The 115343-nt window shown below is 56.0% G+C and carries 95 protein-coding genes and 5 pseudogenes (1 of these 100 only partly in view); 40 read left to right on the top strand and 60 right to left on the bottom strand.

Annotated elements, in window-relative coordinates; all coding sequences use genetic code 11:
* From VW41_10070 to VW41_10055, 4 genes are all read right to left on the bottom strand, one after another.
* A protein-coding gene (locus tag VW41_10070) for a potassium transporter Kup (GenBank protein AJZ89354.1) crosses the window boundary here: on the bottom strand, positions 1-1080 show its 5' portion. Its footprint begins 813 nt before the window's first position; the window shows 1080 of its 1893 coding nt (coding positions 1-1080); it begins with the start codon at positions 1078-1080; its stop codon lies beyond the left edge, outside the window.
* Between the two features lie 143 nt (positions 1081-1223).
* Entirely contained in the window at positions 1224-1994 is a 771-nt protein-coding gene (locus VW41_10065) for an acetoin reductase (GenBank protein AJZ89353.1), read from the bottom strand.
* A gap of 19 nt (positions 1995-2013) precedes the next feature.
* Entirely contained in the window at positions 2014-3693 is a 1680-nt protein-coding gene (locus tag VW41_10060; GenBank protein ID AJZ89352.1) for an acetolactate synthase, read from the bottom strand.
* Between the two features lie 23 nt (positions 3694-3716).
* Positions 3717-4496: an alpha-acetolactate decarboxylase gene (locus VW41_10055; protein AJZ89351.1), complete on the bottom strand. Its 780-nt coding sequence runs from the start codon at positions 4494-4496 to the stop codon at positions 3717-3719.
* A gap of 107 nt (positions 4497-4603) precedes the next feature.
* On the opposite strand from VW41_10055, the gene VW41_10050 reads away from it, so the two are divergent.
* Entirely contained in the window at positions 4604-5482 is an 879-nt protein-coding gene (locus VW41_10050; protein ID AJZ89350.1) for a transcriptional regulator, read from the top strand.
* On the opposite strand, the gene VW41_10045 is transcribed toward VW41_10050, so the two are convergent.
* Together VW41_10045 and VW41_10040 are read right to left on the bottom strand one after the other, a co-directional pair.
* On the bottom strand, positions 5460-6719 hold the full coding sequence (locus VW41_10045) for a 2,4-dienoyl-CoA reductase (GenBank protein ID AJZ89349.1): 1260 nt from the start codon (positions 6717-6719) through the stop codon (positions 5460-5462). The genes VW41_10050 and VW41_10045 overlap by 23 nt on opposite strands.
* Before the next feature lie 58 nt (positions 6720-6777).
* Positions 6778-7185 (bottom strand): MerR family transcriptional regulator, encoded by a 408-nt coding sequence (locus VW41_10040; protein ID AJZ91922.1) that lies wholly within the window; start codon positions 7183-7185, stop codon positions 6778-6780.
* 119 nt (positions 7186-7304) lie between these two features.
* On the opposite strand from VW41_10040, the gene VW41_10035 reads away from it, so the two are divergent.
* The 8 genes from VW41_10035 to VW41_10000 all read left to right on the top strand — a co-directional run bounded on the left by VW41_10035 (position 7305) and on the right by VW41_10000 (position 16749).
* Positions 7305-7922 carry an AcrR family transcriptional regulator gene (locus VW41_10035; GenBank protein ID AJZ89348.1) on the top strand — a complete coding sequence of 206 codons (618 nt, stop codon included), beginning with the start codon at positions 7305-7307 and terminating at the stop codon, positions 7920-7922.
* 78 nt (positions 7923-8000) lie between these two features.
* Positions 8001-9113 (top strand): hemolysin secretion protein D, encoded by a 1113-nt coding sequence (locus VW41_10030; protein ID AJZ89347.1) that lies wholly within the window; start codon positions 8001-8003, stop codon positions 9111-9113.
* Entirely contained in the window at positions 9113-12181 is a 3069-nt protein-coding gene (locus VW41_10025) for a multidrug transporter (protein ID AJZ89346.1), read from the top strand. The genes VW41_10030 and VW41_10025 overlap by 1 nt, the downstream gene beginning before the upstream one ends.
* A gap of 243 nt (positions 12182-12424) precedes the next feature.
* Positions 12425-13402: a hypothetical protein gene (locus tag VW41_10020; protein AJZ89345.1), complete on the top strand. Its 978-nt coding sequence runs from the start codon at positions 12425-12427 to the stop codon at positions 13400-13402.
* A gap of 25 nt (positions 13403-13427) precedes the next feature.
* The gene (locus tag VW41_10015; GenBank protein AJZ89344.1) at positions 13428-14459 is read left to right on the top strand and encodes a 5-methyltetrahydropteroyltriglutamate--homocysteine methyltransferase; all 1032 of its coding nucleotides are present in this window, start codon (positions 13428-13430) and stop codon (positions 14457-14459) included.
* A gap of 818 nt (positions 14460-15277) precedes the next feature.
* Positions 15278-15700 carry a hypothetical protein gene (locus tag VW41_10010; protein AJZ91921.1) on the top strand — a complete coding sequence of 141 codons (423 nt, stop codon included), beginning with the start codon at positions 15278-15280 and terminating at the stop codon, positions 15698-15700.
* Between the two features lie 95 nt (positions 15701-15795).
* Positions 15796-16305: a hypothetical protein gene (locus VW41_10005; GenBank protein ID AJZ91920.1), complete on the top strand. Its 510-nt coding sequence runs from the start codon at positions 15796-15798 to the stop codon at positions 16303-16305.
* A gap of 48 nt (positions 16306-16353) precedes the next feature.
* Positions 16354-16749, top strand: a complete 396-nt coding sequence (locus tag VW41_10000; protein AJZ89343.1) for a hypothetical protein — start codon at positions 16354-16356, stop codon at positions 16747-16749.
* A gap of 92 nt (positions 16750-16841) precedes the next feature.
* On the opposite strand, the gene VW41_09995 is transcribed toward VW41_10000, so the two are convergent.
* The 3 genes from VW41_09995 to VW41_09985 all read right to left on the bottom strand — a co-directional run bounded on the left by VW41_09995 (position 16842) and on the right by VW41_09985 (position 19429).
* Positions 16842-17804, bottom strand: a complete 963-nt coding sequence (locus VW41_09995; GenBank protein AJZ89342.1) for a 3-phosphoglycerate dehydrogenase — start codon at positions 17802-17804, stop codon at positions 16842-16844.
* A 137-nt stretch (positions 17805-17941) separates the two neighbouring features.
* Positions 17942-18424, bottom strand: coding sequence for a glutathione peroxidase (locus VW41_09990; protein ID AJZ89341.1), 483 nt, complete (start codon positions 18422-18424; stop codon positions 17942-17944).
* Positions 18425-18526: 102 nt separating this feature from the next.
* Positions 18527-19429, bottom strand: coding sequence for a LysR family transcriptional regulator (locus VW41_09985; protein ID AJZ89340.1), 903 nt, complete (start codon positions 19427-19429; stop codon positions 18527-18529).
* A 152-nt stretch (positions 19430-19581) separates the two neighbouring features.
* Between VW41_09985 and VW41_09980 the strand changes: the two genes are divergently transcribed.
* Positions 19582-20151 (top strand): hypothetical protein, encoded by a 570-nt coding sequence (locus VW41_09980; GenBank protein AJZ89339.1) that lies wholly within the window; start codon positions 19582-19584, stop codon positions 20149-20151.
* Positions 20144-20995 carry a beta-lactamase gene (locus tag VW41_09975; protein AJZ89338.1) on the top strand — a complete coding sequence of 284 codons (852 nt, stop codon included), beginning with the start codon at positions 20144-20146 and terminating at the stop codon, positions 20993-20995. Before VW41_09980 ends, VW41_09975 begins: the two co-directional genes overlap by 8 nt.
* On the opposite strand, the gene VW41_09970 is transcribed toward VW41_09975, so the two are convergent.
* Positions 20964-21902 carry a LysR family transcriptional regulator gene (locus VW41_09970; GenBank protein ID AJZ89337.1) on the bottom strand — a complete coding sequence of 313 codons (939 nt, stop codon included), beginning with the start codon at positions 21900-21902 and terminating at the stop codon, positions 20964-20966. The two genes, VW41_09975 and VW41_09970, sit on opposite strands and share 32 nt — an antisense overlap.
* A gap of 108 nt (positions 21903-22010) precedes the next feature.
* Between VW41_09970 and VW41_09965 the strand changes: the two genes are divergently transcribed.
* Entirely contained in the window at positions 22011-23135 is a 1125-nt protein-coding gene (locus tag VW41_09965; protein AJZ91919.1) for a metal activated pyridoxal enzyme, read from the top strand.
* 41 nt (positions 23136-23176) lie between these two features.
* Here VW41_09965 and VW41_09960 read toward each other — a convergent pair whose 3' ends face one another.
* The gene (locus VW41_09960) at positions 23177-24136 is read right to left on the bottom strand and encodes a hypothetical protein (protein ID AJZ91918.1); all 960 of its coding nucleotides are present in this window, start codon (positions 24134-24136) and stop codon (positions 23177-23179) included.
* 669 nt (positions 24137-24805) lie between these two features.
* A complete protein-coding gene (locus VW41_09955; protein ID AJZ89336.1) occupies positions 24806-25438 on the bottom strand; it encodes a hypothetical protein in 633 nt (210 codons plus the stop codon).
* A gap of 191 nt (positions 25439-25629) precedes the next feature.
* Here VW41_09955 and VW41_09950 point away from each other — a divergent pair, with 191 nt between their 5' ends.
* Positions 25630-26748, top strand: coding sequence for an ammonia monooxygenase (locus VW41_09950; protein AJZ89335.1), 1119 nt, complete (start codon positions 25630-25632; stop codon positions 26746-26748).
* Here VW41_09950 and VW41_09945 read toward each other — a convergent pair.
* The 6 genes from VW41_09945 to VW41_09920 form a co-directional block, all read right to left on the bottom strand.
* Complete coding sequence (locus tag VW41_09945) at positions 26708-26896, bottom strand: hypothetical protein (GenBank protein ID AJZ89334.1); 189 nt, start codon at positions 26894-26896, stop codon at positions 26708-26710. The two genes, VW41_09950 and VW41_09945, sit on opposite strands and share 41 nt — an antisense overlap.
* Before the next feature lie 49 nt (positions 26897-26945).
* On the bottom strand, positions 26946-27920 hold the full coding sequence (locus tag VW41_09940) for a hypothetical protein (protein AJZ89333.1): 975 nt from the start codon (positions 27918-27920) through the stop codon (positions 26946-26948).
* Positions 27921-27930: 10 nt separating this feature from the next.
* Positions 27931-30435: a fimbrial assembly protein gene (locus VW41_09935; GenBank protein AJZ89332.1), complete on the bottom strand. Its 2505-nt coding sequence runs from the start codon at positions 30433-30435 to the stop codon at positions 27931-27933.
* Between the two features lie 83 nt (positions 30436-30518).
* Positions 30519-31184 (bottom strand): fimbrial assembly protein, encoded by a 666-nt coding sequence (locus VW41_09930; GenBank protein ID AJZ89331.1) that lies wholly within the window; start codon positions 31182-31184, stop codon positions 30519-30521.
* A gap of 161 nt (positions 31185-31345) precedes the next feature.
* On the bottom strand, positions 31346-31870 hold the full coding sequence (locus VW41_09925; protein ID AJZ89330.1) for a hypothetical protein: 525 nt from the start codon (positions 31868-31870) through the stop codon (positions 31346-31348).
* A gap of 228 nt (positions 31871-32098) precedes the next feature.
* Positions 32099-32734, bottom strand: coding sequence for a hypothetical protein (locus VW41_09920; protein AJZ89329.1), 636 nt, complete (start codon positions 32732-32734; stop codon positions 32099-32101).
* A gap of 257 nt (positions 32735-32991) precedes the next feature.
* Between VW41_09920 and VW41_09915 the strand changes: the two genes are divergently transcribed.
* On the top strand, positions 32992-33615 hold the full coding sequence (locus tag VW41_09915) for a transcriptional regulator (GenBank protein ID AJZ89328.1): 624 nt from the start codon (positions 32992-32994) through the stop codon (positions 33613-33615).
* Positions 33616-33652: 37 nt separating this feature from the next.
* On the top strand, positions 33653-37192 hold the full coding sequence (locus VW41_09910; protein ID AJZ91917.1) for a hypothetical protein: 3540 nt from the start codon (positions 33653-33655) through the stop codon (positions 37190-37192).
* Positions 37193-37228: 36 nt separating this feature from the next.
* Here the strand turns inward: VW41_09910 and VW41_09905 are convergent, their stop codons facing one another.
* Genes VW41_09905 through hmsH form a run of 4 tightly spaced genes read right to left on the bottom strand, consistent with a single transcriptional unit; the run spans position 37229 to position 43461 of the window.
* A complete protein-coding gene (locus tag VW41_09905; GenBank protein AJZ89327.1) occupies positions 37229-37675 on the bottom strand; it encodes an ABC transporter substrate-binding protein in 447 nt (148 codons plus the stop codon).
* The gene (locus tag VW41_09900; GenBank protein ID AJZ89326.1) at positions 37675-39003 is read right to left on the bottom strand and encodes an N-glycosyltransferase; all 1329 of its coding nucleotides are present in this window, start codon (positions 39001-39003) and stop codon (positions 37675-37677) included. Before VW41_09900 ends, VW41_09905 begins: the two co-directional genes overlap by 1 nt.
* Positions 38996-41011, bottom strand: a complete 2016-nt coding sequence (gene pgaB, locus VW41_09895) for an outer membrane N-deacetylase (GenBank protein ID AJZ89325.1) — start codon at positions 41009-41011, stop codon at positions 38996-38998. The genes VW41_09900 and pgaB overlap by 8 nt, the downstream gene beginning before the upstream one ends.
* 8 nt (positions 41012-41019) lie before the next feature.
* Complete coding sequence (hmsH, locus tag VW41_09890) at positions 41020-43461, bottom strand: biofilm formation protein HmsH (protein ID AJZ89324.1); 2442 nt, start codon at positions 43459-43461, stop codon at positions 41020-41022.
* A 680-nt stretch (positions 43462-44141) separates the two neighbouring features.
* On the opposite strand from hmsH, the gene VW41_09885 reads away from it, so the two are divergent.
* On the top strand, positions 44142-44726 hold the full coding sequence (locus VW41_09885; protein ID AJZ91916.1) for a LuxR family transcriptional regulator: 585 nt from the start codon (positions 44142-44144) through the stop codon (positions 44724-44726).
* A gap of 42 nt (positions 44727-44768) precedes the next feature.
* On the opposite strand, the gene VW41_09880 is transcribed toward VW41_09885, so the two are convergent.
* Positions 44769-45320, bottom strand: a complete 552-nt coding sequence (locus VW41_09880; protein ID AJZ89323.1) for a hypothetical protein — start codon at positions 45318-45320, stop codon at positions 44769-44771.
* Positions 45321-45865: 545 nt separating this feature from the next.
* Here VW41_09880 and VW41_09875 point away from each other — a divergent pair.
* The 3 genes from VW41_09875 to VW41_09865 are packed head-to-tail and all read left to right on the top strand — an operon-like array spanning position 45866 to position 49258.
* Positions 45866-48019, top strand: a complete 2154-nt coding sequence (locus VW41_09875) for a carbon starvation protein A (GenBank protein AJZ89322.1) — start codon at positions 45866-45868, stop codon at positions 48017-48019.
* 56 nt (positions 48020-48075) lie between these two features.
* Positions 48076-48279 carry a hypothetical protein gene (locus VW41_09870; GenBank protein AJZ89321.1) on the top strand — a complete coding sequence of 68 codons (204 nt, stop codon included), beginning with the start codon at positions 48076-48078 and terminating at the stop codon, positions 48277-48279.
* Between the two features lie 13 nt (positions 48280-48292).
* Positions 48293-49258, top strand: a complete 966-nt coding sequence (locus tag VW41_09865; GenBank protein ID AJZ89320.1) for a GTP-binding protein — start codon at positions 48293-48295, stop codon at positions 49256-49258.
* Positions 49259-49268: 10 nt separating this feature from the next.
* On the opposite strand, the gene VW41_09860 is transcribed toward VW41_09865, so the two are convergent.
* Both VW41_09860 and VW41_09855 read right to left on the bottom strand, forming a co-directional pair.
* Complete coding sequence (locus VW41_09860; GenBank protein AJZ89319.1) at positions 49269-49988, bottom strand: two-component response-regulatory protein YehT; 720 nt, start codon at positions 49986-49988, stop codon at positions 49269-49271.
* Positions 49982-51670 (bottom strand): histidine kinase, encoded by a 1689-nt coding sequence (locus VW41_09855; protein ID AJZ89318.1) that lies wholly within the window; start codon positions 51668-51670, stop codon positions 49982-49984. The genes VW41_09860 and VW41_09855 overlap by 7 nt, the downstream gene beginning before the upstream one ends.
* A 521-nt stretch (positions 51671-52191) precedes the next feature.
* Between VW41_09855 and VW41_09850 the strand changes: the two genes are divergently transcribed.
* The 3 genes from VW41_09850 to VW41_09840 all read left to right on the top strand — a co-directional run bounded on the left by VW41_09850 (position 52192) and on the right by VW41_09840 (position 54786).
* Positions 52192-53214 carry a methionine ABC transporter ATP-binding protein gene (locus VW41_09850; protein AJZ89317.1) on the top strand — a complete coding sequence of 341 codons (1023 nt, stop codon included), beginning with the start codon at positions 52192-52194 and terminating at the stop codon, positions 53212-53214.
* Positions 53207-53875 (top strand): methionine import system permease MetP, encoded by a 669-nt coding sequence (locus VW41_09845; GenBank protein ID AJZ89316.1) that lies wholly within the window; start codon positions 53207-53209, stop codon positions 53873-53875. The genes VW41_09850 and VW41_09845 overlap by 8 nt, the downstream gene beginning before the upstream one ends.
* A 95-nt stretch (positions 53876-53970) precedes the next feature.
* Positions 53971-54786 (top strand): methionine ABC transporter substrate-binding protein, encoded by an 816-nt coding sequence (locus tag VW41_09840; GenBank protein AJZ89315.1) that lies wholly within the window; start codon positions 53971-53973, stop codon positions 54784-54786.
* 33 nt (positions 54787-54819) lie between these two features.
* On the opposite strand, the gene VW41_09835 is transcribed toward VW41_09840, so the two are convergent.
* Genes VW41_09835 through VW41_09825 form a run of 3 tightly spaced genes read right to left on the bottom strand, consistent with a single transcriptional unit; the run spans position 54820 to position 57947 of the window.
* Positions 54820-55248, bottom strand: a complete 429-nt coding sequence (locus VW41_09835) for a hypothetical protein (protein AJZ89314.1) — start codon at positions 55246-55248, stop codon at positions 54820-54822.
* 17 nt (positions 55249-55265) lie between these two features.
* Positions 55266-56381, bottom strand: coding sequence for an N-ethylmaleimide reductase (locus tag VW41_09830; GenBank protein AJZ89313.1), 1116 nt, complete (start codon positions 56379-56381; stop codon positions 55266-55268).
* A 33-nt stretch (positions 56382-56414) separates the two neighbouring features.
* Complete coding sequence (locus VW41_09825; protein AJZ89312.1) at positions 56415-57947, bottom strand: MFS transporter; 1533 nt, start codon at positions 57945-57947, stop codon at positions 56415-56417.
* A 151-nt stretch (positions 57948-58098) separates the two neighbouring features.
* On the opposite strand from VW41_09825, the gene VW41_09820 reads away from it, so the two are divergent.
* The 4 genes and pseudogenes from VW41_09820 (at position 58099) to VW41_09805 (ending at position 62783) form a co-directional block, all read left to right on the top strand.
* Complete coding sequence (locus VW41_09820) at positions 58099-59022, top strand: LysR family transcriptional regulator (protein ID AJZ89311.1); 924 nt, start codon at positions 58099-58101, stop codon at positions 59020-59022.
* Positions 59023-59029: 7 nt separating this feature from the next.
* Positions 59030-59530, top strand: a pseudogene (locus VW41_09815) (hypothetical protein).
* Between the two features lie 211 nt (positions 59531-59741).
* Positions 59742-62123, top strand: a pseudogene (locus tag VW41_09810) (hypothetical protein).
* A gap of 33 nt (positions 62124-62156) precedes the next feature.
* A complete protein-coding gene (locus tag VW41_09805; protein AJZ89310.1) occupies positions 62157-62783 on the top strand; it encodes a hypothetical protein in 627 nt (208 codons plus the stop codon).
* A 7-nt stretch (positions 62784-62790) separates the two neighbouring features.
* Here VW41_09805 and VW41_09800 read toward each other — a convergent pair.
* From VW41_09800 to VW41_09780, 5 genes and pseudogenes are all read right to left on the bottom strand, one after another.
* A pseudogene (locus VW41_09800) lies at positions 62791-63231 on the bottom strand (hypothetical protein).
* 590 nt (positions 63232-63821) lie between these two features.
* Positions 63822-64370: pseudogene (locus VW41_09795) on the bottom strand (hypothetical protein).
* A 503-nt stretch (positions 64371-64873) separates the two neighbouring features.
* Positions 64874-67408: a fimbrial assembly protein gene (locus tag VW41_09790; GenBank protein ID AJZ89309.1), complete on the bottom strand. Its 2535-nt coding sequence runs from the start codon at positions 67406-67408 to the stop codon at positions 64874-64876.
* A gap of 26 nt (positions 67409-67434) precedes the next feature.
* Positions 67435-68118: a long polar fimbrial chaperone LpfB gene (locus VW41_09785; protein AJZ89308.1), complete on the bottom strand. Its 684-nt coding sequence runs from the start codon at positions 68116-68118 to the stop codon at positions 67435-67437.
* Between the two features lie 68 nt (positions 68119-68186).
* Positions 68187-68714: a hypothetical protein gene (locus tag VW41_09780; GenBank protein ID AJZ89307.1), complete on the bottom strand. Its 528-nt coding sequence runs from the start codon at positions 68712-68714 to the stop codon at positions 68187-68189.
* Positions 68715-69247: 533 nt separating this feature from the next.
* Here VW41_09780 and VW41_09775 point away from each other — a divergent pair.
* Together VW41_09775 and VW41_09770 are read left to right on the top strand one after the other, a co-directional pair.
* Positions 69248-69871, top strand: a complete 624-nt coding sequence (locus tag VW41_09775; protein ID AJZ89306.1) for a transcriptional regulator — start codon at positions 69248-69250, stop codon at positions 69869-69871.
* A 4-nt stretch (positions 69872-69875) separates the two neighbouring features.
* On the top strand, positions 69876-73163 hold the full coding sequence (locus VW41_09770) for a histidine kinase (GenBank protein ID AJZ89305.1): 3288 nt from the start codon (positions 69876-69878) through the stop codon (positions 73161-73163).
* Here VW41_09770 and VW41_09765 read toward each other — a convergent pair.
* From VW41_09765 to VW41_09715, 11 genes are all read right to left on the bottom strand, one after another.
* Positions 73153-73395 (bottom strand): hypothetical protein, encoded by a 243-nt coding sequence (locus tag VW41_09765; protein ID AJZ89304.1) that lies wholly within the window; start codon positions 73393-73395, stop codon positions 73153-73155. The two genes, VW41_09770 and VW41_09765, sit on opposite strands and share 11 nt — an antisense overlap.
* Complete coding sequence (locus VW41_09760) at positions 73395-73979, bottom strand: flavin reductase (protein ID AJZ89303.1); 585 nt, start codon at positions 73977-73979, stop codon at positions 73395-73397. The genes VW41_09765 and VW41_09760 overlap by 1 nt, the downstream gene beginning before the upstream one ends.
* A gap of 55 nt (positions 73980-74034) precedes the next feature.
* Positions 74035-74433 (bottom strand): 4-amino-4-deoxy-L-arabinose-phospho-UDP flippase, encoded by a 399-nt coding sequence (locus VW41_09755; protein ID AJZ89302.1) that lies wholly within the window; start codon positions 74431-74433, stop codon positions 74035-74037.
* Positions 74430-74753 (bottom strand): 4-amino-4-deoxy-L-arabinose-phospho-UDP flippase, encoded by a 324-nt coding sequence (locus tag VW41_09750; protein ID AJZ89301.1) that lies wholly within the window; start codon positions 74751-74753, stop codon positions 74430-74432. Before VW41_09750 ends, VW41_09755 begins: the two co-directional genes overlap by 4 nt.
* Complete coding sequence (gene arnT, locus VW41_09745; GenBank protein AJZ89300.1) at positions 74750-76411, bottom strand: 4-amino-4-deoxy-L-arabinose transferase; 1662 nt, start codon at positions 76409-76411, stop codon at positions 74750-74752. Before arnT ends, VW41_09750 begins: the two co-directional genes overlap by 4 nt.
* Positions 76412-76415: 4 nt before the next feature.
* A complete protein-coding gene (locus tag VW41_09740) occupies positions 76416-77312 on the bottom strand; it encodes a 4-deoxy-4-formamido-L-arabinose-phospho-UDP deformylase (GenBank protein ID AJZ89299.1) in 897 nt (298 codons plus the stop codon).
* On the bottom strand, positions 77309-79291 hold the full coding sequence (locus VW41_09735; GenBank protein ID AJZ89298.1) for a UDP-4-amino-4-deoxy-L-arabinose formyltransferase: 1983 nt from the start codon (positions 79289-79291) through the stop codon (positions 77309-77311). Before VW41_09735 ends, VW41_09740 begins: the two co-directional genes overlap by 4 nt.
* A complete protein-coding gene (locus VW41_09730; GenBank protein AJZ89297.1) occupies positions 79291-80271 on the bottom strand; it encodes a UDP phosphate 4-deoxy-4-formamido-L-arabinose transferase in 981 nt (326 codons plus the stop codon). The genes VW41_09735 and VW41_09730 overlap by 1 nt, the downstream gene beginning before the upstream one ends.
* A gap of 1 nt (position 80272) precedes the next feature.
* Positions 80273-81412, bottom strand: a complete 1140-nt coding sequence (locus VW41_09725; protein AJZ89296.1) for a UDP-4-amino-4-deoxy-L-arabinose-oxoglutarate aminotransferase — start codon at positions 81410-81412, stop codon at positions 80273-80275.
* A 370-nt stretch (positions 81413-81782) separates the two neighbouring features.
* A complete protein-coding gene (locus tag VW41_09720; protein ID AJZ89295.1) occupies positions 81783-83747 on the bottom strand; it encodes a protease in 1965 nt (654 codons plus the stop codon).
* 71 nt (positions 83748-83818) lie between these two features.
* Positions 83819-84358: an XRE family transcriptional regulator gene (locus VW41_09715; protein ID AJZ89294.1), complete on the bottom strand. Its 540-nt coding sequence runs from the start codon at positions 84356-84358 to the stop codon at positions 83819-83821.
* A 94-nt stretch (positions 84359-84452) separates the two neighbouring features.
* Between VW41_09715 and VW41_09710 the strand changes: the two genes are divergently transcribed.
* A complete protein-coding gene (locus VW41_09710) occupies positions 84453-85619 on the top strand; it encodes a benzoate transporter (protein AJZ89293.1) in 1167 nt (388 codons plus the stop codon).
* Here VW41_09710 and VW41_09705 read toward each other — a convergent pair.
* Entirely contained in the window at positions 85599-86471 is an 873-nt protein-coding gene (locus VW41_09705; GenBank protein ID AJZ89292.1) for an AraC family transcriptional regulator, read from the bottom strand. The genes VW41_09710 and VW41_09705 overlap by 21 nt on opposite strands.
* A gap of 172 nt (positions 86472-86643) precedes the next feature.
* On the opposite strand from VW41_09705, the gene VW41_09700 reads away from it, so the two are divergent.
* A complete protein-coding gene (locus VW41_09700) occupies positions 86644-87543 on the top strand; it encodes a multidrug DMT transporter permease (protein AJZ89291.1) in 900 nt (299 codons plus the stop codon).
* 50 nt (positions 87544-87593) lie between these two features.
* Here VW41_09700 and VW41_09695 read toward each other — a convergent pair whose 3' ends face one another.
* The 3 genes and pseudogenes from VW41_09695 to VW41_09685 form a co-directional block, all read right to left on the bottom strand.
* The gene (locus tag VW41_09695; GenBank protein AJZ89290.1) at positions 87594-88262 is read right to left on the bottom strand and encodes a hypothetical protein; all 669 of its coding nucleotides are present in this window, start codon (positions 88260-88262) and stop codon (positions 87594-87596) included.
* A gap of 88 nt (positions 88263-88350) precedes the next feature.
* The gene (locus VW41_09690; protein AJZ91915.1) at positions 88351-89103 is read right to left on the bottom strand and encodes a hypothetical protein; all 753 of its coding nucleotides are present in this window, start codon (positions 89101-89103) and stop codon (positions 88351-88353) included.
* Positions 89104-89154: 51 nt separating this feature from the next.
* A pseudogene (locus VW41_09685) lies at positions 89155-89466 on the bottom strand (RpiR family transcripitonal regulator).
* Between the two features lie 249 nt (positions 89467-89715).
* On the opposite strand from VW41_09685, the gene VW41_09680 reads away from it, so the two are divergent.
* From VW41_09680 to VW41_09670, 3 genes are all read left to right on the top strand, one after another.
* Positions 89716-90021 carry a PTS cellobiose transporter subunit IIB gene (locus VW41_09680; GenBank protein AJZ89289.1) on the top strand — a complete coding sequence of 102 codons (306 nt, stop codon included), beginning with the start codon at positions 89716-89718 and terminating at the stop codon, positions 90019-90021.
* Between the two features lie 16 nt (positions 90022-90037).
* The gene (locus tag VW41_09675) at positions 90038-91339 is read left to right on the top strand and encodes a diacetylchitobiose-6-phosphate hydrolase (GenBank protein ID AJZ89288.1); all 1302 of its coding nucleotides are present in this window, start codon (positions 90038-90040) and stop codon (positions 91337-91339) included.
* Positions 91340-91431: 92 nt separating this feature from the next.
* Positions 91432-92799: an oligo-beta-mannoside permease IIC protein gene (locus VW41_09670; GenBank protein ID AJZ89287.1), complete on the top strand. Its 1368-nt coding sequence runs from the start codon at positions 91432-91434 to the stop codon at positions 92797-92799.
* Between the two features lie 117 nt (positions 92800-92916).
* On the opposite strand, the gene VW41_09665 is transcribed toward VW41_09670, so the two are convergent.
* Positions 92917-94512 carry a peptide ABC transporter substrate-binding protein gene (locus VW41_09665; protein ID AJZ89286.1) on the bottom strand — a complete coding sequence of 532 codons (1596 nt, stop codon included), beginning with the start codon at positions 94510-94512 and terminating at the stop codon, positions 92917-92919.
* Positions 94513-94631: 119 nt separating this feature from the next.
* Between VW41_09665 and VW41_09660 the strand changes: the two genes are divergently transcribed.
* Positions 94632-95861: a peptidase T gene (locus VW41_09660; GenBank protein AJZ89285.1), complete on the top strand. Its 1230-nt coding sequence runs from the start codon at positions 94632-94634 to the stop codon at positions 95859-95861.
* A gap of 170 nt (positions 95862-96031) precedes the next feature.
* Here the strand turns inward: VW41_09660 and VW41_09655 are convergent, their stop codons facing one another.
* Entirely contained in the window at positions 96032-96625 is a 594-nt protein-coding gene (locus VW41_09655) for a tellurite resistance protein TehB (GenBank protein AJZ89284.1), read from the bottom strand.
* On the bottom strand, positions 96622-97614 hold the full coding sequence (locus VW41_09650; protein ID AJZ89283.1) for a potassium-tellurite ethidium and proflavin transporter: 993 nt from the start codon (positions 97612-97614) through the stop codon (positions 96622-96624). Before VW41_09650 ends, VW41_09655 begins: the two co-directional genes overlap by 4 nt.
* A gap of 113 nt (positions 97615-97727) precedes the next feature.
* Between VW41_09650 and VW41_09645 the strand changes: the two genes are divergently transcribed.
* Positions 97728-98654: an acetyltransferase gene (locus VW41_09645; protein AJZ89282.1), complete on the top strand. Its 927-nt coding sequence runs from the start codon at positions 97728-97730 to the stop codon at positions 98652-98654.
* Here VW41_09645 and VW41_09640 read toward each other — a convergent pair.
* The 4 genes from VW41_09640 to VW41_09625 form a co-directional block, all read right to left on the bottom strand.
* Positions 98651-99205 carry a ribosomal-protein-serine acetyltransferase gene (locus VW41_09640; GenBank protein ID AJZ89281.1) on the bottom strand — a complete coding sequence of 185 codons (555 nt, stop codon included), beginning with the start codon at positions 99203-99205 and terminating at the stop codon, positions 98651-98653. The genes VW41_09645 and VW41_09640 overlap by 4 nt on opposite strands.
* Positions 99206-99400: 195 nt before the next feature.
* On the bottom strand, positions 99401-101056 hold the full coding sequence (gene mdoD / locus VW41_09635) for a glucan biosynthesis protein D (protein AJZ89280.1): 1656 nt from the start codon (positions 101054-101056) through the stop codon (positions 99401-99403).
* 254 nt (positions 101057-101310) lie between these two features.
* The gene (locus tag VW41_09630) at positions 101311-102087 is read right to left on the bottom strand and encodes an ABC transporter substrate-binding protein (protein ID AJZ89279.1); all 777 of its coding nucleotides are present in this window, start codon (positions 102085-102087) and stop codon (positions 101311-101313) included.
* Between the two features lie 12 nt (positions 102088-102099).
* Positions 102100-103269, bottom strand: a complete 1170-nt coding sequence (locus VW41_09625; protein ID AJZ89278.1) for an aminotransferase — start codon at positions 103267-103269, stop codon at positions 102100-102102.
* 118 nt (positions 103270-103387) lie between these two features.
* Here VW41_09625 and VW41_09620 point away from each other — a divergent pair, with 118 nt between their 5' ends.
* A complete protein-coding gene (locus VW41_09620) occupies positions 103388-104242 on the top strand; it encodes a LysR family transcriptional regulator (GenBank protein AJZ89277.1) in 855 nt (284 codons plus the stop codon).
* Here the strand turns inward: VW41_09620 and VW41_09615 are convergent.
* On the bottom strand, positions 104229-105731 hold the full coding sequence (locus tag VW41_09615) for a carboxylesterase (protein AJZ89276.1): 1503 nt from the start codon (positions 105729-105731) through the stop codon (positions 104229-104231). The genes VW41_09620 and VW41_09615 overlap by 14 nt on opposite strands.
* A gap of 41 nt (positions 105732-105772) precedes the next feature.
* Positions 105773-107116, bottom strand: a complete 1344-nt coding sequence (locus tag VW41_09610; GenBank protein ID AJZ89275.1) for a hypothetical protein — start codon at positions 107114-107116, stop codon at positions 105773-105775.
* A gap of 379 nt (positions 107117-107495) precedes the next feature.
* Here VW41_09610 and VW41_09605 point away from each other — a divergent pair, with 379 nt between their 5' ends.
* Positions 107496-108419, top strand: coding sequence for a LysR family transcriptional regulator (locus tag VW41_09605; GenBank protein ID AJZ89274.1), 924 nt, complete (start codon positions 107496-107498; stop codon positions 108417-108419).
* A gap of 31 nt (positions 108420-108450) precedes the next feature.
* Here the strand turns inward: VW41_09605 and VW41_09600 are convergent, their stop codons facing one another.
* Positions 108451-109014, bottom strand: a complete 564-nt coding sequence (locus VW41_09600; GenBank protein AJZ89273.1) for a DNA endonuclease SmrA — start codon at positions 109012-109014, stop codon at positions 108451-108453.
* A gap of 448 nt (positions 109015-109462) precedes the next feature.
* Here VW41_09600 and VW41_09595 point away from each other — a divergent pair, with 448 nt between their 5' ends.
* The 3 genes from VW41_09595 to VW41_09585 all read left to right on the top strand — a co-directional run bounded on the left by VW41_09595 (position 109463) and on the right by VW41_09585 (position 112007).
* The gene (locus tag VW41_09595) at positions 109463-109978 is read left to right on the top strand and encodes a cysteine methyltransferase (protein ID AJZ89272.1); all 516 of its coding nucleotides are present in this window, start codon (positions 109463-109465) and stop codon (positions 109976-109978) included.
* Between the two features lie 192 nt (positions 109979-110170).
* Complete coding sequence (locus VW41_09590) at positions 110171-110923, top strand: transcriptional regulator (GenBank protein AJZ89271.1); 753 nt, start codon at positions 110171-110173, stop codon at positions 110921-110923.
* A gap of 133 nt (positions 110924-111056) precedes the next feature.
* Complete coding sequence (locus VW41_09585) at positions 111057-112007, top strand: universal stress protein UspE (GenBank protein ID AJZ89270.1); 951 nt, start codon at positions 111057-111059, stop codon at positions 112005-112007.
* A gap of 63 nt (positions 112008-112070) precedes the next feature.
* Here the strand turns inward: VW41_09585 and pntB are convergent, their stop codons facing one another.
* Complete coding sequence (gene pntB, locus VW41_09580) at positions 112071-113459, bottom strand: pyridine nucleotide transhydrogenase (protein ID AJZ89269.1); 1389 nt, start codon at positions 113457-113459, stop codon at positions 112071-112073.
* A 10-nt stretch (positions 113460-113469) separates the two neighbouring features.
* Positions 113470-114999: an NAD(P) transhydrogenase subunit alpha gene (pntA, locus tag VW41_09575; protein AJZ89268.1), complete on the bottom strand. Its 1530-nt coding sequence runs from the start codon at positions 114997-114999 to the stop codon at positions 113470-113472.
* Positions 115000-115343 lie beyond the last annotated feature (344 nt).

Genomic DNA, 115343 nt, shown 5'->3' with positions numbered 1-115343 from the left:
CAGGAATACCGTGACGCCCATCAGCAGCCAGTTAATCACGCCGATGTAGATTTGCCCGTAGCTTTCCGCCGCCGTCTGGCGGATGCGCAGGCGCGGCAGCCAACCCAGCTGTATTGCCTGTCTGGTCATTGAAAATGCGCCGGTGATAATAGCCTGACTGGCAATAATTGTGGCAAGCGTGGCAAGGATCACCAGCGGGATCAGCAGCGCCGGCGGACAAAGGCGGAAGAAGATATTCTGGGTGATATCGGCCCCGGAAAGGATCAGCGCCGATTGCCCCGCATAGTTAAGCAGCAAGCTCGGGAAGACCACGCCGTACCACGCCATCCAGATAGGCTTTTTACCGAAATGCCCCATGTCGGCATACAGCGCTTCTGCCCCGGTGACGCACAGAAACACGCCGCCCAGCACCATAAAACTGACAAAACCATTGGAAACGAGAAACTGCAGGCCGTACCAGGGGTTGATGGCCAGCAGCACGGCTGGATGTTGCGCAATGCCCCAAACGCCAAGCCCGGCGATGGTAATAAACCACAGCGCCATAATCGGCCCGAACACTTTACCTATCTTAGCCGTGCCGAAAGGCTGTACCGCAAATAGCAGCCCCAGAATCGTGACCGCAATCGGCAGCACCCAGGTTTCGGCCTCCGGCAGGATAATATTCAGCCCTTCAATGGCAGACAGCACCGAAATTGCGGGGGTAATCGCCCCGTCACCATAGATCAGCGCCGCGCCCAGTAACGCCGCCAGCACCACCCAACGCGAGCCTTTGTCCCTGGCCACCAACAGCGACATCAGCGCCATAATGCCGCCCTCGCCGTGGTTGTCGATACGCATTGCAAACATCGCGTACTTCACCGAGGTGATAAGGATAAGCGTCCAGATAATCAGCGACAGCAGCCCCAGAATAACCGGCGGAGTCGGATCGTTGCCGGATAACAGCAGCACCGTTTTCAGAGTATAAAGCGGGCTGGTGCCGATATCGCCGAACACCACGCCAAGGGCGCTTCCGGCAAGGATAAATTTATGCGGCGTTGTCCCGGAGGCTTCCGCGCCGTCCGTCTGCGGCTGGTTTGTCATGCACAGTCCTTTCTGTGATTTTTCTGGCAGTTGCCATGACAAAGTATAGAGGTGGATGAAAAGTTTCAGATAAACAACGGTAAATAAAAAAGGCCCAACGGTTATCCGCCGGGCCAAAAGGTACTCCACATTAAAACGCGCTTTTAATTAAAGACCATCCCACCGTCGATAAGCAGCGACTGGCCGGTCATATAGTCGGAGTCCGCGCTTGCCAGGTAAGACACACAGGCGGCCACATCTTCCGGCTCGGAAAGACGGCCCAGGGTGATGCGTTTGGCGAACTCGGCGGTGCCATAGCCCAGCGGTTTGCCTGCGGCTTCGGACACCTGGCGGTCGATTTCGGCCCACATCGGGGTTTTCACGATCCCCGGGCAGTAACCGTTCACGGTGATACCCAGCGGGGCCAGATCGCGTGCGGCGGTTTGGGTCAGGCCGCGAACGGCAAACTTGCTGGAGCTATAAACCGCCAGCTCCGGGTTACCTACGTGGCCGGCCTGGGAGCAGGCGTTGATGATTTTCCCGCCGTGGCCTTCGGCTTTAAAGGCTTTAACCGCTGCCTGTATGCCCCAAATCACCCCTTTAACGTTGATGTTGTAGACCTTGTCGACGATTTCCGGGGTGATGTCCTCAATTGGCGTGGACGGGGCGACGCCCGCGTTATTAACGATGACATCAAAACCGCCCAATCCTTTGCGGGCAGCCTCAACGGCGGCAAACACCTGATCGCGGTCGGAGACGTCCGCGGTCACTTCCAGCGCGCGGCCGCCGTTGCGGTTAATTTCGTCCGCCACTTCTTTTGCGGTTTTGGCGTTATAGTCGGCCACGGCGACGGCAAAACCGTCTTTAGCCAGACGCAGCGCGATTGCTTTACCGATCCCCTGACCGGCACCGGTAACCAGTGCTACTTTTTTCATCACAATATCCTTCTGTAGTTTAAAGAATTTGGCTGAGATGCAGCTGACTCATCAACAGATGGTTGTCGCTGTAATCAACCGGAATAGCGACCACCGCCGGGCCATTAACGTCCATGGCGGCGCGTAAAGTCGGTTCCAGCGCTTCCGCACTTTCCACGGCGAACCCTCTGGCACCGAAGGCGTCCGCGTAAGCCTTGAAGTCCACCGGCCCAAAGTTAACGCCGGACAGGCGCTGGTATTTTTTCTCTTCCTGAATCGCCACCATGTTGTAGGCGTTATCCACCCAAATGATGTGCAGCACGTTAGCGCCGAGGCGTACCGCCGTTTCCAGCTCCATGCTGGACTGCAGAAACCCGCCGTCACCGGAAACGGAAACCACTTTACGCCCCGGGTTCACCAGCCAGGCGCCAATTGCCCACGGCAGCGCTACGCCCATGGTTTGCTGGCCGTTGGAAATCATCAATTGACGTGCGCGGAAGCTGTAAAGGTAACGGGCAATCCAGATATGAAAACTGCCCATATCAACGGTGAGGGTTACGTCGTCGTTCACGATGTCCTGCATCGCCCGGACGATACGCAGCGGGTGCAGTGCAAACTGGTTCAGCTGTGCGCCCCGGCGGCTCAACAGCTCACGCTGATGCTGCCTGTCCACAAGGATTTCGGACGCACGCGGGCTTAGGATCAGCGGCTTTTCAATCCGGGCAGTGAGCTTGTCCAGCGTGCTGGCAATATCGCCCACCAGCTCGACGTCCGGCACGTAGTTACGTTCTTCATAGGCGGGCAGCACGTCGATATGCACCAGCGTGGCATCGCCGGTATTCCACATCGCCGGCTCGTACTCCACCGGGCTGTAGCCGATGCAGACAACCAGGTCCGCAAGCTGCAACAGGCGGTCACCGGCCTGGTTGTTAAACAGCCCCACGCGCCCGGCAAAACGAGCAAAGTGCTGCTGATTCACCGCCCCAGCGGCCTGATAGGTGCTGGTGACCGGGATATGGCTTTTTTCCAGCACATGGAATAGCGCGGCGCTGTTTTCCGCCTGGCTGGCCATCAATCCGAGCAGGAAAACAGGATTTTTCGCCTGGGCGATTAACTTCGCCACTTCCTCAATGGCGGCATCCGGGGCGGCACCGGCTTTAACCGAACCGTTGGCAGGTAAAATATTCCCGGTTGCCGGGCCGTCGCTGATGTCCTGCGGCAGGCTGACAAAGGCGCTACCGGGGCGGCCATGTTCGGCGGCGCGGAAAGCGTTTGAAACCACCTCAGCAATGGCATCCGATGAAGGGACTTCTACCGAGTATTTCGTCACCGGGCTAAACATTGCCACGGTGTCCATGCTTTGGTGTACCAGTTTGGCTTTATCCGAGCGCTTTACCGCCCCGCCCAGCGCCACAACCGGGTCGCCTTCGCTGTTGGCGGTGGCCATACCGGTTATCAGATTCGAACAGCCGGGGCCGGAGGTGACCAGCGCCACGCCCGCTTTCCCGGTGATGCGCCCCACTGCCGCAGCCATAAAGGCGGCATTGGCTTCGTGGCGAACCGGAATAAGTTCAATCGGCGAATCGTTCAGGGAGTCGAAGACCTTATCGATTTTCGCCCCAGGGATCCCAAAGACGTGCTTCACGCCCTGCGCTTCAAGCTGGCTCACCACCATGTCAGCGCCGTGCGCCCACTGACGCAAAGGTTTTTTATTATTCATGGCTCACATCTCCTCAGGGAACGCTAGTTTTCAACCGCGCGGATAGCGGCGTCGAGATTTTCGGGGTGCAGGTTGGCGTTAAGAAATGCGCTGTCTGCCGGAAGGTCGATCATTAGCTTGTGGATCTCGCCGAAGGTCAGCACGCCCTGCTCCAGCTGATAATCGAGCAGATGCCCGCCACCCTGGCGATCATCGGTAATAAAGTGTTCGTGATAGCCCGCCACGTTAATGCCCTGCATATGCTGGGGGGTACGGAACCCCACCAGCACGCCCTCACGGCCGTTAAAGCGAAACACCGGCTGGTCGTCCAGCACGTCGGTCATGGCGCGGTATGGCGGCTTCTGGCGCGGAACCGTGCGGGTATGGGCGTGGCGGAAATGGCCGTCGATGCGCAGGGCACAAAACAGGTTATCGGAGGGAATTTTGGCGTCGATAATCTCATGCAACTTCTGGCGGCTGGTGGTGCTGTCGATGCGCAGGCGGTATTGCGGCTTAAACCAGGTCATCACCGCAAACGGCGTTTTCTGCTGCGGGCTGGCCGCTCTGGCGCTGCCGTCCGAGCGTAATTGATAAACGTTGCTGTTGAAGGCAATCATCTCGCCGTCCAGCTCGTTAAATGTGCCCAAGCCAAAGTCACCGTGCTTCAGCAGGTCGGCCATGGTGGTTTCTCCTTCATAGACGCCGCTCAGCAGTGCGCTCATCAATGAAGTCTGATATATCATGTTTTCTTTATTGGCTACGGCAAAAGCCTCTACCATCTCTGACAGGCTTTCTTCGCAGGAACATAGAGTTAGATCGCTCATGGCGTCTGCCCTCTCTGGCTGAAGGTTAAGAAACTTTAATTAAATGTTGACGTGATCCAGTTCACAGTTCCAATATAAAAGTCCCTCAGGTTTGAGACGTTTTTGATATGGAACTTCGCTATCTCCGCTATTTTGTCGCCGTCGCCCAGACGCACAACTTCACCAGAGCAGCCGAACTGCTGGGTATTTCGCAGCCCCCTCTTAGCCAACAAATTCAGCGCCTGGAGCGTGAAGTGGGCACGCCCCTTCTGCACCGCTTAACACGAGGGGTGGAACTGACGGATGCGGGAGAAGCGTTTTATCAGGATGCCTGCCAAATTCTGGCCCACAGTGACGCCGCGCTGGAGAAAGCCCGCGGTATCGCCCGCGGTATTAACGGCAAGCTGTCGCTCGGCATAACCAGTTCAAACGCCTTTAATCCAAAGATTTTTTCTCTGCTGCGCCAGTTTCAGGCGCACTACCCGGCTATCGAGCTGCGCCAGCGGGAAACCAATATGGCGGGCCTGATGCAGGAGCTGGATGAAGGATTGCTGGATGTGGCTTTCGTCCGTCTGCCCTGCGAAAGCAGCAAGCGGTTTACTCTCAAGCTGATTGACGAAGAGCCGATGATGATTGCCCTGCATAAGGATCATCCCCTTTCAGGGGAAAATGAACTGGCCCTGCAGGCGCTGGCCGATGTACCGCCGGTGTTGTTCCCTGAAGAAGTGGCCCCAGGGCTTTATGAACTGATGTATAACGCCTGCCTGCGAGCGGGCATCGATGTGAAAAGCGCCTGCCAGGCTTCACAAATCTCGTCCTCATTAAGTATGGTCTCGGCAGGCTTCGGTTTTGCCTTAGTACCACAATCCATGACCTGTATCGCCTGCCCGAACGTTACATTTCACGCGATTCGCGGTGACCAGGTGAAAACGGACATTGCGCTGGCCTGGCGTCAGTTTGAACGCTCCCCGTCGGTGAAACGCTTTATCCAGCTGTTCGGCCACTAAGGCGATTATCGCCGGCTGCTTGTATCCACCGGCGATACTTTCTGGCGCTTAGCAGAGTCCCGGCCTGCTGCACCAGCAGCGCCCACAGCGGAGCAATGCCGGCATTGGGCCGTTTATTATCGCCGATTCTGCGTAGCTGATATTTCACCAAAGCCATATTAGCCAGCGCGGCCAGGGCCTTATTTTTCCACCTTACGGAGGGAAGCCGCGGCTCTGAATGACCGCCCTGGAGCCACTCGCGTGGCAGCGCCGGGTTAAGCGCCAGCGCGGTAGCCATTCCCACCATCGCCACGCCGCTTTCAACCACCATTTGCGCCACGGCAAGGCGGCGGACTCCCCCCGTCACCATGAGCGGCATTCGGGCCATCTCTTGAATATCCCGGGCAAACTCAAGGAAGTAGGCTTCACGCGCCAGCGTTCGTCCGTCACGGGTTTCTCCCTGCATGGCTGGCGCTTCATAGCTGCCGCTGGAAAGCTCGACCATATCCACCGCCAGTTCCCCCAATAACCGCACCACCTCTTTTGCATCCCCGGCGCTGAATCCTCCCCGCTGAAAATCCGCAGAATTGAGCTTTACGGCCACGGCAAACCGAGGGGAAACCACGGCGCGCACGGCGCTAACCACGGCAACTAACAGACGAGCCCGGTTCTCAAGCGTCCCGCCCCAACGATCCGTTCTCTGGTTCGACAGGGGAGAAAGAAACTGGCTCAGCAGGTAACCGTGGGCGGCATGGATCTCCACGCCGGAGAAGCCCGCCTGCTCTGCCAGATTCGCCGTCGTGGCGAAGCGTGTAATGACCTCATCGATCATTTGTTCGTCCATTGCCTGCGGCATAGCAAAGTGACGGGACATGTTACCGAGGTCGAGCGCAACCGCTGAAGGTGCCCAGGTTTTTTGCCCCAACCCCGCCGGCATCTGGCGACCCGGATGATTGATTTGCATCCATACCTGGGCTCCCTTTGCGCGGCTCACCCTCGCCCAATCGCGGAATTTCTCCAGTTGCGCATCATCTTCCAGCACCACGCCGCCAGGCCCGGTCATTGCCCGGCGGTCAATCATCACATTGCCGGTAATAATCAGTCCCGCCCCACCTTCGGCCCAGGAGTGGTAAAGCTGAACCAGAGACCGGGAAGGAGCGTGATCCGCATCCGCCATATTCTCTTCCATCGCCGCCTTAGCCAGGCGGTTAACTACGCGTGTGCCATTGGGCAAAACTAACTCGTCAAAAACTTTCATGGATTTTTACCTGCAGAGATAACAAACCCAAACCCTAAGCTTAAAGTTAAGTTTAAGGTCAATCGATTTTGGGGATGTTCGTCAGTACTCGTCTGGCGTTTGCCGCGCAGTCGAGATCGTCCGGTTTGTTTGTAATCTCCGCCAGCAACGCGTTCAACTGTGCCTTGTTCTGCGCCAGCTGGGATTCAAGCACTTCAATCTCGGTAACTTTGCGGCGCAGCGTGTCCAACAGCCGGGCGTGATCCCATTTCACCCGCTCATCAGGCATCAGCGCCCGTAGTTCATCCAGAGAAAAACCCGCTTTCTGCGCGGTTACGATAAGGTTCAGTATCAATACGGATCCCGCAGAATAGTGCCGGTAACCATTGGACTGCCGCTTTACGGCTTTCAGCAGGCCTACTCGCTCGTAAAAACGGATCCGCGAAGCATTCAGCCCGGTCATTCGGGCGAGTTCACCGATATTCATAAACATTACTCCCCACTCAGTTATGCCCTGCCCGCTGTTTTAAAGCTTATAACACGCCACTCGAAGTGACCTAATGCTACAATAGTCACCATTCACAAATCCGAACACAGGGAGAAAGTATGTCTGAAACTCATGTCCAGGGCGGGGAAACCAGAGGGCCTGCGGAACACAGCGTCAGGGAACAGATCATCGAGGCGGCTACCGAGTTCTTCGGCCACTACGGGTTTGAAAAAACAACGGTATCCGATCTCGCCAAAGCCATCGGTTACTCCAAGGCTTATATCTACAAGTTCTTTAAATCCAAGCAGGAAATCGGCGAAGTTATCTGCGACAACCGCCTGACAATGATGATGGAAATCGTCAGTCAATCGGTGACTGACGCCTCCGGCGCGTCGGCTAAACTGCGGGCGATGTTCAGCGCCCTAATCGCCGCCGGGAGCGATCTGTTCTTCTATGACCGTAAACTGCACGACATCGCCATTGTCTCTTGCCTGGAGAACTGGCCCTCGGCCGAACGCTACAAGCTGCAGCTGCGGGAAGTGCTTACCGCCATCATTCATGAAGGACGCCAGTCCGGCGAATTTGAACGCCGCAGCCCAATGGATGACACCGTGAACGCCGTTTTCCTCGTCATGCTGCCTTTTATCAGCCCGGTCCAGCTGCAATACAACCTCGAGTTGGCTAAGCAGGCCGAACAGCTTTTGCCGGCGCTTATCCTCAAAAGTTTAATGCCCTGATCGCATTTTGTGACCATTGACTAAATTGGTCACTTGAATAATTATCAGCGTTCCTGCTCTGCGTTTATAAGGGAACGTATGTTTCGTCTTCAGCCTTTTCCGGCCGCTGTGGCGCTGCTGTGCTCGGCGCTCACCGCCTGTGGTGACTCATCTCAGCCTGATGATCCGCGTACTCAGCCTCCGCTGGTTCGCGTTGTCGCGGTTCAGCCCGCCAACGATGACGCCCGGGCTTTTACCGGCATTGTCGCCTCCCGAATCCAAAGCGATCTCGGTTTTCGCGTCCCGGGAAAAATCCTTGAACGCCTGGTGGACAAAGGCCAGACGGTAAAAAACGGCCAGCCCCTGCTCCGGCTGGATCCTCAGGACCTAAGCCTGCAGGCTAAAGCGCAGGATCAGGCCGTGGCCGCCGCCAAAGCCCGCGCTAAACAGGCCGCCGCCGATGAGGCTCGCTACAGAAGCATTGTCGGGACCGGCGCTATTTCTGCCTCGCAATACGATCAAATCAAGGCCCAGGCCGACAGCGCCAGAGCAGATCTGCAGGCCGCTATTGCGCAGGCCAATGTGGCCAAAAACGCCATGAACTATGCGGTACTGACGGCAGATTCTGACGGCGTGATCATGGACACCCTGGCCGAGCCTGGTCAGGTTGTTGCCGCCGGGCAAGCGGTAATTCGCCTGGCCCGGGCGGGCCAGCGTGAAGCCGTTGTCGACCTGCCGGAAACGCTGCGTCCGGCGTTAGGCACCGTAGCCCAGGCTCATCTTTACGGTTCAGATGGCGCCCCCGTGGCCGCGACCTTGCGTCAGCTCTCCGATGCCGCCGACCCACAAACCCGCACATTTGAAGCGAAGTTTGTGCTGGCGGGCGCGCTTTCCCAGGCCCCTCTTGGCAGCACGGTCACGGTCGCCATCCCGGACGCAGGTTCTCCCTCACAAAGCGTGATTGTGCCTCTGGCCTCGCTGTATGATGCCGGGAAAGATAAAGGCACCGGCGTTTGGGTGGTGAGCGGCAAACCGGCCAAAGTCAGCTGGCAAGCGGTGAGTATCCGCCGCATCACGGACGAATCCGCCGTTGTTGCCACCCATCTCGACAGTCACGCCAGCATTGTCGCCCTCGGCGCGCACCTGCTACACGAAGGCGAAGAAGTCAGGCCGCTCGCACAGGGCACCACTGACCTGGCGGGGGCACCGTAATGCGCGACTCTCGCTTTAACCTTTCCGCCCTCGCGGTGCGGGAAAAATCGGTAACCCTGTTCCTGATCCTGCTCATCACGCTGGCCGGGATCATCGCTTTTTTTAAACTGGGCCGCGCCGAAGACCCGCCTTTTACGGTGAAACAGCTGACCGTGATCACCGCCTGGCCGGGGGCGACCGCCCAGCAAATGCAGGATCTGGTGGCCGAGCCGCTGGAAAAGAGAATGCAGGAGCTGGACGACTATGACCGCACCGAAACCTATACCCGTCCAGGCCTTGCCTACAGCGTAGTCTCCCTAAAAGACAGCACGCTGCCTGCCAACGTGCCGGCAGAGTTTTACCAGGCGAGGAAAAAAATCAGCGATGAGGCCAAAAATCTGCCGGATGGGGTGATTGGCCCGCTGGTGAATGATGAATTTTCTGACGTGACCTTCGCGCTGTTTGCCCTGAAAGCAAAAGGTGAGCCGCAGCGTCTGCTGGTGCGGGATGCGGAAAACCTGCGCCAGCAATTGCTGCACGTTCTCGGCGTGAAGAAAGTGAATATTATCGGCGAGCAGGCGGAGCGCATTTTTGTTTCGTTCTCTCACGACAGGCTCGCCACGCTCGGCGTCTCCCCGCTGGATATTTTTCAGGCGCTGAGCAACCAGAACCTGCTCACGCCAGCGGGTTCTATCGAGACCGCTGGCCCGCAGGTGTTCATCCGCGTGGATGGCGCGCTGGGGGAGCTCTCAAAAATCCGCGATACCCCCATTGTGGCCCAGGGGAAAACGCTGAAACTGTCCGACGTAGCTGACGTCGAACGCGGGTATGAAGACCCGGCGACATTTCTCGTCAGAAACAACGGCGAACCGGCTCTGCTGCTCGGCGTGGTCATGCGCGACGGCTGGAACGGGCTTGATTTGGGCAAAGCCCTGGATCGGGAAACCCGAAAAATCAATGAGACGATGCCTCTCGGCATGAGCTTCAGTAAAGTCAGCGATCAGTCGGTGAACATCAGCTCCGCCGTGGATGAGTTTATGGTGAAGTTTTTTGTCGCCCTGCTGGTAGTGATGGTGGTCTGTTTTGTCAGCATGGGCTGGCGGGTAGGCATCGTGGTTGCCGCCGCCGTGCCGCTAACGCTGGCGGTGGTGTTTATCGTCATGGCCGCCACCGATAAAAACTTCGACAGGATAACGTTAGGCTCGCTCATTCTGGCGCTGGGCCTGCTGGTGGATGACGCCATCATCGCCATTGAAATGATGGTGGTGAAAATGGAGGAAGGCTACAGCCGCGTGAAAGCCTCCGCCTACGCCTGGAGCCACACCGCCGCCCCCATGCTGGCGGGCACGCTGGTGACCGCCATCGGCTTTATGCCGAACGGCTTCGCCCACTCCACCGCCGGGGAATACACCAGCAACATGTTCTGGATTGTCGGCATCGCGCTGATAGCGTCCTGGCTGGTGGCCGTGGTGTTCACGCCCTATCTCGGCGTGAAATTGCTCCCGGATATGCACCAGGCCGCGCTGGCGGAACACGCCCTGTACACCAGCAAAAACTACACCCGCTTCCGGGCGCTGCTGAAAAAAGTCATCGCCCGCAAGTGGCTGACCGCCGGATCGGTCGTCGGCCTGTTTGTGCTGGCCATCGCCGGAATGGCCGTGGTGAAAAAGCAGTTCTTCCCCATCTCCGACCGCCCGGAAGTGCTGGTGGAAGTTCAACTGCCTTACGGGACTTCTATCGAGCAAACGACCCGCACCACCGAGCGCATCGAGAAATGGCTCAGCGGCCAGAAAGAGTCCAAAATCGTGACCTCCTACATTGGCCAGGGCGCGCCGCGTTTCTACCTGGCCATGGCGCCTGAGCTGCCCGACCCTTCGTTTGCAAAAATCGTGATCCTCACGCCCGATCCCGATGCGCGAGAAGCGTTGAAACTGCGGCTGCGGCAGGCCATCAGCAACGGCCTGGCACCGGAAGCACAAGTTCGTGTCACCCAACTGGTCTTTGGGCCTTATACGCCCTACCCGGTGGCGTTTCGTGTGATGGGGCCAGACCCGGACGTGCTCAGAACGATTTCATCGCGGGTTGAAAAAGTGATGAATCAAAGTGGGCTGATGCGCACCGTAAACATCGACTGGGGCTCCCGGGTTCCCACGCTGCACTTCACCCTGAACCAGGACAGGCTTAACGCCGTTGGCTTAACCACCTCTTCCGTCTCGCAGCAATTACAGTTTCTGCTTTCCGGCGCGCCGTTGACCGAAGTACGAGAAGATATCCGCTCCGTGCAGGTTACCGGCCGAGCCCGAGGCAGCGTGCGGGCCGACCCGGCAAAGCTCGCGGCGCTCACGCTCATCGGCGCAAACGGGCAAAAAGTGCCGCTTTCGCAGATCGGGAAGGTTGAGGTGGTGATGGAAGACCCGGTGCTCCGACGCCGTGACAGGACGCCAACCATTACCGTGCGTGGCGATGTCGCCGATGGCCTTCAGCCGCCGGATGTGTCGACGGCTATCGTGAAACAAATTCAACCTATTGTGGTAGAGCTTCCGGCGGGGTACCGCATCGAAGAAGCGGGCGCCATTGAAGAATCCGGCAAGGCCACGGCGGCAATGGCCCCGCTTTTCCCGATCATGATCGCGCTGACGCTGCTGGTGATTATTCTTCAGGTTCGGTCGATCTCAGCCATGCTGATGGTGTTCGCCACCAGCCCGTTGGGGCTTATCGGCGTGGTGCCAACGCTGCTCATTTTCAACCAGCCCTTCGGCATCAACGCCCTGGTGGGGTTGATTGCGCTTTCGGGGATTTTGATGCGCAACACGCTGATCCTCATCGGCCAGATAAAGCATAACGAGCAGGCCGGACTGACGCCTTTTGATGCCGTGGTTGAGGCGACAATCCAGCGTTCGCGCCCGGTATTGCTCACCGCGCTGGCGGCAATTCTGGCGTTTATTCCCTTGACCCACTCGGTGTTCTGGGGGGCGCTGGCTTACACGCTCATCGGCGGGACTTTTGGCGGCACCTTTATGACGCTGCTGTTCCTGCCCGCGATGTATGCGATCTGGTTCAAAATCCGCCCCCCAAAGGTCGATAACTAACCGACTCAGCAGGCCCGGAGGACATCTCTCCGGGCCATATTCCAAATCATGAACACCGCTCATGTTCTAATGAAATTAAATCACTTTTACTAAAACTGTGACTCAGGCATAAAAGATGCAATATTGTTAACGACATGCAATGTGAAGATTACTGACAGGTAAAACCACAGCCAACCAAAGGTTATCTGTGAGAAATCAAGCAGTAGATACAGGCAAAAAACAGAATTAAGGTGCCGGATTACCATGACTAAAGCGTTTACTTTTACTCTTAAGAGCATTGTTTTTGATGAGAATTACAACCCATCAGGGAATACGCGCATCACAACCAATTTTGCTAACCTGGCCCGCGGCGAGAAGCGTCAGGAGAACCTGCGTAACGCTTTGATCATGATTGATAACCGCTTCAACTCTCTGGCGAACTGGGACAACCCAACCTCCGACCGCTACGGCGTTGAACTTGAAATTATTTCCGTTGAGCTGGATGTCGAAGGCAAGGGCAACACCTTCCCGGCGATTGAGATCTTAAAAACTCACGTGCTGGATAAGAAAACCGGCCAGCGCATCGAAGGCATCGTCGGGAACAACTTCTCCTCCTACGTCCGCGACTATGATTTCAGCGTTCTGCTGCCAGAGTACAACCAGGATCGTGAAAAATTCACCATCCCGGAAAACTACGGTGACCTGCACGGGAACTTGTTCAGACACTTTGTTGGGTCAGACACCTACAAAGAAAACTTCAACAAAGCGCCGGTGATTTGCCTGAGCGTCTCCAGCAAAAACGTTTACCGCCAGACCGGGAATCGCCACCCGGTGCTCGGCATTGAATATGAGCAGGATTCATCTTCCCTGACCGATCTCTACTTCAACAAAATGGGGCTGAAGGCTCGCTACTTCATGCCGCCAAACAGCGTGGCGCCTTTTGCGTTCTACCACACGGGCGACCTGGTGAATGACTACTCGAACCTCGAGCTTATCAGCACCATCAGCACCATGGAAACGTTCCAGAAGATCTATCGCCCGGAGATTTACAACGCGAACTCTCCGGCCGGGCTGTGCTTCCAGCCAAGCCTGAACCACCAGGATCATTCATTTACTCAAATTGTTTACGATCGTGAAGAACGCAGCCGGTTGGCCATCGAACAAGGGAAGTTTACTGAAGAGCACTTCATCAAACCGTACCAAACAATTTTAGAGCAGTGGTCTGCTAACTACCCTCTTTGAGACACCAAATACAAGGTTATTCGACATGAAAAGATTATTGCCTACGTCCACTGCCGGCAGCCTGCCTAAACCGTCCTGGCTGGCCCAGCCTGAAACGCTGTGGTCGCCGTGGAAACTGCAGGATCAGGAACTCATTGAGGGTAAACAGGACGCCCTGCGCCTGTCGCTGCACGAACAACAGCTGGCCGATATCGACATCGTCAGCGACGGCGAGCAGACTCGTCAGCACTTCGTGACCACCTTTATCGAACACCTGGACGGCGTGGATTTCGAGAAACGCGAAACCGTGCGCATCCGTAACCGCTACGACGCCAGCGTCCCGACCGTGGTCGGTGCGGTGGCTCGTCAGAAGCCAGTGTTTGTGGAAGACGCGAAGTATCTGCGCAAGCTGACCAAACAGCCGATCAAATGGGCGCTGCCTGGCCCAATGACCATGATCGACACGCTGTATGACAACCACTACAAAAGCCGCGAAAAACTGGCCTGGGAATTCGCCAAAATTCTGAACCAGGAGGCGAAAGAGCTGGAAGCGGCCGGCGTGGACATCATTCAGTTCGATGAGCCAGCCTTCAACGTGTTCTTCGACGAAGTTAACGAATGGGGCATCGCCACGCTGGAACGCGCCATCGAAGGCCTGAAGTGCGAAACCGCCGTGCATATCTGCTACGGCTACGGCATCAAAGCCAACACCGACTGGAAGAAAACCCTCGGCTCCGAATGGCGCCAGTACGAAGAAGCGTTTCCAAAGCTGCAGACCTCGAACATCGACATCATCTCGCTGGAGTGCCACAACTCCCACGTTCCAATGGACCTGCTCGAGCTGATTCGCGGCAAAAAAGTGATGGTGGGCGCCATCGACGTGGCCAACCACGCCATTGAAACCCCGGAAGAAGTCGCCAACACGCTGCGCAAAGCGCTGCAGTTCGTTGATGCCGAAAATCTCTACCCTTCCACCAACTGCGGTATGGCTCCGCTGCCGCGCCATGTGGCCAGAGGCAAACTGCACGCGTTAAGCGCCGGGGCAGAAATCGTTCGCAGAGAGATTCTGGGTAAATAACCAGAAGTTTATGTAGTCAGCCTGGCGGTTGAGAGATCGCCAGGTTTTATTCCTCCGATCGATAGCTGCTACTCTCACCGTCCGCAACAGCCAGCCGGGTTATTGCTTTCATTCGGCTGTACATTTCTTCCTGCCCCACAGACCCGCAGTTTCTTACCTCAGGATCTTATGATGAGCATCATTTACGTTGTTGTTCTGACTTATATAAAACTCTGAGAGGAAGTTGACGCTCAAATTCCTGCGCATGTTGAGTGGCTGAAGAACGGTTACGCAGAGGGGGCATTTCTTGCGTCAGGCAGGCGAATTCCCCGTAATGATGGCGTTATTCTTGCAAAATGGGACAGCATTGAGTCTCTGCAGGCTCGCCTTGGCCAGGATCCATTCCAGAGACTCAACACTGCTACAGCTGACATTTTGCCCCTTGAAGCCAAAATGAAAACGCAGTTACTGGACGCTATTTTGAGTTGAGTCCGGCACAGTATTTCATGTTGAGCCGAACATAATGGCGCATAGCGTTTGATAACTACCAATATTCCTAGGCTTTTTGTTATTGATTTTTTACCCGCGACAGCAGTAGCATCCTGGTATTCGAATTTCGAGAAGTTATAAGATGCTCAATAAAAAGGCTTGATCCGAGCCTGGTACTCAGGTGCTACGATATTTGCTTGTTTTACTCTGGGAATCGATATTGGCAATCGCTTCTTTTATGGTTCAAAGATTCCCTGGTTGTTCAGCATCATCATCGCTTTCGTTATCTGCGGTTCGGCACGCTCCTGTTTTTCGTCGAAAACCTAATTTCAAATCAGGGCAAGTTGAATATGTCTCGTGATTTCGGTGTTTATTTACACACGCACAACCTACCGACGCCTGAAGAGTGGAAAGAAGAGATATTACAGCAGGGGTTTCCCTGTGTGCTTGACAGTGATATCGCCTTACTCACTTTCGGTGGATTCCTGCCCTGTTCAGTTAACGGCGCCATCTCTGGCTTCGAATATTACGCCAGCGACCTGGATAGCGAGGTGCTCAATGAACTGAACTTATCCAGGCCCCTTAACGTCGATATCACATTTTGTGCCGGGGCGCCTGCCTCTGAAGCCGTTGCTGCACTCGCAGCTGCAAGCTGCCTGACAAAATTATCCGGGGGTTATCTCGTCGATTTCTGTTCTGGAAAAACAGTGCCCTCAGACGAGGTTATCGAATGGGCTAAATCTCAACCAGAGATGCAGGCAACATTTTCTTAGGCATTACCTTTCTCTTTCAGATGGAGTCATTTACTGTGCGATACAGCGCTCATTTCTTAGACACATCTAACGATGATGGTTATGTTCACCATTCCATTTCGAATATAGATGCGGACCCAAATCCACAATCCCATCACTTAAGAACGAAGGTGTTAGTCTGTGAGCATGACGCCCCTGTTTTATTGATCAACGTTTATGTTGAGGTAGATAAAGACGGCTATATTACGGACAGCTGCTTTTGTGACATGCTAAGTAATGATGAATACGTGGCAATCCTGTCAGGCCAACATGTACATCTCGTTGAAATATCTTCAAAACAGGTCAAAAGCATACGACTTGGTGACTATGTCGGGCATATTTACTCCATCCCTAACCCGGCCAGCACTGAGCTTAGCGAGAACTTTCTGGTCGCAACTTACTGCTACGTTTTTTTGCTCAACCTTACTAAAGGTATTCTCTGGCAGTCCAGGATGTGCGCTATTGATGGCGTAGTGATAGATAATATTGATGGCGATATCATTTCTGCCCAGGGGGAATGGGATCCTCCTGGGGGATGGGTAGACTTCAAACTTTCATTGAACACTGGTGTATTAATAAAAAACTAAAAAACCCAGCCTGGGGTGAGGGATAACCGACATGTGGAACAGCGCGCAATGAAAACTATCGAAACGCTGAGAGCTGAGCTTCTGGCTATTGGCGAGCAACTCGGAGGCGGCGTCAGGCCAAACCATTCCTTTATTATTCCCGATAAGCCTGACTATTTCGCGACACCTTACCTGGAGATTCATGACCAGGAATATTATTTTGTGGTGAACGAGCGAGGTATTGAGATCGCACGAAAGGTAACGCCAAGTGATGACGAAATTCTTTATTGGTTTACTAGTTGCAGCGTCAATGCGTTAGCTTCAAGTTACGCTGCTACACACGCCTCGCCTGATGAAGAGTTCAGGACGGCGTATTTTAGAAAGCGGTTTTACTTGATGCTTTCAATAAAAACAGCGTGGGCAACCAGAGAGAAAAATGAAATAAAATCTCATCTTCACGTTTAACCCCTGGGTACCACATTATTCACAGCGAGGAGTGCAAATTAGCCTGCACTCCGGTGACATCTAACGTTATCTCTTTTGAACGTTACTTATTATCAAAAGGATAAATTTATCACCTGCGACCTATCCCCTTCGAAATACCGAATTACATTATCAAATGCCACTTTGAAATATAAATCGTAACTGGCCTGCTCTACATAGCCAAGATGGGGAGTACACAATACATTCGGCATACTTAAATAAGGGTTAGTTGGGTTATAGACGGGTTCATCCTCGTAAACATCCAGCGCGGCATAGCCAGGACAACCCAGTTTTAGCGCTTCGTAAAGTGCCCCTTCCGCAACCAGTTCCGCACGGCTGGTATTCACGAACAAGGCATCGGCCTTCATCGCTGACAGATCGGCAAAGGTAATGTTACCCTCTGTTTGCGCCACTAAGCGCTGGTGCACGGTGACAATATCGGATGTAGCAAAAAACTGTTCACGGTTATCCGGCACCAGCAACCCGGCAGACCGCGCCTCCTCCTTAGCCCGGTCACTTCCCCAAACCTGAACCTGCATATCAAATGCCTGCGCATAACTTGCAATGCGTTTACCTATCTTGCCGAACCCAAGAATACCAATGACCTGTTTACTGACCGCAGATCCTATTTCCGTTTGCCATCGCCCTTCCCTCATCGCATTCACTGAGGAAACCAGTTTACGTCTCGAGGCCATAATTAATAACCAGGTTAATTCTGCCGGAGCCACCGGAGAACCCACGCCTTCGACTAGCGCAACACCTGCCCGAGTACAGGCTTTAATATCAACATTTCTTGCTAATTTACCCGTTTGGCTGATCAGCTTTAGATGCGGTGCCCGGCGTAAAAATGCCTCATCAACCAAGGTTCTTTCACGAATAAGGATTAATGCCTGAGCATTCAAAAGCGCCTCGTCTGCCTGAGCGCTTTTCGTTAAATCCCCAAGCGAAGTACAGCGGAACTTATCATGGTTGTGGAGAAAAGTGAGTGCCTGAGTGGCAAGCTGATAATCGTCTGGAATTAAAACCTGAATAGTCATTATTCACCTTTATGGTATTACGCTACAGGCTGGTTCCGGCCTGCGGCCGACAAACCTTCCGTGGCCGGGCTATGGTGCAACGTACATCCGCGACACCAGGGCAACGCCCAACCTCATTTTTCCAGTGACGGATACTGTCAAATTTTAAGTGCAGCCACGATTGCGGCCTCCATTTTTTCCGGGGTAGTGAACGGCGCAAAACGCTTCAGCGGTTTTCCGTCCCGGCCAATCAGGAACTTTGTGAAGTTCCACTTGACTCGGCCCCCCATCACGCCTGGCAGTTGATGTTTCAGATAACGAAACACCGGATGCGATGCGGCTCCGTTGACCTCGACTTTCGCGAACATCGGGAAGCTCACGCCGTAGTTAATATGGCAGGTCCGCGCGATTTCCTCGGCGTCACCGGGTTCCTGCTTACCAAACTGGTTGCAGGGGAAACCAAGCACCACCAGCCCCTGCGCGGCGTACTTCTTATAGAGCGCCTCAAGGCCCGCGTACTGCGGCGTAAAGCCACACTGGCTGGCGGTGTTCACAACCAGAACCAGCTTGCCAGCGTAATCAGACATAGAAATCTGCTGGCCAGTCAGGCTGGTGGCCGTCAGTTGATGAAAGGAGTTCATGTTGGAGTCCTTAGAGCTTGTCGACATTGCCACACCGTATATAGGATCTTTTCATTCAGGCCAAACGTTATGGACAGAACATCATAGGTGACGTGAATAACCTTAGATGAATGTCCCTGTTGGCGTATTTATTTCGGCCAGCAGCCAGTGTTCAAAATCTCTTAATGCGGAGTCGTTGATTCCCGTTTCTACCGGTTTAACTAAACAGAATTTTTTACTCAACAAGTCTGATTCCGGCCAGGGGGCGACCAGCCTTCCGTTGTCGAGTTCTTGTGCAACGTACATGCGCGGCACCAGGGCAACGCCCTGCCCGGCCAATGCGGCAGCAATTGCCATTTCATGAAGATCGTAGCGGGCGCCCTGCGCCAGATTATCAAGGCTTATTCCCGTTTCCCGGGCATAGTGATGCCATGCGTCCGGGTTCAATCGTCGGTGAATCCTTGGTAAATCACTCAACTGTCCCTTTCCCTTATGGCCTGTTAACAAAGCCGGGTGGCAGACGGGAACCAGTTTTTCCTCAAAGAGGAACTGCACGCGCATCCCGGCCCACGCGGCATGCTCAAAATGCACTACGGCATCAAAACCGCTTCCGCTCAAAACAAAAGGATCGGTTCTGGCGGCAATATTTAACGTGATGTCCGGATGTAAGGCGGTAAAACGGCTCAGCCGGGGGATAAGCCATCGGCTCGAAAATGTCGGCAACGCGGCAATATCCAGGCTCCTGCTGTCCCTGGGCATACCCATTATGTACTGAATATCTCTTTCAATTCGCTCAAGCGTTTCGCGAACATGAGAGGCATAACGCCCCCCGACAGGGTTGAGTTTTACGCGGCTCCCTGTCCGGTCAAATAATCGACAGCCCAGTAAAGATTCAAGGCGTGCAATCTGGCGGCTAATAGCCCCTTCCGTCAGCGAAAGCTCCTCGGCTGCCCGGGCAAAGTTACCGTGCCGGGCTGCCGCCTCAAAAGCCTGCAGGGATGTACTGCTGGGAATTTTTCTACGCATACGCCTCCAGGAACCGGACGGGGAATGAACGATTAATGACTAAATATCACTGAGCGATGAAATAATATCGATTCATTAGCGGAAATACAGCCTGTAGCATGACAAAAAATCATTAAGTGGATTTACTGATTTACGCCTGCGGAGGTTAGTCGATGTTATATATCGTGGAATGCTCGTATAACGACCCTGAAAGTGAGCAAGCCTGGAATGATTTTTACAGCCTGGAAAAATTGCCGGCGTTGCTCTCCGTCGCCGGATTCAGTTCCTCCCAGCGATTCCGGGCACTTAGCGCTGGCTGCCCTGTTTACCTCGCTATACATACCGTTAAGGATGCAGAAGTTCTTGTCGGGGATGATTATCGGCACAAAGGCGGCGGGCATTTCTCTCATGGCCAGGCAAACATCACCGACTGGCATCGAAACTTATATGAATATGCAGGTACAACGCCCGCCGTATCTCCGGATGAAATACTGGCGATTACCCCCCGACCTGTAAAATTGATTCAGGCATTGCCTGAACGCCACGTTCTTGAACTGAAGGCTGCCGGACTCGATAAATACCCGGCGCGGCGTTTTGCATACGTTATCCCGCGTGAAAATGCCCCCTTACTCGCGGCAGAGTCTGGAGTCTGTCTCTACGAAGCCCTTACACCGCAGTGCAGCGCAGCCAGGCATGAGAACCGGGCCTGTCTTTTGAACGCTCCCAGAGGTCTTTATGAATAATTCGTCTTTTCCATCCTGCCAGATTGGCGATTTTCTGGTTACCGCCCTAAGTGATGGGGTTATGCCAGCGAGCCTGGATTTACTCTCTGGTATCGACCTCGCTGAAGCCGAAGCCATCCAGCAGAGTGCTGGCCTTGCTGAGCCCGGCAATATTCACATTAACGGTTACCTGATTCGCGGGCAGGATCTGACCCTTCTGGTGGATACGGGTACGGGGGGGCGGAATAATGTGGGCGGACAGCTGAGAGCCAACCTTGCTGCTCTGGGTGTCTGTCCTGATGATGTGGATGCGGTGTTGTTGACCCACTGCCATCCCGACCACATTGGTGGCCTGCTGGATGCTGAAGGAAACCCTGTCTATCGGCAGGCGAAACTTTATCTGCACCCTCTTGAAGCAGAATACTGGCGGGATGATGAAAAACAAAGAGGCGCTAACGAGCGGGGGAAACTTAACTTCAGGCTGGCCCGTCAAACATTAGAGGCCTATGCACCGAACCTGCGCTTTTTTAGCCAGCGTGAAATCACGGCGGGCATTCTCCCGGTTTGGCTACCGGGCCACACGCCCGGCCATACCGGCTTTCGCATCGATGCGGACGATAAAAGCTTGCTCATATGGGGGGACATCGTTCATTACCCCCACATCCAATCGGCGCAGCCCAGCGCCGCCATTCTCTTTGACGTTGATCCGGTGCAAGCCGAACTAACGCGGAAAAATGTGCTGAAACAAGCTGCAAGGGAAAAACTGCTTATCGCAGGCATGCACCTGGATCGGACAGGGTTTGCTACCGTTGGCAGGGTTGATGATGGGGGCCCTATTTCCTATGCCCTGGCCGCCCCAGGATGAGCACGCTACCCCAGGGCCTCCCTGCCAGTCGGGCCTTAAGAAGCTCGATAAATTTTTGCGCCCTGGGGCTTCTTTCCGCCTGTGAGGCACCGCTCAGCGCCACGATGTCGGCATCCGGCAGCGTGTAGCACGGCAGGAGCCTCACCAATTCACCGCTGTGAATTTGCGGCAGCACATCCCATTCGGATCGCATGATTATCCCCCTGCCCGCCAGCGCCCACTCTTTTACTACCCGCCCTTCATTGCTGGACAGCCTGGGCGAGATCCGCTGCGGGCAGTCCCCTTGTGGGCCGGAAAAACGCCACAGCGTCACGTCTTCGCTGTTTTCCCGCAGCGCAATACAGTCGTGCTCCACCAGCTGTTCCGGCATCAGCGGCGTGCCTTTTCGGCTCAGGTATTCCGGGGAAGCGCAGATAAAGCGTTGGTTAGGCGCAAGCTTAATGCAGTGCATGCTGGAGTCGCGCAGCTCGCCGATAAAAATCACCAGATCCCATTTGTGCAGCGTGGCCCAGTGCGGGTCATCGGAGAGCGTCAGTTCCACTTCAAGGCTTTCATGCTGCGCGGCGTATTCCCCCAACAGCGGCGCAATATAGTCGTTGCCAAACCCCAGCGGGGCCAGCACCCGCAGCTTGCCTCTCACCTGCTGCCGCCGGTCGTCCAGGGCAGATTGCAGCCCGGCCAGTTCGGTGAGGATCTTCTCCGCCCGGCTCAGCAACAGCGAACCTTCATCGGTGAGTGAAACCTGCCGCGAGGGCCGCAAAATAAGCTCGACGCCCAGTCTTTGCTCCAGTCCGCGGAGCCGCTGCGTGACGGAGGGCGGCGTGACGTTCAGCGCCCTTGCGGCGGCGGCCAGCGTGCTGTGGGTGGCGATAGTGCGGAAGAAAGCCAGATCGTCGCTGCTTATCATTAAGTTAAAACCTAATCATTCATTGCTTTTATATTAATTTATACCTAATCAGCCGAATGACAAGATGCAGTCTCACACCACAGGAGACCCGCCATGCCCGCTGACTGGATGACCACCCTTGATACCCCTTTTTTACTGATCGAGAAAAGCAAATACCTGGGCAACATTGAGCGGCTTTATTCCCGCGTTGACGCCCTGGGAAGCGAGGTCCGGCCGCACCTGAAAACGCTGCGCTCCATTGAGGCCGCACGTTTCCTGCTTAAGCAAAGCGATTCCCCGGCCACGGTTTCCACGCTCGCCGAGGCGGAAGCCTTTGCCGCCGCGGGCTACACAAATCTGCTTTACGCCGTGGGCATCGCCCCCCACAAACTTCCCCGCGCGGCGGCGCTGATGGCTAAAGGCGTGAACCTGCATATCCTGCTCGACAGTGAGCCGCAGTCTACCGCCGTGGCTGAATACGGCCAGGCGCATGGCGTCGCGTTTTCGGTATTTATCGAAGTGGATTGCGACGGCCACCGGGGCGGGTTGCCGCCGCACAGCGAGGCACTGTTGACGCTGGCCCGCATCATTGAGGCAAGCGGCTCGACGCTGACCGGCCTGCTGGCTCACGCCGGAGAATCGTACAACTGCCGCACGGAGGACGCTATTTTGGCCGCCGCCAGAGCCGAGTGCGCCGCGATCAAAACTGCCGGTGAACACTTACGTGCACAGGGTTACGCCTGCCCGGTGTTAAGCGTGGGCGCCACGCCCACGGCGCACTTTGCGGACGATCTCGCCGGCATCCATGAAGTCAGAGCCGGGGTGTTTACCACCTTCGACCTGGTGATGAAAAACGTCGGCGTCTGCCGCCTGGAGGATATTGCGATCAGCGTCGTCGCCACGGTTATCGGCCACAACAGGGAGAAAGGCTGGGTATTTATCGATGCCGGGTGGATGGCGCTGTCCCGCGACAGGGGCACGGCGGCCCAAAGCCAGGACTACGGCTACGGCCAGGTGTGCAGCCTGGAGGGCTCCCCTTACGAAAACCTGCTGGTCACCACCACCAACCAGGAGCACGGCATCATTGCCCTGCCGGACAGTTCAGTCCTGGCCGTCGATGATTTCCCGGTCGGTAGCCGGGTGCGTATCCTGCCCAACCACGCCTGCGCCACCGCCGCCATGCATCAGCAGTATCAGGTTCTGAGCGAAGATGGCCAGGGGCACGAAGTCTGGCAGCGGATCCTCGGCTGGTAAGGTGACGGCAGGCCGGCAACATTGCGGGCCTGCCTGCACGACTAACGCGGTTTAACCACCAGCAGGGTGTGGAACCCCGGCGTTTTTATCACCCGGTCGATGCGTAAATCAGCCTGCTCAAGGAGCAACTGGTACTCTCCCTCGCTGCGTTCCCGCCCGCTCAGGAAGGTCAGCATCACCAAATCAAGAAACTTTGCATAATCCGGCTGGTTATGGCCGGTCAGCAGATGCTCAAAGATCAGCAGTTGCCCGTCGGCGCGCATCGCCTGACGGCACTGGCGCAGGATCAGCCTCGCCTGTTCATCTGACCAATCGTGCAAAACGTGCCGCAGGATGTAGGTATCCGCTCCGGCAGGAATATGACTAAAGAAATTGCCGCCTTGCCACGACAAACGTGGGTTTAGCCTGTCGGCCTGCTTTTCCACTTCGGCAATCACCTCAGGTAGATCGAAAATCGTCCCCTCAAGCTGCGGGTTTGCGTCCAGGATGCCCGACAGAAATGCCCCCAGCCCGCTGCCAATATCAAACAGTTTACCGGCCTGGCTGAAATCAAACGCCGCCAGCGCATCCTCGATGCCCGAGGCCGAATATGAGGTCATGGCGCTGGCAAACACGTTTCTGGCCTCAGGTTGCTGACCCAGATAGTCGAAAAATGATTGCCCGTAGATCTTATCAAATACCGGGCCGTCTTCCGCCAGGGCTACGTCAAGCTGTTCAAAGCAGCGATTAACCTGCTCCGATCCCATAAAGCAGGCCCAGCCGTGCAGAGAGTCGGGTCTGTCCGTCACCAGCATCGCGCTTAGCGGCGTGTTGCGGTAGCCCTCTTCGCTTTCGAAAAAAATCCCACAGCTGGCTAACGCCCGCAGCAACCGCCTGAGCGCCTCGGGGCGGCAACGGGCTTGCGCCGCCAGGCCGGTCAGGCTCAGCGTTTGCTCGCCGATAATATCCGCCAGCTTCAGGCGCGCCGCAGCGGTAAGGGAGTGCACCAACAGAGACTGCATGCCTAACAGCGCAAGAAGCTTATTACGCGGCGTGGAATGCATCGGATCGATAAACGGTTGCCCGACACTCTGGCCGTTTGCCACAGGGAAGTTTACGCGTGTGTCGCTCATAGAGAATTAGCCTGAAAGAATGCGGAAAGCGTGGGTGAAATGGCTCTTTGAGGCTGGTAAGCGCTAAAGAAACCGTGGTTCTGCTTATCCTTGCGTGGGAACAATCCTGGCCAAAAAGCGCCGCGACCGCAGGCTAAAAATAGATTTAAAAGAGATGGTTACGAACGTGTCGGTCGGCGCTGCGACAAGCTATATCACGTCGCTCGCGGTGGATAATAGCGTTTGCTTATGCTTTGGGACAAAGCTCAGCCTCGCATCGCCGGCAGGGCGCTTTAACAGGAGGGACAGCAAGAGCACGATAGCCTGCGCGTTTTTTAACCACTCGTGGTACGATAGAACTCATTCATTGAAAGGTTAATCATCATGTCTTTTATCGATTACGCAATGAAGCTCCTCGCCGGGGGGTCGTCAACCACCACGGTTACCTGCCCTGTATGCGGCTTTAAATCCACACAACTCCGCTCGAAAATTCGTCTGAAACAGGCCATGCTTTGTCCCGAATGTAAGTCTTTGTTTGTGGCTCCCCGGTGAGCCCCCGGCTGGTTAAAATCCATTATGTTATACGCCGGTCTCAGGTGAATTAAGCCTCACCTTTTCCGTTGAAAGGTACAGCTCCAGCAGCGCCTGCGCTTCGGCGAGCACCGCTTTGCGCTCTGCATCATTCTGCAGATTGGCCGCCGCTGCCCCTTTGAGCATTTGCAGAATAACAATCGTCATCAGGCCGGCACGTTCGGCGGATAAACCCGGGATCACAACCTGAAGTGCGGTGGAGAACCCGCCGCGCATGGCATCCCTGAACTGGAGCCGGGCCGCCTCATGCTCACCGCGCTCTTCCACCAGCCTCAGGGCAAAGGTTCGCTGGGACTGCAGCGAAAGCACGAAACGAGTGAACAAGTTCGCCGCCGTGGGGATGTCCACCCCGGCCACGCTTGCCTCCAGCACTTCCAGCCGGTCGATCACTTCCCGGGTATACTCCAGCAGCAGCGCGTCGGCCAGCGACTCTTTATTCGGGAAAAACCGGTACAGCGAGCCGATGGCCGTGCCGGAACTGGCGGCGATTTCGGTCATGGTCACGGCATCAAAGCCCTTCTCGGCGAAGAGTCGGGTGGCTGCCTCGGTTATCGCCGCCACGCGAAGATGCCCGCGCAGGCGTTTAGGCTGGTTTGCCGCTAAGGGCGCTGGTTTTGTCATAAAATATTTCGTATCAATCCGCTAACATTTATTCGCATAACGCCCATTGAGATATGCGAGGGCATCCTCTAGAATCTGATTTATGCGAGGGAATCCTCGCATAACTTAACTCTCCCTGAGTTTAAGCCACGACGCCTGCGCGAGCCAGCTTAAACCGAATATTCTTCCGCGCTGCGGGCGGCTATACAACGATGAAGAAACAAGATCCTGCTAAACCCAACGGTTACCGCCTGCTGTCCCCCCAGCGTATGCAGTGGAGCATGCTGATTATTGCCACCGCGCTTTTCGGCGGGCTGCTCACCTGGCTGAATATCCCGGCCGCCCTGCTGCTGGGGCCAATGGCCGCCGGGATTGTCGTCTCCCTCAACGGCGCAAAAGTTCAGCCCAACGGCACGCTGTTTCTCATCGCCCAGGGCATCATCGGCTGCATGATTGCCAGCAAAATGCCCCGCAGCCTCGCCGACACCTTCAGCTCTCACTGGCTGCTGTTTATTGTCTGCGTCTTTTCGGTGATTTTTATCTGTATGCTGCTCGGCTGGATACTGACCCGCATGCGCATCCTGCCCGGCACCACCGCGCTCTGGGGATTAAGCCCCGGGGCCGCAACGGCCATGACGCTGATGGCCGAAGCCAACGGCGCGGACACACAGCTTGTCGCCGCCATGCAATATCTGCGCGTTATCATGGTGGCAAGCGTCGCTTCCGTGCTGATGAAAGTCTCCGGCGAGCACGTCCCTGCCACATCGGCGGCGATAGATCTTTTTGCACACGGCTCTTACGTTGCGATGGCAGAAACCTTCGGGCTTATCGCCTTCGGCTGCATCGCGGCCAGACTGCTGCGCCTGCCTGCCGGGGCGCTGCTCATCACCCTGGTGGCCGGCGTGGTGCTCTCGCAGAATAACTGGATAGAGATAGCGCTGCCGCAGTGGGTGCTGGTGCTGGCGTACACCATTGTCGGCTGGCGTATTGGGCTGAAATTCACCCGTCCGCTGTTAAAACATGCCGCCCAGGTGCTGCCCCGCATCGCGGTCAGTATTGTGATTTTGATTGCCCTTTGCGGGGTAATGGCGGCCTGCCTGGTAGTCGTGGCCGATATCGATCCGCTCACCGCTTATTTAGCCATGAGCCCAGGCGGCGCGGATTCCGTGGCGATCATTGCCGCCTCCAGCAAGCACATCGACATCGCCTTTGTGATGTCGATGCAGATGACCCGGTTCCTCATTCTGGTCGCCTTCGGCCCGATCATCGGCAATATCATGAAGCGGCAGGCTAATAGGCAAACAACAGCAGGCTCAGCAAGAGCAGAGTAAACATCACCAGCGCAAGGCAAAAAAACAGATAACCGAAATACATCAAGGTTAACGGCTCGGTGTTATCCGTAAAAATCGGGATAAACAGGATAGCCGCGCTGACCCCCGCAAAAACTAAAAAGAGAAAGAAACAGACTCGAACAATCATGGCGATAAGATCATGCCGGCAAGCACCCACCGCGCTCGCCGGTATGCGGCTAGTTATAGGTCATGGTAAAAGTGGCGGTCGCGTTGGCCTGCCCGCCGGTGACTTGCGCGTTGGTCTGGTAGTAGCGGCCCACCAGCGGAATGTTGTAAGCCCCGCTGCCTGCAGTCCCGATGTTGATCAGGGTGCCGAAGCTCACCGGGTTATTGTTGTACAGCACCTGCACGCCAACGCCGGTCGCCACGGTTCCGCCCGAGGACGGAGATAGTGCCAGCACGCCAGCCGCACCCGACGAATGCGCCGTGCCATCCAGCGTCACTTTAACCCTGGTGTTTGCGCTGCAGTTAAGCGGGATGTTAAATGCTTCGTTTTTGGTTGTGCTGCCCACGCCGGTAAACTCCGCTGTCATCTTTTGCCCTAATGGCACCGAAATCGAGGTATTGGTGACGGTACAGGCGGCACGGACGATAGTGCCGCCGGTTAACGACATGGTGAAAAAATAGAAGCGGTTACCCGGCGTCAAATACCCGCGCGCGATGGTTCCCGTCGTTACCGCACCGGCTCCCACAGAGTTGGGAGAGGTCTTCACTAGCTGAACAGTTTTGATACTCCCAATCCAGATGCCCGTTGAAGGAGGGTTGGTGAATGTTGCCCAGAAGGGTAAGGGCCTTCTCAGTCCTCCCTCTGCGCTGCTGCTGTAAAGCCGAATTCCTACGCCCTCTATATTGGTATCGTAGACATCGTTCCCGTAAGCGCTCAGCGTGGGAAATTTGAATTCATTAAAATCATATCGCCAGGTACCCGCGGTACAGTTCGCAGTCTGACTGTCTGCACCTCGCGTTGAAGAACGTTCGGCCAAAACGGTGCCCACCGGTAGATCGCGTTGGACGGTAATTGTCCCCATGTTAAATGAGGTTCGCTGCTCACTGGTCCCTGTAGCAAATGAGCAGACAGCTTTCGCTGGGCTGGAAAACAACGCCCCGGCGCACAGCAGGCTGCCCGCCCATAACGTCATAGTGTTATTCATATTTGATTCCTTACTGACAAAGGGCGGTCAATTCACGCACCGGGGAATAGCTGTTAGCTTCCGGCAATGTAAAGGCGGCGCTGCATTTTTGATTACCGTCGCTGCCCCACTGAACCCGTATTCTGCCGCTGTCCGGCATGCCGCTGATGTACAGCTGGCCGTCCGGGCCGACGATGCTGCTGTTTTCATTTTCACCCGCAGGCTGAACCAGGGTGGCGGTTGCCCCAAACGGGACGGCCTTGCCCCGGTAGCTCAGGTTCATCAGTACCCTGCTACCGCTTTGGGTTTTGAAATCTGCCAGCACCAGCGCACCTTTGGTTGGCACCACGTTCAGCACGGTGTCGTCGATATCCACCTGGTCGGAGAGCGTTTCGGTATCAAGCGCAATGCGGTTCTGGCGATAGCTGCTGACGTATGGCACCACGGCATAGCCACGCCAGTCGGTTTTCACCCCGGTCTGGTTCATGACGCCGACGTGGCCTGCGCCCGGGGCACGCACCAGCGCCATGCTGTCGCCCAGCGGCTGTGAAAGGGTAATGCCGAAGGGATGCGCCACAACGCCTCCCTCAAGACCGTAGGTGACCTGGCGGGTGTCCGGGGTATAGTTGTAGCCCCCGCGAACCTCGCCGTAGGTGCCGCGATAGTCTGCGCTGAGGGTGCCGCTGTTACCCCCGCCCCGATTTTCATAGCTCTGTTGGAGGTTGTAGCCCAGGTTGTTGCCCTCCAGCGCGGTACCGCTCAACGAAACTTCCTGCCGCGTGCTGCCTTTCCGGCTCGAGTTGATGCCATAGCCAGCCCAACTGCCAGGCAGCCATTTGCTTAATGGCACCTGCATCGAGAAAGCAAACTGCTGGTCGTTGAGGTTATCGCCCGGCAGCCGGATCAGGGTGTAGCTCAGGGAGTAGGAAATATCGCTGTGGGTGAAGTTATAGCCCGCGCTGAAGTTACGCTCATAGCCTTTATAGCCCCAATAATCCTGCTGATACGCGGTCAGATACACGCTGCCGTAGGCTTTGAGCGACTGGTTAATGTTGAGCTGCATACGGCTACGTTTGTTGTAGCTGCGTCGCCAGCTGCTGTTTTCATCCGTGTACAATTCGTTTGCTTCGCGAAAGTCATAGAACCCACTGGTGGAGTAGCGGTAGCCCGCGAGGGTAAAAGTGGTGTTGGTGCTTTCCACGTCTTTGCCGTACTGAAAGCGAAACGACTGCCCGCTGTTATGGCTGCCATCCCACAGGGTGGTTTTGGCCTGGGTCATATCCGCCGACACGGAGCCAAAATCGCCGAACCCATGCCCCACGCCCACGGCCAGCGAGCTGTAGTCCCCGGCAAACAGGCTGCCGCCATACACGGTGTAATCATACGGCAGGCCGTAGATCAGCGTGCTCTGCATAAAACCGGGCGTTTTTGCTCCCGGCGTTAACGTGCGGTATTCCCCCGCCGTGGCGGAGTACTTTAGCCGCCCCTCACGTAACATCACCGGCACGGCTGAAAACGGCTGAACAAAGCGCCGCTCGGTGCCGTCAGCCTCGGTAATGGTGACCTCAAGATCGCCGCTGGCCGAGGTGGGGTACAAATCGCTGATAGCAAACGCCCCGGCAGGCACATAGGTCTGATAAATGATGTACCCGCTCTGGCGAACGGTGACCTGGGCATTACTGCGGGCGATACCGCGCACGACGGGCGCAAAGCCCCTCAGGCTGTCCGGGTACATATTATCGTCCGATGCCAGCTGCACGCCGCGGTACTGCAGGCTGTCGAACACGTCCCCCGGCGTGGCGCTGTCCCCGACGGTAAACTGCCCTTTCAGGGCATGAATATCACGCTGCAGATAGCTGTTAACGTTCTGCCATTTACGCTGGCCGTTGCCGTCGTTCCATGTCGAATAGTTACGCACCCGCCAGGCGCCGAGATTGGCCCCGCTGCGCAGGTTAAGATAGCGAGAATCGTCGTTGCCACCGTGCTGTCTCTGGCTGGTATTCGCCCCGCTAAAACTGTAATTCATCATCAGCGCGGGTAGGCCCTGATCCCAAAGCATCGGATCCACGTAGCCACGGGCTTCACTGGTCAACGCGGCCTGCGGAATATTGAGATCCAGTCGCTGAATGCCAAAATCAAACTCGCTGTCGACACCCGGAATATATTGGCCAATGTTGCTGATTGGTTTGTCTGACGGCTGTTGCTGCAGACCGGGAAATGCGGCAACTTTTACCCCCATGTCACCCAGCTGAGCCGGCGTAAACTCTGGCCGCAACTTACCGTCGCGCTCAACGAAGGCAACCTCCCGGGAGTCAATTTTATTGCCATTAACAAAGATATCGACCAGGTAATTTCCCGGCAGTTGACCGCCGCTTTTTGAGAAACGCGCGGTATCGATGTCGGCCTCATCTTTGTTCAGTTCCAGCGCCCGGGGGTCAAAATAGTCATCGGCGAACGCGGCTGGCGGCAAAGAAATCACGCTCAGGGCCAGCAACGACGGAGCAAAACGAAGGCGACGATGGTGAGTAAAAGGCATAAACATTCCCTCCCGAAAGCTGCACGCGGCAGCTCAGGTGATGGCAACAGGTAAACGAGGACAGAACGGCGGGCGCAGGCCCTTTATTGTGGCGTGCTGGCTTCTTCGGTGATGCCACCGTAATCGTTAATGGCTTTCCAGCTAATTTTGCCGGTAGCGCCTGCCGGTAGCGTCCAGCTCAGGGTGCCCATTGGGGCCAGCGTCGCAGAATCTTTGATATCCACTTCCTGAGCGCCCACTTTAATCGTCTGAAAAGAGACGTAATAAGGCGTCGGGTTGTTCACCCGCAGTTTGTCGCCCTGGCGCGAGAAGTTCAGGGTTTTCCACGCTTCATTCGCATCGCCTTTCAACCCTTCCGGGCGGTAAATCAGCTTCAGGCGCGCTTTGACCGAAATCAGCAGCTGATTTTCATCGGTTTTGTTGCTGGCCGGGATAGATTTAATGTTCAGCCAAAAAATAGATTCGCGGTCGGTGGGCAGGTTCCCGCCGGTGCGCACGATACGCAGCACGTTCTCTTTGCCTGCATCAAGACGGAACAGCGGCGGCGTGACGATAAACGGTGGCTTGCTGCTGTCTGACTCACTGTTGTTTTCAACCCAGCTTTGCATCAGGTAAGGCGCGACTTTTTCCGGATTTTTTACCGAGATGGAGGCTTCTTTGCGCGCACCGTCATACACTACGCGTGTCCCGCCGATGATAACGCCAGCGGTGGCGGGCAATGTGATGGCCATCAGCGCGATAGCGGCCATTAATGATTTCAATTGTGCAGGCACGGTCTTCTCCTGTTGCTGCCGCTCGATAACATGCACCCCAACTCAAAAGCGCGGCATCCTTGCCGCCATCAGAAACGTCCTGTCCGGATACATTCACTGTCTACAACAGCGATATTGCTATCGATAAAAGCGTGATTTTACTGATAGCTAATAGTGAAGTTGGTCGCAGCGTTAGCCGGGCCCTGGGTGACTGTTGCCGAGGTGGAAACGTATTTGGCGATAAAGTCGAACTGCGTATCCACAGTGCTGGACAGCGCTTTAGTCGCCGATGGAGTAGCAATTGGAATAAGCGTATGCGCGTCTTGCTCATAGATCCCCACGCCTACGCCCGTAGCAATCCCGGTGCCAGCGGTCAGCGCCAGCAGGTTGCTGTTAGCTGAATCAATCGGACCATCAAAGCGGATATTCGCGTTGCTGACGGTCGTCGGGCAGTTTTGCAGCACAATGCTGAATTTGGTTGGGGCGGCTGTATCACCTGCTGCTGCAAAAGCGGTCCGGCTGACCGTGCCCAGCGGAACTGTCTGGTTCTTGGTTGCGGTCGAAACCGTACAGGCGGTGTCGGTGATGGTACCGGTGAAATTGATGGTGCCGTCAGCAGCCTGAGCAACGGAGCCAACGGCGGAACCCGCCAGAATTGCCAGAGCGATAATATTTTTGTTCATCACATTTGTCTCACTTTTAACGGAGTATGAAGAAAGATTACCGGCAGCAGGAAAATTAAATTACCGCCGGAAATACTTTCACTTATTTACTGCTTTATTATTGGGATAACACCATTGCGCTGAATAAATCAGCCTTTGTTTTTCCCTGGTGTCAGGCAAGGAAAAATAAAAACCAATCCTTAACTATTCTCACCTTTGTGGTTAGATGCTTTTTACTGGACAACGCTATTAGTCAACAAATAACGCCTGATAATTACCGGCGATGACTTCATTCAGGCTGTTTGCACCCGCACGTCGCAGGGCAATCATTTTATAGCGACTGACCGCCGCATAAGTAATTCCCATCGACGCGGCAACGGCATGGGGGTTTTCCCCATTAAGCAAGGCGCAAACAACATCTCGCTCAATTTTTCGCGCCCGGTGCTGAACCTCAACGGGTAAAAACATCGGGCCGTCGTGAACGGCGTTGATCGTCTTCTGCATCAGCTTTTGCAGCACCGCCAGCGGACGAGACTTATCGACAACGGTGATGCTCCCAGGCTGAAAGCTCAGCTTTTGCTGGCCGCCGGTATAGCGATTGGTCAGCAAAATCGTTTTATTCGAATACTGATGCGTCTTCATAAAGAGCGCAGAAGTTTCCGCCGAGAGACTATCAGACTCAATAATCAGCAGATCGACATGCGGCCTGGCGACTATCTCATTCAAACCCGCCTGATTAGCCATGATGTTGGTGACCCGCCAGTGGCTCTTATTTTCACACAGCGCCTTAATACCCAGGATTGTGAAGGTGCAATTTGCGACGACAACAATATTTTTTACAGGCTGTCGTTTTGCCGGGAAATCAACATTAAATTCACTGTACATTGTTACTCCACGTAATATTGCACTCTACAATATTTCATCCATGTATTTATTACGATACCGCCTCTTAGGTTTTTTCCGGTGGCGTTGTGATAGAAATATAATATCGATAGTGCGCAGTGAAAATAAGACAAGTCATCACCCGCCTGTAGGGCATGGACTACACGCTGTTTTTAAATTACCTGCTATAAAAAGGAGTATTCAGAAAATAAAAACGCGGCTAGTATGAAAAGAAGCACAGCTTCTCTTCAGGTATTTATATGGCAAAAGTCATTATTGTTGACGATCACCCCATTGCACGTATGGCTATTCGCTTTTTAGTTGAAAAAGAAGGTCACAGCGTGGTCGCGGAAGGCGGTGACGGCGTTGAGGCCATCGCGCTGGTAGAGCAATATCATCCGGATATTTTAGTTATTGATATTGATATTGGCTCCCTCAGCGGTATTGACGTGGTTAAAGCGCTGCGCGGCAACAGTTTCCCGGGGATAATCATCGTTATCTCCGGGAAAAACCCTGAATTTTATTCCCCCCGCAGCGCCCAAAGCGGTGCCGACGGATTTATCAGTAAAAAAAACAATCTGCCGGAAATCATCACCGCCATTCAGGTGGCACAGAATGGCTATGGCTATTTTCCGCTAAAGCGTTTTGAAGCGCCACAGACCCAGCAGACCATGGATGACCAGGAACGGATGGGCACGTTATCGCCGCAGGAATTCCAGGTGTTTCAGCACATTATTAAGGGGCTGGAAAACATTAAAATCGCCAGCAAAATGAAAATCAGCAACAAAACGGTCAGTACCTACAAAAGCCGGTTAATGGAAAAACTCGGGTGTAAGTCGCAGCTGGATATCTTTGAGTTTGCCCGTCGTAATAACCTGGAATAACAGCATGGTTCGAGCGTTTCTTTTTTTATTCTGCACCCTGCTGACCGGCGTCAGCCTGGCTGCTGAGCAACCTCCTCAGGCTCTGCAAATTTTTAGCCGTGAGCGCCCTGCACTCCTCAGTTTTACCCTCGATGACAGCCAGTGGCGCTGGCTCGGATTAAAACGCGAATTAAAGGTAGCCACCTGGGCGCCGGACAACCCGCCCTTTGATATCGTGCCGGACACCGGCATATATGAAGGAATTTATGCCGATTACATCAAGCTGGTTGCCAGTAATCTGGGACTCAGCGTGCAGGTGCTGCGCTATGCCTCCCGCACAGACGCTTTGCACGCGCTGATGCGCAAGGAGGTGGATGCCGTTATGGACGACGGCGGCGGCCAGCAGATTCAATCCGCGCCCCTGACTGAAACCCGCAGTTTTATGGCCAACAGGTCAGCGCTTGTGACCCGTGAAAGCTCCGCCTCTCATGCAGTGACGCCGGGCATGGCGATGAAGCTGGCGGTAACCGAAGGTTATCTGACCGACCCGGAGATAACCGGTCGGTTCAGTGGTGCAGAAATAGTGCGCTTTTCCTCCAGCCAGGATGCCCTTTCCTGCGTGCTGCACGCCCGCTGCGACTACTTCTTAGGGAATCTCACCACCGCGAGTTTTCTGATTGAGCGAAATTACAGTAATGAGCTGACCATCACCGATGTCTATCCGGAGGCCTCACCCGGCAGCCGTTTTCTGCTGCGTGACGATGCCGCTGAGCTAAAACAGGCGATTGATACGGTGCTTATTGCCATCCCGGACGCGCAGAAGCGGGTGATATCCCGGCAGTGGGTACAGCGCCAGGATATCTGGCGCTTCGAACAGCCGCTCGACCTGACGGAGAGGGAAAAACGCTGGATAGCCAATAACCCAACGGTGAAGGTGCTGGTTAATCCTTTCTTCACCCCTTTCACCATGCTGGATGAACAGGGCGAGTTTCACGGCATTAGCGCCGACCTTCTGCGGCTGATTCATCTGCGCACCGGGCTGAGGTTTGAACCTGTGAAGGTTAATTCAGCCACGGAACTGTTTGATGCGCTGGGAGCAAAACGAGGCGATCTGGTCGGGGCCGCGATCTTTAGCCCTCTGCGTGAAAACGTGGCGAGCTTCAGCCGGCCCTGGCTCTACACTCCCGGCGTGCTGGTAGTCCGCAATACGCCCGACGCGCCGTCGGCTCTGAACAATAATCTGACGCTGGCGGTAGTGAAGGACAATGCCCTGGCCGCGCAGCTGGCCAAAACGTGGCCCGGCATTCATTGGATTTACACAGATAACGCCGGCGAAGCGCTGGAGCTGGTCAACGCCGGTAAGGTTGATGGCGCGCTGAACAATCAAATGGGCGCCGGCTTTATGATTGAACGGTATTTTCGCGACAAGCTCAAAATTGTGACTCGTCTGGGCGACACGCCGACCCAGCTGGGTTTTGCCGTGCGCCGCGATGAGCCTGAGCTGCTGGGGATCATGAACAAAGCGCTGGCCGATATGCTCCCCCAGGAGATTTCCCTCATTGTCCACAAATGGCAGAGCGCCCCGGACATCAAGGTAGATACCTGGCAGCTTTACGATAAGCAGTTTTATTGGGTACTGGCCGGTGCCGGCAGCATCATTCTGCTGGTGCTGTTCTGGGTGTATACCCGAAATAAAGAGATCCGACGCCGCCAGCTTGCCCAGGAGGCACTGCAGGCTCAGTTAACCTTCCGTGACACGCTGCTTAACGGCTCTCCGTCCCCTATTTATGTGTTAAACCGACAGTTTGTGGTGACCACACACAATGAGGCATTCCAGGCTTACTTTAGCCAGCATGGCGATGATTACCTACATTATTCTCTGTTCGATCTCCGCCACCCACTGGCCTCACTCAGAGAAGATCTCACGCAGATTTTGCTGCATCACGAGGATGCCACCCCACACGGGCAAACGCGTGAGTTTGTGGTGAATAATGGTTCAGAAGAACGGGTCATCGCGCACTGGGCAACGCCGTACGACGATTCGCGCGGCAAAACCGCCGGGCTGATTTGCGGCTGGCAGGACATCACCGAACATAAGCATCTGCTCCATGAATTATCGGTAGAAAAAGAACACGCGGAGCAGGCGAATCAGGCCAAAAGCACCTTCCTTGCCACCATGAGCCACGAGATCCGCACGCCTATCGGCGCCATCATCGGCCTGCTGGAGCTTGAAGTGGCACGCCAACCGGATAACGATGCAATCCAGGTCGCCTTTACTTCTGCCCAAACGCTAATGGGGCTAATTGGTGATGTGCTGGATATGGCCAAAATAGAAAGCGGCCAGCTTGAACTCGCGCCGGAATGGCTCCCGCTTGATTCGCTGTTGCCGCCGGTCATTCGTGTTTTTGAAGAAATGGCGCGACAGAAGCAGCTGAGCCTGTATTTTCAGAGTGATATAGAGCCTGACGCCGAAATTCTGGTGGATGCTGGCCGCCTGCGCCAGGTTATCGCCAATTATCTCAGTAACGCGGTGAAGTTTACCGTTGCCGGGCAGATTGATGTCCGGATAAACAGCCAGCGGAGTACTACAGATTTCCTGCTGTTGCATATCGCCGTCGAAGACAGCGGCCCCGGCATTAGCCAGGCCGATCGTGAAAAGCTGTTTAAACCCTTTATTCAGCTTGAGGCGGGAAGACGCCAGACCGGGACCGGTCTGGGGCTGGTGATCGGTAGCCAGCTGCTGGAAAAAATGGGGGGCACAATGCAGATGCACAGCATCCCTGGCCGTGGCACACAGATCCTGATTGAACTCAGCGTTCCCCTTCGTAAGGCGCGGCTGCCTGTCATTCCGAATGACTTAATGAAAACGGGGCGTAGCCCTAAATTGTCGATTCTGATCGTCGACGATCACCCGGTTAACCGGATGGTACTTCAGCGCCAGCTTGCACGGCTGGGGCATCAGGTTACGGAGGCGGAAAGCGGCCAGCAGGCGCTGGCTCGCTGGCGAAAAGCGCATTTTGATCTGCTGATTACCGACTGCACGATGCCTGAAATGGATGGTTTTACCCTGACGCAAAAAATCAGGCAGGCAGGTGGGACTCTCACTATCTTCGGCCTGACCGCCAACGCACAGTCTGAAATTCGTGCCCAGGCGCTTGCCGCAGGAATGAACGAATGCCTGTTCAAGCCTCTGCATCTGTCCCAGCTGGAAGCCGCCTTGCTGATGGTCCAAAAGACGGAGCCCTTCCCTGCGCTTCACGAGCAAATTCGCCTTGATGAGCTGGCAGAGCTGCTGCATCACGACGACCAAATGCTGAGGCAACTGCTGTCGAGGATATGCGAAGAAAATGATTCTGACCTTAAAGAAGCCAGGCGGCTCTTTGCCACCGGCGACTTTTCGGCGCTGGCAAGCTGCCTGCACCGGCTCGGCGGCGCCGCGCAGGTCATTTATGCCGCTGAGATTGACGAACTGTGCGCCGAAGCAGAAAAGCTATGCCTGCAGAAGGAGGATGCCCGACAGATCGGCGAACGGCTTCTCGAATTAGAAAATAAATTATCCCAGCTAACACTGGCGATTAAGAGCTACCTCATGGGATAACGCCCGCCAGAAAAATCTGGGGGCGATAGAATAGCGCTATTCCTCCGAACTCTCCCGCTCAGACTCTTGGGTATTAGCCTTCAGATCGATTATCTGCCCAATCTGATCGTGATAAACCGTGAGCTGGTTGTACTGGCTCATCTCGGAAACGAGCTGCGTCGACAGGTTAAAGCTGCGGGCCAGGTCGCTAAGCTGAAACGGGCTATGTTCGTCGTGGTATCGGTCACTGTACCTGCGCAGGCTGTATTGATACCACAGGATCAGCAGCCAGCCGTTTATGGCCGCAATCAGCAAATACAGCAGCACGGAATTGAGCGACTGTGCGACGATCTCCCCCCGCTGATCGGGCAATAGCATCAGCTGGAGCAGCAGATTTTTCCACACAAAGTACAAAAAGACAGCCCAGGCAACGGCGGTTAGCAGGCCGTCGAACAGGCGCGGCCCCAGTCGGTCCTCGGTCAATATCAGCGTGTTGCTCTGCATCATATTCTTCCTTTTCCACGGTCAGGACTTACCCAGCGCGCGCGGGCGCGGCGGCGTTTAAGCATCACTTTCGGGAATGACACCAGGGTGGTAAACAGGCCTATCATCCAGTACATAATCGGGAACCAGACAATCCAGAACAGCGACCCGGCAATCCGCTTTTCATAACGCCGCTCGATAAACAGGCTGACCAGGAACTGCATCAGGCACATCACCCCCAACAGCAGCCCTGTAAACTCCGGCGGAAACAGCGTTTCGACCACCAGATTCGCCGGCAATGTCGCCAGGTGGCTGGCAATAAACAGCAGGATGGTTATCGCATAGGCGAAGGCCCAGACCGTCGAGAGCACGTACTCCATGAACAGCGGCCACATCCGCCGGTGCTCCCAGCGGAACAGGCGACGCAGATTAACCAGGAACACTTCCGCCCCACCCTGCGCCCAGCGCAGTCGCTGCTTCCACAATCCTTTGAGCGTTTCCGGCATCAGGATCCAGACCAGCGCGCGCGGCTCAAAATAGAGCGTCCAGTGATGCAGCTGCAGTTTCCAGCTGATATCAATATCCTCGGTGATCATGTCCGGGCTCCAGTAGCCCACGTCCGCCAGCGCCTGGCGGCGAAAGGCGGCAATCACGCCGGAAACGGTAAACACCCGGCCATAAATTCGCTGGGTGCGTTTAATCAGCCCAATGATGGAAGAGAATTCTCCAACCTGAATACGGCCAATCAAATTCGAGCGGGTGCGGATTCGCGGATTCCCGGTAACGGCACCCACGTTCGGGTGGCGAATGAGCGGTAGCGCCAGGTAAGCCGCGGTATCCTGCTCCAGCAAAGCGTCGCCGTCGATGCACACCAGCAGATCTCCGCGCGCGGCGGCGGCCCCGGCTTTTAGCGCCACAGCTTTGCCTTGATTAGCGGCCAGATGAATTACCCGCAGCGTCGGGTATTCCTGCGCGAGCTGGTTCAGGATCTCCGCGGTGTTATCGCGGGAGCCATCGTTGATGGCGATAACCTCGATGTTGGTATAGCGCTGGGCCAGCGCGGCTTCGATTGTTTCCCGGGCGTTTTTTCCTTCGTTAAAACAGGGGATAAGGATAGAAATCAGCGGATTGCCTTCCAGCTGCGGCGGCGGTACCTCTTCGCCCCACGGCCAGTGGCGCTCCAGCCGGAACCAGAAATAGAGTCCGCCGGTCATCCACAGCACCGACATAAACAGCGGCCAGAAGAACACGAAGTCCAGCAAGATTTTCCCGGTAAATACCGCCGCCATGCCGAGCGGCAGCCCAAAGACCAGGCCCAGAATCAGCAAGGAAAGAAGACGATCAGTCATTGTTTGGGTACCAGTAAGAGGAAATTTCAGGTCTGATATGTGAAATATCAGGCTGGTTATTGATGAAGTCGTCCGGGTAGTAGCCGTAATGCTTCACGCCGTTCAGCTGCAGCAGCTGCATCCACTCCACCAGCTGTTTGTCGGCGATGCCTTTCTGCGCTTTGTGATTCCAGTCGCGCGCCTGAAGCTCAAAAATGGTTTTATTCATTCCCGAAGGCTTGGCCGCTACGGCTTTAATCAGCCGTTCCAGCCAGCTATTGCTCTCTTCCAGCGGCACGGACTCCATCAGCGGCATCGCCATCGGCACCGTCCAGTCGTAGGCAGCCAGGAAATCGTCAACGTTCTGGGCGAACCACGCCTCGCTCTCTGGCTCCAGAATCGGCAGCGCAAAGATATTTCGGGCGGTTTTTATCTGCGGGCCACGGATGTTCCGCACCGCGTCAGTCAGCGTGCGGGTGAACTCAATCAGCGTCTGGCTTTTAAAGCGCGTCCAGCGCCGAAGTTCAGCCGGGTTTTGATGAATGTCGCCAATGCTTCCCTGGAACCCCGCCTGCCGATAGGCGGTCATGGCGTCCGGGCCGGCATCTTCAAAGTCGGTGAGCAGCGCATCGTCGTGGAAAAGAATGCCGTCAAACACCGCATGTCGGGCGAGATCTTCATAAATGTCGACTATCTGGTAACGAACCTGCCGGTTCCACGGGGAAAGACGCAGATAAGGGCTGGTGGCCCGATGCGCCTTCCCGCTGGCGGCGTCCCAGCTTTGCACCCTGGGCAGCGCGGCATTCAGATCAAAAGAGAGCACCGGCAGCCAGGCGAACACTTTGGCATCCCCTCTCGTGCGCAGCTGCCAGGCGACGAAGTTAAACAGGTCGGCGCGCATCGGCAGCCAGCGGTTGGGGAAATAGAGCGACTTGATATTGCCGTCGCCGAGCGGGTCCGAGAACGCCTGCAAAAAGACATGGCTGATTTTCATGTCATACACCCGCTGTACCAGGGCATCGATATTCTTCGCCTGTTGCACCGGGTTCGGATCGTAGACGTAGTCGAGATCCACATGCATAACCCGCACCGGATCGGGCTCCCGGACCCGGCCCACCATACTGGCGAAGGCTTTGAGCGTAGGGTTGCCCGAAATCAGCACCCGCGGGATATTGTCCAGATCGCGCACGTCAGCGAGGCCATCATTCAGCGTGAACGCCAACTGGTAACCCTGTTTTTTGATGATACCAAGGGAGGTGCCCCCGGCCGCACCATAGGGCCAGACCCAGGCGCGGGGGGCTTTGCCGCTAACCTGCTCAATTTTACGGCTGATTTGACGCACATCGTCGTCAATACGGCGGGTAAAGTGTTCATCGCTTTCATACTGTCCGGTGGTTTTATTCCACGCCCGGTTGGCCACCGCCGGTTCGCGGCTGCCCTGAGGATTCGCCTGAATGCCATAGTGTGAAGCCCAGGTGTGCGAACCTATCTCAACCAGTGGGGAGCGGCTAAGCTCACGCACCATCTCCCAGGTGGCAAACTTGTCCCGGGCGGTCATCAGTCCGCCAAAATCCACTTTTTTGTCAGGCGGGGTGTCCACCCAGCTGCCCACCGGCGCCCACAGCGCGGGCACATTGTATGCCTTGAGCAGAGGCCACACGCGGGTGTAAAAGCTGCTGTAGCCATCATCAAAAGTGAGCAAAAAAGCCTTCGGCGGCAGTGGCGCCCCCCCGCGATGGGCGTCCAGAATGGCCTGCACGCTTACCGCCCGGTAGCCGTTCTGCAGCAGCCAGCTGATTTGCTCGTTAAGCGCACTGGTGCGTACCGCCAGATAGCGCTGATCGGGGTCGCGGTCTTCAACATCGTGGTAGGCCAGCACCAGAAAGTGGTTCTTTGGCCAGGGATGACTGGCTTCAGGCAGAGGCCGCTCTTTTGGCGGCAGGAAATGGATCTCCTGCGCGCACAGGCCTGAAAGGGTCAGTAACCAGCCAAAAACGATCAGGCCGATACGAAAACTGTTGGTCAGCATGTTTGTCCTTAAAATCGTAAATTCGCATCAAAAGCGACGGCAAGATGAGTTTCCCGCTTGCCGTCCCAGGGGCGCTTTTCCCAGTTCAGCATGGCCCCGGTGTCGAGGACGTTGTTCCACTGGATACGCTGGCCATACCCCAGGGACGTCATCGCCCCTGCCCCATAATTTTTTTGCCGGTAAACGCCCGCCCCGGCGCTAATCTGCTGACTCCAGACGGTGTCATAGTGCTGATACATCACATGATTAACGGCGAACGTCGGCGCGACGGATAAGTCCCATTTCGGGCTGTAATACACCCTGTCGGCCTTGCTGTTGGTGCTGTAAGCCACGCCGGGCTGCAGGTCGAGCGTGATCCGCGGCGTCTGCCACAGCCGCTCTTTGCCCTGGAAGGTGTACTCCTGGCGGTAGTTATGGTCTGAGAAACGGCTGGTCGTGGTCGCCAGTTGATATTCACGACGTTCGTTTTGGTGCCAGCGCACCCACAGGCTGGCCTGATTGGCGCTGATGCCGTTACGCAGCGCCCGCAGCGGAGTTTCCCGGGCCAGACGATCAAGCTCTCCGCCCACTCGCCAGCTGTCGCTGAAGCTGTGCCAGGCCGAGACCCGCCCTCCCGGCTTATTGCCGCCGTTGAAGTTGTTATTCGCCAGTTCAAGCTCGGCCCAGCTATTGCGCGGCCGCCACTCTATTCCGCCAAACACGCTGCGGCTGAAGCCCTTACCTTCTTCAAAGCGCCCGCTGTTAAAGCGGTGGCCGCCAAACAGCCGCCAGCTGTCGGCAACGGGTGGGCCATAAACTGCCATATCCCAGGTAAAATCGTGCGCCCCGCTGACGGGTGTATCAGAATGGATGCCCTGCTGGCCGTTAATGCGCAGTTCGGACATCCGGTGAACATCCCGCGCGCGGCTCAGCCGCTGAGAGCCGATATCCAGCGGGGCGCGCAGCATCACATCGTCGGTTAACAAATCCATTTGCCTCCACTCGTGCAGCTCCTGTGCGACGTAAGCCTGCTGGCGCTCCAGTTCAAGGTTCGTCGGCTCAAGCACCTCCGCCTTTTTTAGCTCCAGCTCAGCCGCCTGCGGCAGCCCCCGGGCCTGTAACACCCGGGCATAATCAATACGCAATCCCTGGTTACCCGGGGCGGTACTGGCCAGCCGATGAGACAGCGATTGGGCGGCCGGCAACGCATTGGTCGATAAGAGGTATTGCAGGGAGAGCGTTTTCGCTTCCAGCCAGCGATCGTTCGGCACGGGAGCCGGGAAGCCCGGCACGTAACGACGATAAGGCGTTGCCTGGGTAAGGTTTTGCAGGTAGCGTTCGGCGGCGGCGTACTGCCCGCTGTCCAGCAAGGCATAGAACATCGCCTGCTCGTTCTCATTCGCCACCCCGCTGAACAGATCCGGCGTTAGCGCCTGCCCAGTTTCGACCTGTTTTTCTGCCAGGTAAGAAGCAATAACCCAGCGCAAAGCCCAGGGCGGGACGGCCACATTTTCTCTAGTCAGGGATTCATATTCCTGAATAACCTTCCGGTAGTAATTGTGGGCGTAGAGTGCGCCCAGCCGGTCTATGCGCGCCCGCGTGACGTCCTGCCGGGCCTGAGGGTCACTGTGCCATTTGGCGAACAAGGCGTCGTAGCGATCCAGCGCCCGCTGCGCCACGGTAAAGCGGGCTTTCTCTTCCCCAGGCGAAATATCGGCCATACGCACCATTTCGGCCGCCGCGTTAACTTCGAGCTGCCTGCGCTCATGTGGCGGAAGTTCCGCCTCATTAGCTAACGCCAGTGCCGGGGAATTCACCCGGTTCACCGTCAGGCTTGATATCAGGTTTTGCAGCGCGGTTTTATTCCCAGGCGCAAGAGCAAGGGCCTGCGTGTCAATCTGCAACTGGTCCCAGGTCTTTCCCTGCCGCAAATAGACATAAGAGAGCGTCTGCAAATGCGCCAGCGTCGGTTGCTCCTCGACCAAACGCAGGGCTTCATCTCTGGCCTGCCAGCCTTTTCGTCCGTCGGCCAGCGTTTTAATTTGTCCCATGCGGTAATCATCGTTCCCGGGCGTGAGCCGAAGAGCCTGCTGCCAGAGAGAAAGCGAATCTCCCCAGCGTTGCAGATTGCGCAGAGATTGCGCCGTGGCGGCAACCCCCCGGGCCGGGATAGAAACACGCCCCTGATAACGCTGCCACACGCTGACTACCTCGTTATCACGCCCCGCCCAGCAGGCCACCTGGAGCCAGTCAGCCACCTGTTCCGGGTTGAGCGCCCCGGCATCTTCCTGCTGCTTCAGGGCATTGAGCAGCGGTTGGTAATCTCCGCCCCGAGCCTGTAATACCTGCTTATCATATGCCGATGTTGCCCCCACTCCTTGTACCGAAAACACCCCTGGTATGACTAAAAATAGCGATAGCTTCACGCCACGATAAAAGAATAACTTATTGATACTCAGCCGTTGTCCCATAAATATCTATTATTCCATTATGAATGAGCATGGTTTATCCACCGCGTTTGAATACCGAAATTCGGCATCAGCGGAAGGAAATTCACACGGTAAAACTTCATTGACATTCAGAGCATTAATTTAAACAGGCACGCCCCACTTAATGCCTTTTCTTACTTTAAGCTTTAGGAACAAACTCAAAATATCGCCAATCGCACATAAGCGATGACAAGAGGAATGATAAGCCACCATCAATAATTTTGTGAATATAGTAATCCGGCATCAGAGATGCTTTTAAGAATACTCCGCATCACCTTTTCAATAATTCATTTTCCACACAAAACAAAAACAACAACAGATTAATTTTAAAGGGAAAAATCACAATTCAAGCATCAGAAAATGTTATACCCGCCCCTCTGCCAGACATTTTCAAGTGAGATTCCCTGTGTTAATCAGGACGTTTCCTGGCAAGGAATCCTAATTTTCAATTCGATATCTTCTCTCTTATTTCTTTTTATTTATAATTTCCCGCACCAGCAATAAAGAAGATTAGCAATGGAACATTAATACTGCCCCAACAATAAATCGCCACACCGCCTAACTTACCTGAAGGTTAGTTAGTGAATTTTTAAAGAAATAATAGAAATACACTGTGTGTACGCATGCCCCAGTTTCTATGGTCATGCATTTGGATTGGAGTAATATTAAAGGGATACGCTGCGGTGAATGCGACAATTTTGATCACACAAGATCACCTTCTTTACCAGGGAATAAAAAACTATTTTCCCGACGTCATTCTGCTGCGCTCCGTTGGCAGGAGGAGTTTCAGCTACGGCTACACAGAGTACGCCATCCTGGTAGATAGCCGGCTCCCGCTGGCGCAGTGGGAAAACATCATTACCAGTGCCGAGAAGACCGGGACTCCGGTTCGCTGCATCATGCTAGATATGCGCCACAGCGAACTCTCCCCGCTCAGGCAAAAGTGGAGTCTCGATATGTCGATGCCGCACCCGGGCGTTGAAGCCTTGTTCTGGCTGCTGCAAAAGGTGAAGCTCGACCGCCAGGCCGGGGAATGGTTTTATGCTATGCGCCTGAGCCAGGAGGAGCGCAAGATGATGGCGTGGTTAAGGCAGGGTTTGCCGATGGAAGCAGTGGCTGAAAAACTCAATACCTCGCTTAAAAGCCTGTATCGCAGGCGAACCGAGCTTTACGAAAGGCTTGGGCTGAGCAACTTTAACGAGGCCTGCCTGCTCATTTTTACCGACGAAGAGCAAAACTATCCGTAGCTCAGGCGGCGGTTACGCTGGGGTAGCCGCCGCCCGTCTGACTTAGGATTGCTGCAGCGGCAATGTAGTCATGCAGGTCTGGCTATCATCAAAGGTGGCAAAAGCGGAATGTGCGGCGCGGCCCTGATAGCTGACGCTGACGGTCCCTTCGATATTGCGCGGTAACCACACCCCGATGAAACCGTTCTGCTGGCTGGTAAGCGTTTTATTCAGGATAACCTTGCCCGCTTTATCGGTAATTTTGACCTCAAAAGGCGTATTGGCCAGCTCCCCCTGGCAGCCGGACAGGCTGTGATTAAAGCAGGGGTGCGTTTGCTGCAGGTATGGCGCAAACGACAGGTAGAACTTGTCCCCCAATGGATAGCTAAACTTCTGCTGCCCGTCCGAAAGCACCAGCGCGCGGCTGGTGACACCGGCGCTGTAGCCCAGCGGACGAGCCTGCGGAGACTGGTCGATAGCCTCCACCATTTGCTCGGTGGTTTTTCCCGCCAGCCCGTGTTTTGCCAGAAAGTCATTCGCTTCAGGGGTGGCTGCCAGTGCAGAACCACTGAGAGCCAACGCCAGTAACGCAGTAATCATGCCTGTTTTCATCATTTATCCTTTCACAGAGTAAGGTTGTAACAATCACTGGCGCAGACGTTACACCTTCCCCCAGGGGGAAGGTCAAAGGCGGGACGGTAAAGAAAGGTAATGCTATGTATTTATGGCGTTTTAATTGATTTCTATCAAGTTCCCCCGGCGTCTCTGGCTGAAGAAAAACGCAATCACGCGCCATCCATCCCCCCGGATACCCCTGAGCCGAAACCAAGACAAGAAGCCGGTGGAGCAGCGCTGAATTGCGGCCGACGCTCTCTGCCCGGTGAGGTAAAGCCTCACCCCGGGCGTGCAATAGCTTCAACTACCGGGGACTCCATGAGATCTAAATCACAATTTTCAGTGGGTTAGCGCCAGCTAAAAACCGCTTAGCCCTTCCCACAACCGCTTATCTTCGCATATGACCACTCGGCCACTCTTTTTCCCCTCTCGCAAAAAAAATCGCCACGCTATAGCTGGCATATTTTTATGCCCTTCTTTTACACCAACCAGGCTCAGCAAAACGGCGAACAGGCATGAAGTCGGGGCTGACAAACGGATGAATTATGAATAAAAATAAATTTCTCAAACATATACCCTGGGCAATCCTGGGTATCATCGGGGCCTGCTGTCTGGCCGTCGTCGCCCTGCGACGGGGGGAGCACATCAGCGCCCTGTGGATAGTGGTCGCCTCGGTGTCGGTCTATCTGGTCGCCTACCGCTATTACAGCCTCTACATCGCCCAGAAGGTGATGAAACTGGATCCTACGCGCGCGACCCCCGCGGTGATTAATAACGACGGGCTGAACTATGTCCCGACCAACCGCAACGTTCTGTTTGGCCACCACTTCGCGGCGATAGCCGGGGCCGGGCCTCTTGTCGGCCCGGTGCTGGCGGCACAAATGGGCTACCTGCCCGGCGTACTTTGGCTACTGGCAGGCGTCGTGCTGGCCGGAGCGGTACAGGATTTTATGGTGCTGTTTATCTCCTCACGCCGGAACGGAGCCTCCCTTGGAGAGATGATCAAAGAAGAGATGGGGCCGGTGCCGGGGACGATTGCCCTGTTCGGCTGCTTCCTGATCATGATTATTATTCTGGCCGTGCTGGCCCTGATCGTGGTGAAAGCGCTGGCGGAAAGCCCGTGGGGCGTGTTCACCGTTTGCTCGACGGTGCCTATTGCCCTGTTTATGGGCATATATATGCGCTTTATTCGTCCAGGCCGGGTCGGGGAAGTGTCCGTTATCGGGATTGTGCTGCTGGTGGCTTCGATTTACTTCGGCGGCGTCATCGCACATGACCCTTACTGGGGCCCGGCGCTGACCTTTAAAGACACCACCATTACCTTTACGCTTATCGGCTATGCGTTTGTCTCCGCCCTGCTGCCGGTGTGGCTGATCCTCGCCCCACGCGACTACCTGGCCACCTTCTTAAAAATCGGCGTTATCGTGGGTCTGGCGATTGGCATCGTTATCCTCAACCCAGAGCTGAAAATGCCGGCGGTTACCCAGTACGTGGACGGCACCGGGCCGCTGTGGAAAGGTGCGCTATTCCCGTTCCTGTTCATCACCATTGCCTGTGGCGCAGTGTCCGGTTTCCATGCCCTTATCGCGTCCGGCACCACGCCCAAACTGCTGGCCTGTGAAACCGATGCTCGCTTTATCGGGTATGGCGCGATGCTGATGGAGTCATTTGTTGCCGTCATGGCTCTGGTGGCGGCGTCCATCATTGAACCGGGACTGTACTTCGCCATGAACACGCCTCCGGCAGGCCTGGGTTTCACCATGCCAAACCTGCACGAGCTTGGCGGCGAAAACGCCCCGATGATTATGGCGCAACTGAAGGAAGTGACCGCGCACGCGGCCGCAACCGTCAGCTCCTGGGGCTTCGTGATTTCTCCGGAACAAATCCTGCAAACGGCGAAAGATATCGGCGAACCTTCCGTGCTTAACCGTGCAGGGGGCGCACCTACGCTCGCCGTCGGCATTGCGCATGTGTTCCACAAAATTGTGCCGGTAGCAGACATGGGCTTCTGGTACCACTTCGGTATTCTGTTTGAGGCGCTGTTTATTCTTACCGCGCTGGATGCCGGGACTCGTTCTGGCCGCTTTATGCTGCAGGATCTGCTGGGTAACTTTATCCCGTTCCTGAAGAAGACAGACTCACTGGTCGCGGGCATCATCGGGACCGCCGGGTGCGTTGGGCTTTGGGGCTATCTGCTGTATCAGGGCGTGGTCGATCCGCTGGGCGGCGTCAAAAGTCTGTGGCCGCTGTTCGGGATCTCCAACCAAATGCTCGCCGCCGTCGCGCTAGTGTTGGCAACCGTGGTACTGGTGAAGATGAAGCGCACCCAATACATCTGGGTGACCGTCATCCCTGCCGTCTGGCTGCTTATCTGCACCACCTGGGCGCTGGGCCTGAAGTTGTTCAGCAGCAACCCGCAGATGGAAGGCTTCTTCTTCATGGCCAACCAGTATAAGGCGCGTATCGCCGCGGGCGGAGCCGATCTCACTGCCCAGGAGATTGCCAATATGAACCATATTGTGGTCAACAACTATACCAACGCGGGCCTTAGCATCCTGTTCCTGGTGGTGGTTTACAGCATCATTTTCTACGGCATCAAAGCCTGGCGAGAAGCACGTAAATCCGACCAGCCGACGGACAAAGAAACGCCTTACCAGCCGGTGCCGAAAGAAGGCATTAAGATTTCTTCCGGCCACTGATCGCTTCATCTGACTGCCCCGCATTAGCGGGGCTTTAATCACTTAAGGAGCGAAGAATGTTTGATAACTTAGGTGCGGCAAAAAAGTATCTTGGCCAGGCGGCGAGAATGCTCGTTGGCATCCCGGACTACGACACATACGTGCTGCACATGCAGACGAACCACCCGGACCAGCCGCCCATGACCTATAAAGAGTTCTTCCGCGAACGCCAGCAGGCGCGCTACGGCGGAGACGGTAAAGGCGGCATGCGCTGCTGTTAACAGGAGAGACGCGATGACACCGATTGCAGTAACCGTATTAACCGGTTTTCTGGGCGCAGGGAAAACCACCCTGTTACGCCATATCCTGCATACGCAGCAGGAGGAGAAAATTGCTGTTATTGAAAATGAATTTGGCGAAACGCCTATAGACAGCCAGTTGATTGGTGACCGCGCCACGCGCATAACGACCCTGAGCAACGGCTGCATTTGCTGCACGCGGTCGAGTGAGCTGGAAGATGCCCTGCTGGATCTGCTCGACAGCCGGGACAAAGGTGAAATTCACTTCGACAGGCTCATCGTTGAGTGCACCGGCATGGCCGATCCTGGCCCTATCCTGCAGGCGTTTTTTGCCCACGAAATCATTTGCGAACGCTACCTGCTCGACGGTGTAATAGCCCTCGTTGACGCGGTACATGCCGACTCACAGCTGGATCAGTTCGCGCTGGCCCAGTCGCAAATCGGCTACGCCGACCGCATTCTGTTGTCCAAAACCGACATTGCGGGTGAGTCCGCTCAGCTGATTGAGCGCCTGCAGCGTATCAACGCCCGCGCCCCGGTTTACCCTCTCCTGCACGGCAATATTGACCTGGGGCTGCTGTTTAACACTCGCGGTTTTATGCTGGAAGAGAATGTCGTGGCGACGAAGCCTCGCTTCCACCGCATTGCCCCGCAGCACAATGAGGTCTCATCCATTGTGGTGACGCTGGACTATCCGGTTGCGCTCTCCGCCGTTTCTTCCGTAATGGAGAACCTGCTTTCTGGTTTCGCCAATAACCTGCTCCGCTACAAAGGGATGCTGTGGATTGAAGACCAGCCCTGCCGCCTGCTGTTCCAGGGCGTGCAGCGCCTTTATAGCGCCGACTGGGACCGCGAGTGGCAGGCGGACGAGACGCCGGAAAGCACGCTGGTGTTCATTGGTATTTCACTCCCCGAGGCTGAAATTCGCGATGCTTTTGCGGGGTTAAAGCCCACAGCCTGACGGGCCAAAGTCACAGCCCCACCGCCTCCTTCAGCGACTTCAAATAGCGGCGGCTCACCGGCACGGTGCGGCCATCCCGCAGCAGCAGTTCCGCCTGGCTGTTATCCTCCAGGCGGATCTCCTGTAGATAATTCATGTTCACCAGATATTGCCGGTGGCAGCGCAGCAGCGACGTGCGGCTTTCCAGCGTGCGCAGCGTTAATTCGGTAAAGCCTTCTTTGCCATCCCGGCTGGTGACATACACCCCGCTCATCCGGCTGCTGACGTAGGCCACCTCTTCCATCTGCAGCAGCCAGATTCTGCTGTGACCGCTGCAGGGAATAAATTTCAGCGGCTGCTGGCTGTCCGGCAGGCGGGAGACATCCTGCGCTTCGGCCTCCTGGTGCAGGCGAGCCAGCGTTTTTTGCAGCCGCTGTGACTCAATAGGTTTCAGCAGGTAATCAAAAGCGCACTCCTCAAATGCCTGCACCGCGTATTCATCAAAAGCGGTGAGAAACACAATGCGCGGGCGGTGGCGTTCATCGAGCATGCCCACCATTTCCAGGCCGCTAATGCGCGGCATCTGGATATCGAGAAACAGCACGTCCGGGCGCAGTTTGTTTACCGCGCTAATCGCCTCTATTGCATTGGCGCATTCCCCGACTATCTCAATCTCGCCGTCGTTCTCGAGCAGGATGCGCAGGTTCTCGCGCGCCAGGGGTTCATCATCAACAATCAACACTCTCAACATACCAACTCCTCGGCGGGCAAACGTACGGTGATGCAGGTAAAACATTCCGGCTCGCAGCTCACGGCCAGGCCATAATCCTCACCAAATTTTGCCCGCAGCCGCTTGTCCACCAAATTCATCCCCAACCCGGTACTGTTCTCTTTTGGCCGGTATAGACCGGCATTATCCTCGACGTCCACCAGCACGTCGTTTCCCTCGGTACGGGCACGAATAGTAATCATCCCGTTGCCTAACTGCTGGGAGGTGCCGTGTTTAATGGCGTTTTCAACAATCGGCTGTAGCGTAAAGGCCGGCAAACGATGATTCGCCAGCTCGTCTGGCACCTGCCAATTCACCGCCAGTTGCGTCTGGAAACGCGCCAGCTCAATTTGCAGATAGGCATTCACATGTTCAATTTCATCGGAAAGCGTGACGATTTCAGACGGACGTTTGAGGTTTTTGCGGAAAAACGTCGAGAGATACTGCACAAGCTGCCCCGCTTTGTCGCCATCGTGGCGGATAACCGCTTTCAGCGTGTTCAGGGCGTTAAATAAGAAGTGCGGATTCACCTGCGCATGCAGCAGCTTGATTTCGGACTGCGCCAGCAGGGCTTTTTGTTGCTCATATTTCCCCGCCAGAATTTGCGCCGACAGCAGCTGAGCAATCCCTTCCCCGAGCGTGCGGTTGATCGAGCTAAACAGCCGGTTGCGCGCCTCGTAAAGCTTTATGGTGCCGATCACCCGCTGGTTTTCTCCCCGCAGCGGGATAACCAGCGTCGACCCCAGCTTGCAGTTAGGATGCAGCGAGCAGCGGTATGGCACCTCATTGCCGTCGGCGTAAACCACTTCGTTATTCTCGATGGCCTGCCAGGTGTAGCCCGACGAAATTGGCTTGCCCGCCAGGTGGTGGTCGGCCCCGGTGCCGATAAACGCCAACAGCCTTTCCCTGTCGGTGATAGCCACGGCGCTGATATCCAGTTCCTGATGCAGCACCTTCGCTACCTTCAGGCTGTTTTGTTCGTTAAATCCCTGCCGAAGAATCCCCTCGGTTGAGGCCGCCACCTTCAGGGCGGTGGCGGAAAACGCGGAGGTGTACTTTTCAAACATCGCGCGTTTATCCAGCAGAATACGCATAAACATGGCGGCTCCCAGCGTATTGGTGACCATCATCGGGGCGGCAATGCTCTCCACCAGGTGAAGTGCATCCTGAAAAGGACGCGCGATAAGCAAAATGATGATCATCTGCACCAGTTCGGCCACAAAGCTTGCCGCCCCGGCCACCAGCGGATTAAACAGTTTGTCTGTTCTCCCCCGGCGAATTAAAACGCTGTGAATAATCCCGCCAATCAGCCCTTCCGCAATGGTGGAGATCATGCAGCTCAGCGCCGTCATCCCGCCGAGAGAGTAGCGATGAAGCCCGCCGGTTAGCCCAACCAGCCCGCCTACCACCGGCCCACCGAGCAGGCCGCCCATCACCGCGCCGATGGCACGCGTATTGGCAATAGAGCCTTCAATATGCAGGCCAAAATAGGTACCCATAATGCAGAAAACCGAGAAGGTGATGTAGCACAACAGCTTGTGGGGTAAGCGCACCGTGACCTGCATCAAGGGAATAAACAGTCGGGTCTTGCTCATCAGCCAGGCAATCACAAGGAACACGCACATTTGCTGCAGAAGCAGCAGGATTAAATTGGATTCGTACATCTTCAGACAATCTCCGCTCTCGAGGCGAGGAAGATAACGCGATGAGAATATAATTTCCGGGGCATGGCGCAGATTTGTTAAATTTTGGACAAAAAAATAAGAGCCGGCCTGAGCCCGAGATAACGCAGATATAAAACTAAAGAAAGCAAATTGCACATTTATCGAACAACCAAAATGCCAGTTGATAAACCCGCTAATATACAGGTAATTATTTATCGCGAGCCCCACCCACGCGGGTATCTGCCGTTCATTATTCAAATATTTTCAATTAATCAATTTATATATAAGCAATGCCATATTTCTGCTAAAGGATATTAACGCCAGCCAGAAAATGACAATCACTTATTTATATTTCTTATGGCTATAAGTCATATTTTTATATTCTTCTACCCACCGACATTAGCAGGTAGTATCAGCCGAATAATAATGAATCGATCCCCATAACGCGGTATGTGCGCGCCAGTTGGCAGCATATCATGCTGTTCCGTTGCGGGAAATTTCAGCAGTTAAGGACCAGAATAATGATCGTTCTCTCGGGCGTATCAAAAGTATTTGCCAGCAGGCATGGCGCAATCACCGCCGTAGATAATATTAATATTCACGTAGATAAAGGTCAGATTTACGGCATTATCGGCTACAGCGGCGCGGGTAAAAGTACGTTAATCAGATTATTAAATGGGCTTGAAACGCCGACTTCAGGATCGATCGTTGTCGCCGGGCAGGATATTGCCAAGGCCAAAGGCGAACAGCTCCGCCAGGCTCGTCTAAAAGTCAGCATGGTCTTTCAGCACTTTAATCTGCTGTGGTCCCGAACCGTTGCCGAGAATATTGCCTTCCCTCTGCAAATTGCCGGTGTAAATAAACGCCAGATCCAGCCGCGCGTTAACGAACTGATTAAGCTTGTCGGCCTGGAGGGGCGTGAAAACGCCTGGCCTTCTCAGCTTAGCGGCGGCCAAAAGCAGCGCGTAGGCATTGCTCGCGCGCTGGCCAATAACCCGGACGTCTTGCTCTGCGACGAAGCCACTTCGGCGCTGGATCCGCAAACAACCGACGCGATTCTCGATCTGCTGCTCGACATTAACCGCCAGCTCAACTTAACCATCGTGCTCATTACCCACGAGATGCATGTGGTGCGCAAAATTTGCCAGCGCGTGGCGGTGATGGAAAACGGCAGAGTCGTTGAAGAAGGCCCGGTACTGGATATTTTCACCCATCCGCAGCAGCCCATCACGCAAACTTTTGTTCGCCAAATTGCGGGTCAAAGTACGCCCAGCGAACCGTTCAACCCTCTCTGGGTGCAGGGCATAAGCGGCAGCATTCTGAAGCTGATTTTCCCCGGCGGAGAAGCCCGGCAGCCGGTGATTGCCGATGTTATTCAGCACTTCAACGTCGCGCTGAATATCCTGCACGGCAATATCACCCAGACGGTAGACGGTGCATTTGGCGAGCTGTATGTCCATATGGATGACGCCAGCCAGCTTGAAAACATTGTGCAATACCTGAACCAAAAGCGGGTAGAGACTGAGGTTATTCGACATGCTTGAGCAATACTTCCCGCATTTAAAACTCGACAAACTGTGGACCGCAACGGGTGAAACGCTCTATATGACCGCCTGGTCAGGGCTGGCAACGTTAGTGTTTGGCGTTGCCCTCGGCGTGCTGCTGTTTCTGACTTCACGCGGCCAGTTGCTTCAGAATCGCCTGGTTTATTCGGTGGTGACCGGGCTGGTCAACGTCTTCCGCTCGATCCCGTTCATCATTCTGATCGTCCTGCTGATCCCGTTCACTAAAACGCTGGTCGGCACCATTTTGGGCACCAACGCCGCGCTTCCGGCGCTGATTGTCGGGGCGGCTCCCTTCTACGCTCGCCTGGTGGAAATTGCGCTGCGCGAGGTCGACAAAGGCGTTATCGAAGCCACGCGTTCGATGGGAGCGAAAACCCACACGCTGATTTTCCGCGTGCTTTTGCCTGAATCTTCTCCGGCGCTGGTGTCCGGTATGACTGTCACCCTGATTGCGCTGGTGAGCTACAGCGCCATGGCCGGGGTTATCGGCGCCGGTGGCTTAGGCAACCTCGCCTATCTGGAAGGGTTCCAGCGCAACCATAACGACGTCACGCTGGTGGCCACGGCCACTATCTTAGCGATCGTTTTTATTATTCAGTTTATCGGCGACCGCATCACCAACCTGCTGGATAAACGCTAACGGCTTCTACAACTTTCGTGCGGCAGGGATGCTCTGTGCCGCGCGGAATTCCACGGCAATGCAATTTTAATCACTACTCACGACTGGACGTAATAATGAAAAAACAGTTTATGATGTTAGCTCTGGCTTCTTTAACCGCGTTAAGCCTTCACGCCAACGCCGCTGAAAAACTGATTGTGGGCGCCTCCAACGTCCCGCATGCGGAAATCCTCGAGCAGGCGAAGCCGATTCTGGCGAAAGAAGGCATCGATCTTGAGATCAAAACCTTCCAGGACTATATCCTGCCTAATACTGCGCTGGCCGAGCATGAGATTGACGCCAACTACTTTCAGCATCAGCCCTACCTGGATTCAGTGTTACAGGATCATAAAGGCGATAAAAACTACGATTTCGTCAGTGCCGGGGCTATCCACGTTGAACCTATCGGCATCTATTCGAAGAAGTATAAAAGCCTGAAGGATCTGCCACAGAACGGCAAAATTATTCTGCGTGACTCAGTGGCGGAAGAAGGCCGTATTCTGGCTATCTTCCAGCGCGAAGGCGTGATAGCCCTGAAGCCCGGCGTGAAGCCGGTTAACGCCCGTATCAGCGACATCGCCAGCAACCCGAAAAATCTGCAGTTCAAAGCAGATATTGAAGCCGCCCTGCTGCCGCAAATGTACGCCAACAACGAAGGTGATGCGGTGGTGATCAACGCCAACTACGCGCTTGATGCTGGCCTGAACCCAATCAAAGATCCAATTGCCGTCGAAAGCACCGAAGGCAACCCGTATGCCAACATCATCACCGTACACCGTGCCGACGTGAAAAAGCATGACATCGTCGAACTGGTGAAAGTCCTGCACTCTAAGCAGATTCAGGACTGGATCAACGAGAAATATCACGGCGCGGTTGTGCCGGTTAACCAGTAATACAGAAAAAGGGGCGCAATGCACCCCTTTTGCTTATCCGTGAGTTAGCGCCGCGTACTCCTCCGGGCTGAGGTAAAGCTCGCGGTACTTTTCTTCGACCTGTAGCCACATTCGCTGGGAAAAATAGAGCGCCGCAGGCAGCGGATGGTGATGAATCATCAGTGAATCCGCCTGCCCTTGCTCATCGATATGCACCCACACGGCGCACTCTACGGCCACACCGTCAACGCTTGCGCGGTAAGACTCCATAAAGAACCGTTCGTTAACATAATCCCGGTAAGTAAAACGCTGGAAGTCATACAGCGGGATGGCCGCTTTCAGGATCTCCAGAATCGCCGTTTTGCCGTGAACCGGCGCTTTTAGCACCACGCCTTGCAGGCTCGCCTCATCCGCGAGTATTGCCAGCCAGGGCGGCGGCCCCTGAACGTCAAGCATGGGGGATGCTGTATCGTTAAATAACATAGAACTCTCCTCAAAGATCAGTTACGTGGCAAAGTCGGATAATCGGTATAACCGCGGGCATCCCCGGCGTAAAATGTTGAACGATCCCAGGCGTTTAAAGGCGCATTTACGGACAGCCGATACGGCAGGTCGGGGTTGGCAATAAACGCCCGCCCGAAGGCGACGGCATCCGCATTTCCTGCGGCAATAAGCGCATTCGCTGAGTCGCGGGTAAAACCGCCTGAGGCGATAATGGTGCCGTCAAAATAGGGTCGTAGCAATGCGGCAACAGAGGCTGGCTGCGTCATATCCTGCTCTTCATTTAGCCCGGTGTTGGCCCGCGGCTCCACCAGATGCAGATAGCCAATCTGCTGTTCTGAGAGCCAGGCAACAACGTCCGTAAACAGCGCCAGCGGGTTGCTGTCGCCAATGTCTCCCAGCTTGCCGAACGGAGAAAGCCTGACGCCTATTTCCCCTGCGGCGTAAACCTCGCGCAGCGCCGCCAGCGCTTCGCACATAAAGCGCATTCGGTTTGCCACGCTGCCGCCATATTCGTCCGTGCGTCGGTTGGTTCTGTCCTGCAAAAACTGATCGATCAGAAAACCGTTCGCCGCATGCAGCTCCACGCCGTCAAAACCCGCGGCCTTCGCTCGCCGTGCCGCCTCGCGATACTCCTCTATCACCGCAGGAATGGCCGAGAGTTCAAGGGCTGCCGGGGTGGCAAACGGCTGAGGTGTAAAGTTAGCATCCAGGGCTTCACCCGCAGGGCGAATAGCCGATGGAGCAACCGACGGGGTTTCCGGGTGGTGACTGCGATGAGAAATACGCCCCGTGTGCCACAGCTGCAGGTAAATAGCTCCGCCTTTTTGATGCACGGCATTCACAACGCGCTTCCAGCCAGCCTGCTGCTGGTCGCTAAAGATACCCGGCGTTTGCGGGAAGCCTTTCCCCTGAGGTGAAATGTTCGTCGCCTCAGTGATAATCAGGCCACCTTCGCTGGCCCGCTGGCCGTAGTATTCCGCGTTAAGTGTGTCAGGCACACCTTCCGGCCCGGACGCACGCATTCTGGTCAGCGGCGCCATCACTACCCGATGTTGTAAACTGAGCCTGCCGGCCCGCAACGGGCTGAACAGATCTTTGACATGTGTGGTCATGGTTGGATTCTCATTATTGGCTTGAAATGGCGATCAGCTCGCCGTCGCTTGTTGCCGGGTTTCGTCCCCGGCTTGTCCTTTGTCGAGAAATAAAAACACCACCAGCGCGACCAGCAAGGTGATGCTCATCAACAGCAGCAGCAGGTCGCTGAACGCCGCGTCGTAGCTGGCGGCAATCGTCTGATAGGTCACCCCGTGCAGCGCTGTGGTTGCGGTCGCAACATCCCCGGTAACAACGCTTTGCGCGACATGAGCCAGCCGCTGAGGGCTACCGGCCACCGCCCGGTGCAGGTTATTTGCCATCAGTGAAGAGAGCAGCGCGCTCACAATTGCCATCGCAACCCCTTCCCCGGCCACCCGCGTGGTACTGAAAATACCCGTTGCCATACCCGCCCTTTCGCGAGGCACCACGCTTACCGCCAGGCCATCCATTAATCCCCAGGGCAGGCTTATCCCGCAGCCGATAGTCCACATCGGCAACGCAAATTGCCAGGCAGATGCCCCGCCCGGCACGCGACTCAGCCACAATAATCCTGCCGCACAAACCAGCAGCCCAACGCCGCACAGCACGGACGCAGAGAACCAGCGAGTCAGGGACCCGGCAATAATCGGCAGGAACAACAGCGGCGCGGAGAGCGCAATCATCAGCCGCCCGGCCTCAAGCACCGGCATCCCTTCCACGCCAACAAATCGCAGCGGCAAGAGTAGAAGCAGAACGACAAAGGAATAGGCCGGGGCAGCGGCCAGGAGCTGAACGCCAACAAACCGGGGAAATTTGAATAACGTCAGGTCGAGCATCGGCTGCTGAACGCGCAGTTCAATGCGAATAAAAACCAGCAGTGAAATCATGGCCACCGCAAACAACGCCAGGTTAAAGGCATCCCCCCAGCCAACCTCCGGCACGCGCAGGACGGCGTAAGTGAAAACGCCCAGCGTCCACGTAAACACCACGGCCCCGGCCCAGTCGATACCGTTTGCCGCTGGGTTGCGGGATTCGGGCATATAGCGACAGGCCAGAAAACAGGCAATACCCGCCACCAGCGTCAGTAGAATAAAGACAATTGACCAGTTGAAGAGATCGATCATCACCGCCGCTGCCACGGGGCCAAAAGCCAGGCCAATGCCGAAACTGCAGCCGACGAAGCTGAAAGCACGCATACGGGCAGGGCCGTCATAAACCTGCGCCAGCGCCGACATCCCGCCGGAAAATGCGATAGCGGCGGCAACCCCTTGCGCCCCACGCAGCAGATCGAAAACAAACAAGTTCGGCGCAGCAAGCAGCGCGGCTGACAGGAGCGCAAAGGCCGCAATCCCCCCGGCAAACATGCGTTTACGCCCGTAGCTGTCGGCAAGCGCGCCCGCCAGCATCAGGCAGCTGCCAAAGGTCAACATAAACGCATTAGCCACCCAGTTAACCGCCATGGTCGAGCCGTGGAAGCTTTGCCCAATAGCGGGTAAGGCCACGGCGGCGGCGGTAAAGTTAAAAGGCATAGTGATCGAGGCAAGACACACGGCGACCAGCGTCAGGCGCTGCGCTTGCGATGGGCGAGAACCGGTAACGGCTATAATTCATATCCTTAGCGGAAAGTCACAATCTCGGAATTGGGCCGGCGGTAAGCAGGCGGGATAGCGTGCAGAGTAGCGGGTGTTTTTCGGCGACAAAAATGATAAAACGTCCGAACATTACGGACCAAAACGCTCGAATAGAGGTATCACTATGGATCGCCTGTCCAGCCTGGCCTATTTTGTCCGCACCGCAGAGTTGGGAAGTTTTATCCGGGCTGGGCAAGCCCTGGGGCTTTCCGCTTCCGCGGTGGGAAAAGGGATTACGAGACTTGAAGAACAGCTTGGCGTGCGGCTTTTTCACCGCACGACCCGCAGCCTGCAAATGACCTCCGAAGGCCGGGTTTACTTTGAACGCTGCCGGCGGATTCTGCAGGATTTGGATGAGGCAGATGCCCTGCTCTCTCATGCCAGCGAAACGCCCCGGGGCCGCCTGCGCGTTAGCCTGCCCGCCGCCAGCCATATCCTGTTTGAAGCGGCAATTATCGCTTTCGTTCGCCGTTATCCGGACATCGATCTCGATCTGGATTTCAGCGACAGGCTGGTGAACCTGATTGACGAGGATGTGGATATTGCCATCCGAACCGGCGAACTCCCAGATTCTCGCTTGATGCGCCGCGCGCTGCCCTCTTTGCAGCTTATTCTCTGCGCTTCCCCGGCCTATCTTGCCCGGCATGGGGTGCCGCAATCGCCCCGGGAACTGGAGGGGCATTGCGGAATTCGCTTCCGCTATGTGAACACCGGCAAACTGCAGGCCTGGCCGCTGCGCGACTTATCTGAACTGGCGGATGTTCGTACCCGCACCGTGTTCAGTTCGAATAACATGGAGATGGTGCGCAGCGCGATCGTTAACGGCCTGGGCGTTGGGGCCGTGCCTGATTTTATGATTGAGCCCCAGGTGGCGAGCGGTATTGTGCAGCCGCTGCTGGGTGGCTATTTGAAAGCACCGGGGCAATTTCAGATGGTCTGGACTTCAGGCAAGCAGCTTTCATCGAAGATCCGCGTTTTTGTCGACTTTATCAGCGACTTTGTCACCCAGCAGCGGCAAAATAGCGCTCATGGAATAGACGCCGGGTGAGAGGCAGATGGCAGATTTTATCTTTCTTATTGGCCCAGGTGGCGCGGGTAAAAGCACTGTGGGAGCTTTCCTGGCCGCCAGGCTAGGCTATGCGTGCGCCGATCTCGACGATGCGTTTTGTACCCACGTCATGAATATTCGCGAATTTATTGGCCTTTTTGGCTATGAGCGCTACCTCGAGGAAAATGCGAAATTACTCGAAACATTGCTGACAACAACCCACGTCAGTACCGTATTCATTCTCTCTTCCGGCTTTCTGGCCACGGATATTCGGCCTGATATCGTGGAGCAAAACAGAGATCGAGTGCAGCGCGCGGGCCTGTCGGTGCTGCTCTTACCCTCTCGTGACTACCATGAGGCGCTCAGCTGTATTGTTGCGCGCCAGCTAAAACGGGGTTTTGGCCTGAAAAGAGAAAGCGAAATCGCAAAGTTCGACCAGCGTTTTAGTCAGTATCTCTGCCTGGGTGATGTACAGATATTTTCTATGGACGCCCCTGAGGTAATCGCCGCCCACCTCGCGAATGTATTGAGCGGGCAGTGAACCGCTTATTAAGCGCTGCTTTTACCGCTATATTGACTAACACACGCCCGATGCCACCGAAGGTAACGCCACGATGCGGCTGACTACTGCCCTCCGTCTGATGAGCAATTGTCTTATCTGCCTCACCGTCTTGCTGCAGGCCCAGCCGGCCGCCTCTGCACCGTTATCTCTGGCCGATCCCCTGGGGCTGACCCAGTCAGAGCGTGACTGGGTTGCCTCGCATCCTGTCGTTCCGGTGCTGGTGGTTAACACACACATTCCTCTCACCTTTATAAATCAGGAAGGCGAGCAGAGTGGGTATGCCGTGGCGCTGCTGAACAGCATTGGCAGGCAAACCGGGCTGCATTTTACCTGGCATCCCTTTAATAACCTGGTCGAGATGCGCGGGCAGCTCAAAAAAGCCCCCGACTCGCTCATTGCCGCAGCGGATGCTTCCGCCACGGGGGAGAACGCCGGGCTGATCTATACCCGTCCGATCCAGGTGACCGACTGGGTGCTGGTCACGCGCAAGAATTTTCCCGCCGTCACCACCCTCGCCGAGATGAAGGGCAAAAAGGTGGCGGTCTTTACCGGCAGCTACTATCTGCCGGAGCTGCGCAGGCAATTTCCTCAGGTCGAGTTTGTTGAGCAGGACTTTTCGCTGGAAACCGCACTGGCGCTGTTCGTTCACAATCTGGACGGCGCCATCGTGCCGCAAACCGCCGCCAGCTTCGTGCTGAAAAGCTATCTTGAGGACCGCTTCCGTATCGCCATGACGGTCCCTGTTCCCCCGCTGCGGCTGGCAATGGCCTCCGGCGAGCAAAACCGTCCGCTGCTGTCGATCATCGATAAGGCCCTGGAGCGGCTCCCGCCTGACGAGATAGAGGAGCAGCTCAACGGCTGGCAGATGCGCTACGCCCTGGAGCGCTTCGAAGTTTGGGGGCATTACCGCACCGGGATAATGATAGCGATTGTTATCCTCAGCCTGGTGGCGATGCTGCTGGTGTTCTATTTCTGGCGTAATCGCCTGCTGAAGCGCACGCTGGCAACTCAGCAGGCGCTGCAAAATGAGCTTCGGGCTTCGCAGGCGCAGTTGCAAAAAGCCAGCGAGTCGAAAAGCCAGTTTCTGGCGCAAATGAGCCACGAAATACGCACCCCGATGAACGCCCTGATTGGCCTGCTGGAGCTGGAAAACACCGGCCGCAGTCCTCCCGAACAGCGGCAAAATAACATTGCCGTCGCCTACGAATCCTCGAAATCATTATTGATGCTGGTGGGGGATATTCTCGATATGGCAAAAATCGAGTCCGGCACCTTTACCGTGCGCAGCGTGCCGCTTTCGCTGCGCGAGATTTTCAACAGCGTTAGTACCCTGTTCCGCTACAGCGCAGAGGAAAAGCAGCTTGTGCTGCGTGCCAGCGTTGAGGTGCAGGACGACAGGATCCTGTTCGATCCGGTGATGCTCAAACAGATAGTGTCTAACCTGGTGAGCAACGCCATCAAATTTACCCGCCAGGGCGAAGTGGAAATTATTATCTATCAGGCAAAAAAACTGTCTGCTGAAACAGGTGATTACGTGCTGGAAGTCAGCGATACCGGCGTGGGTATGAGTGAGGCGCAACAAAACGCGATTTTCGAACCCTTTGTACAGCTGGATGCCGCGCAAAGAGAGCATCACGGCAGCGGGCTGGGGCTGAGTATTTGCCGCCAGCTGGCGGCGCTGTTGCAGGGCAGCCTTGAGGTTGAAAGTTCACCGGACGAAGGCACCACGTTTATCTTCCGGTTCTCCGCGCCGGTGGCTCCGCCTGAACAGGCCCGCCCTTCTAACGAAGTCGGCCTGAACCCCTCCCGCTCGCGCAAAATCTTAGTCGTAGACGACCATCCGGCGAACCGGCTGCTGCTGGTACAGCAATTGGAATTTGCGGGCCATCGCAGCGTGGCGGCAGACAACGGCGCTCAGGCGCTGCGGCTGTGGGAAAGAGAAAACCCGCCGTTTGATGTCGTCATTACCGACTGCAATATGCCGGACTTAAGCGGCTTTGAGCTGGTAAGACTGCTGCGTGAGAAAGAAAGGCTGGCCGGAAAAAAACCTCAGCCGATGTTTGGCCTGACCGCCATGGCGGAGCAGCATGTGCGCGACCGGGCGATGCGGGCCGGGATGACGGCCTGCCTGTTTAAGCCGGTTGAGCTGGGAACGCTACTTGCCCGTCTGGATGAGCCCTCAGAGCACATCGCAGCGCCTTCATCGCGCCCTCAGCTTTCGCTCAGCAAATTAGCCGCCTCTCAGCCGGAAGCTTTCCGGGCATTAGTTGACACCGTGATTGAGCAAAACCAGCTGGATATGGCCACGCTAAAGGGAGGCATCGCCGGCGGAGATTTCGGGCTTATCAAAAACAGCGCTCATCGCCTTGCCGGCAGCGCAAGGCTGGCCGATGCCCCCGAACTGTCTGCAGTTTGCGGGCAAATTGAAGCGGCGGCAGAGGCGCAGGACAGCGTGGCCGTTCACACTTTAGCGACAGACTGCGAACGGCGGGTAAAAGAGCTGGAGAATGCGCTTCGCCACGTTGCTATACTGCCTTAACCAGTTGAAACCTAACCTTCGGGCCGCCCTTTTATGAGTAAGATTTATATCGTCGACGACCATCCTGTTTCCCAGCTTGCGGTCAGAGTCGTTGCGGAAAATAACGGCTACGAAGTAGCGGGGGTCAGCGACAACGGGCGTGATGCGATTAACGCCCTGCGGGAAAACGCAGAGGTGGCGCTGGTGGTTATCGACATTGAAATTCCGCCGCCTAACGGCCTGGAGGTGATTAAACGCCTGCGCCAGCATGGCTTTAGCGGCGGCATATTAGTGCTCACCGGCTATAACGACAGCCACTTTGTGGACCGCGCCCGCCGGGCGGGCGCCAACGGATTTATCAGCAAAAATAACCATCTCGATCAGCTGGTGGACGCCATCAAAGCGATTCTCAGCGGCTATGAGTTCTTCCCTCAGCGGCCGCAGACGGGGAATACCTCAGCCAGCGTGCAGTCTGAAAGCGAACTGCTGGGCACGCTGTCTAACCGCGAGCTTGAGGTACTGGGGCTTATCTCCCGCGGCGAGATGCTGATTGATATCGCCGCGCAGCTGCACGTCAGCAATAAATCCATCAGCACCTATAAACGCCGCATCATGGCCAAGCTCGGATTCAGCAAAACGCTGGAGATGATCGAGTTTGCCAAACGCAACAACCTCGCCTGAGCCAGGCTCACTGATAGGTCATCGTGAAGGTGGCGTTAGCGTCGGCTCTGCCGGGCGTGACGTTTGCCTGAGTCTGGTAATAACGCGCCGCAAGGGGAAGCGAATAAGCGCCGTCGGCGTTGGTGGTGGCGATGCTCAGCATGGTGCCCAGCTCAAGCGGCGCGTTGTTATACAGCACCTGAATTCCTACGCCGGTTGCCGTCTGCCCTGCCTGGGCTGCGTCCAGATTAAGAATGCCCCTGCTGCTGTCAAGCGCCCCCCCGCTGCCCGGCGCCAGCGTCAGCCTGATCTTCGTGTCGGCGTCACAGTTCAGCTTAATGGCAAAATCCGCATCGCCGCTGGTGCTGCCGGGGCCGGTGAAATCGGTATTTTTCGCCTTGCCCATCCGCACCGTTATTGCGCTATTCAGTACCGAGCAGGCGACGGTTTGCACGCTGCCGCTGCCGATGGTGTAGTCCATGACGTTGGTATCGCCCACCACCTGGGCCTGAGTAATTGACCCCATCGTTATCGGGCCGGAGCCGGTCACCGGGGCGATTTTTACCAGCTGTAACCGGTAGTTACCCCAGGTGCCGCCGCACAGGCGCCAGCTGTTGTTAGTCCATGTACAGGCGGTATTAGCCACCTGGCGAGGCAAAGGTCCGGTGCCGTAGCGCCCGGCGGTTGAACCCGCCCCATAGGTCACCACGCGAAACGCCAGCCCCGGCACGCCGGACTGATAGAGCGTCTGCCCACCGTAGTTAACCGGCAGAAATGCGCCGCTCCCCAGCGCCCAACGAGCGACAAAGCTTGGGCTATTACATGCAATAAAGCTGTTGCGGGTAGCCAGTTGAGAGTCGATGATCGCCGCAACCACAGTGCCCACAGGGGCATCTCGCTGCACCACGATATGTCCGAGATCCAGCGTCACCGAATCGTGGGCGTTAAAGCGACTGTCCATAAACGTGCAGCTTGCCTGCGCGCTTTTAGCTGCCCCGAGCAGCAGGGCGCCGCCCCAGATAACTTTGCTGAGTAATGTCGTCATATTCACAACCTGGCCTACTGATATGTCAGGGTAAAAGTGGCGTTGGCATTGGCCATGCCGGGCGTCACCGCTGGCTGAGTCTGATAATAACGGGCCTTGAGGGGGATGGCGTAGGTACCGTCCGCCGCCGTAGTGGCCACCGCGATTCGGCTGTTCAAGGCCAGAGGCGCGTTGTTATACATCACCTGCACGCCAACGCCGCTGGCGGTTTGCCCCGCCCCTGCGTTGTCGATATTGAGAATGCCCTTCGCCGCATCCGCTGCGCCAGAGCTGCCCGGCGCAAGGGTGAGATTAATATTGGTAGAGGCGTCGCAGTTCAGATCAATGGAAAAATCAGCGTCGCCGCTGGTGCTGCCGGGGCTGCCGAAGTCGGTATTTTTTGCTTTACCCATCGTGACGCTGATATTGCTGTTGGTGACCGAGCAGGCGACCGTCTGCACCATGGCGTTGCCGATGGTGTAATCAATTACGTTGGTGTCACCCACCACCAGCGCCTGCGCAATTAGCCCTGAGTTGATCGGCCCCGACCCGGTTGTCGGAGCAATTTTTATCAGATGGAGGACAAGGTTGCCCCAGGTGCCGCCGCACAAACGCCACCAGCCTGTGCCGGTATTACAGGCCACATTTGAAATCTGACGCGGAAGCGGGCCGGTGCCGTAGCGCCCGCCGGTCGTCCCTGCGCCGGATGTCACGATGCGGATTGCCAGGCCCGGCACGCCTGACTGGTACAACGTTTGCCCCCCGTAGATAACAGGTGCAAATCCAGGCCCTACGGCCCATTGCGTTGTAAAGCCTCCGGCGTTGCACTGCATGAAGTTGTTCCTTCCACCGAGCGCGCTATCGCTGGTTCTGGCCACGATGGTCCCCACCGGCGTGTCCCGCTGTACAACTATCGTGCCCCAGTCCAACGCCACCGAATCGTTAGGCCCAAATCGGCCATCCATAAACGAACAGGTGGCCAGCGCGCCTTTTGAAACCCCCAGCAGCAGGGCACAGGCCATCACGCGCGGGCGAAATACTTTTTTCATTACGTTGTTCATCGTCATCTCTTTTTCCGAAGCCGCGCTTAGCGACACTGTGCGTCAAGGGAGGAAATAGCGGCCGACGCCTCGTCATGGTTCAGGCTGTAACTCACCCGGCACTGGCGATCCGCGCCTTTGCCCCACTGCACCAGCAGCGTGCCTTTAGGCTGTAAACCGGCGAGATAAACCTGGCCGCCGTCCCCGACGATACCGCTGCCGCCGCTGCGGTCGGCTTCATTGGCAACCGTGGCGCCAAACGGTACGGCTTTGCCGTTCGGGCGAATCAGGGTCATCAGTACCCGCAGCCCGACCTGGGCACGGTAATCGGCGCGCACTACGGCCCCGCGCGTGGGCACCACGGTGCGGCTGGTTTGCTCGAGGTCGACGTTTTCTTTCAGGCTTTCGGTGCTCAGCGTGACGTCGTTGTGGCGGTACGGCATTAAGTTCGGCACCAGCGCGTAGCCGCGATAGTCGGTTTTAACCCCGGGCTGGTTATTCACCGCCACGCCGGAAGCGCCCGGCACTTTCACCAGGCCGAACGTCTCGCCAGGCTGCTGCCCGGCTGTGATGCCGTCCGCGTGGGCCACAATCGCCCCCTGCACGCCATAGTTCAGGTTGCGCTGCCCGCTGGCGTAGCTGTAGCCCCCGTTCACTTCGCCGTAGGTGCCGCGATAGTTGAGGCTGGTGTAGCCGGAGTTTTCACGCTCACGCGAGGCGTACCCCTGGGTCACGTTCCAGTTAAGGTTTTTGCCTTCCAGCGCGGTGCCGTTCAGGCCAACGGTATTCACCGTGCCGCGCGACTGGCTGCTGCTGACGCCGTAGCTGGCGTAACTGTTGCTCAGCCAGCGGCCCAGCGGCAGGCTGATGTTCAACGACACGACCTGGTCGCGCTCATAGGTTTTGCCGTACTCCGTCGCCGCCCCCGCCTGAGACGTGTTGCGGTTCAGGGCATAGTTCAGGCTATAGCTGATGCCGTTCCAGCTGTTGTTGTAGCCCACGTTCCACGACGACGTTTTCCGGGCGCCGTTCCAGTAGTCTTCGCTGATAGCCCCGACGGACAAATAGCCGCGATCGCCGCCGAGATCCTGGCTCAGCGTCAGCTCCGCGCGGTTGCGCTTCCTGTCGTTTCTCAGGGCATAGGCATTATCACGGTAGGTTTCCAGCACGTCCGACAGCGAGGTAAAGCCTTCGGTTGAGTAGCGATAGCCGGCGATGGCGACGTGCGTGCCCGTCTCGGCGAGGCTTTTGCTGTAGCGCACCCGCCACGACTGCCCCTGGCTGGCCTCTTGCTCCTTCGGCTGGCCCCAGGACTGGGTCAGGTCGGCGGAAATGGCGCCAAGGGTGCCGAGGTTCTGCCCGACGCCCGCGGCGAACGCGCGATAATGCTCCGCCAGTTGAGCGCCGCCGTAAACCGTCATGCCTTTTCCAACGCCGTAAATGGCGGTGCCCTGGCCGAACGGGGTCTTTTCAACGCGGCTGTCGTAGGCGCGGTATTCGCCACCGGTCAGGCTGAAGCGCAGCCTCCCTTCTCGCTGTAACACCGGCAGGGATGCAAATGGCACCACCATGCTCTGCTCGCTGCCGTCGGCTTCTTTTACCGTTACGTACAGGTCGCCGCTGCCGCCGGTCGGGAACATGTCGGTGATTTCGAACGGGCCTGCGGGCACCGTGGTTTGGTAAATCACGTAGCCATTTTGGCGAACGATCACCTGAGCGCTGTTGCTGCGGGCAATGCCGCGCACCACCGGGGCATAACCGCGCTGGCTTTCCGGCAGCATTTCGTCGTCGGAGGCCAGCTGCGCGCCACGGAACGGCACGCTGTCGAACACGTCAGACGGAGCAAGGCTTTCACCCAGGGTAAGCTGGCTTTTGAGCGGCGCAATACTGCGCTGGGCATAGCTGTAAACGGTGCTCCATTTATCCCCTTCGCCGCTGCTGCGCGACCATGTGGAATAGTTCCGCAGCCGCCACGGGCCGAGGTTAACGCCTGGACGTAAGTTTAAATACTGGCTGCTGCCTGCCCCACCGCGCTGACCTTCCAAATCGCTCATGCCGTTAAAGCTGTAGTTCAGCAGCGCGGCGTTGATGCCCTCATCCCACTGTGAAGGTGGCACATAGCCGCGAATGCGCGGGCTAACCGCGGCCTGAGGAATAGAGAGATCCAGACGCTGGGCGCTGAAAACAAACTCAGCGCTCCCTTCGGGGATCGCGGCCAGGGAAGCGCAGTTCTCGCCCGGGATTTGCAGCTCGGGATATAAATCCACGCGCACGCCGTACTGCGCCAGCTCGGCCACGGTCAGGCACGGCTGCAGCCCTTTATCCTCGGTCTGGAAAAACGTCACCGCCCTGCTGTCCACCTGCTCGCCGTTGAGGTAGATGTCCACCGGGTAGCTACCCGGAAGCTGGCCGCCGTTTTCGAACGCAGAGAGATCGGGCGCCGTGCCGCCTTCCCCGGTGTGCTGGAGGAGTGCCGGATTAAAATAATCCTTTGCCTCAACCGACAGCGAAGCCAGAAGCAGTGCGATAGTGGTGGCCAGACAGGTTGGCCGCGTTTTTCCGGAGCAAGCAAAAAAGGGCATAATTTTATTCCAGCGAATTCGATTCTTTAGAGAGAGGCTTTGTGCGCTGCGCCAACGGCGCCGTAATCGCTGATGACCTTCCATTCGACCTGACCGCTGCGGGCGTCTGCCGGCAGTTCAATCCGGGCCGAGGAGCGAGGTGCCACGTAGGTGGCCTTATCAAGCTGGCGGCCGCCGAGACTGACCGACTGGAAATTGATGTAATAAGGCGTTGGGTTGCTGACCGACAAAGTCTGGCCCTGGCGCACCCATTTGAGTTGGCTACTGGCGTTTTCCGGCGTCTCGCCCTTCAGCGTCCCCGGGCGATAAATCAGCTTGATGCGGGTATTGATCGCCAGCTGTAAGGTGTTGTCCTGCCCCGCAGCCTCTGTCGCGGGAATCGATTTAATATTCAGCCAGAACAGCGTTTCGCGATCCGTCGGCAAACCGGCCCCGGTCTGCATAATGCGCAGGGTGTTCTTTTGTTTAGCGTCGAGGCGGAACAGCGGCGGCGTGACGATAAAGCTGCGTTTATCGCTGTTACCCGCTTCGTTCTCCACCCACGACTGAATCAGGTATGGCGAGGCATCGGGATTCTCGAGGCCGATTGCCGCTTCTTTTTTCTCACCGTCGTAAATAACTCGCGTGCCGCCCACGACAACGCCAGCGTGAGCAATACCGCTTCCTGCGAGTAAACCTGCTAACAGCAGAGAAGAGAGTTTTGTCTTCACAATAGAGACTCCAGAGAGAGGGGAAAAAAGCCGACCCGCAGGCCGGCTGGGGGGATTGCGTCAGGCAATCAGTTGTAAACCACGCTGAAGGTGGCGGTGGCGTTTGCCGGCCCCGCGGTCACGGTTGCCGCTTTTGCCACATAGGCCGCGTTAAATTTCAGCGTGTTGGTGCCGGCCTGGCTCAGAGTGATGCTCTGAGAAGGCGTGAACAGCGGCAGCACGGAGTTGTCCGCGTTACGGATCTGAATACCTACGCCGGTCGCCACACCCGGAGCCTGAGTCAGTTCCAGCGCAGAGTTATCGCCCTGGTATGCGGTACCGTCGAATTTCACGGTAGCGCTGGTCACGGTTGCCGGGCAGCTGGTCAGGTCAATCTGGAAGGCCGTGGCGCCTGCGGTGTCGCCCTGTGCAGCGAACGCGTTATCGCTTACCTGCCCCAGGGTAACGGTCTGGCTGGCGCTGGCAGGAGAAACGGTGCAGGCCGCATCGATGATTTCGCCGTTAAATTGAATGGTGCCGTCGGCTGCGTTAGCCGTTGAAACTGCCGCCCCGCTGATAACGGAAAGTAATGCCAGAGCGTGTAATTGCTTTTTCATAAAACGTAATTCCTGTGAATAAATGAAGTTCAACGCCGGACACCGTATTAACCTTCCTGCATAACCGCATGGGTTTATGAAAGATGCGCATTCAAAACTTTTCGATAAAGAAAAGGCAGTGAGTTATCGGTCATTCCTGTATTAAGTTAGCAAGACGGGTCACGTCATGAATATTTATAATATGTCGCATTAATACGCGATAAATTAATCAGCACTCACTTTAAGTGAACCAACGCATATCCTTCGCAGCCTCTGGTGAATATACACTCCGATATATCCCCGTCTTGTGAAACTCACTATACGCTGGCTAAAGAAATAAACATTCAGAATGGCGTCAGACCGCTGTCGTCATAGTCATCAATTCCTGTCATCCCAGGACTACAAAATCACGCCAGAGCCCCTCAGCCAGCGCCAGCAAAGGCCATAGCAATCCACAATAAAACCGAGGCAGTCCGCCGCGCATTATTTTTGTATTGATATAAACGCCTGTTTTATGCCAGCCTTTATAGAGAAAACAAAACCGAGAGAAAATAATGGCGACCCTGTTGATAATAGACGACCATCCGATGGCGCGGCTGGCTATTCGTATGCTGCTTGAAAAAGATGGTCATCGCGTTCTGGCCGAATCCGGCGACGGCTCCGAAGCTTTTAAATTAATCCAAAAACTCACCCCGGAAATTGTGGTGGTGGATTTGGATATCCCCGGCCTGAGCGGCGTAGAATTAATAGAGAAATTAAGAAGCCATGATTTCGCTGGTCGTTTATTAGTGTTGACCGGACGCGACGACGAGCATTATTTAAGTCGCTGCATGAACAGCGGCGCGGACGGCTTTGTTGGCAAGGGGAATAACCTGGATGAATTACAGGATGCGGTGCGTGCGGTCGAGCGTGGCTATGGCTACTTTCCGCTGCGCCGCCAGACCAGCACCAAAAACGCCAGACCCGCCGGCGAGGTAGAGGCCGTCAAGCGGCTGTCCAACCGCGAGCTGCAGGTGCTGCGCTACCTGAGTCGCGGCGTCAAGGTCATGGATATCTCCGACAAAATGCACATCAGCAGCAAGACGGTCAGCACCTATAAAACCCGCCTCATGACCAAACTGCAGGTCAGCAACACCATGGAGTTGATTGACTTTGCCCGCCGTCATAGCCTGGACTAAACCGATGTACAACCTGTTTATGCTGCTTGTGGGCCTGATTATCTTTTCCCCGGCATATGCTGAACGCGCCACAGAACCCGAGCGGCTGCACATTCTGAGCCGGGAAAGCTATCAGCCTAAGGCCTTCATTCTCGAGGACAAGGACTGGCGCTGGTTAGGCAATAAGCGCGAGCTGCATGTTGCCGTCTGGCAGCCTGAAATTCCCCCGCTTTATCTCTATACCGGCAACAGCCGCTACGAGGGGATGATTGCCGACTACATCCATCTGATAGCGCAGTATCTGGGGCTACGCGTCAGCGTCCAGATGTATGCCGACCGGGACGCCGCGCTGGGTGCGCTGGCTCAGCACAAAGTGGATATGGTCGCCGATCCCTCAGGCAAAGTGCTGCCGCAGCACGCCAGGCTCGCGCCCTCCAGCAATTTTATTAGCGACCATCCGGTGCTGGTACACAAGAAGAATAATAACGGAGCGCCTTTTCGCTACCAGCCCGGCATGCGGCTGGCCATTGCCCGCTGGTACGTGGACGACAGCTGGATAGAGCAAAATTTTCCCGGCGTGACCATCCGCCATTTTGCTACCGACGAGCAGGCCATGGCCTCGGTTGCCTTTGATGAAAATGACTTTTACATCGGCAACCTGGTGACCACGTCTTACCTGCTGGAGCGCAATTACTCGCATTTTCTCGCATTTCAGCGGGTCTACCCTGAGCGGGAAACCGGCAGCCATTTTGTACTGCGCAGCGAAGATTTACCGCTGATGCGGGCGGTAAATCGCGCGCTCGACGCCATCCCGCGCATTCAGCATCAGGTTATTCTCCAGCAGTGGAGCGAGCGGGCTAACCTCTGGCGCGTTAGCAAACAGGTTGAGTTCTCCGGGGCTGAGAAAAAATGGCTGGCACGGCATCCCACGGTGAAAGTGTCGGTCAACGCTTTTTATGCGCCCTTCACCATGATCGATGCCAACGGCAATTTTTATGGCGTCACCGACGATATATTGCGGCTGATTCGGCTGCGCACCGGTCTGCATTTCGAACCGGCCCCGGCGGACTCCGTCAGCGCGATGGAGCAGCAAATTGCCGACAAAAAAGCCATGTTCATCGGCGCGGTCAGCCATAGCGAGGAGCGGAACCAGAACCTGTTATTTTCACGGGCTTACTTCACCTCGCCCTTTGTGATGGTTCAGGCAAAAGACAAGAACTATGCCACCCCCCTCCCCACCGGCACCCGCGTCGCCATCGTCAGTAAAAACAGCCTGATCCCGGAGCTGCGGCAGGTTAATCCCGGCGCGCGTATTATTGAAACCGCCAATGCCAGCATCGCCATGCAAATGGTCAACGACGGCAAAGCCGATATCGCCATTCATTCCCTGTTTGGCGCCAGCTATATGATTGACCGTTATTTTCGCGATCGCCTGAAGATTGGCGGCCGCGTGGGCGGCCAGACCGCCGGGATCTCATTTGCCGTCTCCCGCGATCAGCCTGAACTGCTCAGCATTCTGAATAAATCGCTGGAGAACATCTCCCCGGCGGATATCAACAGCATTATCAATAAGTGGCAAACCCGGCCCGACGTGCGGCTGGATACCTGGGAGCTGTATAAAACCCAGTTTTGGCTGGTATTTAGCGTGGCCGGAATTTTGATCTTCACGTCGTTGATTTGGGTCTATTACCTGCATAAGGAAGTCAGAGCCCGCCTGCTGGCGCAGCAAAAACTCCAGGCGCAGCTGGAATACAATGAAACCCTGACTCACGCGCTGTCGGAGGAGCGCGAACGTGCCGAACAGGCCAACCGGGCTAAAAGCACTTTTCTGGCCACGATGAGTCATGAAATCCGTACGCCGGTAAGCGCCATTATTGGCCTGCTGGAGCTGTCCGTAAAAGCCAATGACAGCTTGCCGGAAGAAGAAGATCCGATTCGCGTCGCCTGGGAGTCTGCCCGCACCCTGATGGGGCTTATCGGCGACATTCTGGATATGGCAAGGATTGAGTCCGGCCGCCTGGAGCTTGCGCCTGAGTGGGTAAGAACCACCGATCTGCTGCCGCCCGTAGTCCGCGTATTTGAAGGCCTGGCCCGGCAAAAAAGCCTGCGTTTGCGCTGCATTCTCTCGCCGCCTTTGCCCTATCAGGTCTATATCGACCCGCTGCGTTTTCGCCAGGTGCTCTCTAACCTGGTGAGTAACGCCATCAAGTTCACCGACCGCGGCTGCGTCAACGTGGATATCACCGCGCTGGAGAGCCACCCTGCCGATAGCGTGCTGCTGAGGATAAGCGTCGTGGATACCGGCAAAGGGATCACCGCCGCGGAGCAGGAGGATATTTTCTCCCCATGGGTGCAGGCAAAAAATGGCCGCGGGCAGAGTGGCTCAGGGCTTGGGCTGGCTATTTGCGCCCAGCTTGTCGAGATGATGGGAGGCAATATTATGATGAAAAGTCTGCCGGGCCACGGCACGGAGGTCAGCTTTACCGTACCGGTGGCACAAAGCCAGCACCGCCCGGAACAGGTGACTCAGAAAAACCAGACGCAGGCGGTACCGCATTATCCCCTGAGCATTCTGGCGGTGGATGACCACCCTGCCAACCGGCTGCTACTGCGTAGCCAGCTGGTGCACCTCGGCCACAGGGTTACGGAAGCCCGCGACGGCGAGGAAGCCTGGGCGCTGTGGCACGATAACGCCTTCGATGTGGTAATAACTGACTGCAGCATGCCGGGGATGGACGGCCCGGCGCTGACGCGGCTTATTCGCCAGCATCAGGCGGAGCCAGTGGTTATCCTCGGACTGACGGCCAACGCCTGGCCGGAAGAACGCACCCGCTGCAGGATGGCAGGCATGGACGACTGTCTGTTCAAACCTCTCCAGCTTCCCCAACTGGAAGCTATCCTGAGCGACGTGATGAAGAGCAAGCAGGCCGCCCTGGCGGAGCCTGCCGGCCTTGATAAGCTGGTGAACATCGAGAAACTTAAAACGATGAGTAGCCATGACGGCGGTATGCTCGGTGAGCTGCTCAGGCTAACGCTGCAAAGCAATGAAGAGGATTTACGGCTGGCAGAGGACTTGTTTAGCCTGCAGGACTGGCCGGAACTCGCGTCCTGCGCGCATCGTATTTCCGGGGCAGTACAAATATGCGGGGCGGAACGGGCCGAAAACGCCTGCCGTAACCTGGAGGTGGCCTGCCGTGAAGCCGTAGTCGATGAGGTAGAAATAGAGGATGTGTGGCTGAAGTGTTCCAGCGCCGTGGGTGAGTTTAACCAGGCGATATATGCCTGGTTAAACGACGAGGAATTTAGTCGATAGCTTTCTCTAAATCGAGCAGTTCTTCCAGCGTCAGCATATTGCCCTGCGCAACCGCCAGAGCGTCGTCCAGCCCTTTATTGTAGAGGGCTGGCGCCACTCTTTTTACCAGCTCATCGAGGAAAAATTCAGCCTCAAATTGGCCTATCTGCAGGTCGTGTTTGTCATCCAGCCAGTCGGTGATGAAGTCGCTCAGTTTACGGTAGTCCTCGGCGGGTAATTCAATCTTTTTCATTAAGCCTCCACGTCCGGGACCACCAGCGACTCGCCGATAGCGTAGAACTGGCCGCCGGCAATGTAGTGCAGGCTGCGATATTCCGGCGGTGAGGTTTCAAAGGACCAGTGGCCGTTCTGGAATACCCGGTCGTCTGCCCAGGCACCGATAATCTCGCCGATAAACAAATCGTGCGCCTGGTGGTTATGCGGCTCAGGAATAAGTTTGCAGACCATCCAGGCGGTGCAGCCCGCCACAAGTGGAACGCTGTGCCCCGGGGCGCGGAACAGCTCCACGCCGGATTGCTCGAGTTTGTCGGGCATATCTTTCAGGCTGTGGGTGCCGAGAAAATGGGTCATTTTGAGCTGGGCGGCACAGGGCACCTGAATCACAAAGGTGCCGCTGTCTTCGATAAGCGTGCGGGTGGCGGTCATTTTATCCAGCACCACCATCAGTTTTGACGGGGTAAAGTCCAGCGCACAGGCCCAGGCGGCGGTCATCACGTCGTCCACGCCATTATGGTGGGCGGACACCAGCACGGTTGGGCCGTGATTGATCAGGCGGTAAGATTTTTCTAACGGCACTTCAATGATATGTGGGCTCATACTTCACATCCGGTTTTCATCAGGTTGCCGTCAGTTTGCCTGAACAATTAGCGCATTACTTTTCCTTTTTGTGGCGTAGCTGATGAGGCAGGCAAATCAGCACCAGGCCGACGAAAATCGCCGCCACGCCGAGAAGTTTGCCCGGGCTGAACTCTTCGTTAAGCCACGGCAGATTAATAGCAGCGAACCACACCAGCACATAGCTCAGGCTTAGCAGCGGGTAAGCTTTGCTGAGAGGAATGCGTTTCAGCGCCATGTACCAGCAGCCCATGGAAAATGCGTAAGCCGCCAGACCACCAATCAGCGCCAGCAGCCCGTAGCCGCCGAACAGCACCGCCTTGATAAATTCAAGACTCGGTGCGGCGGGAGGAAACTGAATCATCGCCCATTTCATGCTGAGCTGCGCCCCGCTCACCAGCAGCACGCTCATTAACGCCCAGATATAGCCCATCAGGCGTGCCCTCCCAGCGCGATAATGCCCAGAATGATCAGCAGCACGCCCAGCCAGTGGTGCGCTGAAATCTTCTCTTTCCAGATCCAGCGGGCGGCAAGGGTGATAAAGATAAAGTTCAGGCTAAGCATGGGGTAGGCAATGCTCACCTCGACGTGCTGGAGCACCAGCAGCCAGACGAGCATCCCCAGCCCCAACAGCATAATACTCAGCCCAAGCCACAGCATCAGGTGGCGGCGCCCCGCCCCCTGAGCCGCCTGCTTCTGGCACAGCTGCCCGCCGCAGCTGAGCAAGCTGGCCAGAACGATCAACGCAATGTTCATGGCTGCGCGTCGTACTCAAACAGAACAAAACGCCCGCTGTTGGCCCGGTGATCCGGCTCCGGCAGCTTCAGGTCATTGAGATCGCTGTTATTAGACACCAGCAGCATCAGCGACACCTTGCCCTGCTTGCGGTGTTCCGCCAGCCAGGACTCGAATTCATCGCCGTTAACATAGCGATTAGACACATCCGGATAGTCAAGGCCGTAGCGCAGTTCGCCCGCCTGATTATAAAGATTGATATCGCTACGCTTCATCTCCCACGCAACCCCGGCGGCAATGCCCACGTTGTTGGTGAAGATATAGCGGCTGTCTTCGAGCTGAGGACGCATTTCATGGATAAACGCCTGCGGCTGCTTGGAATTTTCCACTTTAGATGGAATGACCACGCCCACCAGCAGCGCCAGACCCAGCGGGCACAGCGCCGCCCAGTACCAGCGTTTCTCGGTCTGACTCAGCGTCAGAAGACCGAACAGCCCCCAGACGGCAAACGCCAGGCATGCCAGCACCACTTTCAGCGTTTCATTGGCGGCATACACCGGGTGTCTTGCCAGCCCCCACGGTGCGAGGAAGAAGGCGACGACAATCACACAGACCGCCCCGAACAGCAGGTTAATCCAGCCGTTTGCACGTAAAACAGCGGAGCCACTTTTCGCCAGTTCAACTGCGTGGCGCGCCATCAGGATCGCCAGCGGCGCAAAGCACGGCAGAATGTAGGTCGGCAGCTTGCCTTTCGCGATGCTGAAGAACAGCAACGGCATCACAACCCAGCCCAGCAGGTAAAATGCACCGCCCTGCTCGCCCCGATTTTTCCAGCCGCTTTTCAGCGCCCCCGGCAGCAGCGCCAGCCACGGCAGAGACCCCGCGATCAGGAACGGAATGTAGTACCAGAATGGGGCTTTATGCTGCGCGTCTTTCTCCGCGAAGCGCTGAATATGCTCCACCCAGAAGAAGTAATGCCAGAAGTCAGGTTCGGCTTTGGCGATAGCAATCGCCCACGGCAGCGTGATCAGCACGGCGCTCAACACGGCCAGTGGCCCAAACAGCAGCACTTCTTTCCAGCGTTTCTGTGCAATCACCCACGGCAGTACGCCAATCACCGGCACCGCAAGCGCCAGGAACCCTTTGGTCATGACGCCCATACCGCAGGCCAGCCCCAGCAGCACGTAACCGCCGATTTTACCGCCGGTGGTTTGCGCCGTACTGGCAAGCCAGAAACTGCACATCGCCGCCGTCAGCCACAGGGTGATCATCGGGTCGAGCACGGAATAAGTGCCAATCCCGTAGACCAGCAGGCAGGTGAGGAAGATAACCCCGGCCAACACCGCGATCGTTTTATCGCGCCACAGGCGGAACGCCAGCCAGTAAGTCAGCAGCGCGCTCAGGGTCACCGAAAACACGGAGCCAAAACGCACGGCAAAATTGTTATGACCAAAGATGAACTGGCTAATGTTGTTGATCCAGTAACCCGCCACTGGCTTTTCGAAATAGCGCAGATCGAGGAAATGAGGAACGATCCAGTTACCTGACAGCAGCATTTCGCGGCTGATTTCCGCATAGCGCGTTTCATCCGGCTGCCACAGGTGACGAAACTCCAGCGGTACAAGGTAAAGTAAGGCAAAACAGACCAGAAGGGTCATTCCATATTTTGCTGATTTCATCGGTTCACGACTCTATAAGTTGTTGGCAACCCAGCCAGCCTTCGCGGCCTGGAATTGTCCCGCGCACAATTTTGCCTCTCGGCAGCGTGGATAAATCGTCCGGCAGAAGCTCGCTGAGCGGGCAGAACTGAACCCCCTCGGCCGCGGCCATCGCCAGCAATTCACTAAAGGAATCTCGCATCACCATCCCTTCCACTTCGGCATGGATGGTGTAAACCGGTGTGCCGCTGTCCTGATGAATTTTATCCAGGATAAAGCGGTTAAAGTTCTCTTTACTGACTTCGGTGCCAATCACCTCATCCCACGTCGGTAGCGTCACGGGAATTTGCACCGCGGCTTCGCGGCCGTCAGACAGAACCGGGATAAACGGCGCAGTACCGCGACAGTCGCTGTTGTACTGGAATGGGAAAGCGGCTTTCGCCTTCACCACGCGCTGGTCTGCACGCCAGCCCGCCACCGCCGAGCAGCTAACGGGTTGACCCACAATTTTCTGCAGCGCATCAAGCCCAAGGCGAATCTGGTGCTCCAGTTTGTCCTGTTCCCAGACGCCCGCCCAGGCCTGCCAGGCGTGGTGATCCCAGGCGTGGAGGCCCACCTCATGGTGGTCCGCCGCCGCCGCGATAACCTCTGCGTTGCCTGCGCCAATGACGCGCCCAGGCCACGCGGTACCCGCCAGCAGAATGTCCCAGCCATACAGCGATGCTGCGTTAGAACGCAGCATCTTCCACAGGAATTTAGGCTTGATAAGGCGCCACAAGTGGCGCCCCATGTTGTCTGGCCCAACGCTGAAGAAAAAGGTTGCCTGAGTCGAGTGTAAACTTAGCGTCTCCAGAAGGTTTGGCACCCCTTCACGGGTGCCTCGCCAGGTGTCGACATCAATACGCAGGCCGACTTTTCTCATGAAGCAGGGTCCGTCAGCTCAACGGTTTTCAGGAAGAAGTCCAGCGTTTCGTCGATGGTTTTTTCCATGTGGACTTCAGGCGTCCAGTCCAGCAGGCGCTGCGCGTTGCGGATGCTTGGCTTACGGTGTTCAACGTCCTGATAGCCTTTACCGTAGTACGCGCTGCTTTCCACTTCGCGGAAACCGGCAAACGGCGGGAACTGGCTGCGAAGCGGATGACGTTCGAAGCTTTCCAGCAGCATTTCTGCCAGCTGTTTGATGCTCGCTTCGTTCTCCGGGTTACCGATGTTGATGATCTGGCCGTCGCAGTTATTGTTTTTGTTTTCAATAATGCGGAACAGCGCTTCGATGCCATCACCGATGTCGGTGAAGCAACGCTTCTGCTTACCGCCGTCGATGAGCTTGATCGGAGAACCTTCAACCAGGTTCAGGATAAGCTGGGTAATTGCACGGGAGCTACCGATACGCGCGGCGTTCAGGTTGTCCAGACGCGGCCCCATCCAGTTAAACGGACGGAACAGCGTGAAGCGCAGCCCTTCTTTTTCACCGTAGGCCCAGATAACCCGGTCAAGCAGCTGCTTGGACACGGAGTAGATCCAGCGTTGCTTGTTGATTGGCCCAACGATCAGCGGGGAGTTATCTTCGTCAAACGACTTGTCGGTGCACATGCCGTACACTTCGGACGTGGACGGGAAGATAATGCGTTTTTTGTATTTCACGCAGTCGCGGATAATCTTCAGGTTCTCTTCGAAGTCGAGTTCGAATACGCGCAGTGGGTTACGGGTGTATTCGATTGGCGTCGCGATAGCCACCAGCGGCAGAACAACGTCACATTTCTTAATGTGGTACTCGATCCATTCGGAGTGGATGCTGATGTCGCCTTCCACAAAGTGGAAACGCTCGTTACCGATGAAGCGAGAAATAGCGTCAGAACCGATGTCCAGACCGAAAATTTCGAAGTTGTCATCGCGCAGCAGACGTTCGGTCAGGTGGTTACCGATGAAGCCGTTCACGCCCAGGATAAGCACGCGGGTACGACGCTTGATAGCGGACACCGGCTTGCTGCTCAAAATGGCACCGCTGACCAGGCCCAACGACTGCGCGAGCTGGGAGCCCTGCATGTACACGCCGTTTTCAGCCTGGCCGGTAACCACTTCCAGAGCACCGGTTCCACAGGCAATCACCAGCGGATTAACGGAGATAACTGTCCCGGCTTTTGCACCGTTGTTGCTTTCCAGCACGCGGCTTTTCCAGATAATGAATTTGCCGCCGCCGACGTAGCTGAACGCGCCTGGCCATGGTTCAGTTACCGCACGTACCAGATTGTTCGCTTCTGCAGCAGAGCCTTCCCAGCTGATCGCGCCATCCTTTGGTGAACGGCCGCCGAAATAGGTGGCTTTTGCTTCGTCCTGTGCGGTCTGCGGGAAGTGACCGGTTTTGATCACCGGCAGGCTTTTCGCCAGCAGGGATTTTGCGGTTTCGCACAGTTTGTGGTGCAGGGTCAGGGCGGTATCTTCTGCCGCAATTGCCACGCGTTCCTGAGCAACAATGTCGCCCGCATCCGCACGTTTCACCATGCGGTGCAGAGTCACGCCGGTTTCCGTTTCACCTTTTACCAGCACCCAGTTCAACGGTGCACGACCGCGGAATTTAGGCAGCAGAGAACCGTGGAGGTTAAACGCGCCTACGGAAGCGCAGTCCAGGATCTCTTCGCTCAGCAGGTTGCGGTAGTAGAAGGAGAAAATGACTTCAGGCTGCGCGTCTTTAATGCGGTCAACCCACAGCGGGTGGTTCACATCTTCAGGAGCAAAAACTGGAATGCCGAATTCTGCCGCCGTGCGGGCCACAGAGCCAAAGAAGTTATTCTCAGCGGCGTTATCCGGGTGAGTATAAATTGCTGCAATGTCATAGCCTGCTTCAACCAGGGCACGAACACCCACACAGCCCATATCGTGATAGGCGAAAACAACTGCTTTCATTATTGATTTTCCTCTGAAGATAAAGCGGTTTCACTGCTAACTACGCGTTGAATAAAGTAACGAGGGCGAGCACGCACGTCGTTGTAGATACGGCCAATGTACTCACCCAGCAGCCCCATACCGATAAACTGGGCGCCAATGAAGGTGAACAGCACGGCGAAGAGCATAAACACACCGTCCGCCGCCCACTGCGGGCCAAGGGCAAGACGTAACACCACCAGCAGCACCGCCAGCGCAAAGCCGGAAAGTGCGATAATGCTGCCTACGACGCTGAGCAAACGCAGCGGCGTGGTGGTCAGGCAAGTGATCAGGTCATACATCAGGTTGATCAGGCGCATGAAGCTGTACTTCGAGTCGCCGAACTGGCGCTCATCGTGGTGCACCGGGATCTCGATGGCGCGACGCGCAAAGGTGTTTGCCAGAATCGGGATAAAGGTGCTGCGTTCATGGCAGTGCAGCATCGCGTCAATGATATGGCGGCGGTAAGCGCGCAGCATGCAGCCGTAGTCGCCCATTGCTTTGCCGGTGGTGCGCTGGATCAGGTGGTTAATCATTTTTGACGCGCGCTTGCGGAACCAGCTGTCCTGACGGTTCTGACGCACGGTACCCACCACGTCATATCCTTCATCGGCCTTCTCAACCAGGCGCGGGATCTCTTCCGGTGGGTTTTGCAGGTCAGCATCCAGGGTGACGATAAGATCGCCAGTGACGTGGCTAAAGCCCGCCATAATCGCCGAGTGCTGGCCGTAGTTGCGGTTCAGCAGTACCGCAACAATGTGGCTGTCAGGGGCTTCTGCCGCGCGGGTCAGCATGGCGGCAGAGTCGTCGCTGCTGCCATCATCGATAAGGAGAATTTCGTAATCGCGGTTCAGCTTTTGACAAGCTTCCGTGGTACGACGGAGCAGCTCAGGCAGGCTGTCCTGTTCGTTGTACACCGGGATCACAACGGATACTTTTTGGATGGTTTCCGGGGTCGTCATCTTAGAGTCCTGCTATTTCACGTAAGGCGGTAATGACGCGGGAAGTGTCATCGTCAGTCATGGTTGGGAACAGAGGAATGGAGCAAATACGCTCGCTGTTCCAGTCGCTGTTCGGCAGTTGAAGCTGCGGATAGCGTTCGCGGTAATATTTTTGGGTGTGCGCCGCGCGGAAATGCAGGCCAGTGCCGATGCCGCGTTCTTTCAGCGCTTCCATCAGGCCGCTGCGGGAGATGCCACAGGTGGCTTCATCCACGCGGATGATAAACAGGTGCCAGGCGTGGCGGTGCTGCCAGGTCGGGGCGGCAAGCGGCAGGAATGGGGTATCGGCCAGCTCTTTGAGGTAGCGTTCGGCAATTTCCTGGCGACGGACGTTGATTTGCTCCAGTTTGCCCAGCTGCACCAGCGCGATAGCCGCGTTGATGTCCGCAAGATTGTATTTGAAGCCCGGAGAAATCACCTCGGCCTGCGGTGCACGACCGTGCGTCTGGCGGTCAAATGCGTCCACGCCCAGACCGTGGAACTTCAGGCTACGAATGCGGTTGGCAAACTGGTCGTCATCGGTCACGATCAGCCCGCCTTCGGCGCAGGTCATGTTCTTGATGGCGTGGAAAGAGAAAATAGCCGTGCCCTGAGAGCCAACGTGCTTGCCTTTGTATTCGGTGCCGGCCGCATGGGCAGCATCTTCAATCACCGGAATGCCGTGACGCTCGCCGATGGCGCGAATAGCGTCGATGTCGGCAGGCGCGCCCGCATAGTGCACGGGAATGATGGCTTTAGTACGCGGGGTAATGGCCGCCTCAATGGCTTCAGGCGTGACCATCAGCGTATCGCGATCGACGTCAATCATCACCGGTTCGGCGCCCAGCAGCACAATCATGTTGAGCGTGGAAACCCATGTCAGTGAAGGTGTGATCACCTCGTCACCCGCCTGCAGTCCAAGCGCCATCAGGGTAACGTGCATCCCACCGGTTGCGGAACTTACAGCAATGGCATGTTTATTGCCGGTTAAGTCGCAAAATGCCTTCTCAAGCGCCTGGTTTTTCGGCCCGGTCGTGATCCAGCCGGATTGCATGACTTCCGTTACCGCTGCAATTTCTTCCGCACCTAAAGCTGGACGTGAAAAAGGCAGAAAATCACTCATTACGTGGATTCCTTATTAAATCGCTAAACGCCAAAAGCTGACGGGATAATGAATCAGACTAATTAAATAAAAGTACAACATTCAAGAAGTACGGCCTGTTTAGCTAAACAACTAATCAATGAAAAGAATTTAACAAAGAAATCTTAGAACAGTATTAAGAAAGTGAGATATAACGAAAAATCGTGAAGTTAAGCATTGCTTGCTGAAAAAGTGTCTGAGAAAGACAAAATTTGTCACCTGAATGTCACGCTTAATCTGTTTTGGTTTAATAGCGGAATAATTCCGTGTGTGACAAATAATAATTAATCCCTTACGAGTGATTAAAAAAAAACCGCCTGAAATAGACGGTTTTAAATAATAAGCAGGGAAATTAACGCTTCGCTTTGCCCGGTAGCGTTTTCATCAAATCATCCGGGCTGATGGACGCCACCACGCTTCCCGGCAGCGGCATCTTCAGGATGTGGTTTTTCATCTTGCCGATGACGTGCATTTCGCATGGCCGGCAGTCAAATTTCAGCGTCAGCACTTCGTCGCCGTGCACCAGCTGCATCGGGGTCGCCTTCCAGCTCTTAATATTCCCCTTCGCCTGTTTCGGGCAGAGGTTAAACGCGAAACGCAGACAGTGTTTGGTGATCATCACCGGCACTTCGCCCTTCTCTTCGTGCGCTTCATAGGCGGCATCAATCAGCTGCACGCCGTAGCGGTGATAAAACTCACGCGCCTTGTGGTTATAAACGTTCGCCAGGAAGCTTAAATGGCTGTCCGGGTAGACCGGCGGCGGCACGCTGACCGCTTTACGGGTTCCGCGCTGGTAGTTTTGCAGGCGCGCTTCTGTCAGGGCGTCAATGGCATCGCGGCGCAGCTGGTTAAGCTGAGCATTTGGCACAAACAAGGCCTCTTCCAGCAGAATGTTCACCTTCCGGGCGGAGTACATGGTCTGCCCCAGTTTGGTCAGACCGTCACGCAGGCTGTCGAAAGCTTTCTGCGGATTATTGGCGACATCAAACTGGCCGACGAGCGTTTTACTGACGCTGACGCCCTCTTCGCTGGTTGCTTTCATCACTAACTGTTGCTGACTGCCGGTCAGTTCGATATCCACCCCCACGCGGCGCTCGCTGGAGGTTTTCAGCAGCGCCTGCTGCCAGTTATGGTCCAGGTTCCGGTTCAGCGGGTGGTTAGGGCGCACCTTTTTCAGCGTTTCCGGCATTTCATTTGGCCAGATGCGGTACTGATTTTTCCCGGTTTTCTCCACCGTATTGGCGCGGAAGCCGACAATTTCACGCTTGATCAGCACGTTCAGGCCATCGCCGTTGGTCAGGGCGTCGGTGGTGGTGACGTCGAGGTGATCTTTGCTCACTTTCAGCACTTCACCTACCGGCAGGCCAACGAATTTCGGCGAGTCAAACGCGCCGATGTCGATTTTGCGCTCGTTAACGAAGTAGTCGGTGCTGCCGCGGTGGAAAGTTTTATCCGGGGATGGAATAAAGTAGTGCGATGTCACCCCGGAAGAGGCGCGGGTCAGATCGCTGCGCCCTTCCATCAGCTCGTCCAGCAGCTGGCGGTAGTACGCGGTGATATTTTTCACGTAGCTCATGTCTTTGTAACGCCCTTCAATTTTGAAGGAGCGCACGCCCGCCTCTACCAGAGCCGCCAGGTTAGCGCTTTGGTCGTTGTCTTTCATCGACAGCAGGTGTTTTTCATAGGCCACAACGCGACCCTGGTCGTCTTTCAGGGTGTACGGCAGGCGGCAAGCCTGAGAGCAGTCGCCGCGGTTAGCGCTGCGCCCGGTCTGGGCATGGGAAATATTACACTGCCCGGAATACGCCACGCACAGCGCGCCGTGAATAAAGAACTCAATCGTCGCGTCAACATTCTGATGAATAGCGGCAATTTGCTGCAGGTTTAGCTCGCGCGCCAGCACGATTTGCGAGAATCCCGCATCGGACAGAAACTTCGCTTTTTCCACGCTGCGAATATCGCACTGGGTACTGGCGTGCAGCTCAATTGGCGGCAGATCCATTTCCAGCACGCCCATATCCTGCACGATCAGCGCATCAACCCCGGCTTCGTACAGGTCGACGATCATCGAGCGCGCAGGCTCCAGCTCATCGTCGTGCAAAATGGTATTGAGCGTAACGAAAATCTTCGCCCCGTAGCGGTGGGCAAACGGCACCAGTTCAGCCAGGTCTTGCAGGCTGTTACCGGCGTTATGGCGAGCGCCAAAGCCAGGCCCGCCGATGTAAACCGCATCCGCGCCATGGAGAATGGCTTCGCGGGCGATGGCGGTATCACGGGCAGGACTGAGTAATTCAAGTTGATTTGCGTGCAGGCGCATAAAATTTGTCGTGTTCTGTAATGGCGAAAGGCCGCTATTGTAGTCACTTCCCCGGCGCAAAAACAGAGGGATCATGCGGTCGTCGCGGGATAGTGGATTAACGAATGGAAATGCACCTCATCAGCACCGGGATTGCGGTAAGCATGGGGCCGATCGCCGGGGAATTTTAAGCCCGCGCCGGCCTGCACCGTCTGCCATTCGCCGTCAATTTTCATTTCCAGCACGCCGTTAATCACCACCACATGCTCCACTACGCCATGGTCGTGTGCGGAGGACTCACTAAGCGCCCCCGGTGCGAGCCGGATAGAGAAATGATCGAAGCGCAGCTGCGGGTCATAAGGGAAAATCGGCACCACCACCATTTCCCTGTGCTGCGGATCAAATACCGGGCGAGCGGGAGCGGCTTCCGCCTCAAGGAACACCGAAAACGGCACGTTGAAGCCGGTGGCAATTTTCCATAATGTCGCGACGGTGGGGCTGGATTCGTTGCGTTCGATTTGCCCGAGCATGGCTTTAGATACGCCGGTTTGCTCCGCCGCGAAGGTCAGACTCCAGCCTCTGGCCTGGCGCAGGCTTTTCAGGGTGTTCGCCAGATGTTGCGCTATGTCCATTCTCTCCTCCCGTTGAGGGCGCAGTATAGCGCCTTGTGCGCTATAACGCACGATGCTATATTCCCCGGACGTTATAACGCACAACGAGTCAAATATGCGCCTTTATCTCCCGCCGTTTCCCACTGTCCTGGCCGGTTTCGTTGCCGTCCTGGTCGGCTATGCCAGCTCCGCCGCCATTATCTGGCAAGCGGCCGATGCCGCAGGCGCGAGCCCACCCCAAATCGCCGGCTGGCTAACGATGCTGGGGCTGGCGATGGGCATCAGCACGCTGGGATTAACGCTGTGGTATCGCGCGCCGATACTCACGGCCTGGTCCACGCCGGGCGCGGCGCTGCTGGCCACCAGCCTGCCGGGCTACAGCCTGAACGAGGCGGTGGGCATTTTTATTTTCGCTTCGCTGCTGATCCTGATGTGCGGCGTGACCGGGCTGTTCGCCAGGCTGATGCGCCTGATCCCCCCCACGCTCTCCGCCGCCATGCTGGCCGGGGTTCTGCTGCGCTTTGGCCTGGATACGTTCACTTCGTTACAGGGTCACTTTTTGTTGTGCGTCAGTATGCTGGCCGGCTGGCTGCTGGCGAAGGTTTTTGCGCCTCGCTATGCGGTGGTTGTCGCCATGCTTATTGGCCTGCTGATTTGCTTTGCCAGCGGCGAACTTACCGCCGGGAGCGTCCCGGTTTCTGTCGCGGTGCCTGAGTTCATCGCCCCCTCGTTTAGTCTCGCCAGCCTGCTGGGCATCGGCGTGCCCTTCTTCCTGGTGACGATGGCCTCGCAAAATGCTCCCGGCGTCGCCACGCTGGCGGCTTCCGGCTACAAGGTGCCGGTGTCGCCCTTGATCGTCGTGACGGCGTTAATTGCCCTGCTTCTGGCGCCGTTCGGGGTGTTTTCGGTTTGCATCGCCGCCATTACCGCCGCGATATGTCAGAGCGCGGAAGCGCATCCGGACAAAGACAAACGCTGGCTGGCCGCCGCTGCCGCGGGGGCGTTTTATTTACTGGCCGGGGTGTTTGGCGGAGCGATTTCGACCCTGCTGACGGCGCTGCCGCTCGCCTGGATCCATACCCTCGCCGGGCTTGCCCTGCTGGGCACCATTGCCGGCAGCCTGCACCAGGCGCTGAACCATGAGCGTGACAGGGATTCCGCCATCGTGACGTTTTTGGTCACCGCCTCGGGCGTCAATCTGCTGGGCGTCAGCTCTGCATTTTGGGGCGTGATCGCCGGGGGCGTTTGTTACACCGCGCTTTCAGGGCTTAAGCGCGCGTAGCTGCGAGGGCGTTGCGCCGAAGACGCTTTTAAAGCGGTTGCTGAAGTGGCTGGGCGAGCTGAACCCGCAGGCCATAGCGATATCCGTCAGCGGCAGTTTCCCCTGGCGCACCAGGGTTTCCGCCTTCGCCATTCTGCGCTGCATAACGTACTGATGTGGCGCCTGGCCGGTGGACTGTTTAAACATGCGTGCAAAGTGGTATTCGCTGAGATCCGCCAGTCGGGCAAGCTCGCTGAGGGTCAGCGCTTCGCTCAGGTTCTGCTCGATATACGCCTGTGCATTGCGCAGCACCGCAGGCGACAGCCCACCGCGCACCGTCGGCAGCTTCCACTGCACGCTGCTGTAATGCTGCACCAGATGCGTCAACAACAGCGTGGAAGCCGTGCTTAGCGTCAGGTGGTTCGCCCGCTGCTGCCAGTCGCTACTCAGCAGGAAGTGGCGATAAAGCTGGGTAATGCGCGGGTCGTCGGCAAACGTTTTTTCATCAAGGTTAATGGCCGCCGGACTGCGGTCCCAAATCTGCGCGGCAATCTCTTTCAGGTGCTCGTCGGTGCAATACAGGTGCACAAACGAAAAGTCATCCCGCACATCCCACGTCGATTCACTGTCCTCCGGCATGATGCAGAAGCGGTCCGGCCCGCCGCCGTTGCGCCAGCCCGACGCCGTTTTTTGGTAGGTTTCGTACCCTTCAGTAACGTACAGGCTAAGGGTGTGGTGATCGCAGCGCTGGGTAATACAGTCATTTCCGTTGGACCAGGCGGCAAGCTGAATCCCTGAGCCAAGCTGAACGCTGCCGTTCAGGCGGGCTTTGTGCTGCTGCAGGTTTTCAAAGGCGTGATAGGGCGCGGTCATAGCGGGAGTCGGCTTCTGGAACATAATGGCTAGTGTAAGGACTGCGCGCCGCCGTCGCCACTGCCACCGTAAAAAAAAACCGCAAGAATATGCAAGTCGCCAGCCAGGATGAAAGCCGTTTCAGGGGGATAAATGGATACTCTTCATCTGGTTTTGACTGACGAGAACAACAATGAACGCTTTGCTTTATATTCTGGTGGTGGTGATTTGGGGGACAACCTGGATAGCCATTTATATGCAACAGGGAGTGGTCTCGGTCCCCGTTTCCATTTTTTGGCGCTTTGCCGTTGCGGCGGTGGTAATGCTCGTCGTGCTGCTTGCCCTGGGCCGCCTGAAGCGCATCGGGCTGAAAGACCACCTGTTTTGCGTCCTGCAGGGCGCCTGCGTGTTCGGCTTCAACTTTTTCTGCTTCTACCACGCGGCGGCCTATATCAGCTCCGGCCTGGAGTCGGTTATCTTCTCGATGGCCGTACTGTTTAACGCCTTCAACAATTTTCTGTTCTTCCGCAAGAAACCTTCTCCCCGGGTTTTACCCGCCGCGGCGCTGGGCATTGCGGGCATCGTGGCCCTGTTCTGGCACGATCTCGCGGCGACACAAATGGCACCTTCGCTGCTGAACGGCATCGGCCTTAGCGCGCTTGGCACCTTTGGTTTTTCGCTGGGGAATATGATCAGCGCCCGCCACCAAAGCCGGGGCCTGGAAACGCTGTCAACCAATACCTATGCGATGTTTTACGGCACCGCGATTATGGGCATGGTGGCGCTGGCGAGCGGCGAGTCGTTTATGCCGGATTTGACCCTGCGCTACATCGGTTCCCTGCTCTATCTCGCGATTTTTGGTTCGGTGATAGCCTTTGGCGCCTATTTCACGCTGATTGGCCGGATCGGCGCCAGTCAGGCCGCCTACAGCACGCTGCTTTTCCCGCTGGTGGCGCTGACGCTGTCGACGCTTTACGAAGGCTACGTCTGGCACGCAAATGCGGTGCTGGGGCTGGTGATGATTCTGCTGGGTAACCTGGTGATGTTTGCGAAACCCGAGCAGTGGCTGCCGTGGCGGAGAAAACTGGCGTAATAAAAAAACCGCAGCTTGTTGATGGCTGCGGTTTTAACCGGTAGGAAACGTTATTTATTCGGCACGTCAAACATTGTGGCATCGGTGGCCAAATCATCCACCACCTGTTTCAGGGTATCGACGGTGACTTTGGCGTTTTCATTGCTGAGCGTTTTCCCTTCGCCCTTACGCACCACGCGTAAAACGGGCTTATTAGTCGCCGCATCAATCAGCTCGCCCTCGAAGTAGAGATCGGTGTTCATGGTGCGGTGCCCGGTGGCCATTTGCGTTCCCGCGACGACCATCGCAATCGGGATCACTTCGTAGTACTGCAGGCCTTCTTTAGTGCTGTCCACGCCGGTAATCGCCCCACGGAAAATGAGACTGCGTGGGCCTGCCGTCGTGACCAGCGGTTTACGCTGCGCCGCCGCTGCCTTCAGCTTAGTGTTGGTATAGGCCAGCAGGCCATCCAGCGTTTGCTGGCCAATCTGAGTCGTCGGTTTAGGCGTTGGATAATAAACAACCGGGTTATACACCAGGCTGTCGTAGTTGCCGGGTTTAAAGTTCGGGTCAACCCAGCGCATAACGGTTTTACCGGTTGCCGATTTTGCCTCCTGCAGACCGGAATAATCTTTTAAAAACCCAGAGTATTTTTCCGGTGAGGTGGTTTTGGAAGCACACCCCGCCAGCGCTAATAAACCTGCCAGACAAGCCACTTTAAAATACGTTGTGGTACGCATCGTTTGTTCCTGTTAGTTGGTATAAGCCTTTCAGGTATAGCAAAAAACGACACTTTGTGTGGGGGTTAAGCGGCCTTGATGTAAAAACTCAGATCTTACGCTCATCGCTGTCGGGGGTGGCGCCCTCGCAAAGCAGGTCAACAATCAATAGCGCACCATAAGCCCCCTCACCGGGTGGCAGCCAGACATCTCCGGCATGGACTGTGCTGGCGGGATCTTTGGTCACCATAACGATCGCCGTGCCCTGCCGCCGGGCCTGCTGCACCGCCGCCAGCAGGGTGCTGTCCGGCGTCGAACTGGCAAAGATGATCATCGCCTGCTCGTGATTCAACATTGAGGCGGTGAAGCTCATTAGCGCAGGGTCATAACAGACGCTGGCGGGCTGGCCCTGCGTCAGCAGTCGGTACTGCAAAAGGCTGGCAAAAGGCGTGTCTGCCGCGCCGGCGCTGAAGATATGAATTGCTTTCGCCCGCTTTAGCAGCGAAGCGGCGCGCGCTACGTTGGCTTCCGGGAGAGTTTCCAACTGCTGGGTTAACGACTGCTGAATACCGCTTAACCGCTGCTGCCAGGACGCCGGCAGCTCACTGCCCGGCATGGCGGTGCTGGCCTGCGCCAGCTTCATGCGTAAATCACGAATATCGTCGCAGCCTGCGGCTCTGGCAAAGCGCGTGATGGTGGCCGGGCTGACCCCTGCCGCCTGGGCAAGTTGGTCGATTGTCGCCGACGATGCAAAGCCTGGATCGTGCAGAATGGCCTGCGCCACCCGGGCTTCCTGCTGGCTGAATTCCGCCAACCGCTGACGGATTCGGCTGATAATATCGCCCTCCGTATCCCGGCCGATGGAATGAGAAAAGCGCGCCAGCACATCTTTAGCCACGCCGCCACGGTTGGCCAAAAACTGCAGCGTGTCGTTGTCCACCCAGGCGGCATCCCCCAACACCTGAGACGGTGCGGCCAGTAATTCCTGTACCCGGCTGTCATGCTGCTGGTGGCGAACCTGGCCGAGGAAATCGTTCATATCGCTGCACCCAATGGTGCGTGCAAACTGCTGGAGCGTGGCCTGACTCACCCCCGCACGCGCCGCCAGTTGCTCCATCGTCGCATCCGGTAGCTGGAAGAAATTCTCCAGAAAAAAGCGGGCCAGCCGCGTTTCCTGGGGAGAAGAATCGGCTAACCCATGGACCAGGTGGTAAACAATATCCATCGCTGAAAGGTTCCTTGTGTCTGCGTCACGGGCGGATAAATCATCATAGTGCGTTGAAATTATTTTTCAATTAACTTTGCCGTGTTGTCTTGCCGCTGTTTGTCTCCTCTCCGTAAAAGCCCTGTTATTTCGTTAACATTCGGGAAACCAATAATCCAACGCAGATCACGGTCATGAAAATAATTTTCATACATGCTGAATAAACGCGCTGTTGTTTGAAACACGTTTTCAATTTGAAGGATAAAGGTAATGAAAAAGATCATGTTGTGTTGTGCCGCGGGAATGTCCACCAGCATGCTGGTGCAGAAAATGCGCACCGAGGCCACAAAACGCGCCCTGGATGTTCAAATTGACGCCGTCTCTGTCGCTGAAATTGAAAGCCATCTCCAGGGCGCCGACGTGGTACTGCTTGGTCCTCAGGTGCAGTTCGAACTGGCCCGCCTCTCGGAACTTTCAGCCCCTCTCGGCAAACCGGTCGCGGTTATCGACATGATGGATTACGGCACGATGCGCGGCGACCGTGTACTGGATAAAGCCCTTACCCTGATGGCCTGATAACCGGGAGAAGACAATGAAAATTACCGTTGTGGGCGGGGGGAGCAGCTACACCCCGGAACTGATTGAAGGCCTGATTCTACGCCATGCCGTTCTGCCGATGACCGAGCTGGCGCTGGTGGATGTGGAAGCTGGCCGCCAGAAGGTCGAGATCATCGCCGCGCTGGCTCGCCGCATGTTCGACAGCAAAGGGCTGGACCAGGTTAACGTGACGGTGCATTACGAGCCAGACACCGCGATTGCAGGCTCAAGCTTTGTATTGACCCAGCTTCGCGTGGGGCAGTTGCCCGCTCGTGCCGCCGACGAACGCCTGGGCCTCAGCCACGAACTGCTGGGCCAGGAGACCACCGGCGTCGGCGGCTTTGCGAAAGCGCTTCGTACTATCCCGGTGATGCTGGATATCGCTCAACGCGTTGAGCGTCTGGCCCCGAATGCCTGGATTATTAACTTCACCAACCCGGCGGGGATCGTCACCGAGGCCGTCTCCCGCTACAGCTCTGCCAGGATTGTTGGTCTGTGCAATGTGCCGGTGACCATGCACCACACCATCGCCGACATGCTCAAACTGCCTTATGACAAAGTCACGCTACGCTTCGCCGGGCTCAACCACATGGTGTGGGTGCACGAAGTGATTGCCGATGGCCGGGATGCGACCACCGAGGTGATTGAGATGTTGTGCGACGGTGAGCAGTTGTCGATGAACAACATCAAAGCTATTCCGTGGCCACCCGCCCTGCTGCGCGCCCTGAAAGCGATCCCTTGCCCGTACCATCGTTACTTCTGGCAAACCCGCACCATGCTCAAAGACGAGCTGGCGGATGCCGCTAACGGGAAAGGCACCCGCGCCGAGCAGGTGATGAAAGTGGAGGCCGAGCTGTTTGAGCTATACGCCAACCCGCAGCTCGACAAAAAGCCGGAGCAGTTGAGCCAGCGCGGCGGCTCGTTCTATTCGGAAGTAGCCCTGGAGCTTATCGATGCCCTGTACAACAACCTCGGCAAGCAAATGGTGGTGAATACCGTGAACAATGGCGCTATTCAGGGACTGCCGGACGACGCGGTTATAGAAACCAACTGCGTGATTGACGCCCTGGGGGCCCATCCGCTGGCCTTCGGCAAACTTCCTCCCCTGATGAATGGCCTGACGCAGCAGGTGAAAGACTTTGAACGGCTGACGATTGAAGCGGCGGTACATGGCGATAAGCAGCAGGCGCTCCTGGCGCTGATAGCCAACCCGCTGGTGGCCGATGTGAATATCGCTCAGACGTTGCTCGATGAAGTGCTTGAAAGCAACAAGGCGTGGCTGCCGCAGTTTAATTAGCGCCGCTTACCGGTGGGCGATTCTGTGCCGCCCACCCCACAACAGAAATCAATAACAATAATGCCCGGCCATGCGCCGGGACAGGGGTAACCGTGTCCGCAAAGAAATCGTTTCTTGAAAAATATGTGCTGCCCGTGGCGCTGAAAATCGCCGGGCAAAAGCATGTGCTTTCCGTCCGCGACGGGATCATCCTGAACATGCCGTTCATGCTGATAGGCTCGTTCTTTCTGATTTTCGCTTACCTACCGGTGCCGGGCTACCCCCAGTTGATGACCGATTTGTTCGGCGCCACATGGCAGACCAAGCTGCTTTATCCGGTCAAAGCGACCTATGACATCATGGCGATTATCTCCAGTTTCGGCATCGCTTATCGTCTGGCCGAGAAGTACCGCACCATCGACCCGCTTACGGCGGGTGCGGTGTCGCTGGTGGCCTTTATCATGACCATCCCGCAGAATATCATGTTTACTCCACCGTCCGGGGGTCCCGCTGAGTTCGTGAAGGGCGTGCTGCCGATGGGGCAAATTGGTAGCCAGGGGCTGTTTGTCGCGATTTTGATCGCCCTGCTTTCAACCGAGATCTACCGCTTCATCAGCAACCGTAATCTGGTGATTCGCATGCCGGAAGGCGTGCCTCCTGCGGTGGCAAAATCGTTCCTCGCGCTGGTGCCGGGGTTCTGCGTGCTGGCGGTGGTGCTGGCGCTTCGCCTGCTGGTGGAGGCCACGCCGTTTGGTGATATCAACACCATGATAACGGATCTGGTCGGCATCCCGATGAGCCATATTGGCGGCTCGTTGCCGGGAATGATTGTGTCGGTGATCCTGATTGGCATTCTGTGGACGCTTGGCCTGCACGGCGACACCATCGTGCTGGTGTTTATCCGCCCGGTCTGGCTGACCAACATGTCCGAGAACCTCGCGGCTTTTCAGAACGGCCTGCCTATCCCGCACATCATTACCCAGCAGTTCTATGACCTGTGGATCGCCCCTGGCGGCACCGGGGCGCTGTTAGGTCTGGTGATCTTTATGCTGATCCGCAGCCGCAGCGTGCAAATGAAGCAACTGGGCAAGATTGCCGCACCGGGCAGCCTGTTTAACATCAGCGAACCGATGGTGTTTGGCATTCCGCTGGTGATGAACCCATACCTGGTGGTGCCGTTTATCCTTACGCCGGTGGTGCTGGTGATTGTCTCCTACACGGCGATGGCAACCGGCCTGGTGGCACCTCCTGCCGGCATTGCGCTGCCGTTCACTACGCCCATTATCGTCAGCGGCTATTTAGCGACGGGCGGCCATGTTTCCGGCTCCATTCTGCAGATTGTGAACCTGGCTATCTCACTGGTGATGTATTACCCGTTCTTCCGGGTGTGGGATAACCTGAAGTTCCGCGAAGAGCAACAGGCGAACCAGGCTGCATCAACAGCGCCAGTTGAGGCGGTGAGTGAGAGGAGTACGGTGTAGCGGTTTAATTGGGTTCAGGTGGGTAAAGCTCCTCTCCCCTGAGGGAGAGGGGTAAATCAGCCACGGGAAACAGTGTTTATGCCCTCTCCCTGCCAGGGAGAGGGGTCTTCAGTCCAGCTACTTCTTCACATCCACCTGATAAAAAATATGCTTCCCGAACGGGTCAATTTCATACCCGGTCACCTCTTTGCGTACCGGCTCGAAAATTGTGGAGTGGGCAATCATCACCGCAGGCATCTGGTCGTGCATCATCTGCTGGGCTTCTTTATAGAGCGCGACGCGCTTATCGTGATTCCCCTCGGCGCGGGCTTCAAGAATCAGCTTATCAAACGGCTGGTAGCACCATTTGGATGAGTTAGAGCCGCCGTTGGCCGATGTGCAGGTAAACAATGGCCCGAAGAAGTTGTCCGGGTCGCCCGTTGCCGTCGTCCAGCCCATCAGCGCCGCCTGGTGCTCGCCGCCCTTCACTCGCTTGAGGTATTCGCCCCATTCATAGGTAACGATTTTCGCCGTCACGCCAACTTTCGCCCAGTCGGCCTGGATCATTTCCGCCATACGCTTAGCGTTCGGGTTGTAGGGCCGCTGCACCGGCATTGCCCACAGGTCGATGCTCATGCCGTTGGCAAATCCGGCTTCTTTGAGCAGGGATTTCGCTTTTTCAGGATCGTAATCGTAGTCTTTGAGCTTGTCATCCGCACTCCACACGCCCGGCGGCAGCAAATTTTTCGCCTCAATCCCCGTGCCATGGAATACCGCTTCGATAATGGCCGGTTTATTGATAGCCAGCGCCAGCGCCTGGCGCACCTTTACGTTATCCAGCGGTGGTTTCTGGGTATTAAACGCGAGGAAGCCGGTATTCAGCCCCGCTTTTTGCATCAGCGTGATGTCTTTGTTTTCCTTCATCCGCGGCAGATCCGCCGGGTTCGGGAACGGCATCACCTGGCACTCATTTTTCTCAAGTTTGGCGTAGCGGATCGACGCATCTGGCGTAATCGAGAACACCAGGCGGTCGATTTTTGATTTACCCTGCCAGTAATCAGGGAAAGCGGTATAGAGAATGCGGGAGTCTTTCTGATATTGCTTCAGCTCAAACGGCCCGGTGCCAATGGGGTCGGAATCCACCCGCTCCGGCGTGCCGGCCTTCATCATGGCGTCCGCATATTCGGCAGACAGAATCGAGGCAAAATACCAGCCCAAATCAGCGACAAACGGGGCTTCCGGGTGCGCCAGCGTGAACCGCACGGTGTTGTCATCCACTTTATCAATCGCGGTTATTAGCTTGCCGAACTCCAGGCTTTCAAAATTGGAATAGTTGCCGTTGGAGACGTTGTGGTACGGATGCTTAGGATCTTTCTGGCGCATAAACGAGAAAATCACGTCATCCGCGTTGAAATCTCTGCCGGGCTTGAAGTACTTGTTGCTCTGGAACTTAACGCCCTTGCGCAGATGGAAGGTGTAGACTTTTCCGTCTTCGCTGACATCCCAGCTTTCCGCCAGGCTGGGTTGCAACTCCGTGGTGCCAACTTTGAAATCCACCAGTCGGTTATAAACCGGCACCGCGCTGGCATCCACGCTGGTGCCCGAGGTGTACAGCTGTGGGTTGAAGTTTTCCGGTGAACCTTCAGAGCAATAAACCAGCGTGCTGGCCGCCACGCTGGTACTGATGGAGAGCGCCGCTACGGCAAGTGCAAGCGTTGTAATCTTTGTTTTCATCGCTGTCTTCCTGTGGTGTTTGTCCTGACCCTGAATGAATAAAGCTTGTGCAAAGCGCCTTAATAAATAACATTAAATTTACATTGCCAACAAACAACATCGAACAATAAGGAAACACTATGCCTTCGTCGCTCAGCGAGCAGCTCACCCAACGTTTGTTCCGTTATCTGGCGGTGACCAGCCAAAGCGATCCGCGCGTCAGCAGCCTGCCCAGTACCCCCGGACAGCATGAAATGGCCAGCTTGCTCGCGGAAGAACTGCGTGCGCTGGGTCTTGAAAATATTGTGATTGATGAGCACGCCACGGTAACCGCCGTGAAAAAAGGCAACGTGGCTGGCGCCCCGCGCGTGGGGTTTATTACGCACATTGATACCGTTGACGTAGGACTGTCCCCGGACATTCATCCGCAGATCCTGCGCTTCACCGGCGAAGATTTATGCCTGAATGCCAAAGAGAACATCTGGCTGCGCACGGCGGAGCACCCGGAAATCAACGCCTATCCTGGCGAAGAGATTATCTTCAGCGACGGTACCAGCGTGCTGGGCGCGGACAACAAGGCCGCCGTCACGGTGGTGATGACGCTGCTGGAAAACCTGACGCCTGAGCACCGGCACGGTGACATCGTGGTAGCCTTCGTCCCGGATGAAGAAATTGGCCTGTGTGGCGCAAAAGCGCTGGATCTGGCGCGTTTTGACGTGGATTTTGCCTGGACCATCGACTGCTGCGAACTGGGCGAAGTGGTGTATGAAAACTTCAACGCAGCCCACGCGGAGTTGAAATTCACCGGCGTAACCAGCCATCCGATGTCGTCCAAAGGCGTGCTGGTGAACCCGCTGCTGATGGCAATGGACTACATCAGCCACTTTGACCGCCAGCAAACGCCCGAGCACACCGAAGGCCGCGAAGGCTACGTCTGGTTTAATGGTATCCAGGCCTCACAAAGCGAAGCGCTGCTCAAGGCGAATATTCGCGACTTCGATTTGGCCAATTTCGAACGCCGCAAACTGCAAATTAGTGAAGTGGCACAGAAGATTGCCACGCAATATCCGACCGCACGCGTGGAATTCAGCATCAGCGATACCTACAGCAATATCAGCAACGCCATTACCGATGACCGCCGGGCTATCGATTTGATTTTTTCCGCCCTGGATGAGCTGGGGATTGAGCCAAAAGTGATCCCGATGCGCGGGGGCACGGATGGCGCGGCGCTTTCGGCCAAAGGGTTGCTGACGCCGAACTTCTTTACCGGCGCGCATAATTTCCATTCGCGGTTTGAATTTTTACCGCTGCGGGCGTTTGAGGCTTCGTATAACGTGGCGTTGAGGCTTTGCCTGCTGGCGGCGAAGTAATTTTCCCCTCACCCTAACCCTCTCCCCTGAGGGGAGAGGGAATTCATACAGAGAACGCTTCAACTCCCCCTCACCTTAACCCTCCCCTGAGGGGAGATGGAATTAGCGCAGAGCACGCGATTGTTTCCCCCTCTCCCTTCCAGGGAGAGGGTCGGGGTGAGGGTTAACCTTTACTTTTTCCGCGCCAGCATCGTGGCAAAGCGCAGTTTAATGCGGTTGCCGTTCTCATCGGTCTTGTGCAATTGCCCCACGTCCTCGTTGTACTTAATCAGCTCCCAACCTTCAAAATAGTTGCGCAGTTCACCCTCTTTAAAGGCAAACGGGAAGCCCACCGTGCACGGGAAATCCTCGGTATCCATTGCCGCCACAATCAGGTTGTAGCCGCCGGGTTTGGTACAGCGCTGCATATTGGCGATAAGCCCCGGAATCGTGCCGCGCTCAAGGAACATCATCACCACGGTGGAGAGAATAAAGTCATACTCACCGTCAAAGCTCAGTTGGTTAAGGTCAACCTCAGCGGTGACGATGTTTTTCAGCCCTTCCGCGTCGATTATCTGATTTAGCCTGGCAATGCTCATCGGGTTTTTATCCCAGGCGGTGACGTCGAACCCTTTCTGGTTCAGGTACAGGCTGTTGCGCCCGCCGCCGCAGCCAAGATCCAGCGTTTTGCCAGGCGCCACGTACTTCACGGCGTTCAGCACGTCAGAATGGGTGGCGGTTAAGCCATATTTTTCGCTGTAGTAGCTTTCAGACTTCTCGGTCATGACGGATCCTTTTTTTCTGGCCGGGCGGTGCGCAAAATCAGTTTCCCCTGCATGAGCAGGATAAAAGTACGCCCCAGCAGCAGGCCGATAATCACATTAGTAAAAATAAAAAGCGGTATGGCAATGGCCTGAAACAGGCCGTCTCCGCTACCCGCGCTCAGATGGAGCGCCGTGGTGGCCAGGGCAGAGATACCAAATGAGAAACTCCAGAAGGAGGCATTGAACGGCTGCGCCAGATACCAGGGCATTAAGCGCAGCATGAAGAGCAGTTGCAGCAGGCCGTAGCCAAACAGCATTTTGGCAAAAAAGTCCGTCGTGCCGCCGTTGACGGCAAGGTAAGCGCTGCAGGCCACCAGCGCGGGGGCAAGCTGAATGCCCAGCGAGGTACGAACCGGCGTGGGCAGTTCCCCGGCACTGCGCATACGGTGCAAAATTGCCGGTTCCAGGCTGAGCCAGGAAAAAACGCCGGCCCCAAGGAACAAGATCCCCAGGTCGTGATAACCCAGCGCGCCGCAGGCCATGGCGCTGATAAAATTATTGGCAACGGTAGGCAAATAGAGCCCCGGGGTTGTGGCATCCTGCGGGTGCGTTCCCCGCCATAATCCGGCCGATTGCCAGGCGGCATAACAAAGCTGCACCGCGGCGCCAAAACCAAACATCACTGCGGCAAGCGAACGCAGATAAGGCACCACGCCGATAGCTACCAGCATGGTTGTCGCCGGGAACAGGCTTACAAAACTGCTCATTAAAGGATGATGGATTTCTGCAAAAACGCTGTGAGGGTAACGCAGCAGGCGCGTCAGAAAAGCTAACGCCAGCAGCAGCCAAATACCACCCGCCAACGCCACCAGCGCCTCTCCGATAAACGACGGTACCGGCCAAAGAGTAGCGGCATAGCGCCAGGCAAATCCCATCCCGATGATACCCAGCACCATGCCAAAGTAGCCTGCGGGAAGGTTGATAAAGCTGCCGGCGTTCGGTTTATTCATTTTGTTTATTTTTTAAAATGTATTTTAAATGCATTTTATGCGATTGCGCCGTCAAACGCTACATCGGTGAATTACCTGCTACGTTTATCATCAATGCACAGCGAGAAACAGCGATGAAAAAATACCGGCTAACCGACATTTCGCGGCTTCATGATTATCAGCATGATGGCGAACAGCGGCAAGTTCGGCTCTGGCAAACTGAGGCGCTTTACGCGTTTGGCGACGTCGAGGCCGGACAATACGGCGGCTGGATTGAAGAAGAAGCGAACCTGAGCCACTCGGGAACCTGCTGGCTTGAGCCTGGCGCCCTGGTCTGGAACAAGGCACAAATCGAAGATAATGCGACAGTCCGTGGCGAGTCTGAAATCTGCCATCGCGCAAAAGTTGGCGGCCACGCACAGGTCGAGGACTCCCGCATCAGCGGCGAATGCTCCATCCACGGCTCGGCCCGCGTGCTGCAGCAAAGCCAGGTGATTGCCGTGCTGGGGCTGACCGAAGATAGTGAAATGCGGCTGCAAATCTACGGGAGCGCCACGGTCCGCGCCTCACGTATCGTTCATCAGGCCCAAATCTACGGCCACGCGCGCGTGAACAATGCCTTTGTCGAACACCGTTCGGCCATTTTCGATAACGCGATTATCGAAGGCAATGCAGAGAACAATGTCTGGGTTTGCGACTGCGCTCAGATCTCCGGCAACGCCCGCATCATTGCCGGCAGCGGTGACAGCCAGATCCCGACCATCCGCTACTCCTCCAGAGTATACGGCAATGCCATCATTGAAGGGGATTGCGTACTGAAGCACCGCGTTCAGGTTTACGGTAATGCAGCGCTTATCGGCGGCCCGGTTCTGCTGGACAACAATGTGCGGGTCTACGGGCAGGCGAAAGTGATGGGCAACGTGCTTATAGAAAACAACGTTCAGATTTATGACGAGGCGACGGTGGAAGGTTTTGACGGCGAACTGATTCATCTTCGCGGCATGAAGGATATTAACGGTGCGCAGCGGATCACCCGCACGCCGTTTTACGGAATATTTTAGTCAGCAATGCGCCCGTAAATATTCTGGTCGTGGAACTCGTCATTCAGGAATTCGGCCTGCTTCAGGCAGCCCTCAAGGGTGAAACCGTTGCGCTGCGCCACCCGGTTGCTGGCCCGATTAGTGACGATGCATTTGATGACGAATCGACGCACCGTCCCTTCCCCAGCGTACTTGCCGATGGCCGCTTCAATCACGGCGGAAACGATCCCCTTCCCCTGCCTGTCCTCGCTTAGCCAGTAGCCAATGTAGGCCGTCTTGTCAGTCGGGACTATCTGGTTAAAGGAAAAGACGCCCGCCAGCTCGCCGCGATAGAGGATCATAAACATCTTCGCGTAGCCCTTATGATGGAGAACATAGTTCCCCTGCAACGTTTTGCGGGTGTCGTCCTCGGAAACAACATACTGCGGCCAGTTCATCGCCTTTTGCAGCCAGCTTTTGTTGCGTTGAACCAGGGCAAAAACGTCCCCAACGAACCGCTCGTTCACCGAATGCAGCTCTATATCATCATTAACTGCGATTACCTCATCCTGCCATTTCTGCTGCTGTTCCACACGCGACTCCCGTTTTGTTACCAGGTGACAGTCATCTTATGTCACTTTTTTGGCTCAGCGCACGAGATTTAAAACACCGCCAAAAGTAAATATATAGAAATTCATTATGAAAGAGTATTTATGCAATAAGAGAATGAGATGGTGAAACGGGCATAAAAAAAAGCCCCGCGGCTTTTACACGGCGGGGCTGGATGATTAGCGCATTTCGCGGTCGTCGACGTATTTACGTTTGTCCGGCGGCGGCGGGAAGTACTGGTAAAGCCAGGTTTCACTGATGGCTTTGCCCTGGCAGCGCAGGAACATGCGCATCTCGACCGGGTCGGTGGAGTCGTTGGTCGGATACCAGTCAAACAGAATGCGGTAGCCATCAAACGGTTCGACGTAGAGGATCTCTATCTGCTTCGCTTCACCGTTGGAGAGCGTAATAACCGGCTCAATCCCCTTCGGCGCGGCGGCCTTCAAATCGCCCCCGATAAAGTCAATGGCAAAACGGCGGGACCATTTTTCCGGGAAGTGTTCCCCCGGTGCCCAGCCTTCCGGGAAGCTGCCCATGCCGGTACGGGTGGCGTAAACGCGGGCCAGATCCGTCGTCACCGGCGGCAGGCCGCTCCAGTAGAGACGGTATTTAAACTCGAACTCATCCCCGGCTTTGACCGGTTTTGCCGGCTGCCAGAAGCAGACGATATTATCGAGCGTTTCACCGGTGGTCGGGATTTCCATCAGGCCTACGGTGCCTTTGCCCCATTTGTTACGCGGCTCAACCCACAGGCTCGGACGTTTGTTGTACCAGCCCATGATGTCCTGGTAGCTGGCAAAGTCGTGATCCAGCTGCAGCAGGCCAAAGCCTTTCGGGTTCTCGTCCATAAAGGCGTTGAACTGAAGTTTCTGCGGATTGTTCAGCGGGCGGCAAATCCACTCCCCGTTACCGCGCCACATGGCCAGGCGGTCGGAGTCGTGAATTTGCGGGTGAATGGTGTCGCAGGTCCGGCGTTCGTTGGTGCCGCAGGCAAACATGCTGGTCATCGGCGCGATGCCCAGTTGTTTGACGTCTTTACGGGCATAAAGGTGGTTGTCCACCTCCATCACTACGCGCTCGGCTTCGCAGCTGATAATAAATTTGTACGCGCCGGTCACGCTTGGGCTGTCGAGCAAGGCGTAAACCACGAAAGTGGTGTCGGAAGCTTTCGGCGTTTCAAACCAGAACGAGGTGAAGTCCGGGAACTCTTCCGGCGTATCGGTGAAGGTATCCACCGCGAGACCGCGCGCGGAAAGGCCGTACTGGTATGTGCTGTCTACGGCACGGAAATAGCTCGCCCCAAGGAATGAGACCACGTCACGACGCGCCAACTCCGGTGCCTTGAAAACTTTCAGGCCGGCAAAGCCGAGATCCGTCTGGCCTTCGAGCTGTTTGGTGTCTACGCCGGCATTGTTGTAGTTAAACAATTCCGGGCGGAAGTGAATTTCACGCGCCTGGTGCGTGGCGGAATCGAGCGAAAACATTCGCACGCGGCGGCGGAACCCCATGCCAACGTGGAAGAACTGCACGTCAAGCTGGCGGTTGTCGATGTTGTTCCACAGCGAATGTTCGGCGTCGTACTGGATGGCGTTGTAAGCCTGAGGCGTCAGGTTAGCAAGCGTGTTGGGAAGCGCGCGCGGCGCACCGCCCCAAGGTTTTTTCGACAGGTCGTGCGCCATACCCTGAAGTACAGCAAAATCGAAGGCGGTTGAGTGCCCGTCGGCAATGCCGGATTCGGCTGCAAAAGCGCTTCGGGAGAATAGCGTGGCAAGGGTTGGCGTGCCGCAGGCAGCGGCAAGAGCCATAGAGGCCTGGATAAAACGTCTGCGATTCATGCCTGAGAAATCGTCCTTATGTGTCGATGTGTTTCGTTCTCCCCGACGGGAAGAACAGCGGCAAGAGACTGCTACCTGTACGACCGCACACTCTAGACAAAATTCACATTGAATCCAATGGGCGGAGAAGGCGTTTGAGGGAGGAACGAAGGTTTTTTTTCAGGAAACCAGATATCACCGAAAAATTCGCCATTGTCTGGCGAAAAAATAGCTAAAGGCCCGTCAGCCTGCCTGCCGACGAGCCCTGATAAACGTTACTTCACGCTGACATCGATACCCGGGAAGAACTTCTGCGCGAGCTTGGTCACGGTGCCGTCGGCTTTTACCTTATCAATGGCCGCATCCAGCTCTTTTTTAGTGACAGCGTCACCTTTACGCAAACCAAAACCAATCCCGCTGCCGAGAATGGTGTCATCGCTCACCGGTTTGCCGATAAAGCCAAATCCTTTCCCCTGCGGCGTGCTGAGGAAGCCTGCCTGGCCCGCAGCGGACATCACCAGCGAAGCATCAATACGGCCATTCAGTAAATCAGCCCAGGCCATGTTCTGGTCTTTGTAGGAGACGACGTTCACGCCCTGTTTTTCCCAGTGCTCTTTGGCATAAGTTTCCTGAATAGAGCCCTGAAGCACGCCAATGGTTTTGCCTTTCAGCCCTTCCGCCGTGGCTTCAAGGCCGCTGCCTTCTTTACCCACCAGTTGAGACGGAATACGGTAGATTGGCTGAGTGAAATCAATGCTTTTGCGCCGCTGTTCGGTGATGTTCATTGCCGAGTTGATGGCGTCAAATTTCTTCGCCACCAGCCCCGGGATCAGCGCATCGAACGACGTTTCTACCCAGGAACATTTGAGGCTGGCGGCCTGACAAATGGCTTTCCCCAGCTCGACATCAAACCCTTCCAGCTCGCCCGCGCTATTGCGACTTTCAAACGGAGGGTATTCGGCCTCAAGGCCATAGCGCAGTTCCCCGGCCGCCAACGCAGAAAACGAAGAACACAGCCCAAGAAGCAAACTTAGCGCATAAACTTTTTTCATCATGACCCCTTTTCAGCGTGGCTTAACCCGGCACAGCGCCTGCGCGCCCGCCCGTAATGTGGCTTCATCTTTAGCAAATGAGAGCCGGATAATTTTGTTGTCGGTACCGTCGGTATAGAACGCGGAGAGCGGAATTGTCGCCACGCCATAGTCGGTGATTAACCGCTTCACCATCTCGCTGTCGGACTCATCGCTGAAGTGCCCGAAGCGGGCCAGCAGGAAGAATGAGCCACCGCCTGGCAACAGTTCAAACGGCGATTCGGCCAGTAAGGACTGCATTAAATCACGCTTACGCTGATAAAACGCCGCCAGAGAAAGATAAGTTTGCGGATCGCTCATATAGTCGGCGAACGCGTACTGCATCGGCGTATCGGCGGAGAACATCAGGAATTGGTGCACCTTGCAGATTTCATCCATCAGCGCCGCCGGCGCCAGGCAATAACCCACGCGCCAGCCGGTGACGTGGAAGGTTTTACCGAATGACGACACAATCACGCTTCGCTCGGCAAGCTGCGGATGCGTCGCCATGCCGTGATGTTTTTTGCCGTCAAACACGATGTGTTCGTACACTTCATCGGACAGGATCACAATGTCGGTATGGCGGGTTAATGCCGCCAGCATTTCCAGATCATGGGCGCTGAAGACCTGCCCGCTTGGGTTGTGCGGCGTGTTAACGATGATCATACGCGTGCGCGGCGTGATGGCGGCCCGGACTTCATCCCAGTTAACGGTGAAATCCGGCAGGCTCAGCTTGAGTGCCACAGGCCTGGCCCCCTGCAGGCGGACAATCGGCGCGTAGCTGTCGAAAGAAGGCTCAAAATAGATAACTTCATCGCCAGGGTGTACCAGGCCGCTGATAGCGGAATAAAGCCCTTCACTTGCGCTGGCGGTGATCAGAACCTCGTCTGCGGGGTCATACACGGCGCCGTAAAGATTCGCGACCTTGTCGGCGATAAGCTGCTTCAGGGATGCCAGACCGGTCATCGGGGCGTACTGGTTATGCCCTTCCTGCATGGCTTTCGTGACGCCGGCCACCAGTTTCGGATCGCTGGGAAAATTGGGGGCACCCTGAGAAAGATTTATCGCCTTGTGCTGCGCGGAAAGCTGGCCGATCACCGTAAAAATCGTGGTTCCGACGTCCGGCAATTTTGAACGTTGTTGTACCGGGGTTTGTATGGCCATAGCGGCTCCTGAACATGATGCGATTTGCATAAGTATTCAATCTTGCCCCGATTGCCACGACAATCGAATTGTTGTCATAATAGCCATGCAAAAAATGCATAGCTCAGCGGAGAGCATCATGACCCGGCGTAATTTTCCTCTTAATACTCTCGATGCTTTCCTGGTCACGGCCAGGCACCTGAATCTCACCAAAGCAGCAAAAGAACTTTGCCTGACCCAGGGAGCCGTCAGCCGTAAAATCGCCGCATTAGAACAGTGGCTGGGGTTCGCGCTTTTTGAACGCCACGCCCGCGGGTTACGCCTTACGCCACAGGGCAGCGCCCTGCTGCCCGACCTTCAGAGCGCTTTCAACACGCTGCTGGACGTGGCCGGCCGGGCCTGCCATAAGCCTGAGATTATTCGTCTTAAAGCCCCAACCTGCGCCATGCGCTGGCTGGTGCCGAAACTGATTCAGCTTGAGCAACGTATGCCGGAGATTCAGGTGGCGTTGACGACCACGGTAGAGCACGGCGTTAATTTCAAAAACGAGCCGTTTGACGCCGCCATTGTGTTTGGTCAGCAGGCCAGAAGCGGTACGCTGCTGTTTGAAGAAAGACTGACGCCGGTCATTAGCCAGGCCCTGCTGCCGCCAGAACCAGGCAACTGGGAGCGATTGACCTTTTTGCACCCGACCCGCGATCGCACCGACTGGTCATTATGGCTGTCAGATAACCCCTCCCCGCCGTGGCAAACGATGCTGAAAAATCAGCATTTTGACACAATGGATTTGGCGATCAGCGCCGCCATTCAGGGGTTTGGCATTGCAATAGCGGACGAAACGCTGGTGGCCGAGGATCTTCGTACCGGGCGGCTGGTACGGCCTTTTGCCGGTAGCGTAAAAACCGGCGCCGCTTACCGCCTGGCGGTGAAACCCGGCAGTGAAGGCGCCGCCGGGCTGGAAGCCTTTTGCAATGCGTTATTCAGTCCAGACTGACGTGGTGTTTCATCACTCGCTTAAATAACTGCATTCTCAGCCGCATAAAGCGATTTTCTACCTTAAACTGCGCCCGCAGATGAACGCCCAGCCGCAGCGTGCGGTCCCGCCCTTTGGTGCTGGCAGGCCAGCTTAGCGGCCCCGGTAACGCTTTGCTGTGCGCCCCGGCGCTGCGGGCGAAGCTAACCCAATAATCGCCAATATGCGCGGCAAATTGCAGATCCCGTTCAGTCACATATTCACTGGCCGACGGGGAAAGCTGCAGCGTGTTAAAGACATAAGCGACTTCGTTGCCGTGCCATGTCCCGTGGGCGTAAGTTTCACGCTCGGCCTCCGCCACGTAGTCAAAATAATAACGCCAGCAGGGCTGGCCGACGCGCTGCTGCGCCTGCATCACGACAAACCCCAGCGTGGTAAAGGCCATATCCCGGCATACCTGACGCCCCAGCTCAGCATCGCCTTTAACGCCGGGATACAGCAGTTTGATAAGCCCCAGCCCAAGACGCTTTTCCCGGCGCAGAAGCTCAACCTGTCCGGCGGGATCTATCCCGAAGTAGCTCAGCACGCTTGCCTCATCGCTGTTGCTGCCCACCATCAACGGCATGCGGTGCTGCCGCCCGGCAAAAAACGTGTCCAGCATCGGGTCAGGCAGAACGATATCGCCGCTGACCGGCGTCGGCCCGATATTGAGCGGGGTTTCCAGCGCCCATAGTTCACTGGCGGGAAGGGAACGCAGCGACTCCGCATTCGCATTTTTCAGCCCAAAATGTTCGGCAACCGCCACGCCGCGCTTCAAGGCTTGACGGCGATCGACATCCGGCAGCGTATAGGCGCTTTGTATAATGCCTTTGTGGAACAGGCCGCTGGCTAAAGGCGACGCCAGCAGAGACAGCACGCTGCGAGCGCCTGCTGACTCGCCAAATAGCGTAACGTTGCCGGCATCTCCGCCAAAGGCCGCGATGTTTTCTTTCACCCATCTCAGCGCAGCTATCTGATCGAGCAAGCCAAAATTATGGATTGGGCCATCAGGGTTTTCTTCGTCCAGCGCAGGGTGAGCAAAAAAGCCCAGATGCCCGAGCCGGTAATTCACCGTCACTAACACAACGCCGCGTGAGGCCAGGGCGGTGCCATCATACGGCGGCAAAGAGCCCGCGCCGATGGTGTAGCCACCTCCGTGCAGCCAGACCATGACGGGCAACGGTTTGTCTGCTCGCCGGGCGGGTGTCCAGATATTGAGGTAAAGGCAGTCTTCTGAGAACTGCCCCGGGTCGCCGCCGCCGACGGCTTTACAGTATTCCAGGCTTTGCCAGCAGGCAGGAGCGAAAGTATCCGCGACCCGAATATCTTGCCAGTTTTCAGGCGGCTGAGGCGCTCGCCAGCGCAGGTTTCCAATGGGGGGCATGGCAAAGGGAATACCGCGATACACCGCAATATCCCCCTGAAGGACGCCGCTCAGTTGACCCTGAGCGACGTTAACAACGTGTTCCATCTGCTGTTCCTTGTGACTGATATTCCAGCAGGGTAACGCGTTTACAGTAAACCGCAACGCCGTTTGCTGCGATCCTCCGCCTGTTGATAAAGGCTGAACTCATCGGCGACCGCCGCACCCAGTGCCGTTTCGAACTCACTGCGGCTGGAGTGACCGTGCTGCCGGTGGCCGCCGTCGCTGCCTAAATTTGACTGGAAGATGCCCGCCGCGCTTACCGGCAGGAAATCTTCATAGATTATAGGCTGGGCGATGAGCCAGCCGCGCTCAATCAGCAACTGCGGATCGTCCCCCGGTTTGATGGACTGCCGGTGCATGTCGCCCACCGGCGTCAGGCGGTAGCGAAAATAGGCCAGGCCCTGGCGGCGGAGCAGCGCGTCGCTGTCCGGGAAGCGGCTGAACACTTCCTGCAAATGGTGCTGATGGCTCAGGTTGTCCGTGCCGTTTCCCGCTTCAAGCAATAGCTCATCATACAGCGCGCGGCCTTTGGGCGTCAGCGCCACACCGCGTTGTTCAATCTCACCAAAACGCGCCGTGTGCGTGCCGTGGTGCTCGCCGGCAAACAAAATAGGCTCTTCAAGCGCTTTAAAACTGGTCTGGCGCAGCAAGATAGGCCGCTCACGGCGGGGTGGGCCTTCAATTATGGCTTTGGGGGAGATCCCTCGCTCTGGCATCAGCGCCTGAACCCGGTCGATGTCCAGCGTGCGCGGCGTGAGATGGTTAATATGGCAACCGCGGAAGCAAACCACGTCAGCAATCAGACGGTGTTCGTCGTGAAGCGCACGGTAGGTTTCGGCGTCAACGGTAGCATGCTGATGCCAGCGGAAGGTTTCCAGCGCTTCGGCCACGAAGGTGTTTGCCTCTGCCTCGCTGAATCCTCCCTGCCTGTCGTGGAGATCGAGCATTTTACGGCAGCCGGGAGTGAAAATGTCGCGTTTCTCGAGGATAGCGGCGGCCCGGGCTCTGAGCGCCGGGTTATCGATAAGCTCAAGACGCAATAAAGAGGTAAACACGCGGAAGGGATTACGCGCCAGCGCCTGGTCGTCAATCGGGCGAAAAGCGGTGGAATGCACCGGCACCCCGGCCTGCGAAAGGTCGTAGTATCCCACCGGATACATGCCCATTACTGCAAAAATTCGCTTAAGCACCGCGAGTTCTTCAGCCTTGCCTACGCGAATTGCGCCGTGACGCTCCACGTTTAATCTTGCCAGTTCGTCGGCGTTTTCCAGCTGCTGGTACAGTTCAGGGTCGTGCTCCAGCACGGCGAGATTTACATCCGCCACGAGTTCTAACAAGGTGCCGTACTGCGGGACTTCTTGCTGGTACATCGCCGACATAGCTTGCGAAAATTTGTCCCGAATCTCATCGGCCGTGAGGGTGTTCGCCATGATGTCATGCCTCCAGTGGATAGTGCTGAAAGCGTAGAGCCTGGTAGACCACTTATCAGGAAGAATTTCCATTTTGTGATCTGCTTTGCAGCGCCTAAAAAGTAATTTTTTCAGCACATTACATAACAATGCGTTATGAAGAATGGCCATACCCTGAATTATAAATTAACAAAAAATTAACTAAAACAGGGCATGACAAAATCTGCAGACCGCCGTCACTTTTCAGCACATTAGCCCCACCCTTGTCGAAAAAATCTTCTCTTATTTAAACCGGTTATGTACCAGATCATAGCTAAATGTTAATGATATTTTGCAATGAGGTTATCAAAATTCAACACCAAGGCTTGTCAGCGAAGCCGGTCTGTTTTTAACATCGCTTATGGAAAAAAATGGTCTCTTCAGTCAGCGCATTCGCTTGCGCCATTTACATACTTTCGTGGCCGTCGCTCAGCAGGGAACACTGGGTCGCGCGGCTGAAACTCTTAACCTGAGCCAGCCGGCGCTCTCCAAAACCCTCAATGAGCTGGAGCAACTCACCGGCACCCGCCTGTTTGAACGCGGACGGTTAGGCGCGCAGTTGACGCTCACCGGCGAGCAGTTTTTAACCCATGCGGTGAAAGTGCTTGATGCCCTGAATCATGCCGGGCAGTCTTTTGTTCGCCGGGAAGACCGGCCTTCTGATGTGGTGCGTATTGGCGCCCTGCCTACTGCTGCGCTGGGCATTTTACCGGCGGTGATCGGCGAGTTTCATAAGCAGCAGAGCGACGTCACTCTGCAGGTCGGCACCATGAATAACACCATGTTGCTGGCGGGGCTTAAGTCTGGGGAGCTTGATTTAGGGATTGGCCGCATGTCCGATCCTGAGCTGATGACGGGCCTAAACTATGAACTGCTGTTCCTCGAGTCTCTCAAGCTGGTTGTCCGCCCTAATCACCCGCTGCTGCATGAAAATATTACCCTTAGCCGGGTGATGGAGTGGCCTGCGGTGGTTTCCCCCCAGGGCACGGTGCCGCGGGACAACGCAGAGTCCTTGCTCGCCTCACAGGGATGCAAGCTACCTTCAACCTGCATCGAAACGCTTTCAGCTTCGCTCTCGCGCCAGTTGACCGTAGAGTACAACTATGTCTGGTTTGTGCCTTCCGGTGCGGTGAAGGACGATTTGCGTCAGGGCACGCTAACCGCGCTTCCTATCCCGATCCCGGGCGTCGGGGAACCTATCGGTATACTCACGCGGGTGGATACTCAGCTCTCAACGGCCGCGCAAATTTTGCTGTCGTCGATTCGTAAATCAATGCCCTCCTGAGGGCAATAGCCGCACTTTTGCAACTTCACGCTTAACGGCTTCGTTTGGCGTGTTTTTCCCACGTTTCCAGCCTGGCCTGCTCTGATTTTTTTAAAGCAACATAGCAGGCCCCGCTGCCGCCGTGGTGCGGCATCGCCACGCAAAAAGCCTGTACTTCGTCAAACTCGGCCAGCCAGCGAGCCAGGAAGCTGCGTACAATATTGGCATGGGACTTATCTTCTCGCCCTTTGCCGTGCACGATCAGCAGATTGCGCAAACCATCCTTTTTGGCCTGCATGATGTAGGCAAACAGCATCTGCCGGCAGCGCTCAACGGGCTGGCGGAGCAGATTAAGGCTTGCCTGTTGGCTATATTTCCCCAGCCGGAGCTTGTCCAGCACCCCGCTCTGCAGCCCCTCCCGCTTGTACTCCAGCGGCGTGTCCAGGGAAATGATATCCAGAAAGTCGGTGGTGAGAAAGTTGTCAAGCTGGGTGGGGTCTGGCCTTACGGCAATGTTCTCTTTCTGAGGTTTGATCCACTGGCTGTCCGCACAGTTTTTCAGCGGTTTGACATCCTCCATGGCGTCAAGAAACAGCGATTTGTCGTCAAGGTTCACGGTCAATCCTCCTGAGTTAGCTGCCGCTACTATAACCCCGCCCTGCCTGAGGCTCAACGGGGCAGGCATGGGGCTTATTCCGGGAATAATAACGAAGTCCTCATGTCACCATTTCTTTAAAAGACAAATTAATAGTTTGCAATTACGTTAAAGAAACGTAAATCAAATAACCACGTAAGAAATTATTATTCTCTTCTCAGGGAAAATAATCATCGCCGCAATCAGACAGCCCGACGCTAACTATTTCGGGTAATAGCTCAGGGATGATATTCAGTTTTTTCCTCCGCTGTCTGGCCGTTATTTTCGCTATCTTCGATTCCCCATCAGCGTATACGCGCGCGCGGATAATCCTTTTGAGGTCTGGCTGACGTCGTTGGGGGCATGTTATCTTTTCAGCCTCAAAATGAGCCGGGCATTCGCTCAGTCTCACCAAAAACGGAGTAATACCGTGCTGACAATACTGGAAGATAAGATTGACACCCCGGTTGGGCCGCTGTGGGTCCTGTGCGATGAACAGTTCCGGCTTCGGGCCGTGGAATGGGAAGAACACAGCGACCGCATGGAACAGCTGCTGAATATTCACTATGGTAAACAAGGCTTTCAACGCGTTAGCAGCCGTAATCCTGGCGGCCTTAGCGACAAGCTGCGTGACTATTTTTCCGGCGACATGGCAGCGATTGATTCTCTTCCCACCGCTACCGCCGGCACGGATTTCCAGCGCCAGGTTTGGCAGGCCCTGCGTGATATTCCCTGCGGGCAAGTGATGCACTACGGGCAGCTCGCAGAACTACTGGGCCGCGCCGGGGCCGCACGCGCGGTCGGCGCCGCGAACGGTTCGAACCCGGTGAGCATCGTGGTACCGTGCCATCGCGTCATTGGCCGGAACGGGACGATGACCGGCTACGCAGGTGGCGTGGCGCGAAAAGAATGGCTGCTGCGCCATGAAGGTTATTTATTACTGTAAAGGTGCCAAAAGTGCGGCTATTTATTCCGAAATAACGTAGCTGCATTTTAATGTTTCAGGGAATTCAACAAGATGAAGGCCATTTTTTGACTCCCTACCTTTATTATTGTCCGAGTTACGTTCTGCCAGACTTACCTGATCGCGAAAAAGATGTTAAAATTGACCAATATCAATTACGGTCCGAGCATATCTATGATCCCTGAAAAGCGTATTATTCGACGAATTCAGTCTGGCGGTTGTGCTATCCATTGCCAGGATTGCAGCATCAGTCAATTATGCATCCCCTTCACGCTTAATGAGCATGAACTCGATCAGCTTGATAATATCATCGAGCGTAAAAAGCCGATTCAAAAGGGACAAACCCTGTTTAAAGCAGGTGATGAACTGAAATCGCTGTACGCTATCCGCTCCGGCACCATCAAAAGCTACACCATTACCGAGCAAGGCGATGAGCAAATCACCGGTTTCCACCTCGCGGGCGATCTGGTTGGCTTCGACGCCATCGGCACTGGCCACCACCCGAGCTTTGCTCAGGCGCTGGAAACCTCGATGGTTTGTGAAATCCCGTTTGAAACCCTCGACGATCTGTCCGGCAAAATGCCGAGCCTGCGCCAGCAGATGATGCGCCTGATGAGCGGCGAGATTAAAGGCGACCAGGACATGATTTTGCTGCTGTCGAAAAAGAATGCCGAAGAGCGCCTGGCGGCGTTTATCTACAATCTTTCTCGCCGTTTCGCGCAGCGCGGCTTTTCGCCACGCGAGTTCCGCCTGACCATGACCCGCGGCGATATCGGTAACTACCTCGGTCTGACGGTAGAAACCATCAGCCGCCTGCTGGGGCGCTTCCAGAAAAACGGTATGCTGGCGGTGAAAGGTAAGTACATTACCATCGAGAATATCGATCTGTTATCAGACCTCGCGGGCCAGTCACGCAACGTCGCCTGATAACCGCCACCTTTGCCGGGCCGCCTTTTATCCCTTTTATTGACCCGGCAAGGGTTCTCCACCTGTTTCATTCCTTTCTTATGGGTTAATCTTACTTCACAGACTGTGGTTAAGCAGTTGTAAGGAGACCTGTATGGCAAACTACCAAAACATGCTAGTCGCGATTGACCCTAACCAGGACGATCAACCTGCCCTGCGGCGTGCTGTTTATTTGCATCAACGGATTGGCGGCAGGATCAAAGCCTTCCTGCCTATCTATGATTTTTCCTACGTAATGACCACGCTGTTGTCACCCGATGAACGCACCGCTATGCGCAAAGGGGTTATCAGCCAGCGGACGGCCTGGATTAAACAACAGGCGCATTACTACATCGAAGCCGGGATCCCTATTGATATTAAGGTGGTGTGGCATAACCGCCCGTTCGAAGCCATCATCCAGGAAGTGATCGCCGGCGGGCACGATCTGCTGCTAAAAATGGCGCACCAGCATGACAAACTGGAAGCCGTGATCTTCACCCCAACCGACTGGCATTTGCTGCGTAAATGCCCCTGCCCGGTGTGGATGGTAAAAGACCAGCCGTGGCCGGAAGGCGGTAAGGCGCTGGTGGCGGTGAATCTTGCCAGTGAAGAGCTGTACCACAACGCGCTAAATGAAAAACTGGTGCGAGAAACGCTGAAGCTGGCGGATGATGTCAACCACACCGAAGTTCACCTCATCGGCGCGTATCCGGTCACTCCAATCAATATCGCCATCGAGCTGCCTGATTTTGACCCGAGCGTTTATAACGACGCTATTCGCGGCCAGCATCTTGTTGCCATGAAGGCCCTGCGCCAGAAATACGGCATTGACGAAAAGATGACGCACGTCGAGAAAGGGCTACCGGAAGAGGTTATCCCGGATCTGGCAGAACATCTTCAGGCCGGGATTGTCGTGCTCGGTACCGTCGGGCGCACGGGACTTTCCGCGGCGTTTCTGGGGAATACCGCAGAACAGGTGATCGACCATTTACGCTGTGATTTACTGGTGATAAAACCGGACGATTACCAGACGCCGGTTGAGATGGATGACCCGGAAGACGACTGACCAGCTCCCACGCGATAACAAAAAAGCCGCCCTTTCGGGCGGCTTTTACCAGACAGCTAAGGCTTATAACGCTTTCAGAATCGCTTCGACGCTGGCTTTGGCATCGCCAAACAGCATCTGGGTATTCTCTTTAAAGAACAGTGGGTTCTGCACGCCTGCATAGCCGGTGTTCATTGAGCGTTTAAAGACAATCACGTTCTGCGCTTTCCACACTTCAAGCACCGGCATACCGGCGATTGGGCTGCGCGGATCGTCCTGAGCGGCTGGGTTCACGGTGTCGTTCGCCCCGATAACCAGGACGGTGTCGGTATCAGCGAAGTCGTCATTGATTTCGTCCATTTCCAGCACGACATCGTACGGCACTCGCGCTTCGGCCAGCAGCACGTTCATGTGGCCCGGCAAACGCCCCGCGACAGGGTGAATACCAAAACGCACTTTGACTCCGCGCGCGCGCAGTTTTTCGGTAATTTCTGCCACCGGATACTGTGCCTGGGCCACCGCCATGCCGTAGCCTGGAGTGATAATAACCGACGTGGAGTTCTTCAGCATCTCAGCGGTTTCTTCCGCGCTAATTTCACGGTGTTCACCCGCCTCTTCCGTTTCACCGGTAGAAGAACCGTCGGTGCCGAAACCACCGGCGATAACGCTGATAAACGAGCGGTTCATCGCCTTACACATGATGTACGACAGGATAGCACCGGATGAGCCTACCAGCGCCCCGGTGACAATAAGCAGGTCGTTGCTGAGCATAAAGCCCGCAGCCGCTGCCGCCCAACCGGAGTACGAGTTAAGCATCGACACCACAACGGGCATGTCGGCCCCACCGATAGACGCCACCAGATGCCAGCCAAACGCCAGCGCAATAACCGTCATCACCAGAACAGCCAGAACCTGCAGGCCAACGCTTTCTGTCCGCACGAACACCAGCAACAGCGCAAAAGAAACCACCAGCGCCGCCAGATTCAGCTTATGACGATTGGGCAGCATCAGCGGTTTAGACGAAATTTTACCGCGCAGTTTGCCGAAGGCCACGATAGACCCGGTGAAGGTGACTGCCCCGATGAAGATCCCGATGAAGACTTCCGTTAAGTGGATATTCTCCATAATAGGCTCAAGGCCCGGGCCGTGATCCAGGTAGCTATTAAAGCCAACTAGCACCGCCGCCAGGCCCACAAAGCTGTGCAGCACGGCAACCAGCTCTGGCATCTCGGTCATTTCGACCTTCTTCGCCAGGTGAATACCAATCGCCCCGCCTATCACCATTGCGATGATAATCCATACTACGTTACCGGTTTCCGGACCAAAAATGGTCGCCACCAGCGCAATCGCCATCCCCGCGATACCAAACAGGTTGCCCTGCTTTGAGGTTTCGTGTTTGGACAGGCCAGCCAGACTAAAAATAAACAGGATCGCGGCAACAATGTATGCAGCTGTAACTAATCCTCCAGACATTTGTTACCCCTTAGTTCTTCCGGAACATTTTCAGCATGCGCTGAGTGACAGTGAAACCACCAAAAATATTGATACTGGCGATCAGTACCGCAATGAAGCTCAGGAAGCTGACCCAGCCGCCGTGACCAATCTGCAGCAACGCACCCACCACAATGATCCCTGAAATGGCGTTAGTCACCGACATCAGCGGCGTATGCAAGGCATGGGAAACGTTCCACACCACGTAGTAACCCACCACGCAGGCCAGCGCAAAGACGGTAAAGTGGCCAAGGAACTCTTTTGGCGCCACGCTCGCAAACCAGCCAAACAGGATGATAGCCAGCGCCATCAGGCCGTATTTAAACCACGGAGACGTTGGTTTTTTCTCTTCGACCGGCGCCGCCGCTGGTTTTGCTGCGGCCTGAGGCTGAGCGGACACCTGAATCGGTGGCGCAGGCCAGGTCACTTCACCTTCGCGGATAACGGTCACGCCGCGCACAACCACGTCATCAAAATCGACGGTGATATTGCCGTCTTTTTCCTTGCACAACAGCTTGAGCAGATTAACGAGGTTAGTACCGTACAGCTGAGAGGACTGGGTTGGCAATCGGCCCGGCAGGTCCGTATAGCCGATGACCTTCACGCCGTTAGGCGTAACGGTGACCTGGTTTGCAACGGTGTACTCACAGTTGCCGCCGTTTTGTGCCGCAAGATCGACAATCACGCTGCCCGGCTGCATGGAGTCAACCATTTCACGGGTAATCAGCTTCGGCGCAGGCTTGCCCGGAATCAGCGCGGTGGTCACAATGATATCCACCTCTTTCGCCTGGGCCGCAAACAGCGCCATTTCGGCTTTAATAAAGGCTTCGGACATCACCTTCGCGTAGCCATCCCCGCTGCCGGCCTCTTCCTTGAAGTCCAGCTCCAGGAATTCGGCCCCCATGCTTTGCACCTGCTCTTTCACTTCCGGGCGGGTATCAAACGCACGAACAATTGCCCCGAGGCTATTGGCCGCGCCAATGGCCGCCAGGCCCGCAACGCCCGCGCCGATAACCATCACTTTGGCTGGCGGGACTTTACCCGCAGCGGTGATTTGACCGGTAAAGAAGCGGCCAAACTCATGCGCGGCTTCAACAATGGCGCGATAGCCGGCGATGTTAGCCATGGAGCTAAGCGCATCCAGAGATTGTGCACGCGAAATACGCGGTACGGAGTCCATCGCCATGACGGTAATGTTCCGCGCCGCCAGTTTTTCGAGCAGCTCAGGGTTTTGTGCCGGCCAGATAAAGCTGACCAATGTTGATCCTTCCCGGGCAAGATCAATTTCGTTTTCCAGCGGCGCATTCACTTTAAGAATAATGTCCGACTGCCAGACCTCGGCGCTGTCGGCAATGCTCGCCCCCGCGCGCTCAAACGCTTCGTCGTCAAAACTTGCCAGTTTTCCCGCATCGCTTTCAACGGCGACACTGAACCCCAGTTTAATCAGCTGCTCTACCGTTTTCGGCGTGGCGGCTACACGGGTTTCATTGGCCAACCGCTCTCTTGGTACACCAATACGCATAGTATTCCCTTCCATCTGTTTTTGATGATGGTTTGCCAGACCTTGCCATGGCCAGACGCAAGCATCCGCCCACGCATGCAGGCAGATATCTGTTCCATTACCACTTCAACAAAAAATACATCTGTAACAAACTTTTTATAACCTACTGAAAATAACGACTGTGATCCACATCCGTATCCGGGTATTTGTATTTTTATCGCAAAAATTCAGTCATCATGAGCTCAGGCAGTCATTTTAATCTCTATTTACACGCAGAGGCCTGATAATACGCTTAAGCGAGACGGTAAGACATGATTCTGCGCCGCAGCAAAACTCATTTTTAACAACATTTTAACTAAATAAGT

The organism is Klebsiella michiganensis, assembly GCA_000963575.1.
In the GTDB taxonomy this organism is placed as follows: Bacteria; Pseudomonadota; Gammaproteobacteria; order Enterobacterales; family Enterobacteriaceae; genus Cedecea; species Cedecea michiganensis_A.
Note: the sequence above shows the minus strand (reverse complement) of the source record. Positions and strands in the feature narration are given on the sequence as shown.

Bases quoted from the DNA above. Each gene is read 5' to 3' on its own strand.
- VW41_10065 (AJZ89353.1), bottom strand. From the start codon at position 1,994: ATGAAAAAAGTAGCACTGGTTACCGGTGCCGGTCAGGGGATCGGTAAA.
- VW41_10060 (AJZ89352.1), bottom strand. From the start codon at position 3,693: ATGAATAATAAAAAACCTTTGCGTCAGTGGGCGCACGGCGCTGACATG.
- VW41_10055 (AJZ89351.1), bottom strand. From the start codon at position 4,496: ATGAGCGATCTAACTCTATGTTCCTGCGAAGAAAGCCTGTCAGAGATG.
- VW41_10050 (AJZ89350.1), top strand. From the start codon at position 4,604: ATGGAACTTCGCTATCTCCGCTATTTTGTCGCCGTCGCCCAGACGCAC.
- VW41_10045 (AJZ89349.1), bottom strand. From the start codon at position 6,719: ATGAAAGTTTTTGACGAGTTAGTTTTGCCCAATGGCACACGCGTAGTT.
- VW41_10040 (AJZ91922.1), bottom strand. From the start codon at position 7,185: ATGAATATCGGTGAACTCGCCCGAATGACCGGGCTGAATGCTTCGCGG.
- VW41_10035 (AJZ89348.1), top strand. From the start codon at position 7,305: ATGTCTGAAACTCATGTCCAGGGCGGGGAAACCAGAGGGCCTGCGGAA.
- VW41_10030 (AJZ89347.1), top strand. From the start codon at position 8,001: ATGTTTCGTCTTCAGCCTTTTCCGGCCGCTGTGGCGCTGCTGTGCTCG.
- VW41_10025 (AJZ89346.1), top strand. From the start codon at position 9,113: ATGCGCGACTCTCGCTTTAACCTTTCCGCCCTCGCGGTGCGGGAAAAA.
- VW41_10020 (AJZ89345.1), top strand. From the start codon at position 12,425: ATGACTAAAGCGTTTACTTTTACTCTTAAGAGCATTGTTTTTGATGAG.
- VW41_10015 (AJZ89344.1), top strand. From the start codon at position 13,428: ATGAAAAGATTATTGCCTACGTCCACTGCCGGCAGCCTGCCTAAACCG.
- VW41_10010 (AJZ91921.1), top strand. From the start codon at position 15,278: ATGTCTCGTGATTTCGGTGTTTATTTACACACGCACAACCTACCGACG.
- VW41_10000 (AJZ89343.1), top strand. From the start codon at position 16,354: ATGAAAACTATCGAAACGCTGAGAGCTGAGCTTCTGGCTATTGGCGAG.
- VW41_09995 (AJZ89342.1), bottom strand. From the start codon at position 17,804: ATGACTATTCAGGTTTTAATTCCAGACGATTATCAGCTTGCCACTCAG.
- VW41_09990 (AJZ89341.1), bottom strand. From the start codon at position 18,424: ATGAACTCCTTTCATCAACTGACGGCCACCAGCCTGACTGGCCAGCAG.
- VW41_09985 (AJZ89340.1), bottom strand. From the start codon at position 19,429: ATGCGTAGAAAAATTCCCAGCAGTACATCCCTGCAGGCTTTTGAGGCG.
- VW41_09980 (AJZ89339.1), top strand. From the start codon at position 19,582: ATGTTATATATCGTGGAATGCTCGTATAACGACCCTGAAAGTGAGCAA.
- VW41_09975 (AJZ89338.1), top strand. From the start codon at position 20,144: ATGAATAATTCGTCTTTTCCATCCTGCCAGATTGGCGATTTTCTGGTT.
- VW41_09970 (AJZ89337.1), bottom strand. From the start codon at position 21,902: ATGATAAGCAGCGACGATCTGGCTTTCTTCCGCACTATCGCCACCCAC.
- VW41_09965 (AJZ91919.1), top strand. From the start codon at position 22,011: ATGACCACCCTTGATACCCCTTTTTTACTGATCGAGAAAAGCAAATAC.
- VW41_09960 (AJZ91918.1), bottom strand. From the start codon at position 24,136: ATGCAGTCTCTGTTGGTGCACTCCCTTACCGCTGCGGCGCGCCTGAAG.
- VW41_09955 (AJZ89336.1), bottom strand. From the start codon at position 25,438: ATGACAAAACCAGCGCCCTTAGCGGCAAACCAGCCTAAACGCCTGCGC.
- VW41_09950 (AJZ89335.1), top strand. From the start codon at position 25,630: ATGAAGAAACAAGATCCTGCTAAACCCAACGGTTACCGCCTGCTGTCC.
- VW41_09945 (AJZ89334.1), bottom strand. From the start codon at position 26,896: ATGATTGTTCGAGTCTGTTTCTTTCTCTTTTTAGTTTTTGCGGGGGTC.
- VW41_09940 (AJZ89333.1), bottom strand. From the start codon at position 27,920: ATGAATAACACTATGACGTTATGGGCGGGCAGCCTGCTGTGCGCCGGG.
- VW41_09935 (AJZ89332.1), bottom strand. From the start codon at position 30,435: ATGCCTTTTACTCACCATCGTCGCCTTCGTTTTGCTCCGTCGTTGCTG.
- VW41_09930 (AJZ89331.1), bottom strand. From the start codon at position 31,184: ATGGCCGCTATCGCGCTGATGGCCATCACATTGCCCGCCACCGCTGGC.
- VW41_09925 (AJZ89330.1), bottom strand. From the start codon at position 31,870: ATGAACAAAAATATTATCGCTCTGGCAATTCTGGCGGGTTCCGCCGTT.
- VW41_09920 (AJZ89329.1), bottom strand. From the start codon at position 32,734: ATGTACAGTGAATTTAATGTTGATTTCCCGGCAAAACGACAGCCTGTA.
- VW41_09915 (AJZ89328.1), top strand. From the start codon at position 32,992: ATGGCAAAAGTCATTATTGTTGACGATCACCCCATTGCACGTATGGCT.
- VW41_09905 (AJZ89327.1), bottom strand. From the start codon at position 37,675: ATGCAGAGCAACACGCTGATATTGACCGAGGACCGACTGGGGCCGCGC.
- VW41_09900 (AJZ89326.1), bottom strand. From the start codon at position 39,003: ATGACTGATCGTCTTCTTTCCTTGCTGATTCTGGGCCTGGTCTTTGGG.
- pgaB (AJZ89325.1), bottom strand. From the start codon at position 41,011: ATGCTGACCAACAGTTTTCGTATCGGCCTGATCGTTTTTGGCTGGTTA.
- hmsH (AJZ89324.1), bottom strand. From the start codon at position 43,461: ATGGGACAACGGCTGAGTATCAATAAGTTATTCTTTTATCGTGGCGTG.
- VW41_09880 (AJZ89323.1), bottom strand. From the start codon at position 45,320: ATGATGAAAACAGGCATGATTACTGCGTTACTGGCGTTGGCTCTCAGT.
- VW41_09875 (AJZ89322.1), top strand. From the start codon at position 45,866: ATGAATAAAAATAAATTTCTCAAACATATACCCTGGGCAATCCTGGGT.
- VW41_09870 (AJZ89321.1), top strand. From the start codon at position 48,076: ATGTTTGATAACTTAGGTGCGGCAAAAAAGTATCTTGGCCAGGCGGCG.
- VW41_09865 (AJZ89320.1), top strand. From the start codon at position 48,293: ATGACACCGATTGCAGTAACCGTATTAACCGGTTTTCTGGGCGCAGGG.
- VW41_09860 (AJZ89319.1), bottom strand. From the start codon at position 49,988: ATGTTGAGAGTGTTGATTGTTGATGATGAACCCCTGGCGCGCGAGAAC.
- VW41_09855 (AJZ89318.1), bottom strand. From the start codon at position 51,670: ATGTACGAATCCAATTTAATCCTGCTGCTTCTGCAGCAAATGTGCGTG.
- VW41_09850 (AJZ89317.1), top strand. From the start codon at position 52,192: ATGATCGTTCTCTCGGGCGTATCAAAAGTATTTGCCAGCAGGCATGGC.
- VW41_09845 (AJZ89316.1), top strand. From the start codon at position 53,207: ATGCTTGAGCAATACTTCCCGCATTTAAAACTCGACAAACTGTGGACC.
- VW41_09840 (AJZ89315.1), top strand. From the start codon at position 53,971: ATGAAAAAACAGTTTATGATGTTAGCTCTGGCTTCTTTAACCGCGTTA.
- VW41_09835 (AJZ89314.1), bottom strand. From the start codon at position 55,248: ATGTTATTTAACGATACAGCATCCCCCATGCTTGACGTTCAGGGGCCG.
- VW41_09830 (AJZ89313.1), bottom strand. From the start codon at position 56,381: ATGACCACACATGTCAAAGATCTGTTCAGCCCGTTGCGGGCCGGCAGG.
- VW41_09820 (AJZ89311.1), top strand. From the start codon at position 58,099: ATGGATCGCCTGTCCAGCCTGGCCTATTTTGTCCGCACCGCAGAGTTG.
- VW41_09805 (AJZ89310.1), top strand. From the start codon at position 62,157: ATGAGTAAGATTTATATCGTCGACGACCATCCTGTTTCCCAGCTTGCG.
- VW41_09790 (AJZ89309.1), bottom strand. From the start codon at position 67,408: ATGCCCTTTTTTGCTTGCTCCGGAAAAACGCGGCCAACCTGTCTGGCC.
- VW41_09780 (AJZ89307.1), bottom strand. From the start codon at position 68,714: ATGAAAAAGCAATTACACGCTCTGGCATTACTTTCCGTTATCAGCGGG.
- VW41_09775 (AJZ89306.1), top strand. From the start codon at position 69,248: ATGGCGACCCTGTTGATAATAGACGACCATCCGATGGCGCGGCTGGCT.
- VW41_09770 (AJZ89305.1), top strand. From the start codon at position 69,876: ATGTACAACCTGTTTATGCTGCTTGTGGGCCTGATTATCTTTTCCCCG.
- VW41_09765 (AJZ89304.1), bottom strand. From the start codon at position 73,395: ATGAAAAAGATTGAATTACCCGCCGAGGACTACCGTAAACTGAGCGAC.
- VW41_09760 (AJZ89303.1), bottom strand. From the start codon at position 73,979: ATGAGCCCACATATCATTGAAGTGCCGTTAGAAAAATCTTACCGCCTG.
- VW41_09750 (AJZ89301.1), bottom strand. From the start codon at position 74,753: ATGAACATTGCGTTGATCGTTCTGGCCAGCTTGCTCAGCTGCGGCGGG.
- arnT (AJZ89300.1), bottom strand. From the start codon at position 76,411: ATGAAATCAGCAAAATATGGAATGACCCTTCTGGTCTGTTTTGCCTTA.
- VW41_09740 (AJZ89299.1), bottom strand. From the start codon at position 77,312: ATGAGAAAAGTCGGCCTGCGTATTGATGTCGACACCTGGCGAGGCACC.
- VW41_09735 (AJZ89298.1), bottom strand. From the start codon at position 79,291: ATGAAAGCAGTTGTTTTCGCCTATCACGATATGGGCTGTGTGGGTGTT.
- VW41_09730 (AJZ89297.1), bottom strand. From the start codon at position 80,271: ATGACGACCCCGGAAACCATCCAAAAAGTATCCGTTGTGATCCCGGTG.
- VW41_09725 (AJZ89296.1), bottom strand. From the start codon at position 81,412: ATGAGTGATTTTCTGCCTTTTTCACGTCCAGCTTTAGGTGCGGAAGAA.
- VW41_09720 (AJZ89295.1), bottom strand. From the start codon at position 83,747: ATGCGCCTGCACGCAAATCAACTTGAATTACTCAGTCCTGCCCGTGAT.
- VW41_09715 (AJZ89294.1), bottom strand. From the start codon at position 84,358: ATGGACATAGCGCAACATCTGGCGAACACCCTGAAAAGCCTGCGCCAG.
- VW41_09710 (AJZ89293.1), top strand. From the start codon at position 84,453: ATGCGCCTTTATCTCCCGCCGTTTCCCACTGTCCTGGCCGGTTTCGTT.
- VW41_09705 (AJZ89292.1), bottom strand. From the start codon at position 86,471: ATGACCGCGCCCTATCACGCCTTTGAAAACCTGCAGCAGCACAAAGCC.
- VW41_09700 (AJZ89291.1), top strand. From the start codon at position 86,644: ATGAACGCTTTGCTTTATATTCTGGTGGTGGTGATTTGGGGGACAACC.
- VW41_09695 (AJZ89290.1), bottom strand. From the start codon at position 88,262: ATGCGTACCACAACGTATTTTAAAGTGGCTTGTCTGGCAGGTTTATTA.
- VW41_09680 (AJZ89289.1), top strand. From the start codon at position 89,716: ATGAAAAAGATCATGTTGTGTTGTGCCGCGGGAATGTCCACCAGCATG.
- VW41_09675 (AJZ89288.1), top strand. From the start codon at position 90,038: ATGAAAATTACCGTTGTGGGCGGGGGGAGCAGCTACACCCCGGAACTG.
- VW41_09665 (AJZ89286.1), bottom strand. From the start codon at position 94,512: ATGAAAACAAAGATTACAACGCTTGCACTTGCCGTAGCGGCGCTCTCC.
- VW41_09660 (AJZ89285.1), top strand. From the start codon at position 94,632: ATGCCTTCGTCGCTCAGCGAGCAGCTCACCCAACGTTTGTTCCGTTAT.
- VW41_09655 (AJZ89284.1), bottom strand. From the start codon at position 96,625: ATGACCGAGAAGTCTGAAAGCTACTACAGCGAAAAATATGGCTTAACC.
- VW41_09650 (AJZ89283.1), bottom strand. From the start codon at position 97,614: ATGAATAAACCGAACGCCGGCAGCTTTATCAACCTTCCCGCAGGCTAC.
- VW41_09645 (AJZ89282.1), top strand. From the start codon at position 97,728: ATGAAAAAATACCGGCTAACCGACATTTCGCGGCTTCATGATTATCAG.
- mdoD (AJZ89280.1), bottom strand. From the start codon at position 101,056: ATGAATCGCAGACGTTTTATCCAGGCCTCTATGGCTCTTGCCGCTGCC.
- VW41_09630 (AJZ89279.1), bottom strand. From the start codon at position 102,087: ATGAAAAAAGTTTATGCGCTAAGTTTGCTTCTTGGGCTGTGTTCTTCG.
- VW41_09625 (AJZ89278.1), bottom strand. From the start codon at position 103,269: ATGGCCATACAAACCCCGGTACAACAACGTTCAAAATTGCCGGACGTC.
- VW41_09620 (AJZ89277.1), top strand. From the start codon at position 103,388: ATGACCCGGCGTAATTTTCCTCTTAATACTCTCGATGCTTTCCTGGTC.
- VW41_09615 (AJZ89276.1), bottom strand. From the start codon at position 105,731: ATGGAACACGTTGTTAACGTCGCTCAGGGTCAACTGAGCGGCGTCCTT.
- VW41_09610 (AJZ89275.1), bottom strand. From the start codon at position 107,116: ATGGCGAACACCCTCACGGCCGATGAGATTCGGGACAAATTTTCGCAA.
- VW41_09605 (AJZ89274.1), top strand. From the start codon at position 107,496: ATGGAAAAAAATGGTCTCTTCAGTCAGCGCATTCGCTTGCGCCATTTA.
- VW41_09590 (AJZ89271.1), top strand. From the start codon at position 110,171: ATGATCCCTGAAAAGCGTATTATTCGACGAATTCAGTCTGGCGGTTGT.
- VW41_09585 (AJZ89270.1), top strand. From the start codon at position 111,057: ATGGCAAACTACCAAAACATGCTAGTCGCGATTGACCCTAACCAGGAC.
- pntB (AJZ89269.1), bottom strand. From the start codon at position 113,459: ATGTCTGGAGGATTAGTTACAGCTGCATACATTGTTGCCGCGATCCTG.
- pntA (AJZ89268.1), bottom strand. From the start codon at position 114,999: ATGCGTATTGGTGTACCAAGAGAGCGGTTGGCCAATGAAACCCGTGTA.